108 protein-coding genes and 1 pseudogene (1 of these 109 cut by a window edge) are annotated in these 113,134 nt (G+C 64.9%); 50 read left to right on the top strand and 59 right to left on the bottom strand.

Annotated features, from left to right (window positions below; genetic code table 11):
• Positions 1 to 308, top strand: the end of a protein-coding gene (locus AWB83_RS20715) for an MFS transporter (protein WP_087047537.1). It extends 1,285 nt beyond the left edge of the window; the window shows 308 of its 1,593 coding nt (coding positions 1,286-1,593); the start codon falls outside the window, past its left edge; the stop codon is at positions 306 to 308.
• Between the two features lie 176 nt (positions 309 to 484).
• Here the strand turns inward: AWB83_RS20715 and AWB83_RS20710 are convergent, their stop codons facing one another.
• The 5 genes from AWB83_RS20710 to AWB83_RS20690 form a co-directional block, all read right to left on the bottom strand.
• The gene (locus AWB83_RS20710; RefSeq protein WP_087047483.1) at positions 485 to 745 is read right to left on the bottom strand and encodes a hypothetical protein; all 261 of its coding nucleotides are present in this window, start codon (positions 743 to 745) and stop codon (positions 485 to 487) included.
• A gap of 41 nt (positions 746 to 786) precedes the next feature.
• Positions 787 to 1,047 carry a hypothetical protein gene (locus AWB83_RS20705; RefSeq protein ID WP_087047482.1) on the bottom strand — a complete coding sequence of 87 codons (261 nt, stop codon included), beginning with the start codon at positions 1,045 to 1,047 and terminating at the stop codon, positions 787 to 789.
• A gap of 45 nt (positions 1,048 to 1,092) precedes the next feature.
• Positions 1,093 to 1,353 carry a hypothetical protein gene (locus AWB83_RS20700; RefSeq protein WP_087047481.1) on the bottom strand — a complete coding sequence of 87 codons (261 nt, stop codon included), beginning with the start codon at positions 1,351 to 1,353 and terminating at the stop codon, positions 1,093 to 1,095.
• Between the two features lie 505 nt (positions 1,354 to 1,858).
• A complete protein-coding gene (locus AWB83_RS20695; protein ID WP_087047480.1) occupies positions 1,859 to 2,119 on the bottom strand; it encodes a hypothetical protein in 261 nt (86 codons plus the stop codon).
• 328 nt (positions 2,120 to 2,447) lie between these two features.
• On the bottom strand, positions 2,448 to 3,353 hold the full coding sequence (locus AWB83_RS20690; RefSeq protein ID WP_087047479.1) for a LysR family transcriptional regulator: 906 nt from the start codon (positions 3,351 to 3,353) through the stop codon (positions 2,448 to 2,450).
• Between the two features lie 104 nt (positions 3,354 to 3,457).
• Here AWB83_RS20690 and AWB83_RS20685 point away from each other — a divergent pair, with 104 nt between their 5' ends.
• Positions 3,458 to 7,000: an indolepyruvate ferredoxin oxidoreductase family protein gene (locus tag AWB83_RS20685; RefSeq protein ID WP_087047478.1), complete on the top strand. Its 3,543-nt coding sequence runs from the start codon at positions 3,458 to 3,460 to the stop codon at positions 6,998 to 7,000.
• Here the strand turns inward: AWB83_RS20685 and AWB83_RS20680 are convergent.
• Entirely contained in the window at positions 6,964 to 7,944 is a 981-nt protein-coding gene (locus tag AWB83_RS20680; protein WP_087047477.1) for a LysR family transcriptional regulator, read from the bottom strand. The two genes, AWB83_RS20685 and AWB83_RS20680, sit on opposite strands and share 37 nt — an antisense overlap.
• 115 nt (positions 7,945 to 8,059) lie before the next feature.
• Here AWB83_RS20680 and AWB83_RS20675 point away from each other — a divergent pair, with 115 nt between their 5' ends.
• Both AWB83_RS20675 and AWB83_RS20670 read left to right on the top strand, forming a co-directional pair.
• A complete protein-coding gene (locus tag AWB83_RS20675) occupies positions 8,060 to 9,793 on the top strand; it encodes an IlvD/Edd family dehydratase (protein WP_087047476.1) in 1,734 nt (577 codons plus the stop codon).
• An 86-nt stretch (positions 9,794 to 9,879) separates the two neighbouring features.
• Entirely contained in the window at positions 9,880 to 10,818 is a 939-nt protein-coding gene (locus AWB83_RS20670; protein WP_087047475.1) for a Gfo/Idh/MocA family protein, read from the top strand.
• Between the two features lies 1 nt (position 10,819).
• Here the strand turns inward: AWB83_RS20670 and AWB83_RS20665 are convergent, their stop codons facing one another.
• The 5 genes from AWB83_RS20665 to AWB83_RS20645 all read right to left on the bottom strand — a co-directional run bounded on the left by AWB83_RS20665 (position 10,820) and on the right by AWB83_RS20645 (position 16,919).
• Positions 10,820 to 13,285: a glycosyl hydrolase 2 galactose-binding domain-containing protein gene (locus AWB83_RS20665; RefSeq protein ID WP_087047474.1), complete on the bottom strand. Its 2,466-nt coding sequence runs from the start codon at positions 13,283 to 13,285 to the stop codon at positions 10,820 to 10,822.
• Between the two features lie 68 nt (positions 13,286 to 13,353).
• Complete coding sequence (locus tag AWB83_RS20660) at positions 13,354 to 14,358, bottom strand: DUF1839 family protein (protein ID WP_087047473.1); 1,005 nt, start codon at positions 14,356 to 14,358, stop codon at positions 13,354 to 13,356.
• Positions 14,355 to 15,422 (bottom strand): amino acid--[acyl-carrier-protein] ligase, encoded by a 1,068-nt coding sequence (locus tag AWB83_RS20655; RefSeq protein ID WP_096059382.1) that lies wholly within the window; start codon positions 15,420 to 15,422, stop codon positions 14,355 to 14,357. Before AWB83_RS20655 ends, AWB83_RS20660 begins: the two co-directional genes overlap by 4 nt.
• Before the next feature lie 4 nt (positions 15,423 to 15,426).
• The gene (locus AWB83_RS20650) at positions 15,427 to 16,671 is read right to left on the bottom strand and encodes an acyl-CoA dehydrogenase family protein (RefSeq protein WP_087047472.1); all 1,245 of its coding nucleotides are present in this window, start codon (positions 16,669 to 16,671) and stop codon (positions 15,427 to 15,429) included.
• Entirely contained in the window at positions 16,668 to 16,919 is a 252-nt protein-coding gene (locus tag AWB83_RS20645; protein WP_087047471.1) for an acyl carrier protein, read from the bottom strand. Before AWB83_RS20645 ends, AWB83_RS20650 begins: the two co-directional genes overlap by 4 nt.
• A gap of 410 nt (positions 16,920 to 17,329) precedes the next feature.
• On the opposite strand from AWB83_RS20645, the gene AWB83_RS20640 reads away from it, so the two are divergent.
• Both AWB83_RS20640 and AWB83_RS20635 read left to right on the top strand, forming a co-directional pair.
• Positions 17,330 to 18,046 carry a YdcF family protein gene (locus tag AWB83_RS20640; protein WP_167389137.1) on the top strand — a complete coding sequence of 239 codons (717 nt, stop codon included), beginning with the start codon at positions 17,330 to 17,332 and terminating at the stop codon, positions 18,044 to 18,046.
• Between the two features lie 72 nt (positions 18,047 to 18,118).
• On the top strand, positions 18,119 to 18,655 hold the full coding sequence (locus AWB83_RS20635) for an HD domain-containing protein (RefSeq protein WP_087047470.1): 537 nt from the start codon (positions 18,119 to 18,121) through the stop codon (positions 18,653 to 18,655).
• Positions 18,656 to 18,697: 42 nt separating this feature from the next.
• Here the strand turns inward: AWB83_RS20635 and AWB83_RS20630 are convergent, their stop codons facing one another.
• Both AWB83_RS20630 and AWB83_RS20625 read right to left on the bottom strand, forming a co-directional pair.
• Entirely contained in the window at positions 18,698 to 21,367 is a 2,670-nt protein-coding gene (locus AWB83_RS20630) for an excinuclease ABC subunit UvrA (RefSeq protein ID WP_087047469.1), read from the bottom strand.
• Between the two features lie 303 nt (positions 21,368 to 21,670).
• Positions 21,671 to 22,093, bottom strand: coding sequence for a hypothetical protein (locus tag AWB83_RS20625; protein WP_087047468.1), 423 nt, complete (start codon positions 22,091 to 22,093; stop codon positions 21,671 to 21,673).
• Positions 22,094 to 22,669: 576 nt separating this feature from the next.
• Between AWB83_RS20625 and AWB83_RS20620 the strand changes: the two genes are divergently transcribed.
• A complete protein-coding gene (locus AWB83_RS20620) occupies positions 22,670 to 23,425 on the top strand; it encodes a FadR/GntR family transcriptional regulator (RefSeq protein ID WP_087047467.1) in 756 nt (251 codons plus the stop codon).
• Positions 23,426 to 23,444: 19 nt separating this feature from the next.
• Here the strand turns inward: AWB83_RS20620 and AWB83_RS20615 are convergent, their stop codons facing one another.
• Positions 23,445 to 23,855 (bottom strand): hypothetical protein, encoded by a 411-nt coding sequence (locus AWB83_RS20615; RefSeq protein WP_087047466.1) that lies wholly within the window; start codon positions 23,853 to 23,855, stop codon positions 23,445 to 23,447.
• 91 nt (positions 23,856 to 23,946) lie between these two features.
• On the opposite strand from AWB83_RS20615, the gene AWB83_RS20610 reads away from it, so the two are divergent.
• On the top strand, positions 23,947 to 24,486 hold the full coding sequence (locus AWB83_RS20610) for an AAA family ATPase (protein WP_087047465.1): 540 nt from the start codon (positions 23,947 to 23,949) through the stop codon (positions 24,484 to 24,486).
• Positions 24,487 to 24,526: 40 nt separating this feature from the next.
• On the opposite strand, the gene AWB83_RS20605 is transcribed toward AWB83_RS20610, so the two are convergent.
• Positions 24,527 to 25,354 (bottom strand): alpha/beta fold hydrolase, encoded by an 828-nt coding sequence (locus AWB83_RS20605; protein ID WP_087047464.1) that lies wholly within the window; start codon positions 25,352 to 25,354, stop codon positions 24,527 to 24,529.
• Between the two features lie 29 nt (positions 25,355 to 25,383).
• Between AWB83_RS20605 and AWB83_RS36520 the strand changes: the two genes are divergently transcribed.
• From AWB83_RS36520 to AWB83_RS20595, 3 genes are all read left to right on the top strand, one after another.
• Positions 25,384 to 25,566 (top strand): hypothetical protein, encoded by a 183-nt coding sequence (locus AWB83_RS36520; RefSeq protein WP_159463066.1) that lies wholly within the window; start codon positions 25,384 to 25,386, stop codon positions 25,564 to 25,566.
• A 100-nt stretch (positions 25,567 to 25,666) separates the two neighbouring features.
• Positions 25,667 to 26,314, top strand: a complete 648-nt coding sequence (locus AWB83_RS20600; protein ID WP_087047463.1) for a carbonic anhydrase — start codon at positions 25,667 to 25,669, stop codon at positions 26,312 to 26,314.
• 83 nt (positions 26,315 to 26,397) lie between these two features.
• A complete protein-coding gene (locus AWB83_RS20595; RefSeq protein ID WP_087047462.1) occupies positions 26,398 to 27,975 on the top strand; it encodes a SulP family inorganic anion transporter in 1,578 nt (525 codons plus the stop codon).
• Between the two features lie 4 nt (positions 27,976 to 27,979).
• Here the strand turns inward: AWB83_RS20595 and AWB83_RS20590 are convergent, their stop codons facing one another.
• The 10 genes from AWB83_RS20590 to AWB83_RS20545 all read right to left on the bottom strand — a co-directional run bounded on the left by AWB83_RS20590 (position 27,980) and on the right by AWB83_RS20545 (position 38,685).
• Positions 27,980 to 28,804: an anti-sigma factor family protein gene (locus tag AWB83_RS20590; RefSeq protein ID WP_087047461.1), complete on the bottom strand. Its 825-nt coding sequence runs from the start codon at positions 28,802 to 28,804 to the stop codon at positions 27,980 to 27,982.
• The gene (locus tag AWB83_RS20585; RefSeq protein ID WP_087047460.1) at positions 28,801 to 29,319 is read right to left on the bottom strand and encodes an RNA polymerase sigma factor; all 519 of its coding nucleotides are present in this window, start codon (positions 29,317 to 29,319) and stop codon (positions 28,801 to 28,803) included. The genes AWB83_RS20590 and AWB83_RS20585 overlap by 4 nt, the downstream gene beginning before the upstream one ends.
• A gap of 60 nt (positions 29,320 to 29,379) precedes the next feature.
• Positions 29,380 to 30,075: an anti-sigma factor family protein gene (locus AWB83_RS20580; RefSeq protein ID WP_087047459.1), complete on the bottom strand. Its 696-nt coding sequence runs from the start codon at positions 30,073 to 30,075 to the stop codon at positions 29,380 to 29,382.
• A 102-nt stretch (positions 30,076 to 30,177) separates the two neighbouring features.
• Complete coding sequence (locus AWB83_RS20575; RefSeq protein ID WP_087047458.1) at positions 30,178 to 30,846, bottom strand: O-methyltransferase; 669 nt, start codon at positions 30,844 to 30,846, stop codon at positions 30,178 to 30,180.
• A gap of 179 nt (positions 30,847 to 31,025) precedes the next feature.
• Positions 31,026 to 32,297 (bottom strand): LysR family transcriptional regulator, encoded by a 1,272-nt coding sequence (locus AWB83_RS20570; RefSeq protein ID WP_087047457.1) that lies wholly within the window; start codon positions 32,295 to 32,297, stop codon positions 31,026 to 31,028.
• A 113-nt stretch (positions 32,298 to 32,410) separates the two neighbouring features.
• Positions 32,411 to 33,367 (bottom strand): 2-hydroxyacid dehydrogenase, encoded by a 957-nt coding sequence (locus AWB83_RS20565; protein ID WP_087047456.1) that lies wholly within the window; start codon positions 33,365 to 33,367, stop codon positions 32,411 to 32,413.
• 7 nt (positions 33,368 to 33,374) lie between these two features.
• Positions 33,375 to 34,682 (bottom strand): MFS transporter, encoded by a 1,308-nt coding sequence (locus AWB83_RS20560; protein ID WP_087047455.1) that lies wholly within the window; start codon positions 34,680 to 34,682, stop codon positions 33,375 to 33,377.
• Positions 34,683 to 34,772: 90 nt separating this feature from the next.
• Positions 34,773 to 35,723 (bottom strand): dihydrodipicolinate synthase family protein, encoded by a 951-nt coding sequence (locus AWB83_RS20555; RefSeq protein WP_087047454.1) that lies wholly within the window; start codon positions 35,721 to 35,723, stop codon positions 34,773 to 34,775.
• 182 nt (positions 35,724 to 35,905) lie between these two features.
• The gene (locus tag AWB83_RS20550; RefSeq protein WP_087047453.1) at positions 35,906 to 37,663 is read right to left on the bottom strand and encodes an IlvD/Edd family dehydratase; all 1,758 of its coding nucleotides are present in this window, start codon (positions 37,661 to 37,663) and stop codon (positions 35,906 to 35,908) included.
• A 146-nt stretch (positions 37,664 to 37,809) separates the two neighbouring features.
• On the bottom strand, positions 37,810 to 38,685 hold the full coding sequence (locus AWB83_RS20545; protein ID WP_087047452.1) for a LysR family transcriptional regulator: 876 nt from the start codon (positions 38,683 to 38,685) through the stop codon (positions 37,810 to 37,812).
• A 121-nt stretch (positions 38,686 to 38,806) separates the two neighbouring features.
• Between AWB83_RS20545 and AWB83_RS20540 the strand changes: the two genes are divergently transcribed.
• Positions 38,807 to 39,931: a mandelate racemase/muconate lactonizing enzyme family protein gene (locus tag AWB83_RS20540; protein WP_087047451.1), complete on the top strand. Its 1,125-nt coding sequence runs from the start codon at positions 38,807 to 38,809 to the stop codon at positions 39,929 to 39,931.
• Between the two features lie 9 nt (positions 39,932 to 39,940).
• Positions 39,941 to 41,488 (top strand): D-arabinonate dehydratase, encoded by a 1,548-nt coding sequence (locus AWB83_RS20535; RefSeq protein WP_087047450.1) that lies wholly within the window; start codon positions 39,941 to 39,943, stop codon positions 41,486 to 41,488.
• A 25-nt stretch (positions 41,489 to 41,513) separates the two neighbouring features.
• Here the strand turns inward: AWB83_RS20535 and AWB83_RS20530 are convergent, their stop codons facing one another.
• Positions 41,514 to 42,344 (bottom strand): siderophore-interacting protein, encoded by an 831-nt coding sequence (locus AWB83_RS20530; protein WP_087047449.1) that lies wholly within the window; start codon positions 42,342 to 42,344, stop codon positions 41,514 to 41,516.
• Positions 42,345 to 42,360: 16 nt separating this feature from the next.
• Positions 42,361 to 43,098, bottom strand: coding sequence for a PadR family transcriptional regulator (locus AWB83_RS20525; RefSeq protein WP_244197819.1), 738 nt, complete (start codon positions 43,096 to 43,098; stop codon positions 42,361 to 42,363).
• Positions 43,099 to 43,742: 644 nt separating this feature from the next.
• Here AWB83_RS20525 and AWB83_RS20520 point away from each other — a divergent pair.
• From AWB83_RS20520 to AWB83_RS20510, 3 genes are all read left to right on the top strand, one after another.
• The gene (locus AWB83_RS20520; protein ID WP_208636782.1) at positions 43,743 to 44,402 is read left to right on the top strand and encodes an Abi family protein; all 660 of its coding nucleotides are present in this window, start codon (positions 43,743 to 43,745) and stop codon (positions 44,400 to 44,402) included.
• A gap of 93 nt (positions 44,403 to 44,495) precedes the next feature.
• Complete coding sequence (locus AWB83_RS20515; RefSeq protein WP_087047448.1) at positions 44,496 to 45,080, top strand: flavin reductase family protein; 585 nt, start codon at positions 44,496 to 44,498, stop codon at positions 45,078 to 45,080.
• A gap of 54 nt (positions 45,081 to 45,134) precedes the next feature.
• Positions 45,135 to 45,893 (top strand): class I SAM-dependent methyltransferase, encoded by a 759-nt coding sequence (locus AWB83_RS20510; protein ID WP_087047447.1) that lies wholly within the window; start codon positions 45,135 to 45,137, stop codon positions 45,891 to 45,893.
• Here AWB83_RS20510 and AWB83_RS20505 read toward each other — a convergent pair.
• From AWB83_RS20505 to AWB83_RS20460, 10 genes are all read right to left on the bottom strand, one after another.
• A complete protein-coding gene (locus AWB83_RS20505; RefSeq protein ID WP_087047446.1) occupies positions 45,866 to 46,336 on the bottom strand; it encodes a hotdog family protein in 471 nt (156 codons plus the stop codon). The two genes, AWB83_RS20510 and AWB83_RS20505, sit on opposite strands and share 28 nt — an antisense overlap.
• Positions 46,333 to 47,130, bottom strand: a complete 798-nt coding sequence (locus tag AWB83_RS20500; RefSeq protein ID WP_208636781.1) for a beta-ketoacyl synthase chain length factor — start codon at positions 47,128 to 47,130, stop codon at positions 46,333 to 46,335. Before AWB83_RS20500 ends, AWB83_RS20505 begins: the two co-directional genes overlap by 4 nt.
• The gene (locus AWB83_RS20495; RefSeq protein ID WP_087047445.1) at positions 47,127 to 48,347 is read right to left on the bottom strand and encodes a beta-ketoacyl-[acyl-carrier-protein] synthase family protein; all 1,221 of its coding nucleotides are present in this window, start codon (positions 48,345 to 48,347) and stop codon (positions 47,127 to 47,129) included. The genes AWB83_RS20500 and AWB83_RS20495 overlap by 4 nt, the downstream gene beginning before the upstream one ends.
• A gap of 80 nt (positions 48,348 to 48,427) precedes the next feature.
• The gene (locus tag AWB83_RS20490; protein WP_087047444.1) at positions 48,428 to 49,150 is read right to left on the bottom strand and encodes a class I SAM-dependent methyltransferase; all 723 of its coding nucleotides are present in this window, start codon (positions 49,148 to 49,150) and stop codon (positions 48,428 to 48,430) included.
• A gap of 33 nt (positions 49,151 to 49,183) precedes the next feature.
• Complete coding sequence (locus AWB83_RS20485) at positions 49,184 to 50,017, bottom strand: polysaccharide deacetylase family protein (RefSeq protein ID WP_087047443.1); 834 nt, start codon at positions 50,015 to 50,017, stop codon at positions 49,184 to 49,186.
• Positions 50,014 to 52,377, bottom strand: coding sequence for an MMPL family transporter (locus tag AWB83_RS20480; RefSeq protein ID WP_087047442.1), 2,364 nt, complete (start codon positions 52,375 to 52,377; stop codon positions 50,014 to 50,016). Before AWB83_RS20480 ends, AWB83_RS20485 begins: the two co-directional genes overlap by 4 nt.
• Positions 52,378 to 52,384: 7 nt before the next feature.
• Complete coding sequence (locus AWB83_RS20475; RefSeq protein ID WP_087047441.1) at positions 52,385 to 52,978, bottom strand: LolA family protein; 594 nt, start codon at positions 52,976 to 52,978, stop codon at positions 52,385 to 52,387.
• 4 nt (positions 52,979 to 52,982) lie between these two features.
• A complete protein-coding gene (locus AWB83_RS20470) occupies positions 52,983 to 53,957 on the bottom strand; it encodes a lysophospholipid acyltransferase family protein (protein WP_087047532.1) in 975 nt (324 codons plus the stop codon).
• A gap of 47 nt (positions 53,958 to 54,004) precedes the next feature.
• Positions 54,005 to 55,690 carry an ApeI family dehydratase gene (locus AWB83_RS20465; protein WP_087047440.1) on the bottom strand — a complete coding sequence of 562 codons (1,686 nt, stop codon included), beginning with the start codon at positions 55,688 to 55,690 and terminating at the stop codon, positions 54,005 to 54,007.
• A gap of 44 nt (positions 55,691 to 55,734) precedes the next feature.
• Positions 55,735 to 56,388, bottom strand: coding sequence for a COG4648 family protein (locus AWB83_RS20460; RefSeq protein WP_087047439.1), 654 nt, complete (start codon positions 56,386 to 56,388; stop codon positions 55,735 to 55,737).
• A gap of 467 nt (positions 56,389 to 56,855) precedes the next feature.
• Between AWB83_RS20460 and AWB83_RS20455 the strand changes: the two genes are divergently transcribed.
• The 9 genes and pseudogenes from AWB83_RS20455 (at position 56,856) to AWB83_RS20415 (ending at position 66,200) form a co-directional block, all read left to right on the top strand.
• Positions 56,856 to 57,116: a phosphopantetheine-binding protein gene (locus AWB83_RS20455; protein ID WP_014252231.1), complete on the top strand. Its 261-nt coding sequence runs from the start codon at positions 56,856 to 56,858 to the stop codon at positions 57,114 to 57,116.
• Between the two features lie 165 nt (positions 57,117 to 57,281).
• A complete protein-coding gene (gene fabG / locus AWB83_RS20450) occupies positions 57,282 to 57,998 on the top strand; it encodes a 3-oxoacyl-ACP reductase FabG (RefSeq protein WP_087047438.1) in 717 nt (238 codons plus the stop codon).
• Between the two features lie 78 nt (positions 57,999 to 58,076).
• Entirely contained in the window at positions 58,077 to 59,405 is a 1,329-nt protein-coding gene (locus AWB83_RS20445) for an NAD(P)/FAD-dependent oxidoreductase (RefSeq protein ID WP_087047531.1), read from the top strand.
• A gap of 5 nt (positions 59,406 to 59,410) precedes the next feature.
• Positions 59,411 to 60,272, top strand: a pseudogene (locus tag AWB83_RS37305) (MipA/OmpV family protein).
• Positions 60,265 to 61,074 (top strand): lysophospholipid acyltransferase family protein, encoded by an 810-nt coding sequence (locus tag AWB83_RS20435; protein WP_087047437.1) that lies wholly within the window; start codon positions 60,265 to 60,267, stop codon positions 61,072 to 61,074. Before AWB83_RS37305 ends, AWB83_RS20435 begins: the two are co-directional and overlap by 8 nt.
• A gap of 61 nt (positions 61,075 to 61,135) precedes the next feature.
• Positions 61,136 to 61,903, top strand: coding sequence for a glycosyltransferase family 2 protein (locus tag AWB83_RS20430; protein ID WP_087047436.1), 768 nt, complete (start codon positions 61,136 to 61,138; stop codon positions 61,901 to 61,903).
• Positions 61,904 to 62,340: 437 nt separating this feature from the next.
• Positions 62,341 to 63,066, top strand: coding sequence for a gluconate 2-dehydrogenase subunit 3 family protein (locus AWB83_RS20425; RefSeq protein WP_087047435.1), 726 nt, complete (start codon positions 62,341 to 62,343; stop codon positions 63,064 to 63,066).
• A gap of 4 nt (positions 63,067 to 63,070) precedes the next feature.
• Positions 63,071 to 64,846, top strand: coding sequence for a GMC family oxidoreductase (locus AWB83_RS20420; protein ID WP_087047434.1), 1,776 nt, complete (start codon positions 63,071 to 63,073; stop codon positions 64,844 to 64,846).
• 10 nt (positions 64,847 to 64,856) lie between these two features.
• A complete protein-coding gene (locus AWB83_RS20415) occupies positions 64,857 to 66,200 on the top strand; it encodes a c-type cytochrome (protein ID WP_087047433.1) in 1,344 nt (447 codons plus the stop codon).
• A gap of 53 nt (positions 66,201 to 66,253) precedes the next feature.
• Here the strand turns inward: AWB83_RS20415 and AWB83_RS20410 are convergent, their stop codons facing one another.
• The 3 genes from AWB83_RS20410 to AWB83_RS20400 form a co-directional block, all read right to left on the bottom strand.
• The gene (locus AWB83_RS20410; protein WP_087047432.1) at positions 66,254 to 68,263 is read right to left on the bottom strand and encodes a glycoside hydrolase family 28 protein; all 2,010 of its coding nucleotides are present in this window, start codon (positions 68,261 to 68,263) and stop codon (positions 66,254 to 66,256) included.
• A gap of 311 nt (positions 68,264 to 68,574) precedes the next feature.
• The gene (locus AWB83_RS20405; protein WP_087047431.1) at positions 68,575 to 69,903 is read right to left on the bottom strand and encodes a sensor histidine kinase; all 1,329 of its coding nucleotides are present in this window, start codon (positions 69,901 to 69,903) and stop codon (positions 68,575 to 68,577) included.
• A complete protein-coding gene (locus AWB83_RS20400) occupies positions 69,900 to 70,640 on the bottom strand; it encodes a response regulator (RefSeq protein ID WP_087047430.1) in 741 nt (246 codons plus the stop codon). The genes AWB83_RS20405 and AWB83_RS20400 overlap by 4 nt, the downstream gene beginning before the upstream one ends.
• 370 nt (positions 70,641 to 71,010) lie before the next feature.
• On the opposite strand from AWB83_RS20400, the gene AWB83_RS20395 reads away from it, so the two are divergent.
• The 9 genes from AWB83_RS20395 (at position 71,011) to AWB83_RS20355 (ending at position 77,685) form a co-directional block, all read left to right on the top strand.
• Positions 71,011 to 71,538, top strand: coding sequence for a thioredoxin family protein (locus AWB83_RS20395; RefSeq protein WP_087047429.1), 528 nt, complete (start codon positions 71,011 to 71,013; stop codon positions 71,536 to 71,538).
• Positions 71,539 to 71,742: 204 nt separating this feature from the next.
• A complete protein-coding gene (locus tag AWB83_RS20390; RefSeq protein ID WP_087047428.1) occupies positions 71,743 to 71,970 on the top strand; it encodes a DUF4148 domain-containing protein in 228 nt (75 codons plus the stop codon).
• Positions 71,971 to 72,028: 58 nt separating this feature from the next.
• Positions 72,029 to 72,301, top strand: coding sequence for a hypothetical protein (locus AWB83_RS20385; protein WP_087047427.1), 273 nt, complete (start codon positions 72,029 to 72,031; stop codon positions 72,299 to 72,301).
• Positions 72,302 to 72,337: 36 nt separating this feature from the next.
• Entirely contained in the window at positions 72,338 to 72,754 is a 417-nt protein-coding gene (locus AWB83_RS20380) for an organic hydroperoxide resistance protein (RefSeq protein WP_208636780.1), read from the top strand.
• A 101-nt stretch (positions 72,755 to 72,855) separates the two neighbouring features.
• Positions 72,856 to 73,779 (top strand): LysR family transcriptional regulator, encoded by a 924-nt coding sequence (locus AWB83_RS20375; protein WP_087047425.1) that lies wholly within the window; start codon positions 72,856 to 72,858, stop codon positions 73,777 to 73,779.
• A 109-nt stretch (positions 73,780 to 73,888) separates the two neighbouring features.
• Positions 73,889 to 75,091, top strand: a complete 1,203-nt coding sequence (locus tag AWB83_RS20370; RefSeq protein ID WP_087047424.1) for a YbfB/YjiJ family MFS transporter — start codon at positions 73,889 to 73,891, stop codon at positions 75,089 to 75,091.
• Complete coding sequence (locus AWB83_RS20365; protein WP_087047423.1) at positions 75,088 to 76,320, top strand: MFS transporter; 1,233 nt, start codon at positions 75,088 to 75,090, stop codon at positions 76,318 to 76,320. The genes AWB83_RS20370 and AWB83_RS20365 overlap by 4 nt, the downstream gene beginning before the upstream one ends.
• 138 nt (positions 76,321 to 76,458) lie before the next feature.
• Positions 76,459 to 77,292: a serine hydrolase family protein gene (locus AWB83_RS20360; protein ID WP_087047422.1), complete on the top strand. Its 834-nt coding sequence runs from the start codon at positions 76,459 to 76,461 to the stop codon at positions 77,290 to 77,292.
• A 27-nt stretch (positions 77,293 to 77,319) separates the two neighbouring features.
• Positions 77,320 to 77,685, top strand: coding sequence for a hypothetical protein (locus AWB83_RS20355; RefSeq protein WP_143750081.1), 366 nt, complete (start codon positions 77,320 to 77,322; stop codon positions 77,683 to 77,685).
• Positions 77,686 to 77,697: 12 nt separating this feature from the next.
• Here the strand turns inward: AWB83_RS20355 and AWB83_RS20350 are convergent, their stop codons facing one another.
• The 9 genes from AWB83_RS20350 to AWB83_RS20310 all read right to left on the bottom strand — a co-directional run bounded on the left by AWB83_RS20350 (position 77,698) and on the right by AWB83_RS20310 (position 86,580).
• Positions 77,698 to 78,951, bottom strand: coding sequence for an MFS transporter (locus AWB83_RS20350; RefSeq protein ID WP_087047530.1), 1,254 nt, complete (start codon positions 78,949 to 78,951; stop codon positions 77,698 to 77,700).
• A gap of 85 nt (positions 78,952 to 79,036) precedes the next feature.
• Positions 79,037 to 79,957 carry a LysR substrate-binding domain-containing protein gene (locus tag AWB83_RS20345; RefSeq protein ID WP_087047420.1) on the bottom strand — a complete coding sequence of 307 codons (921 nt, stop codon included), beginning with the start codon at positions 79,955 to 79,957 and terminating at the stop codon, positions 79,037 to 79,039.
• A gap of 121 nt (positions 79,958 to 80,078) precedes the next feature.
• Positions 80,079 to 81,329: a glycoside hydrolase family protein gene (locus AWB83_RS20340; protein WP_087047419.1), complete on the bottom strand. Its 1,251-nt coding sequence runs from the start codon at positions 81,327 to 81,329 to the stop codon at positions 80,079 to 80,081.
• Between the two features lie 119 nt (positions 81,330 to 81,448).
• On the bottom strand, positions 81,449 to 82,345 hold the full coding sequence (locus AWB83_RS20335; RefSeq protein ID WP_087047418.1) for a helix-turn-helix domain-containing protein: 897 nt from the start codon (positions 82,343 to 82,345) through the stop codon (positions 81,449 to 81,451).
• Positions 82,346 to 82,485: 140 nt separating this feature from the next.
• Complete coding sequence (locus tag AWB83_RS20330) at positions 82,486 to 82,959, bottom strand: MaoC family dehydratase (protein WP_087047417.1); 474 nt, start codon at positions 82,957 to 82,959, stop codon at positions 82,486 to 82,488.
• Positions 82,956 to 84,149 carry a CaiB/BaiF CoA transferase family protein gene (locus tag AWB83_RS20325; protein ID WP_087047416.1) on the bottom strand — a complete coding sequence of 398 codons (1,194 nt, stop codon included), beginning with the start codon at positions 84,147 to 84,149 and terminating at the stop codon, positions 82,956 to 82,958. Before AWB83_RS20325 ends, AWB83_RS20330 begins: the two co-directional genes overlap by 4 nt.
• Before the next feature lie 28 nt (positions 84,150 to 84,177).
• A complete protein-coding gene (locus AWB83_RS20320) occupies positions 84,178 to 85,341 on the bottom strand; it encodes an acyl-CoA dehydrogenase family protein (RefSeq protein ID WP_087047415.1) in 1,164 nt (387 codons plus the stop codon).
• On the bottom strand, positions 85,338 to 86,150 hold the full coding sequence (locus AWB83_RS20315) for an enoyl-CoA hydratase/isomerase family protein (protein ID WP_087047414.1): 813 nt from the start codon (positions 86,148 to 86,150) through the stop codon (positions 85,338 to 85,340). The genes AWB83_RS20320 and AWB83_RS20315 overlap by 4 nt, the downstream gene beginning before the upstream one ends.
• 4 nt (positions 86,151 to 86,154) lie before the next feature.
• Positions 86,155 to 86,580, bottom strand: coding sequence for a MaoC family dehydratase (locus AWB83_RS20310; RefSeq protein WP_167389136.1), 426 nt, complete (start codon positions 86,578 to 86,580; stop codon positions 86,155 to 86,157).
• Between the two features lie 313 nt (positions 86,581 to 86,893).
• Between AWB83_RS20310 and AWB83_RS20305 the strand changes: the two genes are divergently transcribed.
• The 3 genes from AWB83_RS20305 to AWB83_RS20295 are packed head-to-tail and all read left to right on the top strand — an operon-like array spanning position 86,894 to position 89,794.
• The gene (locus AWB83_RS20305) at positions 86,894 to 87,928 is read left to right on the top strand and encodes a TRAP transporter substrate-binding protein (protein ID WP_087047412.1); all 1,035 of its coding nucleotides are present in this window, start codon (positions 86,894 to 86,896) and stop codon (positions 87,926 to 87,928) included.
• Positions 87,929 to 87,978: 50 nt separating this feature from the next.
• Positions 87,979 to 88,512, top strand: a complete 534-nt coding sequence (locus tag AWB83_RS20300) for a TRAP transporter small permease (RefSeq protein ID WP_087047529.1) — start codon at positions 87,979 to 87,981, stop codon at positions 88,510 to 88,512.
• Positions 88,513 to 88,522: 10 nt separating this feature from the next.
• Positions 88,523 to 89,794: a TRAP transporter large permease gene (locus tag AWB83_RS20295; protein ID WP_087047411.1), complete on the top strand. Its 1,272-nt coding sequence runs from the start codon at positions 88,523 to 88,525 to the stop codon at positions 89,792 to 89,794.
• A 20-nt stretch (positions 89,795 to 89,814) separates the two neighbouring features.
• Here AWB83_RS20295 and AWB83_RS20290 read toward each other — a convergent pair whose 3' ends face one another.
• From AWB83_RS20290 to AWB83_RS20265, 6 genes are all read right to left on the bottom strand, one after another.
• Positions 89,815 to 90,732 carry a LysR substrate-binding domain-containing protein gene (locus tag AWB83_RS20290; RefSeq protein ID WP_087047410.1) on the bottom strand — a complete coding sequence of 306 codons (918 nt, stop codon included), beginning with the start codon at positions 90,730 to 90,732 and terminating at the stop codon, positions 89,815 to 89,817.
• A gap of 42 nt (positions 90,733 to 90,774) precedes the next feature.
• Positions 90,775 to 92,040, bottom strand: a complete 1,266-nt coding sequence (locus AWB83_RS20285; protein ID WP_244197817.1) for an NAD(P)/FAD-dependent oxidoreductase — start codon at positions 92,038 to 92,040, stop codon at positions 90,775 to 90,777.
• A gap of 43 nt (positions 92,041 to 92,083) precedes the next feature.
• Positions 92,084 to 93,373 (bottom strand): MFS transporter, encoded by a 1,290-nt coding sequence (locus AWB83_RS20280; protein WP_087047409.1) that lies wholly within the window; start codon positions 93,371 to 93,373, stop codon positions 92,084 to 92,086.
• 118 nt (positions 93,374 to 93,491) lie between these two features.
• Complete coding sequence (locus AWB83_RS20275; protein ID WP_244197816.1) at positions 93,492 to 94,010, bottom strand: flavin reductase family protein; 519 nt, start codon at positions 94,008 to 94,010, stop codon at positions 93,492 to 93,494.
• A gap of 11 nt (positions 94,011 to 94,021) precedes the next feature.
• Positions 94,022 to 95,356: an LLM class flavin-dependent oxidoreductase gene (locus AWB83_RS20270; RefSeq protein ID WP_087047408.1), complete on the bottom strand. Its 1,335-nt coding sequence runs from the start codon at positions 95,354 to 95,356 to the stop codon at positions 94,022 to 94,024.
• Positions 95,357 to 95,633: 277 nt separating this feature from the next.
• A complete protein-coding gene (locus AWB83_RS20265; RefSeq protein WP_208636779.1) occupies positions 95,634 to 96,098 on the bottom strand; it encodes an Lrp/AsnC family transcriptional regulator in 465 nt (154 codons plus the stop codon).
• Here AWB83_RS20265 and AWB83_RS20260 point away from each other — a divergent pair.
• Complete coding sequence (locus AWB83_RS20260; protein ID WP_341866725.1) at positions 96,097 to 96,825, top strand: LysE/ArgO family amino acid transporter; 729 nt, start codon at positions 96,097 to 96,099, stop codon at positions 96,823 to 96,825. The genes AWB83_RS20265 and AWB83_RS20260 overlap by 2 nt on opposite strands.
• A gap of 18 nt (positions 96,826 to 96,843) precedes the next feature.
• Positions 96,844 to 97,332 carry an SRPBCC family protein gene (locus AWB83_RS20255; RefSeq protein ID WP_208636778.1) on the top strand — a complete coding sequence of 163 codons (489 nt, stop codon included), beginning with the start codon at positions 96,844 to 96,846 and terminating at the stop codon, positions 97,330 to 97,332.
• A gap of 5 nt (positions 97,333 to 97,337) precedes the next feature.
• Here the strand turns inward: AWB83_RS20255 and AWB83_RS20250 are convergent, their stop codons facing one another.
• The gene (locus tag AWB83_RS20250) at positions 97,338 to 97,679 is read right to left on the bottom strand and encodes a hypothetical protein (RefSeq protein WP_087047406.1); all 342 of its coding nucleotides are present in this window, start codon (positions 97,677 to 97,679) and stop codon (positions 97,338 to 97,340) included.
• Between the two features lie 3 nt (positions 97,680 to 97,682).
• Positions 97,683 to 98,480: an alpha/beta hydrolase gene (locus tag AWB83_RS20245; RefSeq protein WP_087047405.1), complete on the bottom strand. Its 798-nt coding sequence runs from the start codon at positions 98,478 to 98,480 to the stop codon at positions 97,683 to 97,685.
• Positions 98,481 to 98,619: 139 nt separating this feature from the next.
• Between AWB83_RS20245 and AWB83_RS20240 the strand changes: the two genes are divergently transcribed.
• The 5 genes from AWB83_RS20240 (at position 98,620) to AWB83_RS20220 (ending at position 105,160) form a co-directional block, all read left to right on the top strand.
• The gene (locus AWB83_RS20240; protein WP_087047525.1) at positions 98,620 to 99,567 is read left to right on the top strand and encodes a pseudouridine-5'-phosphate glycosidase; all 948 of its coding nucleotides are present in this window, start codon (positions 98,620 to 98,622) and stop codon (positions 99,565 to 99,567) included.
• A 284-nt stretch (positions 99,568 to 99,851) separates the two neighbouring features.
• Positions 99,852 to 100,253 carry a TIGR01841 family phasin gene (phaP, locus tag AWB83_RS20235; protein ID WP_087047404.1) on the top strand — a complete coding sequence of 134 codons (402 nt, stop codon included), beginning with the start codon at positions 99,852 to 99,854 and terminating at the stop codon, positions 100,251 to 100,253.
• Between the two features lie 194 nt (positions 100,254 to 100,447).
• Positions 100,448 to 100,696: a hypothetical protein gene (locus tag AWB83_RS20230; RefSeq protein WP_087047403.1), complete on the top strand. Its 249-nt coding sequence runs from the start codon at positions 100,448 to 100,450 to the stop codon at positions 100,694 to 100,696.
• 521 nt (positions 100,697 to 101,217) lie between these two features.
• Entirely contained in the window at positions 101,218 to 104,844 is a 3,627-nt protein-coding gene (locus AWB83_RS20225; protein WP_087047402.1) for an adenylate/guanylate cyclase domain-containing protein, read from the top strand.
• A gap of 58 nt (positions 104,845 to 104,902) precedes the next feature.
• Entirely contained in the window at positions 104,903 to 105,160 is a 258-nt protein-coding gene (locus AWB83_RS20220) for a DUF4242 domain-containing protein (RefSeq protein ID WP_087047401.1), read from the top strand.
• Here the strand turns inward: AWB83_RS20220 and AWB83_RS20215 are convergent.
• On the bottom strand, positions 105,129 to 105,470 hold the full coding sequence (locus AWB83_RS20215; RefSeq protein ID WP_341866727.1) for a LysR substrate-binding domain-containing protein: 342 nt from the start codon (positions 105,468 to 105,470) through the stop codon (positions 105,129 to 105,131). The genes AWB83_RS20220 and AWB83_RS20215 overlap by 32 nt on opposite strands.
• A 298-nt stretch (positions 105,471 to 105,768) precedes the next feature.
• On the opposite strand from AWB83_RS20215, the gene AWB83_RS20210 reads away from it, so the two are divergent.
• The 6 genes from AWB83_RS20210 (at position 105,769) to AWB83_RS20185 (ending at position 112,577) form a co-directional block, all read left to right on the top strand.
• Positions 105,769 to 106,737, top strand: a complete 969-nt coding sequence (locus AWB83_RS20210) for an AraC family transcriptional regulator (protein WP_087047524.1) — start codon at positions 105,769 to 105,771, stop codon at positions 106,735 to 106,737.
• A gap of 135 nt (positions 106,738 to 106,872) precedes the next feature.
• Positions 106,873 to 107,931 (top strand): ABC transporter substrate-binding protein, encoded by a 1,059-nt coding sequence (locus AWB83_RS20205; RefSeq protein ID WP_096059381.1) that lies wholly within the window; start codon positions 106,873 to 106,875, stop codon positions 107,929 to 107,931.
• A gap of 66 nt (positions 107,932 to 107,997) precedes the next feature.
• A complete protein-coding gene (locus AWB83_RS20200) occupies positions 107,998 to 108,807 on the top strand; it encodes an ATP-binding cassette domain-containing protein (protein WP_087047400.1) in 810 nt (269 codons plus the stop codon).
• Positions 108,808 to 108,818: 11 nt separating this feature from the next.
• The gene (locus AWB83_RS20195; RefSeq protein ID WP_087047399.1) at positions 108,819 to 110,102 is read left to right on the top strand and encodes a sugar ABC transporter permease; all 1,284 of its coding nucleotides are present in this window, start codon (positions 108,819 to 108,821) and stop codon (positions 110,100 to 110,102) included.
• Between the two features lie 25 nt (positions 110,103 to 110,127).
• A complete protein-coding gene (locus AWB83_RS20190; protein WP_087047398.1) occupies positions 110,128 to 110,856 on the top strand; it encodes an SDR family oxidoreductase in 729 nt (242 codons plus the stop codon).
• Positions 110,857 to 110,921: 65 nt separating this feature from the next.
• Positions 110,922 to 112,577, top strand: a complete 1,656-nt coding sequence (locus AWB83_RS20185; protein ID WP_087047397.1) for an FGGY-family carbohydrate kinase — start codon at positions 110,922 to 110,924, stop codon at positions 112,575 to 112,577.
• A gap of 137 nt (positions 112,578 to 112,714) precedes the next feature.
• On the opposite strand, the gene AWB83_RS20180 is transcribed toward AWB83_RS20185, so the two are convergent.
• The gene (locus AWB83_RS20180; RefSeq protein ID WP_087047396.1) at positions 112,715 to 113,065 is read right to left on the bottom strand and encodes a LysR substrate-binding domain-containing protein; all 351 of its coding nucleotides are present in this window, start codon (positions 113,063 to 113,065) and stop codon (positions 112,715 to 112,717) included.
• Positions 113,066 to 113,134: the final 69 nt, after the last annotated feature.

The following is a 113,134-nucleotide window of genomic DNA, read 5'->3' as shown; positions in this document are numbered from 1 at the left end:
TCGGACATCTTTACGCCCGGGCCGTGCATCGCCCGCTCGATTCGTATCAGGCGACGCAGTGGCTCAAGTCGTTTGCGAGCCCTGACTTGCTGATCGACCGCGCGGAGCAGTCCGCGCTGATCGAGCGCCTCGTGAGCGTCGGTCAGTCAGGCGACGCGATGATGCATACGGCCCGCGCCGCGCTGGTCGCATCGATCCATATCGGCCTTGTGGTTGCCGCGCTGGCGGCGTTCGTCGGCTTGTGTCTCGCGTGGTTCGTGCCCGCTGTACGCGTCGTGTACGGCGATGTCAGGGAAGGGCGTGCGTGAAGCGTGCCATGGCCCGGGGCATGGTTGCTCGGCACTTCATCAATTCGGTTGGGAACTTTCGAGGATCCGCCGGCCTGGCTGGCCGTGTCGCTTCGCTTCTTCGTGAAGGACGAATCGGAGAAGAGCGGGAGAAGGAGACAGTCGGCCTGGTTCCTTCTCCCTTCGAGGATGATGCTTTAGAGCTTCACGCCACCGAGGAGGCTGCCCACGGCGGTGAGCGACTTCGTGATGTCCTTCACGTCGACGTCGGTGTGCGTCGAGGCATCCACTTGCGTGACCGGCGCGATGTTGGTTTGCGGGCTGGCGAACGAGACACCGCCGCCCTGGTAGTTGGAATTGATGCCGTTGTTCTGGAAGATGCTTGTACCGCCCACGATGGCGCCCATTTCAGCGCGGTCGAGTTCTTTGCTAACGGCGAGGTTGTCGATCTTCAGCATGATGTATCTCCTGATAACTTGGCTGGTTGGATGAGTACGGGTCAGACCTTCACGCCGCCGAGCAGGCTGCCCAGCGAGTCGATCGACTTCGTGACGTTGGTCAGGTCGACCTTCGTGTATTGCGATGCATCCACTTGGGTCACCGGCGCAACATTGATCTGCGGGCTGGCGAACGAGAGGCCGCCGCCCTGGAAGTTGGAGTTGATGGCGTTGTTCTGGAAGATGCTCGTACCGCCGACGATGGCGCTCATTTCAGCGCGGTCGAGTTCCTTGCTGACGGCGAGGTTTTCGATCTTCAACATGATGTATCTCCTGATCACTTGATTGGGTCGGATGGTGGATGCTGCTTAGACCTTCACGCCACCGAGGAGGCTGCCCACGGCGGTGAGCGACTTCGTGACGTTCTTCAGGTCGACGTCGGTGTGCGTCGAGGCATCCACTTGCGTGACCGGCGCAACATTGGTTTGCGGGCTGGCGAAGGAGAGGCCGCCGCCCTGGAAATTGGAGTTGATGCCGTTGTTCTGGAAGATGCTCGTACCGCCCACGATGGCGCCCATTTCGGCACGGTCGAGTTCTTTGCTAACGGCCAGGTTGTCGATCTTCAGCATGATGAATCTCCTAATCACTCGGTTGGTTGGATGAGCATCAATCGTTGCGCTCGCAGCTACATTTGCGAGAGCCGTGCCAGGCGGGTTAGAAGATCTGCTCGGTTAATCCAAGTGCTTGAAGATAAATGACAATGTTGCATGGATGCGCAAGCGGCGATCGATTCGCGCTCTCGTGACCGGGCGCAGACTGTTGGTCGTGGAAAAACGGATGACGGGGGACATGTTGGTATCGGGCGAACGCATCGGATCAGGCGAGTGACGCGGCTTCTACAGCAACGTCGTCTTCTTGATGCGGGAGCAACGTCGCAAGCGGTTCGAGCGGCAATGAACACGTCGAACGAAAAAAGGCCCGCTGTACGAGCGGGCCAAACCAACAATCATCACCGGAAACGAGGGGCCGCCAAGGGGATAGCGGACCTCTCTTTGAGCCTCGACATATCCGACGTCAAGGTTCAGAGAGAGGAGAAGGAAACACGTGGTCTCTTCTCCCTTCGAAGCAGACGTTTTAGAGCTTCACGCCGCCGAGCAGGCTGCCCACGGCGGTGAGCGACTTCGTGATGTCCTTCACGTCGACGTCGGTGTGCGTCGAGGCATCCACTTGCGTGACCGGCGCGATGTTGGTTTGCGGGCTGGCGAACGAGACACCGCCGCCCTGGTAGTTGGAATTGATGCCGTTGTTCTGGAAAATGCTCGTACCGCCGACGATAGCGCCCATTTCGTCACGGTCGAGTTCTTTGCTAACGGCCAGGTTGTCGATCTTCAGCATGATGTATCTCCTAATCACTCGGTTGGTTGGATGAGCACTAATCGTTGCGCTCGCACCTACCTATGCGAGAGGTATGCCAGGCCGGTGTAGAAGATCTGTTCGGTCAAGCCAAAGCCTTGACGATAAAGACAAAGCCGGTATCGATGGGCGATTGTCCAGCTCTTTCGAGAGCGTCATGCCGACGGAGTATGTTGGTTGCTGCAAGACAGAGCCCCGGACCTTGTCTGCACCCGACGAACAGGAACGTCGATGTTCGTCTTCGGTCGTGATTCCGGCAGAATGCTTTGGCGAACGGCGCGCGACAATCGACGCGCCAGGGACATACGCGTCAACCGCCGCATGCGTGAATGAGGAACTGCTGCAAAGCCGCCGCCGGGCCGCTCAGTACCGCGCCCTTGCGCCAGATCATGCCGGCCTCCATATGCGGAATGGCGTCGTGGACAGGCCGCGCCTCGATGCGCTTGCCCTCGAGCGACCACGGTCGAAACACCATATCCGACAGCACGGTGACGCCGAAGCCATGCGCCACCAGACCGCGCAACGCCTCCATCGAACTCGTGCGAAACGCGATGTTCGGTTCAATGCGCTTCTTGTGCCAGTAGCGCATCGTCGAATGCTCGCCCTCGTCGACGGTGATCATGATGTACGGATGCTCGGCGATGTCCTTGAGCGAAACGGCCTGCCGCTGCGCAAGCGGATGCGTCGGCGCGACCCATAGCTGGCGCCGCGAGCGTATCAGCACCTGGCTGCCGAAGCGGCTCGCGCGCTGCACGTTCGAGAGCAGCACCACGCCGATATCGACATCGCCGCTTGCCACCGCCTCCTCGATCCCGGGCCGCTCCATGTCGCGCAGATCGAAATCGATGAACGGATACGTCGCGCGGAAGCGGGCGAGCAGTTCCGGCAAAAAATACCCGAGAACCGTATACGACGCGGCGATGCGCGCCACGCCGCGCATGTCGTGCGAGCGAAAGGGCGGCTTGTGCATCGCATCGCGCGCGGCGTCGAGCACGCGGCGCGCGTGGTTGTGGAAATCCTGGCCGTCGGGCGTGAGCGCGACGCCTTGCGGCAGGCGCTCGAACAGCTTCGTGCCGAGCGCGTTTTCGAGCGCCAGCACCGCGTTGGTGATCGCCGATTGCGATACGTGCTCGTTTGCCGCCGCCATCGAGAACTGGCCCGTTTGCGCGGCGGCCACGAAATAGCGCAATTGCCGGAGCGTGAGATCGAATGCCATCTGATTTTCGGATACCAGAGTTGTTTATTCGTGATTTTACGATGGCAAATCGGCTTCATATACTCGGGCAAAAAACTATTCACGTATCCGGAGACGAGCCCCTCATGAACGCACCCGACTTAGCCGCGCTAGCCCCCGCAGACGTTTCGCTGGACGACAAATACACGCTGGAGAAAGGCCGTGTCTACATCAGCGGCACGCAGGCGCTGGTGCGCCTGCCGATGCTGCAAAAGGCGCGCGACCGCAAGGCGGGGCTGAACACGGCGGGCTTCATCTCGGGCTATCGCGGCTCGCCGCTCGGCGCGCTCGATCAGTCGCTGTGGAAGGCGAAGCAGCACCTGAAGGACAACGACATCGTGTTCCAGCCGGGCGTGAACGAGGATCTCGCCGCCACGTCGATCTGGGGCACGCAGCAGGTCAACCTCTGGCCGGGCGCGACCCGCGACGGCGTGTTCGGCATGTGGTACGGCAAGGGCCCGGGCGTCGACCGCACCGGCGACGTTTTCAAGCACGCGAATTCCGCTGGCACCGACGGGCATGGCGGCGTGCTCGTCCTCGCGGGCGACGATCACGCGGCGAAGTCGTCGTCGGTCGCGCATCAGTCGGATCATGCGTTCATTGCGGCGGGCATTCCGGTGCTGTATCCGTCGAACGTGCAGGAGTATCTCGACTACGGCCTGCACGGCTGGGCGATGAGCCGCTATTCCGGCCTGTGGGTCGCGATGAAATGCGTGACCGACGTGGTCGAATCCACCGCATCGATCGATCTCGATCCGGACCGCGTGGAGATCGTCACGCCGACCGACTACGCGATGCCCGCGGGCGGTCTCAACATCCGCTGGCCCGATTCGCCGCTCGCGCAGGAAGCGCGTCTGCTCGACGAGAAGTGGTATGCGGCGCTCGCCTACGTGCGCGCGAACAAGCTGAATCGCGTCGTGATCGACTCGGACAAGCCGCGCTTCGGAATCATCACGGCGGGCAAGGCGTATCTCGACGTGCGCCAGGCGCTCGCCGATCTCGGCCTCGACGACGAAACCTGCGCGCAGATCGGCTTGCGCGTGCTGAAGGTCGGCTGCGTGTGGCCGCTCGACGCACAGGACGCGCGCGCGTTCGCGACCGGCCTCGAAGAGATTCTCGTGGTCGAGGAGAAGCGGCAGATCCTCGAATACGCGCTGAAGGAAGAGCTCTACAACTGGCGCGAGGACGTGCGCCCGCGCATCTACGGCAAGTTCGACGAGCGCGACAACGAAGGCGGCGAGTGGTCCGTGCCGCGCGGCAACTGGCTCTTGCCCGCGCATTACGAGCTGTCGCCCGCGCTGATCGCGAAGGCCATTGCGCGCCGTCTCGCGCGTGCGGATCTTCCCGCCGATGTGCGCGCGCGCATGCTTTCGCGCGTGGAGACAATCGAAGCGAAGGAGCGCGAGGCAGTCAAGCCGCGCGTCGGCGTCGAACGCAAGCCGTGGTTCTGCTCGGGCTGTCCGCACAACACGTCGACGCGCGTGCCCGAAGGCTCGCGCGCGCTCGCGGGCATCGGCTGCCATTACATGTCGATGTGGATGGACCGCAAGACCGAGACGTTCAGCCAGATGGGCGGCGAGGGGGTCGCGTGGATCGGGCAGATGCATTTCTCGGGCGACAAGCACGTGTTCGTCAATCTCGGCGACGGCACGTATTTCCATTCGGGCCTGCTCGCGGTGCGCGCGGCCATCGCGGCGAACGCGAACATCACGTACAAGATTCTTTATAACGACGCCGTCGCCATGACGGGCGGCCAACCCGTCGACGGTGTGCTCACGGTGCCGCAAATCGCGCATCAGGTGCATGCGGAAGGTGCGAAGCGCATCGTCATCGTGACGGACGAGCCGCACAAGTACGACGCCGGAATCGAACTGCCGAAGGGTGTGACCGTGCATCATCGCGATGAACTGGACAGAATCCAGCGCGAACTGCGCGATACGTCGGGCACGACCGTGCTCATCTACGATCAGACCTGCGCCACCGAAAAGCGCCGCCGCCGCAAGCGCGGCACGTATCCCGATCCGGCGCGCCGTGCGTTCATCAACGATGCCGTGTGCGAAGGCTGCGGCGATTGCTCGGTGCAGTCGAACTGCCTGTCGGTCGAGCCGCTCGATACGCCGCTCGGCACGAAGCGCAAGATCAATCAATCGTCGTGCAACAAGGACTTTTCTTGCGTCAAGGGCTTTTGCCCGAGCTTCGTGACTGCCGAAGGCGCGCAGCTTCGCAAGCCGAAAGCGGCGGCGGGACAGAAGCCCGATTTCGACAACCTGCCGTTGCCTTCGCTTCCGGCGTTGACGAAGCCTTACGGCATTCTCGTGACGGGCGTAGGCGGCACGGGCGTCGTGACCATCGGCGGGTTGATCGGCATGGCGGCCCATATCGAGCGCAAGGGCGTGACCGTGCTCGACATGGCCGGCCTCGCGCAGAAAGGCGGCGCGGTGCTGAGTCACGTGCAGATCGCGCCGGCGCCGGATGCGCTGCACGCGACGCGCATCGCCACCGGTGAGGCGCGCCTCGTGATCGGTTGCGATGCGATCGTGTCCGCATCGAACGATGTGCTCTCGCGCACGCGAAACGGCATCACGCAGGCCGCCATCAACAGCGGCGCGACGCCGACGGCCGAGTTCGTCACCAATGCGCACTGGACCTTTCCGGGCGCGCAGACGGAGCGTGCGCTAACGGAAAGCATCGGCGCGGGCTGCGCATTCGTCGATGCCAACGCGCTCGCGCTGAAGCTGCTCGGCGATACGATCTACTCGAATCCGCTGCTGCTCGGTTTCGCGTGGCAGAAGGGCTGGTTGCCGCTGGAGCTGGCGAGCCTGAAGCGCGCGATCGAACTGAACGGCGTGGCTGTCGAAAAGAACTGGCTGGCGTTCGGCTGGGGACGTTTCGTCGCGCATCGCGGCGTGGGCGATCTGATCAAGGCGGCGCAACACGCGATCGTGATGAAGATGCCAGAGTCGCTGGAGCAGGTGATCGCGACGCGCGAAGCTTTGCTTGCGGCGTATCAAAACGACGCGTATGCCGGTTCGTACCGGAGCGTGGTCGAACGCATCCGCGCAAAGGAAAAGCAACTGAACGGCCACGCGAAGCTGCCGCTCACGCGCGCCGTCGCGGTGAATCTGGCGAAGCTCATGGCTTACAAGGACGAGTACGAAGTCGCGCGCCTTTACGCCGATCCCGCATATCTCGACAAGCTGCGCGAGCAATTCGAAGGCGAGCCGGGACGCGACTACAAGCTGGCGTTCCATCTCGCCCCGCCGCTCTTCGCCAGACGCGACGAGCACGGCCATCTCGTGAAGCAGCGCTTCGGCGCGTGGATGCTGCCCGCGTTCCGCTTGCTCGCAAGGATGAAGGGTCTGCGCGGCACCTCGCTCGACATGTTCGGCAAGACCGCGGAGCGCCGCGCCGAGCGCCAGTGGATCGCGGATTACATCGCGCTCGTCGATGAGTTTTGCGCGACGCTCGACGCGGAGCGCTTCGATACGGCGCTGCAACTCGCCAAGCTTCCCGATGAGATCCGTGGCTTCGGCCATGTCAAGGAGCGCAACCTGGCGGCTGTTTCGAAGAAGCGTGAGCGCCTGATCGAGCGTTATCGCGCGCCGGTGGAACTCGCGGCGACGGCCTGATCTTCATATGCGTCGCGCGCCGCCGCGCGCAGTGCATCGACCATCACTTCCGTGGCGGGCGTGAAGAGCCGATCCGCCCGCGTGACGATGCCGAAGTCGTCCATCCTGCAATCCATCGGCAGCGGCAACATCGCGACGATGCCATGCCGCGCGTAGTAGCGCGCGACGTCTTCCGCCAGCACGGCGATCATATCGCTCTGTTCCAGCAACTGCGTGACGAAGAGAATCGCCGCCGTCTCGACGACGTTCGACGGCGGCGCGAGGCTCGCGCGCTGGAACATCAGGTCGAAGCGATGCCGCAGCACGCTGCCCGCTGGCGGCACGAGCCACGCGGCCTGCTGAACGTCGTTCAAGGCCAGGGATTTCTTCTTCAGCAAGGGATGATCCGCACGCACGACTGCATGCGCCGGTTCTTCCGCGAGCGGCTCATAACGCAATTGCACCTTGTCATGCTCGGCGGACAACCGTCCGATCACGATGTCGAGCTTGTCCTGCGCCAGGCGTTCGAGCAGCACATTGCTCGTATCGATCTCGACGGAGATGCGGATATCCGCGTGCAGGCGCTTCACCGCTGCAACCGCGGCGGGCAGAAGCCGCACGCCCGGCGACGTGATCGCGCCGATGCTCACGTGCCCGAGCCGCCCCGACTTGAGCGCGATGAGTTCTTCCTGAGCCTGATCGAGACTGCCGAGCACCGCGCGCGCATGGCGGATGATCGCGTCGCCATAAAGCGTGGGACGCACGCCGCGCGGCTCGCGATCGAAGAGCGTCACACCGAGCGCCTCTTCCAGCTCGCGCAGGGTCTTCGACGCGGCGGGCTGCGTCATGTTCAGCGCGGCCGCCGCGCGATGAATATTACCTTCTTCCGCAAGCGCGACGACGAGCAAAAGCTGTCGCGTCTTCAAGCGGCTGTGCACGTACCGGGGGCTCGAATTCAGCAGCATTTAAGGGTTTATACGAATGCTGATTTGGATATCGACAAGGTCCAACTTTTCATTGGCAGATTATCACGCGGACGCTTAAACTCCGCCGGATTCGAATCTGACAGGGAAGAGACCGATGGCCGCATCCAAGCCCAAGCTGCGCTCAGCGCAATGGTTCGGCACCAACGACAAGAACGGCTTCATGTATCGAAGCTGGATGAAGAACCAGGGCATTCCGGATCACGAGTTCGACGGCAGGCCGATCATCGGCATCTGCAATACGTGGTCGGAACTCACGCCGTGCAACGCGCACTTTCGCAAGGTCGCGGAGCACGTGAAGCGCGGCGTGTACGAGGCGGGCGGCTTTCCCGTCGAGTTTCCGGTGTTTTCCAACGGCGAATCGAACCTGCGTCCGACCGCGATGCTCACGCGCAATCTCGCTGCGATGGACGTCGAAGAAGCGATTCGCGGCAATCCCATCGATGCGGTCGTGCTGCTCACCGGCTGCGACAAGACCACGCCCGCGCTTCTGATGGGCGCGGCGAGCTGCGATGTGCCCGCGATCGTCGTGACCGGCGGCCCGATGCTGAACGGCAAGCTCGATGGCAAGAACATCGGTTCGGGCACGGCCGTGTGGCAACTGCACGAATCGCTGAAGGCGGGCGAGATCGACCTGCATCAGTTTCTTTCGGCCGAAGCGGGCATGTCGCGTTCCGCGGGCACCTGCAACACGATGGGCACCGCATCGACGATGGCGTGCATGGCCGAAGCGCTCGGCACCTCGTTGCCGCACAACGCCGCGATTCCCGCGGTCGATGCGCGCCGTTACGTGCTCGCGCACATGTCGGGCATCCGCATCGTGGAGATGGCGCTCGAAGGCCTGACGCTCTCGAAGATCCTCACTCGCGAAGCATTCGAGAACGCGATCCGCACGAACGCGGCGATCGGCGGTTCGACCAATGCGGTCATTCACCTGAAGGCGATCGCCGGGCGCATCGGCGTGCCGCTCGAACTCGAGGACTGGACGCGCATCGGCCGCGATACCCCCACTATCGTCGATCTGATGCCGTCGGGCCGCTTCCTGATGGAAGAGTTCTATTACGCGGGCGGCTTGCCCGCCGTGCTGCGGCGTCTCGGAGAAGCGAACCTCATTCCGCATCCGGATGCGCTGACGGTGAACGGCAAGTCGCTGTGGGAGAACGTGAAGACCGCGCCCATCACCGACGACGAAGTGATTCGCAAGCTGACCAATCCGCTGATCGAGGACGGCGGCATTCGCGTGCTGCGCGGCAATCTCGCGCCGCGCGGCGCCGTGCTCAAGCCTTCGGCGGCGACGCCCGAACTGCTCAGGCATCGCGGCCGCGCGGTGGTGTTCGAGAACCTGGAGCACTACAAGGAACGCATCGTCGACGAGTCGCTCGATGTCGACAAGGACTCCGTGCTCGTGATGAAGAACTGCGGGCCAAAGGGTTATCCGGGCATGGCCGAAGTGGGCAACATGGGCTTGCCGCCCAAGCTCCTGCGTCAGGGCGTGAAGGACATGGTGCGCATCTCCGACGCCCGCATGAGCGGCACGGCGTACGGCACGGTGGTGCTGCACGTCGCGCCCGAAGCCGCGGCGGGCGGTCCGCTTGCCGCCGTGCGTGACGGCGACTGGATCGAGCTCGATTGCGACGCGGGCACGCTGCATCTCGACATCGGCGACGAAGAGCTCGCGCGCCGCATGAGCGATCACGAACCGCCGCGCGTGCATGGCGACGGCGGTTATCAACGGCTTTACGTCGATCACGTTCTGCAGGCCGATGAGGGATGCGATCTCGACTTTCTCGTCGGCAAGCGTGGCGCGGCCGTGCCGAGACATTCGCATTGAGTCGTCGTTCAGGAGCATGCTGATCCGCTCGTGTTGCGCTGGCACAATAGCGTTATCTTTACGCTCGGAGGCAAGGGAGATATCGTATGAAAGCGGTTTATAAGCTCGGCATCGCCGGTATCGGCAAGATCGCGCGCGATCAGCATCTGCCTGCCATCGCCGCGCAGCCGGGGTTCGAACTCGTTGCGTGCGCGAGCCGCAATGCGAGTGTCGACGGCGTGCGCAACTATCGGGACATCGATGCGCTGCTCGCCGCCGAACCATCGCTCGATGCGGTATCGCTGTGCGCGCCGCCGCAAGTGCGCTACGCCCAGGCGTTGGCCGCGCTCGAGGCGGGCAGGCACGTCATGCTGGAAAAGCCTCCGGGCGCGAGCGTGAGCGAAGTCGAAGCGCTGCATGACATCGCGCGCGCATGCGGCTGCACGCTCTTCGCTTCATGGCATTCGCGCGCGGCGAGCGCGGTCCAGCCGGCGCGCGCATGGCTCGCATCGAAGGCCGCGGGCGCGATTCGCTCGGTCGAGGTGCGCTGGAAGGAGGACGTGCGGCGCTGGCATCCGGGCCAGCAATGGATCTGGGAGCCGGGCGGTCTCGGCGTGTTCGATCCGGGCATCAACGCGCTCTCCATCGTCACGCGCATCCTGCCGCACGAAGTGGCGTTGCGCGCGGCCACGCTCACCGTACCGGTCGATACGTTCACGCCGATCGCGGCGGAGCTCGATTGCGTCGCGACGAACGGTGCGCCTGTGCGCGCCATGTTCGACTGGCGTCACGGTCCCGTCGAGGAATGGGACATCGATGTCGACACGGATGCGGGGCGCCTGTCGATGCGCGAAGGCGGCAGGCGGCTTTCCATCGCGGGCAGGGAGGTCGATGTCGGACCGGAGCGCGAATATCCCGCGCTATACGAGCGCTTCCACGAACTCATCGCAACGAACGCGAGCGATGTCGACGTGCGCCCGCTGCGTCTCGTCGCCGATGCCTTTCTGACGGGGCGGCGCGTCGAAACGGAAGCCTTTGGCCGCTGATCTATGATGCGCGATACGTCGCGCTACGCGAGGCGTTGACGGCGCACACATCGCCCTCGGGCGCGGCGCGTACGTTCGCGTGCCGCGCGGCGAGGGAAATGCGCCGCGTGTCGCCCGGCGCAAGATGAAACCAGTCGATGCGCGCGAAGTAGTTCGGATCGACGACATGCACCCAGCGTGCGAGCTGCGCCGTTTCGACGACCAGGCTCCAGCCCTCGTCTTCTTTCTCGACGGTCACGTTCAGGCCGATATCCCGGCGTTCGCCGATCGACGGATCGGGGAAATGAAACGCCTCGGAAAGCACCGCGCCCGTGTCCGCGTCCCGCAGGACCACGTGCGTCGCATCGTGCGCGCGCGGACCGAAGCGATACGCATACGTGATATCGAAGAACGCGCCGATCAGCGCGTTCGACGTGATACGTTGCACGCTGCGCGGCCGCAACACGACATCGCATGCACCGCCTGCGACCTTGACCGCGCCTTCGCGAAGGCAAGCCAGTTCGAGGCGTGCGCGAATCTCATGTGCGGTTTCGTTGACGAGATGCACGTCGAGGCCGTCGAGTCCTTCGTCGAGAATCAGCGCCTGCACCGGCTGAAGCACGCGCGCGAGACCATGCAGCGCGCTCTTCGGCGCGCCGAGCACGTCGATGACGCCCCAGCCCGCGCCGGGACGCACGTCGAGCAGATTCCATACGATGCCGCCCGCGCATGTCGATCCTTCGCGACGCCATTCGGAGAACACCGCGCCGATCACATCGGCGACCACGGCGCGCGACAGCTCCAGATAACGTTCGGGATCTTCATAGCGCAAGCGCGGCACATCCAGACGATAAAGCGACTGCAGATAATATTCGCGCACGTCGTCGAAGTCCCACGCGGAGCCCGGATCGCGCGGCACGCCGGCTTTCCAGCGCGGCTCATGTGCTCGCGCACTCGGCAACAGACGCAACGCGACATCGTCGGGCACGTTGGCGAACGCGAGACACTCGGACGCGAACCGTACCTGCGCGCGGCGCACGTCGTCGAATGAGCGCTGATACGCGGGCACGCCGTAGTAATGCGTGATGCCGCCGCGCGTACCGAACGGCATCGACACCGTATCGCCGGGCGCCGCACTCGGCGAGTTCACGACATACGCGACGTCGGGCCGCTCCGCTGCGACCGCGCCTGGCAACAGCTCGGTGAAGAGGCGCTGCTGATAGGCGTCGAAGGGCAGACCGAGCATTGCCGCTTGCTGATGGACTTCGCTTCCGCCGCAAACCACTGCAAGCGATGCGAATCGCCGCGTGCGCGCGAGAAATTGTGTGGCCTCGCGCTGCACGCTGCTTCGGAAGGCTTCGTCGTCGGGATAGTCGAAGTTCGCGAACGCGAAGTCTTGCCAGACGAGCACGCCATATCGATCCGCGAGCTCATGGAAGGCATCCGATTCGTACAGCGTGATGCCGCTCACGCGGACAATGTTGAGGCCCGCGTCGCGAATCAGTTTGAAGATTGCATCGAGCCTGTCGCGCGGCGCATCGAGCGCGACGATATCCGCCGATGTCCAGCACGCGCCGCGAGCGAACACGGGCACGCCGTTCACGACGATCTGGAAGCCCTGATTGTCCGCGCCGCGATCGACTTCGATCGTGCGAAAGCCGATATCGCCCAGCGCGATATCGCCGAGCCTCACCGCGTAGAGCGACGGCTCTCCGTGCGTATGCGGATACCACAGGCGCACATTCGCAACGCGTACGCGGCCCGTGAGCGTATGGGCATCCTGCCATTGCAGGGCGCCTTGCGCTTCGCCGCATTCGATCCGGACCGGCACGGGTTCCTGCGCGTGAAAGAAGCGCACGGTGATATCCAGAATGCCGTCGTCTCCATCGACGCTCGATCGCATGTCGATCCTGTCGATGCTAGCCTGCGATTCGCCGATCAGTTCAATGGCGCGCCACGGTCCCGCAGGCTGAATCGCCGGACACCAGCCGGGCATATGACCGAGCAGCGTCGTGCGCACGTTGCGCAAGGTCGCGGGCTGCGCGAGCTTCGGACGCCAGCGCGCGCGTCCGCGTCTGGCCGCGAGCGCGGGCGCGATCGAACGAAAGCACAGATGGAGCATGTGCTCGCCATTCAGATCGACATCGATATCGTGCGCGACGAACATCGAATCCGATTCGAGCAGCCTGCGGTCGTCGAGCCATACCTCGGCGATCGTCGCGAGTCCGTTGAAGCGCACGCGCCGCTTGCCGTTACCGCTCAGCTTCGCGCGATACCAGTGATCCGAATGCGCGAACGGCTGCGCGAGCGCTTCGTCGTTGACCCCCGAAGCACGCAACGCCGATGCGATCGTGCCGGGCACGGGTGCGTCGATCCATTGCGTGAACGTATCGAGCGAGGCCGGCGTCGCGCAGGCGCCCGCGGGCGTGCTCACGCATTGCCAGCCTTCGGCAAGACGGCGCGGCGCGTGCGCGAGCGAGACGAGCATGAGTCTTCCTCGTGGATGGAAAGGGAGAACGATACCGCAGCCGCGTCACGACGACGCGGCTGCGGCCTTCAAAGGAAGCGCGCGGCGAGCGGCTCGATGACCTTGTCGTAGGACGCCTGCATCGAGGCGAGGCAATCCTCGCACGGATCGGAACGCGAACGCATGCGGGCGCGCGCGAGACGGAACTGCATGACCATCGCTTCGCTCGCAAGCGCATGAGCGCTCGACTGGATCTCGCTTGCCACTTCCACGCCGTGATCGTTCAGCCAGCCGAGATAGTTCGACAGCAACTCGAAGTTCGAGCCGAGCTGACGCATCACGTTGAACGTGTAGAGGTGATAGTACGCGGGGTCGCGTTCGAGCAGGGCGCGCAGATGCTCGGGAAATGCCGCGCGCCATTGCGCGACCGGATTCGTTGCCGGACGATCCACGAGCCGCAGCGCGAGCAGTTCGACCGAGCGTTGCACCAGGGCTTCGCCCTCGAGCGGCGCACGCGCGCGCTTCACGAACTCGACATACGGGAAGAGCGCCTGCACGTCGCTTGCGAGGTCGGGCATGAGACGGAACACGCCGTCGTAGTCCTCGCCCGATAGCGAGAAGTACCCCGCGTTGTGGAAGTACGTGATGCGCTTCGCTTCGGTGTCGATGGCGTCGATTGCGATGGTCGTCTTCGTATGCGTCTGCCGGTAGGCGGTCGCGCGCGTGTCGGGCAGCCAGAACGAGTCCACTTCCACGACCACCATCTGCCCGCGCCGCGTCTGCTCGCGCACGTGCGCTTCCACCGTGTCGTAGATCGCGAGCTCCTGCGCCTGCAGGCCGTAGAGCCTCGAGATATCGTCGAGCGAGAACTTCGGGAACGTGAACTGATCGCCCTCGAACGCTTGCGTCACGGTGAAACTGAGTGCCGCATGCGGATCGCAGCCATAGTGATGCAGCAGCTCGATCCACAGGTCGACATAGCAGTTCGTCTCCAGCCACACGCGCTCGTCGCGATGCAGCGCGTGCTGGCGGTATTCGCTCTCCGCGGGCGTGGACGTGTCGGTCACGGCATCTGCCGGCGATCGTGCGTTCATGCCTTGTTTCCCAGGTTCGCGAGCCCTTGCTCGATGAGCGGTGTCTGGTCGCCCCAGAGCAGTTGGCGCACACCCGCGGGCCATGCGTTGACATCGAGGCCGTGATGGCGGAAGAGGGCGAGCGTCGTGCGCTCCATGCCGAAGCCGACGCATGCGGTGTGCGCAACCTGATCGTCGGCCTGGCGGATGTTCCACAGCTCGCCGAAGTGGTCCTGGTGATAGTTGAACGACAGGCAAGCGGTCGGACGGTCGGGCGTCGCCACCGGCACCAGCAGTTCGAACTTGAGCTGCTGCTCGCGCTGGCTGTCGGCGACGATCTTGCCGCCGCGCCCGAAGAACGGATCATTGGCGAGATCGATCTCGAAGGGCAGCTCCAGAAGCTGCACGAGCAGCGAGCCGCGCTCGATCCACTTCTGACGGAACGCCATCACCTGTTCGGGACTGCCGACGCGGATGTACTCGCGCATGCGGAACATCTGCATGCGGCCCGGATCGATGGACGGTTCGTGACGGAAGCAGTACGAGAACGCGTCGAAGATCGCGCCGTCCCCGGCGAGCTTGCCGCGCTTCGCGACGAGCGGATAGATCGGATAGCAGGCGGCGGGCGTGAGCACGAGCCGCGTGGGCTTCTGCTGATCCATCCATTCGTCGGAACGCTCTTCGTCCTCACCGATATGCACGATCTTGTCGAGCGCCTCGAGCAGGCGATGATGCCCGCGGTCATTGCCCTGGAAGGAGTGGATCGTGCCCGCGAGATTCGGGAAGCTCTTCAGATACTCGCTGTCCTCGAAGTCGCGGCGGCGCATCGCGGGCGGAAAGCGCAGCACTTCCGCGTGCTGATCGGCGCCGAGCATGGTGATCGCCTGATTCAGGCGCTCGACGATGTCCTCGAATACTTCGCTGCGGCCATACAGGCCGTCTTCCCCGGTGTCGAGCAGAATGCCGGCCTCGATCAGGCGATCGCGCAAGGTCACGTCCGATTTGTCATACGGTGCCCGAGTCTCTTGTGTTTGTGCTTGTGCATCGGCCGGCATCATGGCGGCCTGTTCTGTCGGCATGTTCATATCGTCAAAGGGTTCCCGTTGCGGCGCGCTGCGCGAGCAGCAGATTCGCCGTGTTCAGTTCGATGCGGTCGTTGCTGATCATGAGCGGCGCCGAATGCAGATCGCGCAGATGGCGTCCCACGCTGAACGGCGTGTCGTTCTTGTAGCCGGCCATGCCGCAGATCATCAGCGTCTCCTGCACCACATGCACCGCCGATTGCGAGATCGCGAGCTTGAGCATGTTCAGATCCGCGTTGATGCCGATCGACGCCGTGAGCGGCGTGTCGTCGTCGCTCTGGCTCGTCTTGCGTGCGGCGCTGGCCGCTTCGACGGCGGCGAGCGAATCGCGCAGACGCGCCTGCATCATCTTGATGAGCGTGAGCACTTGCGCAAGCCGCGCGGCCGAGGGCGGCAACGCGCCGGGTTTGCCGCGTGCCTGATTGCGGAAGAACTGATGCGCGCGGTTCGCCGCATCGCTCGCGACGCCGCACCACACCGACGACCACAAGGTATGCGACACGGGCAGCATGCTTTCGTCGGCGATCTTCGAGAACGGCGCGGGCAGGATCTGCTCGGCAACGCCGCTCGCGACCAGACGATGCCCTTCGCTGCATGTGCCGCGCATGCCGAGCGTGTCCCACGTGCCGCGCGGCTCGAGCGTGAGCTTATCGCGGGGCGCGACGATCAGCACCTGATCGGACGGCGGCGCATCAGGATGACGGCGCGCCGTCACGAGAATGCAATCCGCATACGTGCCGTACGAAATGGTCGGGGCGAGCTTCTCGATGCGAAACGCGTTATCGACGAGATCGACCGCGCAGGCGCTCGTGCGCATGTTGCCGCCGATGTTCTCCTCCGACGTCGCCGATGCGAGCAGCAATTGCTCGTTCACCAGGCGCGCAAGAAACTCGCGCTGCCAGGGCACGCTCACGCCATGATCGACGATGCACACGACCTGGCTCTGATGCATTGCATAGATCATCGCGGATGATGCACAGCCTTGCGCGATCGCTTCGCACAGGCGAGCCACGCCGGTGAGCGAGAGGCCGTCCCCGCCATGAATGGCCGGGACCATCGCGGAAAAGAGCCGTTCTTCGCGCATCGCGGTGACGGCCTCAGCGGGAAAGCGCGCTTCCCGGTCCACTGCATCGGCGTGCTTCGCTGCAATGGCGGCGACGCGCTTCGCGGCTTCGATCAGCTCGCTCTCGCTGCGCGCGTGCGCGCTTTGCGCGAGCTCCGCTGCTTCCTGCTCCTGCGCGGGGGCATTCATGCTGCCGCCTGCGAACGACGCAGTTCGTCGACGGCGGCGGCGAGCGAATCGACGCTCGAAAAGAGCCGGCGCGTGAGCATGTGATCGGGGATCTCGATGCCGAATTCGTCCTCGATCGCGAGCATCACATGAACCGTGGCGAGCGAGGAAAGACCTGCGGCGTAGAGATCGGCGCTGTCGGAGAGCGTGTCGATGGGCATGTCGAGTCGAGCGGACTCAGCGAGGATGCGGCGCAATTCAGTTTTCATTGTCTGTGTATTCCTTTGTACCCGGCCAGCGGTGCAGTGAATCCGGAGGGCGACGATGAGTTCTTATCGAATGTCGCTTCGGTCCGGGGCGAAATGGCGGTGGTGTTGTTCACTTCTCGTGAAGACGATTTCACGAGAGCCCTCGCACGCACCGTCGTCGTTGTTGTTTGATCGTATTTAACGAATTACGAGGCCCACGCGTCCGTGCGATGGCGCACGGTGAGCTTCGATGAACGAAGAGGCTCTTTGTGCGACATCAGGCACGCTTCCATCTGTGCAATTCCTGCAGACTGGCCCCTGCCGTGGCAAACCCGTCATGCAGTAACTCCTGCGTGTAGCACGCGCCGTACCTTGCAAGAAATATGCGAGGCTGCAAGGTGTTTGAAAACTTATCGTTTCAGGTGAGGTAATTGGTACTGATCTGCCTGCTGCTCATGTTCATCGCGTTGTTCATCGTGTGGAAGAAGCGGCGTGTCGCGATCTTCCTCGTGGCCGGCGCCGTGTTCTGGCTGCTCGGAAGCTGGATCGCGGGGCCGCTCGTGCGGCTCGCGAACCTCGGCCACGACACCATGAACGATCCCCGCTTCGGCGCGCGCATGGTGATCATCGTGCTCGGCGGGGGGACCCAATACGATCGTCATCGGCATTTGGTTCCGATGGGCGATTCGATGACCCGTGTCGATCTCGGCGCTTCGCTCTATAAGCGCTGCATCGAGATGGAGAAGGAATGTCTCGTCGTCGTGAGCGGCGGAAACCCTCAACATCACGAGCAGAGCGAGGCGGATTTGTATGGAGCTTTGCTCGTCGACAGGGGAGTGAAGCGTTCGGATCTGATCCTCGAAGACAAAAGTCTCGACACATACGAGAACGCGCGCAATACGGAGAAGATCCTACGGTCGCGCCAATACGACACTTCCGTGCTGATTACTTCATCGTTGCACATGCGACGTGCGTTGCTGGCCTTCGAGGCGTTCGACCTGCATCCACAGCCCGTAGTTGCATTCATACGTAATCCAAAGTCATGGTGGGTGCCGCATCCCGAAGGATGGATCGATTCGAACAGCGCGCTGCGCGAGCTGCTCGGGATCGTGCGCTTTCATCTGTTGCGATGGATCGGCTGGTGGTGAACGCGGAGCGTTGCAGCCGTCGCCTACAATATCGATGAGCGTCGTTCGGCGCATCGAGCTGGAGACCATCCGATGAATCAACTGATTCGCGCCTTCGCGTTTGCCGCGGACAAACATCGCAATCAGCGCCGCAAGGACGCGGAGGCATCGCCGTACATCAATCATCCGATCGCACTCGCCGATGTGCTCGCCAACGAAGCCGGCATCGACGACGAGCGCGTGCTGCTCGCGGCCGTGCTGCACGATACGATCGAAGACACCGATACGTCACACGATGAACTCGTGCGATGGTTCGGTGAGGAGGTTGCGCATATCGTCGCGGAAGTCACCGACGACAAGTCCTTGCCGAAGGCCGAGCGCAAGCGGCTGCAGATCGAGCATGCGGCGCATGTCGGTCATCGCGCGAAGCTCGTCAAGCTTGCGGACAAGATCTGCAATCTGCGTGACATCGCGACGATGCCGCCCGCGGACTGGAGCGACGAAAGAAAGCGCGAGTATTTCGAGTGGGCGAAGCGCGTGGTCGATGCATTGCGCGGCGCGCATGCGGGTCTCGAAGCGCTATTCGATGAAGCATATCGGCAAGGAATGCCGCCACGCCGCGCTGCCTGACGCTGCGCGCGAAGTAATGTTTGCCGCGCGCTTCTCTCTCGTTCAACCTCCCAGCGCTTCCTTCAGATAACGGGCGGTGCGGCTCGTGACATGTTTCGCGACCCTGCCGGGCGTGTTCGCCGCGACGATCCTGCCACCGTCCTCGCCCGCGCCGGGACCGATGTCGATGACCCAATCGGAAAGCGCCGCTACGCGCATGTCGTGCTCGACGACGACCACCGTATTGCGCGCGTCGACCAGTCCCTGCAATTGCGCCATCAGGCGGTCCACGTCGGCGGGATGAAGTCCCGTCGTCGGCTCGTCGAGGACATAGAGCGTGTCGCCGCGATGTGCGCGTTGCAGTTCCGTCGCCAGCTTGATGCGTTGGGCCTCGCCGCCCGAGAGCTCGGTGGCGGGCTGACCGAGTCGCAGATAGCCGAGACCGATGTCGCGCAGCACCGCGAGCGCGCGCATCACGTTCGGCTCATCGGCGAAGAAATCGCATGCGGCATCGACGCTCATGTCGAGCACTTGCGCGATGTTCTTTCCTCGCCACTCGATTTCCAGCGTCTGCGGGTTGTAGCGTGAGCCGTGACACGTCGCGCAAGACGTGTAGACGCTCGACAGGAACAGCAATTCGACGCTCACGAAGCCTTCGCCCTCGCATGTCGGGCAGCGTCCTTGCGCGACGTTGAATGAAAAACGTCCCGCGCCATAGCGACGCTTGCGCGCGGCGGGCGTGTCCGCGAAGAGCTTTCGGACATGATTGAAGAGACCGGTGTAGGTCGCGAGGTTCGAACGCGGCGTGCGGCCAATCGGCTTCTGATCGACTCGCACGAGACGCCGGATCGTCTCCATGCCGTCGACGATGCGGCCGGCCGCGGGCGCATCGGCTGCCGAGAAGAGCGGGTCTTGCTCGTCTTCCTCCGTGTCGTCCAGCGCGCGTCCGAGGTGCTCCGCGACGAGCTCGGGCAGCGCCTGACTCACGAGACTCGATTTGCCGGAGCCCGATATGCCGGTGACGGTCGTGAAAGCGCCGAGCGGAAACGCAACGTCGATGTCATGCAGGTTGTTGCGCGTGATGCCCGCGAGCCGCAGCCATCCGCGCGGCTTGCGGACGGTACGCTCGATCGTCTCCTTCGGCGCGAACAGGTGCTTGCGCGTCTGCGATGCGTCGATCGAAGCGAGTCCCGCCGGCGGCCCGCTGTAGAGCACATGACCGCCGCCTTCGCCCGCGGCCGGACCGACATCGACGAGCCAGTCTGCGCGGCGCATCGTATTTAGATCGTGCTCGATGACGAAGAGCGAATTGCCCGCGGCCTTCAGGCGTTGCAGGGCGGCGAAGAGCGCTTCGTTGTCGGCGGGATGCAGGCCCGCGGAAGGTTCGTCGAGGACGTACACGACGCCGAAGAGTTGCGACGCCAGTTGCGTCGCGAGGCGCAGGCGCTGCAATTCGCCGGACGAGAGCGTGGGCGTCGCGCGATCGAGCGACAGATAGCCCAAGCCGAGGTCGATCAGCGTGCCGAGCCGGTCGAGCAATTCGGCGGCGATGCGCTCGGCGGCGGCGCGCTTTTCGTCGGAGAGATTCGGCGTGCGGCGTACGTCGGGCGCGGCCTTGTGCGCCGAGCCGCCGGCCGCGACGCGCTGTGCGGTCGCGGCGTGGCGGGCTTCCCTGGTGAGCGTCTCGGTCGGTGCATCGTCGTGCGCGGGCCATTCGCCGCGCGCGATGGGCCCGAGCAGATCGGCGAGCCGGTTCAGCGGAAGACGCGCGAACTCGGCGATGTCGAGGCCCATGAACGTCACCGACAGCGCCTCCTTCTTGAGCCGCTTGCCGTGGCAGGCAGGACAATCGCTGCCGATCATGAAGCGCGATACGCGCTTTTTCATGAGCGCGCTTTGCGTGTGCGCGAAGGTGTGGAGCACGTAGCGGCGCGCGCCGGTGAAGGTGCCCTGATAGCTCGGCTCCGCGCCGCGCTTCAGCGCCGCCTGCGTTTCTTTGGGCGTGAGGCCCGCGTAGACGGGCACGGTCGGCTGCTCCTCTGTGAAGAGGATCCAGTCGCGATCCTTCTTCGGCAGGTCGCGCCACGGCTTGTCGACGTCATAGCCGAGCGTCACCAGAATGTCCCGCAGATTCTGCCCATGCCACGCGGGCGGCCAGGCGGCGACGGCGCGCTCGCGGATCGTGAGCGAGTCGTCCGGCACCATCGACTTTTCCGTGACTTCGTAGACACGGCCGAGCCCGTGACATACGGGACATGCGCCCTGAACCGTGTTCGGCGAAAAATCCTCCGCGTAAAGCATCGGCTGCTTCGGCGGGTAGCTGCCGGTGCGCGAATACAGCATGCGCACGAGGCTCGAGAGCGTCGTGACGCTGCCGACCGACGAACGCGCGTTGGGCGCGCCGCGCTGCTGCTGAAGCGCCACCGCGGGCGGCAAGCCTTCGATCGAATCGACTTGCGGCACGCCGACCTGTTCGATGAGCCTGCGCGCGTAAGGCGCGACGGATTCGAAGTAGCGGCGCTGCGCCTCGGCGTACAGCGTGCCGAATGCAAGCGACGATTTGCCGGAACCTGACACGCCCGTAAAAACGACGAGGGCATCGCGCGGGACATCGACATCGACGTTTTTCAAATTATGCTCGCGCGCGCCCCGAACGCGCACGAAACCTGCCCTCGATGCATTCGCAGCACCGTCATGTGGGGTTGCCTGGGACCTGGCTTTGCGGACATCCATGGGAAGGGTGGCTCGGAGGCGAGCGCAGGAGAAGTGCGAAAGGAGCATGCAGCATGCCATATTCCAGATGGAACTTTGCGTTACGCATCCTGAATGCAAAATGCACACCGAGGCCGCTCGCCGGTTTTACATGCGCTGATGGCAGGCGTGACGATAGATGTTTCGTGCGGGGCGATGGGGAAATCGGGAGGCGACGACGCGCCCACGGCTGGCAGCACGCGCCAGGGCTTTACTTCAGGCAAAAGAAGAAGCGACGCGCGCGGCGACGCACAAGGGCGCCCACGCCCATTTCATCCGTGAGGGTCAGGCTGAAGCGCCTTCCACGTCGATATCGTCGGTACCGAGCCGGGAGAAGATGTCGCATACCGCGCGCATCTCGGCTTCGTCGCGGATGCTGACGATCACGCGCGTGATGCCGCAAACGACGTCCGCATCGCCACCGTCGGCGCCGAACGCGGGCAGTATGTCTTCGCCGGAAACTTCGAGACCGAACGGGTACTCGTGAGTATCGACCACGCCGAGATGCTCGCCGTGTCCGGCGTATTCGGCCGCGATCCACTGTGTCTGCAAGCTGGCGCTCTGTATCTCCGAAGAACGAAAATCGGCAAAACCGCTCATGCTGGCCACACGGACCCGATCACCCGTGATGCCCTCCGCGCGTAAATCGTCGAGTGCTTCATCCAGCTTACGGGAGCTGAAAAACGCTCCGCTTACTTCACGCATCATTGCTCGTCTCCTTGCCTGCAACCCTCGATGCCGCGTTTCAGTATCGCCGTGAACGCCGCGAATGTGAAGACGGGTGTACACCGGTTGTCGTCCCGAGAGGAGTGAAATGCACGAGAGGTGCGCGGAAGGACACATAACCACGCACGGTGCGACGAACCGGTGTGCCGCTGCTCGGGCTCGCGAGCGCGCGAGAAGATGGTGAATCCAACGGATGCGGACGAGGATTCGCGAGCCTGACGATGAAGCGAACGTCCCGAAATTCACGCGAACGGACGCAGCCGGCGCACGGACCGATGCCGCCTGGCGGGCGAGTATTCACTTCATGCGATACTTGAACTTTACGCCGCAAGAAACGGTTTTTCAACGGTTTGTTGTGTCCCTAATCATAGGATGTCGAAGGTTTTTTCGCCTTGTCTTTTCCGGGCGGACGACGCGGGATCCGATGGATTCGCGGAGTCCCGCACCGCCGACCGCGCGGTTCCATGCATTCAAAATGCCCGCACCATCGATAGTCATCGTACAAGCTGTCCCCCGCCCTATAATGGGCGATCGAGCACAATCACGATCGGCCTTTCAATGTCCCAAGCACTCTCGTCCGGCGCGCTGCGCCGCTCTCGCAATCTCACCGAGGAAGTCGTCGCCGAGTTGTCGGAGCGGATTCGCAGCGGCGCGCTTCAGCCTGGCGACAAGCTGCCGACGGAATCGGAAATCATGGCGCAGCTCGGCGTGAGCCGCACGGTCGTGCGCGAGTCCATTTCGCGGCTGCAGGCGGCGCGCCTCGTGCATACGCGTCACGGCATCGGCACCTTCGTACTGGAAGCGACAGATCAGGATCGTTTCCAGATCGAGGCCGCGGGCGACCTCACCGTGCGCGACGTGATGGCGATCCTGGAACTGCGCATCAGTCTCGAAGCGGAAGCGGCCGGGCTCGCGGCCGTGCGCCGCACCGATGAAAACCTCGCGCAGATGCGTCGCGCGCTCGACGAATTCGAGCGGCTGATCGAAGCCGGCGAAGGCAACGCGGTCGCCGCCGATGTCGCGTTTCATCTCGAACTCGCCAAGGCTACGGGCAACCGCTATTTCCATAGCATCCTCAGCCAGCTCGGCAATACGATCATCCCGCGCACGCGCGTCAACTCTGCCGCGCTCGCGCACAACGATCCGGGCAGCTATCTGGATCGCGTGAATCGCGAACACGAGGATATCTACGATGCAATCGAGCGACGCGACCCCGAAGCGGCGCGCGCCGCCATGCGCATGCATCTGTCGAACAGCCGCGAGCGGTTGCGGCGCGCACATGAAGGGTCGCCGAAGACCGCGGACGCGAGTTGAGCCAGGCCTATCCTTCTGGCTAATCTTCGTCCAGCATGACTGACAGCGTGCTCGCCTCGCTTTGCACGCCGGCATTCAGGTCGATCTCGTGCGGCATCCTCTTCGCAATCGCACGCAACAGGCGTGGCGAAAAGTGCGCGCCGAAGCGCGCTAACGCGGCTTCGCGCGTGGCGTCGTCGGCATGAGACAGCGCGCGCAACTCGTTCAACGGCAAGCCCACGAACAGATCGATCGCATAGGGCGGCGCATCGGGGTCCGCGGTCGTTTCGGGCGAATCCGGCGCGCGTATGCGCAGGCCCGGCTGCAGATGCGTTTCGAGTTCCATCGTCACTTCATATTGCGCTTCGTTCTCTAGCGCCGCGCGCGCTTCGCTTTGCAGAAAGGGCGCGACGGATTGCAGGCGGGCCAGTTCTTCGTCGGAGAGCAGCATGCGTTTTCTCCCTGAAATATCGATTTACGCTATCACGCTCCAGCAGCACTTGCCGGTCCAGCCGGCGCTCAGGCCTGGCCGGGAATGAACGATGAACAGGTTCGTAGTGGTTTCGGGCTGTTCTGGCGCAGGCAAGTCGACGCTTCTGGCCGAGCTTTCCCGCCGCGGTTTCGCAACCGTGGAGGAGCCGGGACGACGCATCGTGCAAGCCGAAATGCAGCACGACGGAAATGCGTTGCCATGGCTCGACATGAGCGCGTTCCTGCATCGCGCGATCGACATGGCCCACGCCGATCGCGCCTCGTTCAGCGAGGCGCGGAAATGGGTATTTTTCGATCGCGGACTGATCGACGCCGCCTCAGGTCTGGAACATCTGAGCGGGAAGCCTTACCTGAGCGCGCCCGGTCTTGCGGATGCGTACCACCGGCATGTGTTCATGACGCCGCCGTGGCCCGAAATCTTCGTTCAGGACGACGAGCGCAGACACGAATTTCAAAGCGCGCACGATGAATATGTTCGCCTCGTGAGCGCGTATCGGAAGCTAGGTTATGACGTCTCGATGCTTCCAAAGACCGACGTTGCCGCGCGCGCCGATTTCGTGCTCGATGCATTGGCTGCTTGGCGGCTCTAGCGTCAGCGAACGCACGAGAGCGTTGACAAACGCCTGAGCATCAGTCGCGATGCGTCGCCACGAATGCGGCAATCGCATTGTTGACTGCATCGGCCGCATCGCGATGCGGCGAATGTCCGCAGTGCGACAGCTTGACGAGTTGCGTCTGCGGGACGGCCCCCTTGATCTTGTCGATCTGAAGCATCGATGCATATTCGTCGTCGCGTCCCTGAATGGCGAGCAAGGGACGGCGGATCGGCGCAATCTCTCCCGTGATGTCCCAATGCAGGAACTCGGGATTCAACCACGCGTCGTTCCATCCGTAGAAAGCCGAATCCACGTCGTCGTGATAGGACCGCAACTTGTCCCTTAGCGCAGTGGTTTCATAGGTGGTTCTCGTCTCCGCGATGGCCTGCACCGTCATGGCTTCGACGAACACGTGCGGCGCCATGATCGCCAGACCGGCCAATGCGTTGGGGAACGCGCTCGCATAGAGCAGGGCGATCGTGCCGCCATCGCTGTGACCGATGAGCCACATGCGCGAGCGTTCCCGCGCATCGATGCCGAGCGCATCGAGCAATGCGGGCAAAACGTCCTGTGCCTGATGATGCAGAAAGCTCGCCGGCCACTTCTCTCCCGCCTGACGTGGCGTCGAGCGTCCATAACCCGGCCGCGAATATACGAGCCCCCGGCAATTCAGGCGATCGCACAGCGTTTGCGGCCATCGTTTCCATAGCGCGATCGAACCGAGGCCTTCATGCAGGAACACGGCGATGGGCGCATCGACCCGCTCGGGGTTGAGCCATCGATATTCGATGCGCACAGGATAGGCGCCGCAATTCAATTCGGCGAAACGCGTCATATCGATGCTTGCTGCTTGATCGTTCATGGCTCTCGGGGCTGAACATGGAGCGAAAGATGAGCGCAAAGATTAACAGACGCCGTAAGCGCGACGTTCAGGCTGAAATCAAACCGGAAGATCGCATGCATCATTCGCGTGCACGCATTGCAATAAATAGAGTGATCGGCTCATCTGCAAAGGCATATTCGCCAAGCCGATTTTTTTCTCTGGACGCGCCTGAACTTTTTCTGCGAAAGTAATTCGTAAGAAACGCGCCGCATGCAATGCAGATGCGGTCCTTATTCGAGTACTACTTGCGTCGGCATCAAAGGCGCGCTGTCTGTTTCCGGAGAGAAATGCATGAATCGACCCAAACGAATGCTATTGGAAAACATTGCCTGGGCGCGCGAGACCGCGCATGCCGATGCGCAATTTTTCCCGCGGTTAGCGCAAGGGCAAAGCCCCAAGGTGCTCTGGATCGGCTGCTCGGATAGCCGCGTCCCGGCCGAGACCATCACGAACGCGAATCCCGGAGATCTCTTCGTCCATCGCAACATCGCCAATCTGTTCTCTCCTTCCGACGACAATACGATGAGCGTGCTGGAATATGCGGTGCGCGTGCTGAAAGTCGATCACGTGATCGTGTGCGGCCATTACGGATGCGGCGGCGTGCGCGCCTCACTCCTGCCGTTGTCGAGCGACTTGCCGCACGTGAATCGCCATATCGCGCCGCTATGCGCATTGGGCGCGCGGCATCGCGAAGAGCTCGACGCATTTGCAGAGCTCGACGCCCGCGCGAATCGCCTGGCCGAGCTTAATGTGCTCGAGCAAGTGCGGCTGTTGCGTCACACGTCCATCGTGCGTGATCGCGACGAACCTCCGCTCGTGCACGGCTGGATTTTCGGCCTCCATGACGGCCACATCAAAGTGCTGGCCTCCGGCTACGACGATGCGCGCGATACGCAAGGCGGCGCGCACCTGACGTCCGCATCGCTCGAAACGGTCTAGAGCGTCCAACTTTCCGATCGATTGCCATTCCATGCGATGTCGCTAAAGCGACGCTCGCAGGCGCCCACTCGTGCAAAAAAATCATGAACTCCGCTAATCGTCTTGCCACTTTCCCGCGCGATCTGTTTGCGGGCACTGTCGTGTTTCTCGTCGCGATGCCGTTATGTCTCGGCATCGCCAATGCATCGGGCGTCGAGCCGTTCGCCGGGCTGCTGTCCGGGATCATCGGCGGTCTGGTCGTCGCCTTGCTGAGCGGCTCGCATTTGAGCGTAAGCGGGCCGGCCGCGGGCCTCATCGTGATCGTCGTCGACGGCATCGCGGGGCTCGGCAGCTTCTCCGCGTTCCTGCTCGCGGTGCTGCTCTCGGGCGCGATCCAGTTCGGCTTCGGCATGTTGAAGGCGGGGCGCTTCGCGGCCTACGTCCCTTCGTCGGTCATCAAGGGCATGCTGGCCGCCATCGGCCTTCTGCTCGTCATCAAGCAGATTCCGCTTGCAGCGGGCTTTGCCAATAACGGCGCGCCGGCCGCGAGCGGCCCCGGCATGCTCGGCACGCCGTTCGGCCCGGTATCGGTTGCGGCGTGCGCGGTGGCGGTCGTATCGCTCGCAATGCTCGCAGGCTGGGAGACGCGCGCGATGCGTCGCTTCGCGCTGGTGCGCGCGGTGCCTGCGCCGCTCGCCGTGGTCGCGTTCGGTATCGGCATGACGCTTTTGCTCGATCTGTTCGCGCCCGGCTTCGCGCCGCCCGCGCAGCATCGCGTGGCGCTGCCTTCGCTCGAATCGCTCTCCGCGTTCACGAATGCGCTCGAGTTGCCGAACTTCTCGCAGTTCGTGAATCCCGATGTATGGCGGCTTGCATTGACGCTCGCGATCGTCGCGAGTCTCGAGACGCTGCTCAGCCTCGAAGCGGTGGAGCAGCTCGATCCGAAGAAGCGCACGGCGCATCCGGACCGTGAACTGAAGGCCCAGGGCATCGGCAACATGATGGCCGGTGCGATCGGCGCGTTGCCGATTACGTCGGTCATCGTGCGCAGTTCCGCGAATGTGCATGCGGGCGCGCAGAGCCGCTGGTCTTCGTTCGTGCATGGCGCGCTTTTGCTCGCGAGCGTGTTCGCGCTGACGAGCGTCATCAACCTGATTCCGCTTGCGTGTCTTGCGGCCATCCTGATCTTCACGGGCCTGAAGCTCGCCAAGCCTTCGCTCTTTGCCGACGTCGCGAGGCAGGGCATCGAACGCTTTGCGCCGTTCATCGCGACCATTGCGGGCGTCCTGGCGACCGATCTGCTGATGGGCATCCTGCTCGGCATCGCATGCAGCCTGGCGCTTGCGGTGCGCGCCAATCTCAGGCGTCCGATCGCCATCGCGCAGCACGACGATCATTACCTTCTTTCGTTTCGCAAGGACGTGTCGTTTCTCGCCAAGGTGACGCTCAAGCATCATCTGCGCGCGATTCCCGATGGCGCGACGGTCATTCTCGACGCGTCGAGAGCCGACTATATCGACCCGGATGTGCGCGAGGAGATCGAGAAGTTCGTGGCCGCGGCGCCGTCGCGGGGCATGCATGTCGAATGTCGCAAGCTGCCGCGCGGGCAGGCAGAAGCGCGCCTGCCCGCCGTACGCAGCCGCTGGTCCGGCCTGACGAGGCAGGGCATGTCATCGGAATGAGCGATCAGCCTGGCGTCGATGGCGTCAGTTGCGCATAGACGTCGTGCGCGAGTTCGAGCATCACCTTGCGATCGATGCCGCCCGACAGCGCGTAACCGAAATCGCCATCGATCCAGTAGAAGACATTCACGGGTCCGTCCTGATACAGCTTGAACGCAGTGGTGTTCGACCTCGTCTTGCGATGCGAGATGCATAGCGTCACGCGCTCGCCCTTGGCATCGCGATACATGAACTGCGCGACAGGGCCGTCGTCGCCTGGAAGGATGCGTCCGCCCATCAGCTCGAAGCCGCTTTTCGTGAGCATGGGCGGATGCACATCCGTGCCGAGCCTGTTCGAAAGGTACTGAACGAAGTCCTGTTCGCGGTCCTTGCCGATATCGACCGGCCGATCGACGGCAGGCATATACACCACATGCGCGATCGCGGCCTGTCGCGCCATGCCCTCGACGCCGTTCGCACTGACGGCGCTCGCGTTCGACGTGCTCGTTCCCGTGAGCGACACCGCATCCTTCCCCATGTTCGCGCCGATGCCAATGCTGATGCCCAGCACGAGCGCCGCCGCCATGCCGGCGAATTGCGGCCAGTTCGCGGCGCTGAACCAGCGTTGCTTCTTCAGCGTGCGCAGGCGTGCGGGCACGGGCTCGTTGAGCACGCGATCGTATCGCTCATGGAACATGTTGTTGAGCGAGAAGTAATCGCTCACTCGCGCGGCCAGCGCCGGATTGAGTTCGATTGCACGTTCGACCTGCGCGCGGCGCTCTGCCGAGAGCGCGCCATCGACGTAGGCGTGAATGTCTTCTTCGCTGATCGGAGCCTGTTGGTCGCTCATCGCACCACCTTCAACTTCGCATCGGGTTGCGCGCCTGCCATCAATGCACGCAGCCGTTCACGGCCACGGGAAAGCCGCGACATCACCGTGCCCACGGGAATATCGAGCGCCATCGCTACTTCCGCATAGCTCATTTCTTCCAATCCGACGAGCAGAACGACTGCGCGTTGTTCGGCGGGCAGACGTTGCAATGCAAAGTCGAGATCGCGCATTTCGAGCGAGCCGAGCTGATTGCCCGGCACGGTGATGTCGGTTTCGCTCGTGGTGTCATCGTCGACGGACACGTGCACCGCACGTGCCGACGCCTTGCTCACCTGATTCACGAACACGTTATGCATGATGGTGAAAAGCCAGGCGCGCAGATCGGTGCCCGCTTCGAACATCCTCGCGCGCGACAGTGCGCGTTCGATCGTGTCCTGGATCAGATCGTCCGCGAGATCCCGATTGTTGAGCAGCGCGCGCGCATAGCGGCGCAGCCTCGGGATGTGTTCCATCAGTTCGTCGCGGATGTCCATTGCGTTATCCGTCGTATGTTGCGCGGCGCGCCCGATGCGGTGAACGGCGATACGCGCATTTCATTGCGCCCTTTGCGCCGTCATCGTCAAGGCGTCGGCCGCGCGCATGAGTCCGTGCGTGCCGGCGCGGCCGGCGAGCGCGTATCGCTTGCCGCCCGTCGTCCATGAGAGCAGGCGGATGTCGCCCACCCGCTGCGCACTCCAATGTGGCTCCTCGCCGGCGAAGGGCGCCCGCGCCGTGAGCAGGATCACGGCGTCGCCGTCGGCGTTCCGGTAGTCGAACTCGTCGATATGGGCGAATGATCCCGCACGACGCAGCTTCGTCGCAACCAGTTCGAGGCCGACCGGCGTGAGTTCGGTGAAGTAAGGGTCGTGCGAGACGAGCGGGGGCGCACTGGTGCCGTGGGGGCTGGATGTCTCCGTCAATGCCATGACCGCCGACGCATCGAGCATGTCAGCTGATACATGGGCGGCGGCGCACCAACCGGCGACGGCCAGAGCAGAGCATGCAACGAGCAGGGTATTGCGCAGCACGCTTCTTGCCGGCGGGCGGGCTCCAGGCGATTCATGCCGGTGATGCGCCGAGACCCGATCGAAAACGTTCGGCATCCGCCGGTTCAGATGACGATAAAACGCGACCCGTTGCACCTCGCCCGGACGCGCGTCGAGATAGCGCCCGACTCGCGCGGCGCGCGCAGGCGGCAGGCTTCCGTCCGCAAAAGCCTGAATATCTCGTTCCGTTAGCGGGTCATCCATGTCGGCGCATCGATTTTTTGTGCTCTCGATGGGCTAACAGGCGGGCCGAGCGTTTTATTCCCCGGGGCTATGAATATTTATTCAGACGAAAAAGTCACCGCTTCAATCGGAGACGATCGAGAGCGAAAAGCCGTCCCAACCCTTGCTGCCCACCGTCTGAATTGCCGTGGAGGAAATGCGGGCATCCGAGGCCAGCATGTCGAAGAAGGCGCGCACGCCGATCACGTCCGGATCGGTGCTGTGGGGATCCGCGATGCGGCCAGCGCGGATCACGTTGTCGGCGACGATTACCGTTCCCGGCCGGCTGAGACGTAACGCCAGGCTCAGATACGCCGGATAGCTCTTCTTGTCGGCGTCGAGAAAGATGAAATCGAACGGCGGTATGCCGTCGCGCACGAACGCTTCGAGCGTATCCACCGCGTCGCCGACGATCACCGAAACCACGCCCGATAGTCCGGCACGCTCGATGTTCCTGCGCGCGACTTCCGCATGTCGTTCGACGGCTTCCAGCGTGAGCAAGGTGCCGTCGGCGGGCAGGGCGCGCGCGAGCCAGATGGTGCTGTATCCGCCGAGCGTGCCGAGCTCCAGGATGCGCCGTGCGCCGCGCATGCGCGCGAGCATCTGCAGCAGCTTGCCCTGGTTCGGTGCGACATTGATGGCGGGCAGCCCCGCCTGCGCGCTGTCCTGCAAGGTTGCCGCGAGCGTTTCGTCCTGTGCTCGAGTACGCTCGCACAGGTACTCGTCCATTGCGATCCATTGCCGTTCATTCATCGATTGTCCTTTGCCTTTGTCGGGAAGGCTCGAGATTGACGCGATTCAACGACTACACCATACAGCACAGCAACGGATCGATACAAAAAGGCTTAGCGCGATAAATAATTCAGATGGCCCCGCAAGCATTCCGCAATCAAGGTGACATACGCCGGTCATCAAATAAAAAGCTCGACACGTCAAACGACCGTCTTCGCCGCGCTCGACGATTCACGGCGCATCGCGTGCCCGAGCTGGTCGACCGTGAGACGGATCGCGTCGATCATCGCTCTTGCCGCCGGCGAAGGCGTGCCGCCCGCACGCAATGTGAGGCCGATCTCGCGCCGCGTATTCTGCATGGCGATGTCCAGCACCGTGAGCTGACCCGATTCGCACTCGTAATGCAGTTGCTGCGCCGATACGGCGGCGAGCATGTCGGTGTGCATCAGCAGACCGCGAATGACCGCGAGGTCGGCGGTTTCGACCGTGGGCATCGGCGGCTTGAGCTTCCATCGCTTGAACTGCGCCTCGAACATACCGCGCGCGGGCGCGTGGCTGCGCGGCAGAACCCATTGTGCTGAAGTCAGCTCCTTGAGCGACAGTCCGCTCACGCCCGCGAGCGGATGTCCGCGCCGCGCGATCACGACGATGTCCTCCGACATGAGACGCTCGTTGGCGAGCCCGCTCGATGCATCGTTCTGGCGCAAGGCCCCGAGCACGAAGTCGATATCACCCGCACGCAGTCCCGCGACGAGCGTTTCGTACGAGCTCTCGTCGGTCACGACCCGCACGCCCGGATACTGCGCGGCCACGCGCGCGATCGCACCGGGCAGGATCAGGGTTCTGCCGAGCGGCAGCGCGCCCACCGTCACGTAGCCCTGAATCGTGCCGCGCAAGGCGGCGAGATCGTCGGGAATGTGGCGCAGTTCGTTCAGCGCGCGGCGCACGTGCAGCACGAACGTTTCGCCCTCGCTCGTGAGAAGAAGTCCGCGCGGGCTGCGATAGAACAGTTGCATGCCCGCGCCCGTCTCCATGATGCGGATCGCGCTGCTCACGGCCGGCTGGCTGAGGCCGAGCGTCTGCGCCGCGCTGGGCATGTGGCGGTGACGCGCGAGCGCGGAAAAGAGTTGCAGCCGTCGCGTGTTGAGCAGAAACGCGGGAAGCGTGCCGCCGGCCGTCGCGGTCCGGCGGCGCGATTGTCGCACCGCGCACCACTGCGCGAGTTCTTCCAGCTCCGTGAAGATGCGCTGGCAGCGCAGCAGCACCGCGCGTCCGGCGGGCGTCGGCAACATGCCTGAAGGGCGGCGTTCGAGCAAGGTTTCGCCGACCGCCGCCTCCAGTTCCTGCAGCGAACGCGTGACCGCCGATTGCGCGCGAAAGAGCGCGGCCGCGGCGCGCGTGGCACTGCCGGTCTGCGCGACGAGCCGGAACGCGCGCAGGTAGGCGAGGTTGAGCAGCTCGCGATTGTCCATGTGCAAGGCGCCTGAATGCGAAGGCCATCAGTTTAATTTATCGCACGATGGGGGCGCTTGCGTTCGGCATCGGCTGGGCGAGGCGGACGAAATCGAAAGGCGTCTCGCGGGCGTCAAGCCACGACAACAGGCGTGATCGCCTCGCCCGTCGCGAAGAACGACACGATGTTGTCGACGGTGAGCCGCGCCATCGCCAGGCGCGTTTCGTGAGTCGCGCTGCCGATGTGCGGGCTCAGCACGACATTGTCGAGCGCGCACAAGGGCGACGCTTGCAGCGGCTCATGTTCGAAGACGTCGAGCGCGGCGCCCGCGATCGCTTTTCGTTCGAGCGCCTGCACGAGCGCTCCTTCATCGACGACGGAACCTCGCGCGATATTCACGAGCACGCCTTGCGCACCGAGCGCATCGAACACGGCGGCGTCGACGAGATGCCGCGTCTCGGCGCCGCCCGGGCACGCCGCGATCAGAATGTCCGACCATCGCGCGAGTTCCTGCGGACGCGCGAACCATTCATGCGCAAGCGCTTGTTTCGTGCGCCCGTAGTAAGCGATTTCGACATCGAAGGGCGCGAGCCGCCGCGCGATCTCCTTGCCGATGCGTCCCATGCCGATGATGCCCACGCGCTTGCCCGCGAGGCTCGAACCGAGCGCGAACGCGCATTGCGACCATGCGCCCGAGCGCACGAAGCGGTCCGCCTGCGGCAATTGCCGCAAGAGCGCGAGAAGCAGGCCGATGGTCAGTTCCGCCACCGCCGCATTGAGCAGGTCCGGCGTGTTCGCCACGACGATGCCGCGTTCACGCGCGAACCCGATGGGAATGCGATCGAACCCGACGCCGCTCGTCGCGATGATCTTCAGCGACGGCAGGCGCTCGATCAACGTGATGTCGATGTCATAGTTCGAGCGTGTGGCGATCGCGCCGATGCGCTCGCGCAAGGCATCGTCTTCATCGATCTCCGCAAGCGAGACGAGATCGAAGCGCGCCTGAAGCAACGCATGCGCGCTAGCCGGAAACTCGCCGATGCGCAGCACCGGCGGCAAGCTCACCTCTTTGTCGTTGCGGCTGGACATCGATACCTCATTTGTTGACGAGGCGCGCCGGGACGAACATGAGAATCAGCAGCGCCGAGAGCGCAAGCGAAGCCGCGACGACGAAAAGTCCCGATGATAGCGACTGCGTGATCGTCTTGAGCCAGCCGATCACCGCGGGGCTGATGAAACCCGCGAGATTGCCCGTGCAATTGATGAGCGCGATACCCGCGGCTGCCCCCGTGCCGCCGAGAAAGGCGGTCGGCAGCGCCCAGAACATCGGCAAGGCGGTGATGACGCCCGCGGTCGCGAGCGTGAGCCCCAGTACCGAGAGCGCGGACGACGAGCCGAACAGCGCGCACAGCACGAACCCCGATCCGGCGACGAGCGCAGGCACCGCCACATGCCAGCGTCGCTCGCGCGTATGATCGGCGTGCTTGCCCGCCACGATCATCGAAACGAGCGCGACGGAGTAGGGAATCATCGTGAGCAGGCCGATGATGAACGCGTCCTCGATGCCCGTCGAGCGGAGAATGGTCGGCTGCCAGAAGCCGATCGCATACGAGCCCATGACGATGCCGAAGAGGATCAGGCACATCAGGTACACGCGCGCGGACGTGAACACGGCGCGCACCGAGCCATGCGTGTGCGTCGTGGTGTCGGCGGCGATTTCGTCGAGAATCACGCTCTTGTCCCGGTCCGAGAGCCACGTCGCATCGGCGACGCGATCGTCGAGATGGCGCAGGACGACGAAGCCGAGCAGGATGGAAGGCAGCGCTTCGATGATGAAGAGCCATTGCCAGCCCGCCATGCCCCAGGTGCCTTGCATCGCGTGCATGATGTAACCCGACATGGGGCCGCCGACGAGCCCCGACACCGGATTGCCCGCCATCAGCAGCGCGACCATCTTGCCGCGCCGATGCGACGGAAACCAGTACGTCAGATAGAGCACCATGCCGGGAAAGAAGCCCGCTTCCGCCACGCCGAGCAGAAAGCGCACGACGTAGAACTGCACCGGCGTCGTGACCCACGCGGTCGCCATCGAGAGGATGGCCCAGGTGATCATGATCCGCGCAATCCAGCGCCGTGCTCCGATGCGATGCAGGAGCAGGTTGCTCGGCACCTCGAAGAAGAAATAGCCGACGAAGAAAAGGCCTGCGCCGAGACCATAGACGGCTTCGCTCAGGTGCAGGCTGTTGAGCATTTGCAGCTTGGCGAAGCCGACGTTCACGCGATCGAGATACGCGACCACGTAGCCGACGAACAGCAGCGGCATGAAGCGCAACGCGACGCGGCGGAAGATCGAGTCGGCGTCGCTCGCCTCGAGCGACGAGGGCAGGGAAGTGCTGTTGTACAAGGCTGTCTCCTGAATATCGCTGAGCGTTGCATTTTGTTTATTTGCTCGCTTGCTTGCGCGTACCTCCGGCGCGCGCGGTCGCCTTCATCCTCAATGCGCGGCTTCCGCCGATGCCGCCAGGTCCGCCGCGTGCGGAATGCGAAAGCCGAGCGCCGTGAGCGCGCTTTCCAGTTGCGCGCGCTGCACCGGGTCCAGTTCGACGAGCGGCGCGCGCAGCGTGGCCCAGCCTTCGTCGCCGGATTGCCATGCGATTGCGGCCTTCATCGCGGCGATCATCGGGAAGCGCTGAAACACGCCGCGCGTTTCGTCGAGGCGGCGCTGCTGGGCGGGCGCATCGACCGCTTTCCAGTCGCGCGCGAGACGCGCGATGGCCGCGGCGTTCACGTTGCCCGTCGCGGTGATGCAGCCGGCGCCGCCCGCCTGCAGCGTGCGCAAGAGGAAGGTCTCGCTGCCCGCGAAGACTTCGAAGCCCGAAGCCGAGAAGGCGTCGATCAATGCGGCCGTGTTGCTCCAATCGCCGGAACTGTCCTTGATGCCCGCGATCGCGCCTGGATACGCCTTCAACAGACGTTCGATCAGGGACAGACTCAAGCCGACCTGTGCGACGGGCGGGATGTGATAGAGATAGATCCTGAGACGCGCATCGCCCACTGCCTCGATCACGCCCGCATACGCGCGAAAGAGTCCTTCGTCGCTCACGCCCTTGTAGTAGAAGGGCGGCAGCATCAGCACGCCCGCGCATCCGTTCGATACCGCATGGCGAGTCAGCTCGATCGCATCGGGCAGCGCGCAGGCGCCCGTGCCGGGCATCATGCGCGCGGCCGGCAAGCCTGCTTCGAGCAACGCGTCGAGCAGGCCGCGCTTCTCCGCGACGGTCAGCGAGTTCGCTTCCGAGTTGGTGCCGAAAACCGCAAGGCCGACATCGTCGTTCAAGAGCGCGCGGCAATGGCGGATGAAGCGTTCGGGCGAAGGCGAGCCGTCCTCGTTGAACGGCGTGAGCACGGGCGACAGCGCGCCCTTTAACGTGTGCGGCGAGGTCATGAGCAAGCGTCTCCTTTGCGGTTCTTTGCGATGGAGGCCAGTATCGCCGCGCGCAATACGTCGAAGAACAGGGGGGCGCTTGCTTCAAACTCAAAAATTTTTTGTGTCTTGAGCGTGTTCGCGCTGGACGAAAAAAAGGGCCGCTCGAAAGCGGCCCTGACTGGCGTGTTCGACCCGCTTGCTCAACGGCGCGGCGTCACGCCCCGCATTTGCGCGGCGCGCAGAAAATCGAAATCGACGCCTTTGTCGGCTTGCGTCACGGTGTCGTAGAACAGCTTGCGATAACCGCGTTCGGCACTGGGCACGGTCACCGGCGATTCCTTCGCGCGGGCGGCAAGCTCTTCATCGCTGATCAAAAGGCTGATCTCGCGCTTCGACACGCTCAAGCGAATGCGATCACCCGTGCGAACGTGCGCAAGCGGCCCGCCCACCGCCGCTTCCGGCGTCACATGCAGGACGATCGTGCCGAACGCCGTGCCGCTCATGCGTCCATCGGAGATGCGCACGATGTCCTTCACGCCCTTGACCGCGAGCTTGCGCGGAATCGGGATATAACCGGCTTCCGGCATGCCTGGCGCGCCCTTGGGCCCGATGTTCTTCAGCACGAGCACGTCGTCCGGCGTGACGTCGAGATCGTCGGAATCGATGCGCGCCGCGAGGTCCGCGCCGTTCTCGAACACCACCGCTCTTCCTTCGTGCTCCATCAGCTTCGCATTCGCCGCCGATTGCTTGATGATCGCCCCGCCCGGCGCCAGATTGCCCTGCAGCACCGCGATGCCGCCTTGCGGATAAACCGGCTTGTCGAACGGACGCACGACATCCTGCTCGAAGGCCGGGCCCGCGGCGTCGATCTCCTCGCCGAGCGTGCGGCCGGTCACCGTCAATGCGTCGAGGTTCAGAAGCGGCTTCAACTCGCGCAGTAGCGTCGCCATGCCGCCGGCCTTGTGAAAGTCCTCCATGTAATGCGAGCCCGACGGCTTGAGATCGACGAGCACCGGCGTCTCGCGGCCCACGCGATCGAGCGCCTTGAGATCGACGTCATAGCCCATGCGTCCCGCAATGGCCGTCAGATGCACGATGCCGTTGGTCGAGCCGCCGATCGCGAGCAGCACCCGCATCGCGTTCTCGAAGGCCTCGGCCGTGAGGATTTTGTCGATGGTGAGGTCATCGCGCGCCATCTGCACGGCTTGCGTGCCCGTCAGCTCCGCGATGCGCATGCGGTCCGACGTCACCGCGGGCGGTGACGCGCCGCCGGGCACCGTCATGCCGAGCGCTTCGGCGATGCAGGCCATCGTGCTCGCGGTGCCCATCACCGAACATGTGCCTACGCTCGCGACGAGCTGGTTGTTCACCGCCGCGATCTCCGCTTCGTCGATTTCCTCGGCGCGAAAGCGGCCCCAGTAGCGCCGGCAATCGGTGCATGCGCCAACACGTTCGCCGCGATGCGCGCCCGTGAGCATCGAGCCGGTGATCAGTTGGATCGCCGGAATGCCCGCCGATGCCGCGCCCATCAGCTGCGCGGGCACGGTCTTGTCGCATCCGCCGATCAGCACGACCGCATCCATCGGCTGCGCCCGGATCATCTCTTCCGTGTCGATCGACATCAGATTGCGCAGGTACATGCTCGTCGGTTGCGAGAACGACTCGGCGATCGAAATGGTCGGAAAGTCCATCGGCAAGCCGCCCGCGAGCATCACGCCACGCTTGACCGCTTCGATGAGTTGCGGCGCGTTGCCATGGCACGGGTTGTAGGCGCTGCCCGTATTGACGATGCCGATCACCGGGCGATCGAGTGCGCTGTCGGTATAGCCCGCGCCCTTGATGAACGCCTTGCGCAGAAATAGCGAGAAGCCGTTGTCTCCGTAGCTCGTCAGCGATTTGCGCAGGCCGCCAGGTTGCGCGGGGTCGCCGCCGGGCTTCTTCTTGAATGTGTCGGTCATGGTCGTACTACCGTTTGATGAGCGTTGAATGTCTCCGTGCCTTGATTATCGCGGCTCGCGCCGGCGTTGTGAGCGCTTGGTGCTTGCTTCAAACCATAGAGATTTTTGCTTCCGGAAGCGAATGATGCTAACCGCTCGCCGCGAATTCAATGATGCTCCGCCGATTCGGCCGCGGCCAGGAACGCCTGCACCAGACGAATGCGTGCGGAAGAACGTCCCCAGAGCAAGCCGACGAGACGCTTGGGCGCCGCATGCGGCAAGGCCCATTTCTTCAGCGAAAGCCCGCGCGTTTCCTCCGACGCCCAATCCGGCACCAGAGATATGCCCAGGCCCCGGTCGACGAGCGTCGCAATGGCGGCAAGGCCATCGAGTTCGCAACGCTGATGCGGCTTGATGCCGTGTTGCCGCAGATACGCATCCGCAAGCTGACCGCCTACGACGTTGCGGTCGTAGCGCACGAACGGCTCCGCTTGCAGCGTGGCGTGCACATCGGTGACGTGCATCGAAGCGGGCGTCAGCAGAACGAGCGATTCCTTTCTGAATGTATGCCAGTCGCAACTCTTCGGCAGATTGAACAGCGGCTGCGCGATCACTGCGGCGTCGAGATCGCCGCTCGTCACCTTGCGATAGAGATCGAGCGACGTGCCCGGCTCCAGATAGAAATCCATCTGCGGATGACGGTTCAGGAGCACCGCGAGCGCGTCGGGAATGAGGCTTGCCATCATCGTCGCCATGCCGCCGAGGCGCAATTGGCCGCTCAGTTGATCCGTGCCGTCGATATCCGCGCGCAGGTCGCGGATGTCGTGCAGCACGGCTCGCGCGCGCGCCAGAATGCGCTCGCCGGCCTCGGTCGCGCCGACCGTGCGCCCCGAACGGCGCACGAGTGTCGCGCCCAGTTCCGCCTCCAGCATCTTGACTCTTTGCGCCACGGCCGCGGGCGTGAGATCCAGTCTGCGCGCGGCTTCGGCAATGGAGCCCAGCTCGACGACGAACACGAAGCTCTGCAGATAGCGCGAGTCCATCGATAAAAATTTTTGGGTTTGAAGAAGCCAAAGGATACTTCCTCTTGGGCACGTGCGCCATCAAACTGATTGCATCCGCAACGAACGAAAGCATCGCGGCTTACACAACGGAGACGAAGTCATGCCCATCATCGAATCGATCGCGGTTTGCGCGGCCGCCGTGCCGCTCGATCGCGTCACGTCGTTTTCCACCCGCACCGTTTCGACACGTCACTATGGTCTAGTCAAGATCCGCTCGACGGATGGCGTCGAGGGCATCGGCTTTTGCTACGTCGGCAGCGCGGCAGGCGAGCTGCTGACGGTGGCGGTGGAGCAGTTGCTCGCGCCGGTCCTGATCGGCAAGGATTCGTATGCCGTCGAAGGACTCTGGCAGGCGATGTATGACGAAGCGCTTCTGCAAGGGCGCGCGGGCACCGTGATGCGCGCGCTGAGCATTCTCGACGTCGCGCTATGGGACCTGAACGCACGCACGCACAAACTGCCTTTGCATAAGTATCTCGGCGCGAATCAGCTGGATACGGTGCCCGCGTATGCGAGCGGCGGCTATTACCTCGACGGCAAGACGCCGGAGAAGCTCGGCGAGGAAATGGCGAGTTACGTCGAAATGGGCTTTCGCGCGGTGAAGATGAAGGGCGGCAGGCTGTCGCCGCAGGAAGAAGAGCGCCGCGTGAAAGCCGCGCGCGAAGCGATCGGGCCGGACGTCGAGCTCATGATCGACATGAACAACGGCTGGACCGATGTGACGCAGGCGCTTCAGCACGTGCGGCGTTTCGAGCAATACGATCCGTACTTCATCGAGGAGCCGTTTTCTCCCGACGATGTCGACAATCACGCGCGTCTCGCGAAAGCGACGCGCATTCCGATCGCGACGGGCGAGATCGGTTATGGCCGCTGGTATCACAAGGAATTGCTCGATAAAGGCGCGGCGGCGATCCTGCAAACCGATGCGGCCGTGTGCGGCGGCATCACCGAATGGCGCAAGATCGCGGCGACCGCTGCGAGCCATGGCGTCGTGATGTGTCCGCACTGGTTCCACGACCTGCATGCTCCGCTCGTCGCCGCGACCCCGAATGCGCGCTACGTCGAGTTCTTCGGCGACGATCAGGTGCTCAATTTCCGCAGGCTGATCGACCGGCAACTGTCGCATCGCGATGGCCGCGTGAAGCTGCACGACGAACCCGGCCTCGGCTTCTCGTTCGACGAGAAGGAAGTCGTGAAGTATGGTCAATGGAAACGCATCGCCTGAGTTCTGTTCATGCCAGACACAGTCAAGAAAACCATCGCCGGTCCGGTGATTCGCCTGCATCCCGAAGACAACGTCGTGATCGCGCGCACCGATGTGGCGATCGGCACGGCGGTGCCGTCCGAAGGCTTCGTGTGCAGAAGCCAGGTCGCGGCGGGCTACAAGATCGCGGCGCGCGCCATCAGACAGGGCGATGCCGTGCGCAAGTACAACGTGACCATCGGCTTCGCGAACACCGACATCGCGCCGGGCACGATGGTGCATAGCCATAACGTCGAGTTCCGCGAGTTCGATCGTGATCACGCGTTCTGCGCGGACTATCGCGCGGTGGACATGATCGCCGATCGAGACCGCGCGACCTTCGAAGGGATCGTGCGCGACACCGGCGAAGTCGCGACGCGCAACTACATAGGCATATTGTCGACCGTGAATTGCTCGGCGAGCGTCGCGCACAGGATCGCCGAATGGTTCACGCCCGAGCGTCTCGCCGATTACCCGAACGTGGACGGCGTGGTCGCGTTCACGCACGGCATCGGTTGCGGAATGGAGATGAGCGGCGAGCCGATGGCGCTCTTGCGCCGCACGATGGCGGGCTATGCGCGGCATCCGAACCTCGCGGCGGCGCTCGTCATCGGACTTGGTTGCGAACGCAATCAATTGGCCGGGTTGATGGAACAGGAAGGCTTGAGCGCCGGATCGCGCCTGCATACCTTCATCATGCAGGAGAGCGGCGGCACGCGAAGGACCATCGAGGCGGGCATCGAAGCCGTGCGCGCGCTGTTGCCGGACGCGAACCGCGTGAAGCGCACGACGGTGAGCGCGAGTCATCTGAAAGTCGGCTTGCAGTGCGGCGGCTCGGACGGCTTTTCGTCGATCACGGCGAATCCCGCGCTCGGCGCCGCGGTCGATCTGCTGGTGCGGCACGGCAGCACCGCGATTCTTTCGGAAACGCCGGAGATCTACGGTGTCGAGCACACGCTCACGCGGCGCGCGGTGAGCCGCGAAGTCGGCGAGAAACTGCTCGAACGGATTCGCTGGTGGAAGGAGGAGTATTCGGTCGGACGCGACGTGCAGATCAACGGCAAGGTCAGCCCGGGGAATCAGGTGGGCGGGCTTGCGAACATCTTCGAGAAGTCGATCGGCTCGTCGATGAAGGGCGGCACGGGGCCGCTCATGGAAGTCTATCGTTACGCCGAGCCGGTGACGCAACGCGGACTCGTGTTTATGGACACGCCCGGCTTCGATCCCGTTTCCGCGACGGGACAGATCGCGGGCGGCGCCAATCTCATCGCGTTCACGACGGGACGCGGCTCGATGTTCGGCGCGAAGCCGGTGCCCTCGCTCAAGCTCGCGACCAACACGCCGATGTACGAGCGCCTCATCGAAGACATGGACCTGAACTGCGGCGGCATTCTCGACGGCGTGGCGTCGGTTGCGAGCACCGGCCGCGCGATCTTCGAGGCCATGCTCGCGGCCGCTTCCGGCAAGCGCACGAAAAGCGAACTGCTCGGTCTCGGCGACCATGAGTTCGTGCCTTGGCAGATCGGCATCATGAGCTGACGCCGATGCATGGGACGAACGGGAATCAGCCTTCGATCGTCTCGTGCACGCCTTGCTCGCCGCGCTTCCAGTAAGCGGAAGCGCGAATGCGCCGCTTGTCGATGCCGCGTTCGGCGCACAGAAGCTGGCGCACCGCGCGCATGAGCGTGGCTTCGCCGGCGGCCCACACATAGCCTTCGCCTTCGGGCAAATAGGTTTCGCGCAGGGCGAGCAGCAGCGCGCCGCCCGGATGTTCGCTCTCGTTGCGATAGCGCCATTGCGCGTAGAGATCGGCGCGCGTATCGAACTCGATGCGCGCCGACTGATCGGCCACTTCGATCAGGGTCGCGACGCGCGTGCCTTCGGGCAATTCTTCGAGACGCCGCGCGATGGCGGGCAGGGCGGTTTCATCGCCGATCATGAGATGCCAGTCGAACTGCATCGGAATCACGAACGATCCGCGCGGCCCGCCGATGCCGAGGTACTGACCCGGCGCGGCCTGCGCGGCCCATGCGGTCGCGGGGCCGGCTTCGTGTAGCGCGAATTCGATATCGAGCTCGCGCGCGGCTCGATCGAAGCGGCGCGGCGTGAAATCGCGCGCGATCGGGCGCGGCTTCGAGGGATCGAAAACGGGACCGTCAGGGCCGGCTTGCGGTATCGCGGGCATCGTCTCGCCGGGGGGCGGGAAGAACAGCTTCATGTGATCGTCGAACGATGCGCTGACGAAATCATCGAGGTCATCGCCCGTGAACGTCACGCGCACGAGATGCGGATTGAGCGCCTGCACGCGCTCGACTTGCAGCAGGCGGAACCTGAGCGCGTGGCGAACGCGCGTGACTTCCAGATCGGGCCGGTCTTGCAGGATGGAATCGGTCATCGAGTATGGCTCCTTCTCACGCCTGTTTCGGCGCAGGGTTCTGTTCGATCTCGGCCGTCGCGCGGGCGAGGATCGCGGCGATGCGGCGTTGCTCCTCCGGCGATGCATCGGTGCGCAGCAGCAGGGCTTTCTTGAGCGCGCGGCGCGCCGCGATCAGTTCGGGCACCCAGCCCGTGTCGCCGGCTGCGTCGTCCGTCTCCTCGCCCATGTAGGCGCGGCGCACGAGATCCATCTTGCGGGCGAAATGCGTGAGCTTGGCGAGCATGATGTCGACGCGTTCGCGATTGGTCGCGAGGTATTCGCGACCGGCATCCGAGAGCGCGTAGCGCTTGCGGTTGCCTTCGAGTTCGACGGTCGTGTAGCCCAGTTCCTCGAGATAGGTCAGCGCCGGATAAACCATGCCGGGGCTCGGCGCATAGAAGCCGTTAGAACGGTCTTCCAGCGCCTTGATGAGCTCGTAGCCGTGACGCGGCGCCTCCGCGAGCATCGCCAGAAGCAGCAATTGCAGATCGTCGGAAGAGAACTTGCGGCCGCGCGGCATGCCGTCTTCGCCGCCGAATCCACCCATGCCGCCCATGCCGCCCATTCCTCCGGGACCGCCGCCGAAGCGTCCGCCACCATGACGATGACGGCCGCTCATGCCCCAGCGTTCGAAGGCGAAGCGCTCGGCCCACTCGGGGGCGTCGAAGGGAAAATCAAAACCGAATGCGCGGAAACCGGCTTCACGCGCGCGTTGAAAGCAAAGGGATTTCATATGTGCACTCCAGATATGTCGTAAAACATATCTAAAGATATATATCGTAAGAGTGTCTGTCAAGGCGAGTTTTCGGGGGAACGAGCGGGAGGAGGCGCGCTGCCGTCGCGAGACCGTGACGACGGGGGCTGCGAAGGGGAGATGAGGTCGACGTATCGAGCGGTTCGGTGCCACGGGCCTCACGCCAAGTTGCAGGGACCGCGGATTCCCGCCGGGCACCGAACTGCCGCCCGTCAGGACTCTGGACGCAAAAAAGCCCGCACGGTGGCGGGCTTTTGGGAATTTGGGTGGCCCCGACTAAGCGGGACCAAACACATACCTGGCTTCAGAACCCAGTATGGAGGCTGGAAGAGGAAGACATAGGGCAGTGGAGAAACTGTACATCGATTTTATCGTCCGAGCAATCCGTTCGAAGCTCGGGAACCGCGGCGTCGCCCCGAGATTCCTGGTCAGAAATTAGGAACCGCGTTTGCCGCTTCTTTGAGAAACTTTGCATGTCCTGGTTTCCCGCCGGGACCAAGACATCACTCACGCTCCGGCACGCAGCGTGAACGCTGCTAGACAGGGGCCATAGGGCGCATCGCCACAGCACCGTTTGCACAGAATCGGGACAAGCTGGACATGGAATGGAGTGAACTGGAAGTTTGTTTCTCATCACGGCGGCTTGGTCGATATGCCGTCGCTTACAAAGGCGATACCGCAAAGGCGATACCGCAAAGGCGGCGGCAGCTTACCCCTATGACTTGCAGCTTGCCGAAGCTTTGCTGCCATCCTTGAACGTTCTTGAAATCGCTCTTCGCAACAGCATCCACCACCGGTTGACGGAAACATACGGAAGCGAGGAATGGTGGGCCACAAGGAACTGGACCGACGACGGAAACTTCACGTTCCAGAATGCCCGGATAGCCGAGGCCAAAGCCGCGCTGTCTAGCCGTCATGAGCCTCAGAATCCGGACAAGATCGTCGCTGAACTGAGCTTCGGGTTTTGGACGTCGCTATTCAATGCGCAGTTCCAGGACAACCTTTGGGGACCGCTCCGAAGGGCCTTTCCTCGCTGCCCAAAGAAGATCCGCAAACGCGACACGATTTCGTCGGCATTGGCGCAAGTGCGTTCTCTTAGGAATCGCGGGTTCCACCATGAGCCGTTGCTTTGGCTCGGTCCTTCTCTCGAGGACCAGCACCAAAAAGGGTTGGAGGTTATCGAATGGCTCAATCCGAAACTTCGCGTGTGGTTGGAGCCACTTGACCGTTTCCCTCAGACGTGGACGCTTTGGAAGGAGGCGCAGAAAGTTGGTGGTTTGTGACGAAGCGCCATTGAACGAACAGTGGAGGGCGGGGACTCACAAACGGAACACTGCCTAAAATCACGCGAACCGACCTTTCCACTGGACCAACCCATGAGCCACTTCCTCCCCGTCAAGCTTGAACACGCCAGCCGTCTCATCAATCACGGCCCGACGGTGCTCGTCACGAGCGCACACGGCGCATGCCGCAACGTGATGGCCGCCGCCTGGTCGATGCCCGTCGAGTTCACGCCGCCGCGCATCGCCGTGGTCATCGACAAGCGCACATACACGCGCGAGCTTGCTGCCGCGAGCGGGACGTTCGGCATCTGCGTGCCGGGCGCCGCGATGATGGACCTGACCTACGCGGTGGGCTCCTCGAGCGGGCGCGATCTCGACAAGTTCGAGGCCTTCGGCATCGAGGCGGTGGCAGGACCGGTGCTGGGGCTGCCGCTTATCGAGAAGAACTGCGCGGCGTGGCTAGAGTGCAGGCTCATCGACGAGAAGCACACGGAAGACGCGTACGACACCTGTTTCGCCGAAGTGGTAGCGGCGGCGGCGGACCCGCGCGTGTTCTCCGCTGGCCACTGGACCCTCGACGATTCGAACCAGCCGCTGCACACGATTCACCACCTGGGCGCGGGCAACTTCGTGCGCGCCTCCGCGATGGAACAGGCGAGGCCGCTCGACGCGCTGTGATAAAAGACGAACGACGAGCACGCACGCCCCGTATCGACGGAACCAGGAGACCGTATGACTTCGCCCCGGCGCACGCACGAAGCCCCGCACGAGCCGCTCACGTCCTACTATCCCGACGAATCGAAAAGGCGCGTCTGGCTGCGGGGCATCTTCGACCGCACCGCGTCCGACTACGATGCGATCGAACGCGCGATGGCCTTCGGCTCCGGCCCCTGGTATCGCAATCGCGCATTGCGCTCGGCCGGCCTCTCCCGCGGCATGCGCGTGCTCGATGTCGGCATGGGAACGGGGCTCGTCACGAAAGAGGCGATCGCGATCACCGGCGACCCCGCACTCGTCACGGGCGTCGATCCGAGTCCGGGCATGGTCGGTCAGGCGCATCTGCCGGCCGGCGTGGAGACGCGCATCGGCTGCGCGGAGAATCTGCCGTGCGACAGCGCTTCCTACGATTTCCTGAGCATGGGTTTCGCGCTGCGCCACGTCAGCGATCTGGGCCAAGTCTTCGATGAATACTTCCGCGTGCTCAAACCCGGCGGACGGCTCTGCGTCCTCGAAATCACGCGTCCCGCGCATGGCATGGGCGTCGCCGCGATGAAGCTCTACATGCGCGGCGTGGTGCCGCTGGTCGCGCGCGTCGTCGGGAAGAAAGAGGAAAGCGTCGAGCTGATGCGCTACTACTGGGACTCGATCGAAGCCTGCGTGCCGCCCGACACCGTGCTCGCCACGATCAGACGCGCGGGTTTCGCCGACGTGCGCCGCGAGGTCGAGCTCGGCATCTTCTCCGCTTACTGCGCGACCAGGCCGGCGGCCTGAGCGGCGTCGAGTATCACGGCGGCGCGGCCGCTCAAAAGCACGCGTTCCGCGCAGAGAACGGTGAAGCGATAGAGCACCGTGTTGTCGTCGCCGCCCATGCGTTCGGCTTCGATTTGCAGCGGGCCGTCGAGCGTGTCGAGGCGCTCGACATGCGTCTGCACGCCGCGCACGCTCGTCAGCATGCCGACGCGCGGACGCCGGCCGTCGTTCGCGCCGACGAGCGCGCCGTGCGTCGCCATCGCCTGCGCCGCGTATTCGATGCCGCACACCGACGCGAGGCGGCCTTTGGCGCGCAGCGGATTCCCGGAAGAAAGATGGCTCGTCGCCGTGCAGCGGATGCGCTCCGCATCCCACGCGACGACGGCGTCGAGCAGACACATCGAGCCGCTGTGCGGAATGCGCGTGGCGATCCAGTCGCGATCGAGGAATTGGGCGGGCGTCATGACGGCTCGACATCCACGGCGAGACGTGTTCCTTCGAGATAATCCAGCACGACGCTCGATGCCTGTCCGCGCGCGATCGCTTCGAGCAGCGGAAGCACGCGCGCCGCGGGATTCGACAGGCGCAGCGCTTCGAGATCCGTATCGGCGAATGCGAATGCGTCTGCATCGGTGAGACGCGCCTCGATGCGCGCGAGCGTGCGCTCGCTTTCCCGCGGCGCGAGCACCAGCGCGACGCCAAAGGCATCGGCGATCGGCCGCACGCTGCGCAACGGCTCGGGATAATCGGTGTCGTAGGCGACGAGCAGCGTCGCGACGCCGTCGACGCTCACTTGCGCGAGGCTCTCCAGCAGGCCCGCCGCGAAGCTGCCGTCGTACCCGCACAGCACGTTCGATGCGGCCATCGCGCGGGTCGCGATGCTCCAGTAGCCCGCCGGCGCGTTGTGGACCGAGTTGTGAAAGCGCGTGGGCGAAAGCTGCGGCTCGCTGCTCGCGAGCGTCTCGCAGATCGCGTGGAAATTCCCGCCGTCGCCGCCCGATGCCGCGAACACGGAAGCGAGCGTGGCGGCGTCGCGGCCGCTCGCGGCGAGCGCTTCGTGCGCGGCGGCGAGCGCGGCGCGCACGACCGGTCCGGTGCGACGGCGCTCGGCGGAGGGCAGCCCGGCAGGCGGCGGCAGCACGGTCTTCGCGGCTTCACGCGCCGCGCGTCGCGTCAGCACTTGCGCCGTGCGCGGCCAGTCGGCGAGCCCGGGTCCGATCACGCCGACGCCTTCGATATATGCGCGCAATGGAATCATGCCGACGCCGCTCCCTGCGCGGAACGGGCGCCGCGCCCGAATACGAGGCTGCAGTTCGTTCCGCCGAAGCCGAACGAGTTGGACAACACCGCGCGCAGGGGCGCATGGCGTGTCGCGACCACGTAGTCGAGACCGAGCGCGGGATCGGGCTCGCGCGTGTTGGCGCCCGCCGGAATCATCTGGTGCCTGAGCGCGAGCGCGGCGATCACCGCTTCGAGCGCACCCGCCGCGCCGAGCGTGTGACCGGTCGCGCCCTTGGTGGAGCTGCACGGCACGCGATCGAAGACGCTCGTGAGCGCGCGGCTCTCGGCGGCGTCGTTGCTCGGCGTCGCCGTTCCGTGCAGATTCACGTAGCCGATGTCGCGCGCTTCCAGTCCCGCGCTTTCGAGCGCCTGCTCCATCGCCATGCGTGCGCCAAGCCCTTCGGGATGCGGCGACGACATGTGATGCGCATCGCTCGATTCGCCGATGCCGAGCAGACGGATCGCGTCGTCGTCCGCGGGTTCGGCCGAATCGCGTTCGAGCAGCGCGAACGCCGCCGCCTCGCCGATGGAAATGCCGTCGCGATTCAGATCGAACGGCTTGCATGGCCCGGGCGCGAGCAGTTCCAGCGAGTTGAAGCCGTACAGCGTGGTGAGACAGAGCGTATCGACGCCGCCGACGACAGCCACGTCGACCAGGCCGGCTTCGAGCATGCGCCGCGCGGAACCGAACACCTTCGCGCCCGACGAGCACGCCGACGACACCGAGACCGCCGGTCCGCGCAGCCCGAAATACGCGCGCACGAACGCGGCGAGGGAATAGGGGTTGTGGGTCGTCGCGTAATTGAAATCGGGGGGCAGCCCGCCGCTTTGCGGGTCGCGGCGCCGATACGCGCGCTCCGTCTCCAGAATGCCCGCCGTGCTCGTGCCCATGAACACGCCGACGCGGCCGGCGCCGTAGCGCGCGATCGCCTCGCGCACGCGCGCGTCGAAGCCGTCCTGCGTCAGCGCCAGTTGCGCGAGGCGGTTGTTGCGGCAATCGAACTCGGCGAGGTCCGCGCGCACGGGCGCGTCCTCGATGCCGGCGACGCGGCCCGTGAACGTGTCGAGCGCGGCGCCTTCGAAATCGCACGGCGCGAGTCCGCCGCGCCCTTCGGCGAGCGCGGCGAGCGTCGCGTCGAGGCCGCGGCCCGCGCAACTCGTGGCGGTGAAATGCGTAAGCAAAATAGGGTTCACTACGGGCTCGGCCCTCAAAGTCCGGTGGCGTTCGATATCCGATGAATTGTAACAAACGGGGCGTTTCGGCCCGGCCGGGCTCAGCGGGCGGGCCGCGCGATCAGCAGACGATTGGCTTCGTGCGAGCCTCGCCCCATCGGCACGCGCGTGACGCGAAAGCGCAGGGCGTCGAGCAGCGCGAGCCATTGCGATTCGCTGCGGCAGGTGAGGCCGCTCGTGCGTCCCGAGCGGGCGACCTGCACGCCGAAGTCGACGGCGCGGTCGAGCGCGGCGCGCCAGCCCGCGGTGCAGTCGCTCACGCGCAGGAGCAGCACGCCGTCCGGCGCGAGGCTCGAGCGCACGCGGCGCAGGACGGCTTCCTGCGCGTCGGCATCGACGTAATGCAGCACGTCGCACGCGACGACGACATCCGCCTGTGGAAACGGCGCGACGCGAATGTCGTCGCAGACGAAGCGGATCCGCGCCTCATGCTCCTTCAGCGCGATGCGCGCCCGGTCGACATCGCGCCGCGTCAGGTCGATGCCGTGAAGCGAGCGCGGCGCGGGCGGCGCGGGCCAGCGCGCGGGCCACGCGCGTTCGGCGCTGTCACGATGCCAGGCGTGCGCGCCGATCAGCCATGCGGCGAGCAGGCCCTGGCCGCTGCCGAGATCGAGGATGCGCGCGCCGTCGGGAATCAGGCCGTGCGCGAGGATGTGGGCGAAGAACGGATCGTGGCGGAGCTTGGCCGAAGCGAAGTGCCACGCGAAACGGCCCGCGGCGCGGTAGGGACGACTGGCTGTCTCGATGAGCGCGGTCGGAACCATGCGGACGATGGATGAGCGGGGGGCTCGTGCAGTCTAGCGCAGCATCGGCGCGATCGCCCCGCGTAACGTCACGGTTTCGAGTTCCCTGCCGGCCGCCGCGCGCAGCACGGTATCGAGCGCCGCCAGCACGACGGGCGCGCCGTTCGCGTCCCTCGCGGCGTGCCCATCGTGGACGAGAAGAATGTCGCGCGCCGCGAGTCCGTGCAGCAAGCGACGCGCGACGAGCGCCGCATGCCCCGTCCGGGTATCGAAGCCGCGCCGCGTCCAGCTCGCGAGATGCAGGCCGAGCCCGCACAGCACAGGCTCGAGAAACGGATTGCGCAGCCCCGCGGGCGCGCGAAAGAAGAGCGGCCGCGTGCCCGCGATCTCGCCGAGCGTCGATTGCGCGGCTTCGATCTCGCGCCGCAACCCGCCCGGACCTAGCAGCGAAAAGTTGTGCCGATGCCGCTGGCTATGGTTTTCCACCGCATGCCCGCGCGCGACGATCGCCTCGACGATGCGCGGATGCCGCCGCGCCCGCTCGCCGATGCAGAAGAACGTCGCGCGGGCGCGGTGCGCGTCGAGCAGATCGAGTACGCGCGGCGTGACTTCGGGATCGGGACCATCGTCGATGGTGATCGCGATGCGCGCACTCGCCGATGCCGGCAGCGTCGTCCAGTTGTGACCGAGCAGGGTGCTGCGCGGCCACAGTCCCGCAGCCGTCAACGCGAGGTGCGACGCGATCACGCCGCCCGCCGCCCACGGCCAGGTCGCGGGCGATACGGCGAGCGCCGCCAGCGCGCCCGCGTGCACGGCCGCCGCGCCGCCGACGAGCGGCGTCGGCCGCCAGTGGCGCGGCTTGCCGGGTGCGGGCACGGGCGCGTTCATCGCGAATGCCCCGAGCGCGGCGCGAGTATCGCCGAGAACAGTAGCGCGAGAATCGCGCCGGGCCCGACCGTGAGGCCGAAAGTCTCGAGCATCGGCACGCTGGAGAGCGCGAGCAGCCCGAAGCCGAGAACGGTCGCCAGATTCGCGATCAGCAGCGACACGAGCGTTTGCGGCGAAATCGCGTTGCCGCCGGCATGCGCGCGATAGTTGAAGAAGAGCGCATAGTTCGAGCCGACCGCGACGATCAGCAGCATGCCGATCAGATGCAGGATCGTGAGCGACTTGCCCGCGAGCGCGAGCCCGGCGATCACGACGATCACCGCCGCGACCAGCGGCGCGAGCGTGCGTGCGGCGCGCACCGGCGAGCGCAGCGCAAGCACCAGGAGCACGACGATCGCCGCGAACCCGCCGAGCGAGAGGCGGATGTCCTCGCGCACGTAGTTCTGATAGAGGCGGTCGGCCTCGGCTTTCATGTCCACGAAAAGCGCGTCCGGCACGTGCGCCGCCGCCACCGCCGCGCGGATCTTCTGCGCCTGCACTTCCGAGCCTTCCGCCGCGCGCAGGGGCAGCATCGCGGTCCAGCGGCCGTCGCGTTCGGTGAGCAGGGAATCGACGGCGAGCGCCATCGACGTGCCTTGCAGATCGGCGCGGCGCAAGGGCGGCTGCGCGCGGGCCGCTTCGACATCGGCGATGAACGGCTCGAAGACTTTGGGCTTCACGCGGATCGTCTGATCCTGCAACGCCGCTGCGAGACGCGCGCGCAGATCGGCGGCGGCGGGCAGGCTCGCGACGCGCGCGCGCTGCGCGGCATCGCTCGGCAGATAGCGCGCCGGGCTCTCGTATCCGGCAATCACGCGCGCGTCGACCAGCGGCTGCAGCTGCTGCGCCACCGCTTCCGCGCGTTCGAGCGCGGCTTGCTCCGTCGCCGCCGATACCACGACGAGATAGCGCACATCGGGCGCGCCGACATCCGCGCGCAGGCGCTCGTCGAGCGCCTGACTCGCTTGCGGCACCGGGCTCAGCGCGGACAGTTCCTGGCTCCAGAGCCCGTGCCGCTGCATGAGCAGCGCCGCGACCGCCGCGACGATCAGCACCGCGAGCGGCACGCGCAGGCGCGACGCGCGTGCCGCCAAGCCCGTGAGCCGATTGCCGAGGCGCGACACATCGCGGATCGCGAAGCCTTGCGGCAGGAGATGCGGCAGCACGAAGCGCGTGACGATGCCCGCCGTCGACAAGCCGACGATCGAATACAGTCCGAGTTGCACGAGGCCCGGGAAGCCGGAGAAGAGCATCGACGCGAAGCCGCAGATCGAGGTCAGCACGCCGAGGCGGATCGTCGGCCAGAAGCCCGAGACCCAGTCCTTGAGCGATTCGCGCCGCTGCACGCCCGCCGACTGCACGAAGAGATAGATCGAGTAATCGACGGCCTCGCCGATCAGCGTCGTGCCGAAGCCGAGCGTCAGGCCGTGCACGGTGCCGAATGCGAGGCTCACGGCGGCCACCCCGGCGGCCACGCCCGAAAGAACCGGCATCAGGCCGAGCAGCAAGGTCGGCACCGAGCGATATACCGCGAGCAACAGCGCGACGATCAGCACGATGCTCGCGGCGGACAGCCAGCGCACGTCGCGCATGATCGTGTCGCGGGTCTCGACGGCGAACACGCCGGGGCCCGTCATCAGCAACCGGTAGGGCGACGCGCCCGGCGCGGCTTGCCGGAACGCATCGCGGATCGCGGCCATCGCGCTCGCCTGCGCGTCCGTGTCGGAGCCGGCGCTCGCGGTCTGCGCGAGCAGCACCGCGCGCTTGCCGTCGCGCGATGCCCACACGCCGTCCTGCATCACGGGCTGCGCGCCGCTGTCCAGCTGGCTCACGAGCGCGGTCACTTCGCCGGTCGGATCGTGCGGCAGCAGGTCCTTCGCCATCATGCCGGCGGAAGAGGTCAGCAGGTCGAGGCTGGCGGCGAGCGCATCCTTGAGACCCGTTTCGCTGAAGCGCGCGGGTGTGACCGCCGGACTCAGCTGATAGCGATGCTCATAGACGAAGCGCTCGTCGCGCGCCTGCGCGACCGGCTCGCCGTTGTTGATCGCGGAAAAGCGCTTGTCCTCGCGCAGTTTCGCCGCGATCCTGCGCGAAACCTCCGCGCGGCCGGCCGCATCGCCGCCCTCCACGCCGACGAGTATCAGCCGCGACACGAGCCCGTCGCGCAATTGCTCGACGAGCACGCGCTGCTGCGCGCTCGGCGAGCGCGGCAGGAAAGCGGAGAGATCGGCGGAAAAGCTGGCGCGCGCGATGACCGCCGCGCACACCGCGAGAAAGCACAGCCAGACGAGTACGGCGGGCTGACGGAGAACCGCGCGCATGCCGTGTTCAGTGTGACGATGCGTCTTGCAGGCGCATCAGCGAGCGGTCGCCGTCGGCCTGCCTGATCTCGACGCGCGCGAGCGTCGCGCCCGTGCCGGCGAGCGTGATCTCGCTCACCTTCTTCTGCATGCGCGAATCGGTCGGCACGAGCGTGAGCGTCCAGTTATCGCCCTGGCCGGCGATCGACACCTTGTACGCGTTTTCCAGCGCGAAGCGGTTGCCCGCGAGCGTCGCGCGGATGCTGTCGATGAACGCGCCCAGCTCCGGATAGTTGCGCAGCGCAATGGTGACCTTGCGGCCGTTGCGATCGACGGTGAGCATGTCGCCATCGACGACGAGATTCTCCGGCTTCGGGCTGAGCGTGTGCTTCTCGAGGTGATCGGGCGCGACGAAAACGAGTTCGCCCGACGATTCCAGCGGCTCCTGCGCGATCTTCAGATAGCGCGTCTCGGTGAAGTGCGCGCGCCCGGATTTCTTCGCGCCGAGCGTGTTCATCAGGCGGTCGAGCGTCCAGCCGGAAGCGGGCGCGTCCGCCGCGACGGCGAGCGTCGAGGCGGCGCAGAGAACGGCGGCGCTCAGCACCGCGGAAAAAACTCGCATGAGCTCAGGAATCCCTCGTGACTTCCTGCAGGCGGGCGCCCGTCGCGCGCGGGGAGGGTTGCGCCGGTTCCCGCGCGGCGTTCGCCTGCCAGAAGTCGAAATAATTGAACCAGTTGTATGGCGCCGCGCGACAGTACTTCTCCAGCAGGGCGACGTAGCGCGTGAGCGCGGCGTCGACAGCGGCGGCGCGCTCGCTGCGCCCGATCTTCGAGAAATCGGCGAGCGTCTCGAAATGGATATCGTAGCGGTTGCCGCCCAGATAGAGTCCCGTCATGAAGACGACCGGACGCCGCAGCACCGCCGCCATATGCAGCGGCCCGAGCGGAAACGCGGCGGGCGCGCCGAGGAAATCGCGCTCCTTCAAGGTGTCGCCCGCCTGGCGCAGCGTGCGGTCCGCGAGTATGCCCACGAGACTGCCCGCATCGAGCCGCTCGCGCACCTTGAGCATCGCATCGACCTTGCCGAGGCCGATCACGTCGTGATGCGCGGCCGGGTTCACGGCGGCGAGAATCGCGTTGATCTTGCGCGCATTCTCCTCGTACATCGTGATCGCGATGCGGATATGCGGCTGTGCCCGCCCGATCGCGCGCACCACTTCGAAGCTGCCGAGATGCGCGCCCATCAGGAAAGCGCCGCCCCCGCCCGCGAGCGCGGCCTCGACATCCTCGACGCCGTGCGTACGGATATCGAACAGATCGAAGCGTTCGTTGAGCAGATAGATGCGGTCGTGAATCGTCGATGCGAACGAGAACACGTGGCGATAGCCGTCGCGCCAGCCCGCGTGCCGGCCGAGCGCGCGATTCAGATAGCCGCGCGAAGCACGCCGTGCCGACGGCGCGAACAGCACGAAATACGCGGTGATGATCCGCAGCAGCACGCGCCCCGCGCGCCGCCCGAAGCGCAGCGACACCCACGTCATGAAGCGCAGCAAGGCGAGGTTGCTGCGTTCCTGGCGCTCGGCCCAGTCGTCGCGGTTCATGCGCGGCTTGTTCACGATACGTGCGTGTCCGTGGCTGTCGATGTCGATTATGCCGACGGCGCCGCGAGCGCGCCGCTCGCCACCGCCCGTTCGCCCGCGCGGATCGTGAAGCGGATCGCGCCGCTCGCCGCCGTTTCGAACGCGATGTCCAGCGCCTCGCCCGGTTCCGCCGGGCTCAGGAACTTCGCCGATTCGATCCTGCAGGCGTCGAAGCTGCGCCCGAGCGCCGAGCCGATCGCATCGAGCGCGTGATCGAGCAGCACGACGCCCGGCACGATCGGACGTCCGGGAAAATGCCCGGCCAGGGCCGGATGCTCGCGCGGCACGGTGAACGTGAGCGCCGAACGGCGGTTGCGCTCCTGCTCGATCAGTTGCGTCAGCACCTCGCGCGGCAGCTTGCCGGTGGCGTTGCGCGGCAGCGCGTCGACGAAGAGCAGCGGACGCGGCATGAACGCGGCATCGATGCGCTCGCGCAGCGCGCGCTGCAAGTCCGCCGCCGCAAGCCCGGGCGCGACGACGAGCGCCATCAGCCGCCGCACCGGCTCGCCGTCGCCTTGGCCCTCGCGGGCTTCGTCGGGCATGTAGAACACGCCGTCGACGACCCCCGGCACCGCATTCAGCTGATGATTCAGATACGCGAGCGAGGTCCGCTTGCCGGCGATGTTGATGAGGTCCGCCTTGCGTCCGTGCAGCAGGAAATGCGTGTCGTCGATGAGTTCGAGGGCGTCGCCCATCGGCACCGGCACCTCGACGTGGCCGCCCGATGCCCACATCGTCGGCGTGGCGTCTTCATCGTCGCGGGCATCGTCGTGGCGCGGTTCCAGGCAGATGTCCGGAAACAGCTCCCACGCGGCGGTGCGCGCGGTGCGGCGCGTCGCGATCTGGCCGGTTTCGGTACTGCCGTAGATTTCCATCAGCGGCGCCCGCAGGCGCTCTTCCGCGTCCAGCGCGAGCTTTTCCGAGAGCGGCGCGGTCGCCGACAGCACGAGCGACGCGCGCGGCAGCGCTTCCTCGTTCGCGAAGAGCGCGCGAAGGTGGATCGGCGAGCTCACGAGCACGCGCGGCTCGGGCACGGCTTCGAGTTCCGCGCGGATATCGACGGGATAGAACGGCTGGCGGTTGCTGAACGCGAGGCCGCCGAGCAGCGCGAGCAGCACGGTCGATTCGAAGCCGTACATGTGCTGCGGCGGCACCGTGCCGACGAGCGTGGCGGGTGCGTCGCCGAGGAGGCCGAGACGGGCCGCCGCCGCGCGCACGTTCCTGACCAGAAACCCCCACGTCTTGCGATGCGGCACCGGCGCGCCGGTCGAGCCCGACGTGAACACGTAGGCCACGACGCGCGCACCGTCGATGTGCGGCACAAGGGTTTCAGAATCGGCTGCAATCCGTACGCCTGCGGCCTTGGGATAGCGGAAGCGCGGCAGATCGATCGCGCAGTCGTCGCTGTCGTGCAGACAGAAGGCGTCGGGCGCGAAGGAGGCGAGGGCGCGCACCATTTCCGGCGTGTGCGTCGACGGCAGCAGGCTCGTCTTGCCCGCGACGAGCGTCGCGCAAAGGCTCACCGTGAAGCGGTAGCGATCCGTGCACACGTTGAACACATGAGCGCCTTCGGGCAATGCGCCCGCAACCCGCTGCACGTCGGCAAGGAACTCGTGCACGCTGACGGGCGCGCCGTCGCGCCAAGCGAGCGTCTGATCCGGCGACGAATGGAAAACCAGCGGAAATGTGGGCATGGGATCGTTATCGGACGACTACAGGACGCACTTGCGGGGCGAAATCACTGTGCGCCGCTCCTGCGCATCTGCATCGAATGCAGATAGGCGCGGACGGCGTCCATGATGCTCGACGGCTCCATGTCCGGCAGCGCGATGCGGCGGCACGCGTACTCGGCGACGAACATCAGCCCGACGAGCGGCAGCGCCAGATAGTTGGCGAACGTGGACCACGCGACGATCGACGCGCCCGCGAACAGCACGGTCGACACCAGCGCGGTGGCGACGAAAAACAGCGTCCATGCCAGTGTGACGCGCCGGGTGTAGCGCGCGACGCGCGGCTCGAGCCTGCCGTGGACCATGGTGGCGAACTGGGTGCAGAGCGGCTCGCGTCCGGAAACGAGCGTGCGCCCGAACATCCATGCGAGCGCGAGGTTGAAGCTCGCGTGCTCCAGCCAGAGGCCCCAGCCGAAGTGCGCGGTGAGGGGTGCGCGCCCGAGCCACAGGACGACGCAGGCGAGCGCCCAGAGCGGCAGCAGCCAGGCGCGCGCATCCGACCGCATGGCGGCGCTGAGCGTGATCAGCAGAAGCGGCCCGATGACGAGCGCGAGCCCGAGACCGTGCGCGCCCGGCGTGGCCGCGGCATGATGCGCGGCGCACTGATAGGCGACGATCGCGGCTACGACGCCCGCCGCGCGCAACAGGCGGGCGGCGCTCATCGGCGAACCTCCGTCGAACGCGACGGACGCGCGGCTCGCCCATAGGGCGCTTGTGGGTGGAAAAAATTACGCAACATGGATAGCGGCTGCGGCGCTTTTCGAAGCGCTCGGTTTGTTGAACAAAGACTCGGCAGTCGCCCGCCTGACGTTTATTTTCTCGCGCGGGTGCGAGCCCGGTCTGTAACCGATTGTTCGATGCTCTTACATTCGTCAGACGGAGCGGATTTTACCCTACGGGCGCAGCCGCCCCGCCCATCAGCGAAACCGCTGATTTTTCTCGGAAATATCGTGGCGAAAGGCACCGTATGGCCGGTTACCTTTCCTACTAGGCGTCCCAAGGGGCTTCGTCTAGAATTTCGCCACTGCAATTATCTCGATAACAGGCGACCGGCAGCGGGGCGGTAAACGCGGGGCGCACGTCTTCCGAGCTGCCCTTGCCGCGCGTTTTTGCGCTGGTCCGACACACGATGAATGAACTGGAAAGAGAGCTCGCCGAGCTGATCGTCGCCGAACTGAATCTCGAGGACGTCGATCCCAAGGCCGTCTCGGCCGATACGCGGTTGTATGAAGAAGGTTTCGGGCTCGATTCCATCGACATTCTGGAGATCGCACTGCTGATCTCGAAGAAATACGGGTTCGAGTTGCGCTCGGACAACCCGGACAACCAGAAGATCTTCGCGAATCTCGGTGCGCTCGCGGCGCACGTCGCCGCGCATCGCACGCGGTGAACAAGCGCGGCCTCATGGGCTGACGGCCGCTGTCATGCGGATGAAATCGGCCGCATCGAGACTGGACGACGCGCACGCTCGTGCGCTTTCGATGCGGCAGGCCGATGCGGCCGCGCAACACGGAAAACCGACAAGCGGAGTGCAATCGATGACGGGAGCCAAGCCATGCGCGCGCTCGTGACGGGCGGCAGCGGCGCGATCGGACAGGCCATCAGCCGCGCGCTGGCGGCGGCCGGACACGAGGTCTGGATTCACGCGAACGGCGGCATCGAGCGCGCTGAAAGCTGCGTGCAGGCAATCCGCGCGGCGGGCGGCACGGCGCACGCGATCGCCTTCGACGTGACCGATCCCGACGCCGCCGAAATCGCGCTCGCGCGCATTCTCGCGGACGGCCCCGTGCAGATTCTCGTCAACAACGCGGGCATCCACGACGACGCGCCGATGGCCGGCATGACCCGCCAGCAGTGGCGGCGCGTGCTCGACGTCACGCTCGACGGCTTTTTCAACGTCACGCAGCCACTGCTCATGCCGATGATCCGCACGCGCTGGGGACGCATCGTCAACATGTCGTCGCTGTCGGGGCTGATGGGCAATCGCGGGCAGGTCAACTACGCGGCCGCGAAAGCGGGCCTGATCGGCGCGACGCGCGCGCTCGCGCAGGAACTGGCCTCGCGCGGCATCACGGTGAATGCGGTGGCGCCGGGCGTCATCGATTCGCCGATGCTGGGCAATGCGTTTCCGCCCGAGCGCATCAAGCAGCTGGTGCCGGCGCAGCGCGCGGGCACGGCGGAGGAAGTCGCGGGCATGGTCGCCTATTTGGTCTCGGACGCGGCGGCTTATGTCACCGGACAGGTGTTGTCGATCAACGGCGGGATCGCCTAGCGCCTCTTCAGGGCGCGCCCATCGGCGAACAGGCAGGCAATCCAGAGGAGCATGATGAGCGAAGCGACGCAGACCGGCATGCAGGACCACGTACAAACCTGGGACGTGGCGGTGATCGGTGGCGGACCCGCCGGATCGACGGCGGCGACGCTGCTCGCCGAGCGCGGCTATCGCGTGCGGGTGCTGGAAAAGGCGCGGCATCCGCGCTTTCACATCGGCGAATCGCTTCTGCCGGCCAACTTGCGGCTCTTCGACAAGCTCGGTGTCGCCGAGGAGGTGCGCGCGATCGGCATGGTCAAGCTCGCGGCCGAGTTCGTGTCGCCGCAGCATGACAATCGCACGCAGCGCTTCCTTTTCGCCGACGCCTGGGACAAGTCGATGCCGAGCGCCTATCAGGTGCGCCGCTCCGAGCTCGACGAGATTCTGCTGCGCAATGCCGCGAAGCACGGCGCGCAGGTGAGCGAGGGGTGCCGCGCGCGCGACATCGTTTTCGCGCCCGATGGCGCGAGCGCCAAGATCAGCGCCGAGCACGAGGATGGACGCGTCGAGGAAGTGCGCGCGCGTTTCGTCGTCGACGCGTCGGGGCGCGATACGCTGCTCGCGAATCACTTCAAGACCAAGCGCCGCAACGCGCGCCACAACTCGTCGGCGCTCTATGGCCACTTCCGCAACGCGCGCCGCAACGAGGGCGCGAACGAAGGCAACATCACCGTGTTCTGGTTCGAGCACGGCTGGTTCTGGTTCATTCCGCTCGCGGACGGCGCGACGAGCGTCGGCGCGGTCGTGTGGCCGGCTTATCTGAAGCGCCGTCCGAAGGGCACATCGGTGGATGCGTTCTTTCGCGAGACCATCGCGCTCTGTCCGCCGCTCGCCGAGCGCCTGAAGGATGCCGAACTGATGAGCGAAGTCCACGCCACGGGCAATTACTCGTACACCGGCGACATGACGCACGGGCGCAATTTCCTGCTGCTCGGCGACGCGTTCGCGTTCATCGATCCCGTGTTCTCGTCCGGCGTGATGCTCGCGATGCAGAGCGCATTCGCGGGCGCGGAGGCGATCGATGCGGCGCTGACGCATCCGGCGCGCGCGCAGGCCGCGCTCGCCAGGTTCGATCGCGACGTGCGCCACGGTCCGCGCGAGTTCTCGTGGTTCATCTATCGCATGACCTCGCCGACGATGCGCAATCTCTTCATGGGCCCGCGCAATCCGCTGCGCATGAAGGAAGCGCTGCTCTCGCTGCTCGCGGGCGACATCTTCGGCACGACGCCGATCTGGCATTCGCTGCGCGCGTTCAAGGGCGTCTACTACATCGCGGCGACGCTCGACTGGCGCAATTCGCTGCGCGCGTACCGCATGCGCCGCCGCAACCTGAACGATGCCGAACGCGCGGAGATGTCGGCCAATTGACCACGATGCCGGTATTCGATCCGCCGTGCTGGCTGCGCTTCGCGCCCATCGTCATGCTCTTCCTCGCGACCAGGGCGGCGGGCGCGGATGAAGCGCCGCCGCCGTCCAAGCCATTGTGGGAGCTCGGCATCGGCATGGGGGTGGCCGCGTTTCCGCACTATCCGGGCTCGGACCAGACGCGCGCGTGGGTCTTTCCGTTTCCGTACATCGTCTATCGCGGCAAGTTCTTTCGCGCGGACCGCGACGGCGTGCGCGGCCAGTTGATCGACACCGACCGCGTGAACCTCAACATCAGCGTGCTCGGTTCGCTGCCCGTTTCCAGCCGCGACGACAACGCGCGCGCCGGCATGCCGGACCTGAAACCGACCATCGAAATCGGTCCGTCGGTGGAAGTGCATTTTTGGCGCTCGCCTTCGCGCGACATGCTGCTCGACCTGCGCATGCCGTTGCGCCTCGGCATCACGCTGGAATCGTCGCCGAAGACGGTCGGCTGGCAGTTCGAGCCGAACCTGAATCTGGATCTCGTCGACGTCGCGGGCGTCCCGGGCCTGCGGGTCGGCATGTTCGCCGGCCCGATGTTCGCCGACCGCAAGTACAGCGACCATTACTACACGGTCGCGCCGCCATACGCGACGCCCGGCCGTCCCGCGTTCGACGCGAGCGGCGGCTACGCGGGCGCAGGCGCTCGTGTCGATGTCGCGGCGCTTCAGCCGCTACTGGGTCGGTGCGTTCGTGCGCTATGCCAATCTCGCGGGCGCGCATTTCGCCGACAGCCCGCTCGTGCGTCAGAAGAGCGTGCTCTCCGGCGGCGTGGCGGTGGCGTGGGTGTTCGGGCAATCGTCGAAAACGGTGGCGAGCGATGAGTGACGCCCATCGGAAAATCGGCGGCGCGGGCGACAAGCCGTCGCTTTTCGGGGCGCTCGAATCCGCGTGGCAGTGCGTGGCGTTCTACTTCGCGCTCGTGGTGCTCGCGTTCGTGTGCCTCGCATGGCTTCCGTTCGCGTGGGCGCTGCGGCGCGTGCTCTCCGTCGATGCGGGGCGGCGTGTCGGACGCTCCGTCGTGCAGCGCGTGTGGCACATGTATTTCGTGCTCCTGCGCACGCTCGGCGCGTGCCGCTTCGATCTCTCCGGGCTCGATTCGCTCGCCGGCCAGTCCGCGATGATCCTCGCGCCGAATCATCCGTGCCTGCTCGATGCGTTGCTCATCGCCTCGCGCGTGCCGGACACCTGCTGCGTAATGAAGGGCGATGTCGCGGGCAACGTGTTCCTCGGGCCGGGCGCGCTGCTCGCGGGCTATATCGTCAACGACACGCCCGTCGGGCTGATTCGCGCCGCCGTCGCCGAGCTGCGGCGCGGCAGCCCGCTGCTGCTGTTTCCGGAAGGAACGCGCACCGAAAGGGCTTCGGTGAATCCGCTGAAGGGCGGCATCGCGCTCATCGCGGCGCGCGCGCAGGTGCCGGTGCAGACGCTCATCATCGAGACGGATTCGGGCTTTCTCGGCAAGGGCTGGCAGATCTTCAGGAAGCCGGCGTTGCCCATCACCTATCGCGTGACCCTCGGCCGCCGCTTCGCGCCGCCGGGACGCGATCACGCCGCGTTGCAGGCATTCATCGCCGAGCTGCAGCGCTTCTATGCGGGCGAGCTCGATACGCATCGCCCGCGCGACTGAAAGCGCGCGCGCCGGCAGCCGGTAAAATTCCCCGCATCGCTCCCGCTTTCTGTCTTTCCTCATGCTTTCGACACGCGCATCGTCCACGCATCTCGTCCTCATTCCGAGCTACAACCCCGGCGAGAAAGTCGACGAAACGGTGCGCGGCGCGCGCGAGCAGTGGAACCCGGTGTGGGTCGTCGTCGACGGCAGCACGGACGGCAGCGCCGAGCGCCTCGCGAAAATGGCGCAAGCCGATCCCGGCCTGCGCGTGATCGTGCTGCCGGAAAATCGCGGCAAGGGCGCGGCGATTCTCGCGGGCCTCGACGAAGCGGCGAAGCTCGGCTTCACGCACGCGCTCACGATGGACTCGGACGGCCAGCATCCCGCCGCGCTGATCCGCACGTTCATGCAGACGTCGATGTCCGCACCCGATGCGATGATCCTCGGCCGCCCCAGGTTCGATGCGAGCGCGCCGCAGTTGCGCGTGCAGGGACGGCGCGTCTCGAACGGCTGGGCGAACCTGGAGACGCTGTGGATGGGCATCGGCGATTCGCTGTACGGCTTTCGCGTCTATCCGATCGCGCCGCTCGCCGCGCTGATGCGCAAGCAGACATGGATGCGCCGCTTCGACTTCGATCCGGAAGCGGTGGTGCGGCTGTGCTGGCGCGGCGTGCGTCCGATCAACCTCGACGCGCCGGTGCGTTACTTCACGCCGGAAGAGGGCGGCGTCTCGCATTTCCATTATGGCCGCGACAACCTGCTGCTCACATGGATGCACACGCGGCTGTTCTTCGGCTTCCTGCTGCGCTTGCCGCTGCTCATAGGGCGGCGCGCGACCGGGCGTTGAAACGCCGGGTCCGATTCAATCCGCATTCGACGTGTGGCCGCTGGACGCCGCGAGACGAATAAAAATATAAGAATGCGTTTCTAGTCTTTTTCAATTCATTACCTTTTTTCGATCGACCGGATTTCATTCGATACGCGGTTCGATTCCTCCCGGCATATTTGATATCGACAGCTGCGCCATATGCATTCTGGCGCCGCACCCTGGCGAAGCCATGCCGCGCGCGGGTTTGCACGGTGCGCTTTCTCGACCGAAGCCACAGCCGCATTCAACGTTTTCAATTTTCAACGTTTTTGGCCGGATGGATCGGTCATACTAAGTAGTTGTGCCAGACAATCATTCGGCGCGGCGCATGTGTGCGAATTGGTTTGTTTGATTCGAAACATTTTGCGTGAAGCCGATTCGAACTACTAAAAAAACAGAATCCAGGGAAAGAGAAAATGCCCATTGATCAGGAGCCCCGCCGCCGCTTCCTGCGGCAGGTGCTCGCCATCGTGCCGGCCGCGTCCGTCGCGTCCGGAACCGCCCTCACGCAGGCCGCGTGCAGCCCGTCGTCACAAGCGGATGGCGCGCCATCATCGGATACCTACCATCGCGTCTACTTCCAGGCCGCCGAATGGCGTTTCCTTCTGGCCGCGGTCGATCGCCTGATCCCCGAGGACGAGTACGGTCCCGGCGCGCTGAAGGCAGGCGTGCCGGAGTTCATCGACCGGCAAATGGAGACGCCTTACGGCCACGGCAGGCTCTGGTACATGCAGGGCCCGTTTCACCCGGATCAGCCGGCCGAACTCGGCTATCAGTTGAATCTGTTGCCGCGCGACATCTATCGCCTGGGCATCAAGGCATGCGACGACTGGTGTGCGAAGCGGTATGCAGGCAAGGCCTTCGCGGATCTCGACATCGTCGCTCAGGAGGATGTGCTCGCGCGGCTGGAGCACGGGCAGATCGAATTCGACGCGGTGCCTTCGCAAACCTTCTTCTCGCATCTCCTCAGGAACACGAAGGAGGGCTTTTTCGCCGACCCGATCCACGGCGGCAACAAGGGCATGATCGGCTGGAAGATGATCGGCTTCCCGGGCGCGCGCGCGGACTTCGCGGACTGGATCGATCGGCCGAACGTGAAATATCCGTACGGTCCCGTTTCGATCGACGGCAGGAGAGCATAAGACGATGGCAATCAGGAAGAACAAGGTCGATTGCGTGATCGTCGGTTTCGGCTGGACGGGCGCGATCCTCGCGCAGGAGCTGACCGAGGCGGGGCTCGACGTCGTCGCACTGGAGCGAGGCCCGATGCGCGACACGCCGACGGATGCCGAATATCCCAAGGTGATCGACGAGCTCGCCTACCTGCAACGCAACAAGCTTTTCCAGAATCTTTCTGGCGAGACGGTGACGATCCGTCATGGCGTCGACGATCTCGCGGTGCCGTATCGCCAGCATGGCTCCTTCCTGCTCGGCAACGGCGTGGGCGGCGCGGGCTTCCACTGGAACGGCATGCACTATCGCATCCTGCCGGAGGAGCTGCAGTTGCGCACGCGGTATGAGGAACGCTACGGCAGGAAGTTCATCCCCGAAGGGATGACAGTGCAGGACTTCGGCATCACCTATGACGAGCTCGAACCGCATTTCGATTTCGCCGAGAAAGTGTTCGGCACGTCGGGAAAGGCGGGCAATCTCAACGGACAGATGCAAGCGGGCGGCAACCCGTTCGAGGGACGGCGCTCGGGCGACTACCCCACGCCGCCGCTCAGGAACACCTACGGCGCGCAACTCTTCGAGAAGGCGGCGCGCGAGGCGGGCTTTCATCCGTATCACGCGCCTGCGGCGAACGCTTCCGTGCCGTACACGAACCCGTATGGCGTGCGGCTCGGGCCATGCAACTTCTGCGGCTTCTGCGAGCAGTTCGGTTGCTACATGTATTCGAAGGCATCGCCGCAGACCACCATCCTGCCGGTGCTGCTCAAGAACCCGAAGTTCGAGCTGCGCGCGCATGCCTACGTGACCCGCGTCCTGCTCGATTCGGACAGGAAGCGCGCAACCGGCGTGACTTATATCGACGCGCAAGGCCGCGAAGTCGAGCAGCCGGCGGATCTCGTGATCGTCGCGGCATTCCAGATGCACAACGTGCGCCTGTTGCTGCTCTCGGGCATCGGCAAGCCCTATGACCCGAAGACGGGCCAGGGCGTCGTCGGCAAGAACTATGCATATCAGATGAATGGCGGCGTCAACGTGCTGCTGCCCAAGGGCGAGTTGATGAATCCGTTCATCGGCACGGGCGCGGGCGGCGTCGCCATGGACGATCTCAACGGCGACCAGTTCGATCATGGCCCGCTCGGCTTCCTCGGCGGCGCGAGCATTCGTCACGTCACTTACAGCGGACGGCCGATCAATTTCACGCCCACGGTGCCCGGCACGCCGTCCTGGGGCAGCAAGTGGAAGGCGGGCGTGACGGATGCCTATCAGCGCTTCCTCACCATCGGCATTTCCGGCTCGGTGATGCCTTACCGCGACGCCTATCTCGATCTCGATCCGACTTACCGTGACGCACACGGCCTGCCGCTCCTGCGCATGACCTTCGACTGGCACGACAACGAATACGCGATGCTCGGCTACATGGGCGATCGCATGGAGGAAGTCGCGAAAACGATGAAGCACGAGGCGTACTTCAAGGCCATCCGCAAGAAGGGCGATCGCTACGACACGCGCGCGTATCAGTCCACGCACACGACGGGCGGCGCGATCATGGGCGCTTCGCCGCAAACGAGTGTCGTGAACAAGTACCTGCAGAGCTGGGACGTGCACAACGTGTTCGTGACGGGCGCCTCTGCGTTCCCGCAGAACATGGGCTATAACCCGACGGGCGTCGTGGCCGCGCTCGCGTTCCACACGGCGAAGGCGATCCGCGAGCAGTATCTGAAACAACCGGCTCCGCTGGTGCAGGCTTGAGGAGACGGCGATGAACAGGAAGAAACTCGCCGCGGCGGCGGTGTCGTCGGCCATCGTCGCGGCTGCGGCATGGGCCGTGCAGGCGCTTGCCGATCACGCGGCATCGCCACTCGCGGGCGTGACGGGCGGCGCGGACCAGCAACTGATCGAGCGCGGACGCTATCTCGCGCAGGTTGGCGATTGCGTCGCGTGTCATACGGCCAAAGGCGGTAAGCCGTTCGCGGGCGGGCTTGGCATCGCTTCGCCAATCGGCACGATCTATTCGAGCAACATCACGCCGGACGAGAAGACAGGTATCGGCGGCTATACGCTCCAGGCGTTCGATCGCGCGGTGCGGCATGGCATCGCGAAGGACGGGTCGACGCTTTATCCCGCGATGCCGTACGCATCGTACGCGAAGGTCGAGCCCTCCGATGTGAAGGCGCTCTACGCGTACTTCATGAACGGCGTGCAGCCGGTCTCGCAGGCCAACCGCGCGACCGACATCCCCTGGCCGCTCTCGATGCGCTGGCCGCTGCGCTTCTGGCGCATGATCTTCGCGCCCGCGGCGGTCGCCGACGGCGCACCGCCGCCCGAGGGCTCCGCCGCGCGTGGACGCTATCTCGTCGCGGGTCTCGGCCACTGCGGCGAGTGTCACACGCCGCGCGGCGTCGGCTTGCAGATGAAGACGCTGAGTGATGCCGACCCGCTGTATCTGTCGGGCGGCGTGGTCGACGGCTACCTCGCGAAGAGCCTGCGTGGCGACGTCAAGGACGGCCTGGGCGCGTGGAGCGAGGCGGATATCGCCGCGTTCCTGAAGAGCGGGCGCACCGGGCATGCGGCGGCGTTCGGCGGCATGAAGGACGTGGTCGAGGACAGCACGCAGCACATGAGCGATGCCGATCTCACGTCGATTGCGCGCTATCTCAAGACCTTGTCGCCCATTCGCGGCCCGGAGGGGGCGCTCAGGCCCGACGAAACGGTCGCGCTCGAACTGCGCGCCGGCACCGGTGCGGGCAACGGCGCGCTTACCTATGTCGACAATTGCGCGGCGTGCCATCGCACGAGCGGTGCGGGTTACGGCGGCACGTTTCCGAAGCTCGGCCTAAATTCCGTGGTGAATTCCGACGACCCGGGTTCGCTCATCACGCTGGTGCTGAAGGGCGGCGAAATGCCGTGGACGAAGGCCGCGCCGACCCACTACGGCATGCCCGGCTTCGCGGACCGCCTGACCGACCGTGACATCGCCGACGTGCTCACGTTCGTGCGATCGAGCTGGGGCAATCGCGCCCCGGCCGTGACGGCGGAGCGTGTCGCGAAGCTTCGCAAGGCGCTCGGCGCGGCTCCGCCGCCGAACCGGCCGGAGAATGGCTGACCGGCTCCGGGCAAAATGCGGCGGGCGCATCATCGACCGCCTGCCGCGCTGGCTCAGCGAGGATCGCTGACGGTCGAGTTCATCGTGACGCCGGCGATCACGGTGTTGTCGAGCACGATATCGTGCACGTTGTACGCGTAGATTGGTCCGGGCGACGTCGCCGTGGCGGGGCCTGCGGCGACCGGCGTGCCGAAATCGCAATCCGTGATCGTGACGCCGGTGATGGCGGGAATCGCCGGCGTCGGCGCGGGGCCGTTGTAGTCGAACGCGACCGGCCCTTGCGCCACGATCGCCTGAAAGCACGAGGCGGTCACGCCCTTGAGCGTCACGTTGCTCGCCTTCAGGTTCGAAATATTGACGTTCTGCACGAGCGCCGGCCGCGTGCGGATCGCGTCCTTCGAGGGCTGGTAGTCGCAATCGAACGTGACGATGCCGCCTTGCGCCGCCGATGGATTCGCGGCCGTCGCCGTCGCCACGCCGAGCGGCACCGTCGCGTTGATCGGGCTGCCCGCGAGCAGACTGCTGCCGTAGCCCGAAGGCGTCAGGCTCACGCCGTTCGGCAGCGTGACGTTGTCGACGTAGAAGTCCTTCACGAAGCCGCCGCGATTCATGTTCGTCTTGATGCGGATCGCGATGTTCAACGAATTCGTCGCCCAGAACTGGTTGAGCATCTGCAGATTGCGCGCGTAGATCTTCTGCACGCCGCCGCCCATTTCGCTGCCGAGCGTGATGCCGCCGTGGCCGCTGTTCATCGTGCAATTCTGGATGACGTGGTTCTGCGCCGGGCCGTATTGCGTGTCCAGATCCTTGCCCGACTTGATCGCGATGCAGTCGTCGCCGGTGTTGAAGGTCACGCTCTCGCACAGGACCATGTCGCACGCGTCGGGATCGAAGCCGTCGTTATTCGGGCCGATGCTGTCGACCGTCACGCTGCGCATCACCACGTTCTGGCAATCGGTCGGGTGGTGCTGCCAGAACGGCGTGTTGTTCGTGCGATAGCTCTCCATCAGCACGTTCGTGCAGCCGATGAACTCCACCATGCAGGGCCGCAGGTAATGGCCGATGCCGAAGATGCGCTTCTCGATCGCGACGCCCGCCTCGGACAGCGCGGGCAGATAGTTCTGGTCCTGCTGCCAGGGCGTGGCGGGATCGGTGAGTTTCGCGTAGAGGTCCGCGGAGATGCCGGGCACGGCGGTCTTCAGATCGACGTTGTTCGGATTGCTCGACGCCTGCGAGGGCGTCGACGAGCTCACGCAGCCGTAGGCGCCGTTGTTGCCCTTCCACGTCCACCAGCAGGTTGCGGTGTTGCCGCTGCCGGCGAAGGGCGTCATCGCCTGACCGTTCAGCACGGACGTGTCGCCATCGCCCGTGAGCGCGATGTTCTTCTGGTTGCGCGCATAGACGGGCGGTCCGTAGTTGAGGCAGTCGTTGGCCTGCCAGCGGCTGTAGTAGAGCTTGCCGCTCGCGCCGCAATCGATCGGGCCGTCTTTCGCGTAGTCCGCGGGATTCGGGCTGAAGTAGATCGTGCAGTTCGCGCTCAGGTGGAAATCGACGTTGGAGAGCAGCACGATCGGCCCCGCGCAGTACCAGGTTCCCGCCGGCACGACGACATGTCCGCCGCCGGCTGCATTGCACGCCGCGATCGCCGCGAGGAAGGCCGGGCGCGAGTCGAACGAGCCGGGCGCGTTGGTCTGGTTCGCGCCGGTGGAGAGCGGCGATTTCGTCGGATCGGTGTACGGATTCGTCGCCGCGACGACCGTGCATGGCTTCGCGCCGTAATCGGTGACGAGGAACTGGCGGTCCGGAAACATCGACTTCGATACGCTTTGCAGCGCATTGACGATTTGCGTCGCCGAGCCGGACGGGCCCCATATCGGATCCTGCGCGGGCGGCGGCGTCGAACCGGAGCCCGAGTTCGAGTCGTCGTGGCCGCCGCAGCCGGCAAGCGTGCCGAGAGTACCCATCGCGCCGAGCAGCGGGGCGCTCGCCGAAAAGCCCGCGAACTTCACGAAGGAACGGCGCGCGGGGGAATGGCGCGTTGCACGGTTCTGCGGTTGCTTCATTTGTCGTCTCCTGGTCCGGTGGGTCCGGTTTTCATGCAAATCTGGCTCGGCGCGACGGCGCGAACGGGCGGGCATGCCCTGGTGAACGAGGCGGGGAATGCGCCTTGGGCCATCGGTGCTAACAAACGATGTCGTATGACTCTGCGCGCAAGCTTGACGGCGGCTTTGCCAACGCAGAGCTTAAGAAAACGTTATCCGAGTGACGCCAGCGTCGTCAAGCGGGGCTAACGCTTAGGCGGTTTGACAATCGGATTGAGCGGCAAGATAGGACGTCGTATTTTTGTATTTTTAAGGTAAACGTTTTCCCGGCGTTACGCCGCAATCCTGATGATGAGTCGCGCCTCCAGACCGCCGCCTTCGCGCTGATGGAGCGTGAGACTTGCATCCATCGCCAGCGTGAGCTGCCGGGCGATGGCAAGGCCGAGCCCCGTGCCGCCGGTCTGCCGGTTGCGCGATCCTTCCAGCCGTACGAACGGCTCGAACACCGCTTCGAGCGATTCGTCGGGAATGCCCGGGCCGCGATCGAGCACGGAGACCACGGCGCGGCCGTCGTCGCGGGCGGCGACTTCGATCTCGGCCGCGCCGGCATACTTGATCGCGTTATCGACGAGATTGCCCACCACGCGCTTCAACGCCTGCGGCGGCGCCATCAGCGCGCCGCCGATGCTGCCGCGCAAGGTCACGGTCTGCCCGGCATCGAGATAATCGTCGACGATGCTCTCGAACAGCGCATCCGGGTCGATGCGGCGCGGCGCTTCGTTCGTGCCGTGAAGCGTGCGTGCGTAGGTCACGCCTTCCTTCACGAGCGATTCCATCTCCTTCAGGTCCTGCTGGAGCTTGGCGCCGGTCGCGTCGTCGTCCATCACGTCGACGCGCAGGCGCATGCGCGTGATCGGCGTCTGCAGGTCGTGCGTGATCGCCGCGAGAATCTGCATGCGTTGGGTCATGTACATCGCGACGCGGTCCTGCATCGCGTTGAACGCCTTCGCCGCGCGCGCGACTTCATCCGGGCCGGATTCCGGCAGACGTCGGGCCTTGAGATCGGGACCGAGCGTGTCGGCGGCGCGCGCGAGCTGCTTGAGCGGACCGGTTGCGACGCGCACCGCGAGCCAGCAGCACGCGCCGAGCACGACGAGCTGCAGCACCAGAACCAGCGGCAGCCAGCCGGACATGGGCATGCCGGGCATCGGACGCATGTCGATGGTGAGCGGCGAGCCGTCCGTGAGACGCAGATGCACCTGAAAGCGCTCGCGCTCGCCGGGCACGGCATTGACCGTCAGCGGATAGCGCTTGCCGATGCCCTCGCCGATCGATTGCGCGAAGCGCTCCGAGAGCCGGGCATCGGGCGGCGTGCCTGTCACGCCGGGGCCGAGAATGAATTCGTAGCTGCGCCGCGCGAGACGCGGCAGCCATTCCGCGCGTTCGTCCGGCGGCAGATGATCGAGCAGCGCGACCGAGCTCGCGACCTCGCGCTCGACGTAGCCCATCATCACGTTGGTCATCGATTCGTCGCGCTCCTTCATCGTCAGAAGGAACGAGAAGGTCTGCGCCAGAGCCAGTCCGACGAGCAGGATCAGCGCGAGGCGCGCGAACAGCGTGCGCGGCCAGTGCAGGAAGGAAGGCGTGGAAAGCGAGCTCATGAAGAAGACTCGAGCGGTTTGACTTCCGCGGAGAACACATAGCCCTCGCTGCGCAGCGTCTTGATGTAGCGCGGCTCGCGCGCCGTATCGCGCAGGCGCTGGCGCAGCCGCGAGACGAGCAGGTCGATCGAGCGGTCGAACGCGTCGGCCTGGCGGCCCTGCGTCAGATTCAGCAGCTGATCGCGCGTGAGCACGCGCTGCGGATGATCGAGAAACACGCGCAGCAACCGGTACTCCGCGCCCGAGAGCGCGACCATCGTGCCTTCGGCGTCGAGCAGATGGCGCGCGGTCGTATCCAGCCGCCAGTCGCCGAAGCCGAGCATCGGCGCGGACTCCGTCACCTCCATGCCCGGCGGCAGCATGCGTGTGCGGCGCAGCACCGAGCGGATGCGCGCGAGCAGCTCGCGCACGGCGAACGGTTTCGGCAGGTAGTCGTCGGCGCCCATTTCGAGGCCGAGGATGCGGTCCGCTTCCTCATTGCGCGCGGTCAGCATCAAAATCGGCACGTCGCGGAACTTGCTCGCGCGCAGCTCGCGGCACAGCACGAGGCCGTCTTCGCCGGGCAGCATCAGATCGAGCACGATCAGATCCGGCGCGCCTTGCTCCAGCACGGCGCGCATCTGCCGGCCGTTCGCCGCCAGCGACACGCGCATGCCGTTCTTTTCGAGGTAGGTCGCGAGCAGCTCGCGAATGCCGCGATCGTCGTCGACGATCAATACATGGTCAGTGGTTTCCATCGATGGACCGTTGTCGTTGACGCCTGAGTTGCATCCGGCTCGGACTGATCAAGAGACACTGAACCGGATGGGCCATTTCCGTCGCGATCCCGCCTACGAGAAAGGCCAGGACCGCCAGCATGCGTTTCATGTGAAGCTCCCGCTGATTACGCGATGTCTGCGTTATAGCGCGTCTCGGCAGAAGTTTTGTATCGCAGTGTATCTCGCGCATGGGGCGATACATAACGTTGCGCAAGGCGCCTTCCTGCGACACAAGCGGGATACGCGCGCGCAGTCCAATGCGGTCATGCCGATTCGAACGTCGGCCGGCCGGGCTGCTACGTCACTTGCGTGACCGCCCCGATTTTCACCGCATTCAAAGGACTTCGTCATGCTCTCTGGAATCAAAAGCGTGGCCGCGTGCGCCGGACTGGCGGCGTGCGCGGCCATGGCGCCCGCGCACGCCGCTGCGCCCACGGCCGCCCATACCGCGCCGGAATTTGCCGGCATCGACACCTGGCTCAACAGCAAGCCGCTCACGCTCGCCCAGTTGCGGGGCAAGGTCGTGCTGGTCGATTTCTGGACCTTCGCGTGCGGCAACTGCATCAATACGCTGCCTGCCGTGAAGTCGTGGCACGCGAAGTACCGGGACAAAGGGCTCGTGGTGGTCGGCGTCCACACGCCCGAGTTTCCGTTCGAGCACGACACCGGCAACGTGCGGCGCGCCATCGAGCGTTTCGGCATTACGTATCCGGTCGCGCAGGACAACCGTTACGCGACCTGGGCGGCCTACGGCAACCAGTACTGGCCGGCGTTCTATCTGATCGACAGGAAAGGGCAGGTGGCCTACACGCACTTCGGCGAGGGCGATTACGCGCAGACCGAAGCGGCGATCGAGAAGCTGCTGGCCCAGCCGTGAACGGGGTTTCGTATCGCAATGTATCTGCAACGCACGCGATACAAAACATTGCACAGGACCCGCTTTCCGGACACAGGCCAGATACCTCCGGGGATTCAAATGCAGTCAACGACGGCTGACGAGTGAAACACACGACAGACACTCGCCAGGCCCAAGTGCCGTGACTCATTCAACCGATTGATACATCCGTCAAGGAGAAACACCATGAAATCCACGATCGTTGCTTTCGCTCTCGTCGCCGGCGCCATGACGGGCCTTGCGGGTGTTGCTCACGCAGCCGTGACGAACAGCCCGGTGAACGCGCAGACCGAACAGGCCGCCGCAAACCACGCCTACATGGGCAAGACCCGCGCCGAGGTCAAGCGCGAACTGGTGCAGGCACAACGCGATGGCCAGATCGCCGCGCTGCGCAGCCTGTATCAAGGCAGCTGATCCGCTTGCCGACCGATTTCGAACGCTTACTGAATCCACTGAAAAAAGAGGCCCGATCATGATCAAGCAATTCGTCACCGCCGCAGTCATCGCCGTCAGCGCCGTCGCCGCCGGTTCCGCATTCGCCAGCAGCGGCTACGGCCCCGCGCCGCACTATGACCCGCTTGCCGGCGCGCCCGCATCGCAGCGCGGCGTGAGCGCGCAGACCATCGCCCACGAGAATGGCGGCGTTCAGGCGCAATCGTACGGCGGCATGGGCGACACGTTCTCGCAGTCGGGCGCGCGCGGCGCGACGACGAACGACTTCGCCCGGCTCTTCGCTCATCACTGAACCCCGCAACTTTCGAACACACACGAGGCATTCATCATGACCCAGATCGACACCGTCCTGTACACCGGCAAAACCCGCGTCGTCGGAGGCCGCGAAGGCTACGCGCAAAGCTCCGACGGCCGTCTCGACGTGAAGCTCTCGCCGCCCGGATCGACGGGCCCGGGCACGAACCCCGAGCAGATGCTGGCCGCGGGCTGGTCCGCATGTTTCATCGGCGCGATGGGCAAGGCCGCGGCAAGACTGAAGCTGAGACTGCCCGCGGAAACCGCCGTCGATGCGGAAGTGGATCTCGGCATGTCCGGCGAAGCCTACCTGCTGCGCGCGCGCCTGAACGTGTGCCTGCCGGGCATCGAGCGCGCGCTGGCCGAGGAGATCGCGCAGATGGCGCATCAGACCTGCCCATACTCGAAGGCGCTGAAAAACAACATCGACGTGACGATCACGGTTGTCTGACGCGTTCTTGCAGCACGTCATCGGCGCGCTCCGGTCCGCGGCGCCGATGACGCTCGCGGTAGACTTGGCGCTTCATCCGACAAGCGACTATCCGAGCCGACATGGACCGAATCGACGCGATGAAAGTGTTCATCGCCACGCTGGACGAAGGCAGCCTGGCGGGCGCGGGGCGGCGGCTCGGCCGCTCTCCCGCCGCCGTGAGCCGGGCGATCGCCTTTCTCGAAGAGCACACCGGCACGGCCCTGCTCCATCGCACGACACGCACGATCAAGCTCTCCGAAGCGGGCGAGCGTTATGCCGCCGCGTGCCGCCGCATCCTGACCGATCTCGAGGAAGCCGATCTGCTGATCGCGCACGAGCGCTCCGCGCCGCGCGGACTGCTGACCATCACCGCGCCCGTCGCCGCCGGCGAAGACTTGCTGCGGCCCATGCTCGACGATTTCATCACCCGCTTCCCCGCCGTTTCGGTGCGCCTGCAACTGCTCGACCGGCCCGTGAGCCTGATCGACGAAGGTATCGATGTCGCGCTGCGCATCGCGCATCTGTCCGACTCGACGCTGATCGCGATTCCCGTGGGCGAAGTGCGGCGCGTCGTGGCCGCGTCCCCGCGGTATCTGGCCAAACACGCGCCGATCAGACAGCCCGCCGACCTTGCTCGGCATCAGATCATCTCGATGACGCATTTCGGCCTCGATTCGTGGAGCTTCCCGACTTCGGGCGGCTCGGCGATTCCGCAGGTCGTGCAGTTCGCACCGCGTTTCATCGTCAATACGGTCCGTGCGGCCGTTGCCTCGGCAGTCGAAGGGCATGGGCTTACGCGGCTCTTTTCCTATCACGTCGCCAGGGAAGTGAGGGACAAGACGCTGCAGGTCGTGCTCCCCGACAGCGAGCACGCGCCGCTTCCGGCGCATCTGCTGACACCGCACGGGCGGCTTTCCGTGCCGAAGGTGCGCGCCTTCGTCGACTTCGCCACGCCGCGCCTGCGCCGCCAGTTCAAGCGATTGCAGCTCGATTCAACCGCCTGACGGAAGATTATCTTCCGATTGCCGTTAATTCTCTCGCCGAACGATCGAATATAGACTGCTTCCGAAGGCAGGGCGCGCAGGCCGCGCCCGCCGCAGTGACGGAGGCAGTATGCGATATGCAGTCTTGAATCAATCGGAACGCGGGACGTTCCAGGTCTGGCGCGGCGTGCTCGCCGGCGCGAGCGCGAGTCTGGTCGGCATCGGGCTTGCGCGGTTTGCCTACACGCCGCTCTTGCCGGCGATCATCGGCGCGCACTGGTTTCCGGCGTCGACGGCGGCGTATCTCGGTGCGGCCAATCTCGGCGGTTATCTCGCGGGCGCGCTCGCGGGCGGACCGCTCGCCCGGCACGCGCGCGCCGCGACGGTGCTGCGCGCGATGATGGTGATTGCAACCATCGCGTTCGTCGCGTGCGCGGTTCCGGTTTCGTTTCTGTGGTTCTTCGTCTGGCGCTTCCTGTCGGGCATCTCGGGCGGCGCGCTGATGGTGCTCGCCGCGCCGACGATCATCGCGCATGTCGCGCCGTCGCGTCGCGGTTTCGCGAGCGGCGCGATTTTCACCGGCATCGGGCTCGGCATCGCCGCTTCGGGGACGATCGTGCCGCTGCTGCTGCGCCAGGGACTCACGCAAACATGGATCGGGCTCGCCGTGGTCTCGCTGGTGCTGACGGTCGTCGCGTGGAACGGATGGCCGTCACAGGACGCGCCGGCTCCCGCGCGTGCCGGCGAGCATGCGCATGCGAAGGCGTCAGCGCCGCCCGCGTTGCGCGCGCTCTTCGCGGAGTACGCGCTGAATGCGGTCGGTCTCGTGCCGCACATGATCTTTCTCGTCGATTTCGTCGCACGCGGCCTCGGCAAGGGCGTGGATGCGGGCGCGGAGTACTGGGTGCTGTACGGGCTCGGTGCGATCGCCGGTCCGCTGCTGAGCGGACACCTCGCCGACCGCGCCGGTTTCGGCCCTGCGTTGCGCGTCGCGTATCTGCTTCAGCTGGCGGCGGTCGCGATCCCGGCGGTTTCGTCCAACGCGGCGCTGCTGATCGTGTCGAGCGTGCTGGTCGGCGCGTTCACGCCGGGAATCGTGCCGCTCGTGCTCGGACGCGTGAATGAACTGCTGGCCCATCATCCCGCCGCGCAGAAGGGCGCATGGAGCACCGCGACGACGGGCTTTGCCGTGTTGCAGGCACTCGCGGCTTATGGCCTCTCGTTCCTGTTCTCGAAGAGCGGCGGGGATTATCGGATGCTTTTCGCGATCGGCTCGGCGGCGCTTGGCGTCGCGCTCGCCATCGATCTGTTCGCCGCGCTGAGGTCGAAATGAGCCAGATCATGCAAGTCGCCGCGCCGCCCGGCTACGCCGAACGCAACGAGCAATACTGGCGGCGCAACCTCGCCGTCTGCGTGTTCGGCTCGTTCACGACGCTCGTCAGCCTCAGCATGCTGCTGCCGTTCCTGCCGATCTATGTCCGGCAGCTCGGCGTCGGGTCGCAGGCGGCGGTCATCGAGTGGTCGGGCGTCGCGTTCAGCGCCACGTTTCTCGGCACGGCCGTCACCGCGCCGCTCTGGGGACGCCTCGCCGATCGCTACGGCCGCAAGCCGATGCTCGTGCGCGCCGCGGTGGGCATGGCGCTCGTGATGTCGCTGATCGGCGTCGCGCATACGGTGCATCAGCTGGTCGCACTGCGGCTGCTGGCGGGACTGGTCGGCGGCTACGCGTCGGCATCGACGGTGATGATCGGCACGCAGGCGCCGCGCGAGCGGGCAGGGTGGGCGCTCGGCATCCTCTCGACGGGCGCGCTCGCGGGCAATCTCGCCGGGCCGCTCATCGGCGGCTTGCTGCCGGGTTTGATCGGCATTCGCGGCACGTTCTTCGCGGGCGCGGGGATGATCGCAGTGGCCGCGTTGCTCACGATCGTTTTCGTGAAGGAAGACTTTCATCCGGGCGATGCGAAGAAGCGCACGGAACACGCGGCATCGACGCAGGCGCGTCGCACGAACTACGTCGTCGTCGCCGCGCTGCTCGCGACCGCGATGATGGTGCTGCTCGCGAACATGTCGATCGAGCCGATCATCACCGTCTATGTCGGCGGCCTGGGCGTGACGGCCGATCATGTCGCGCGCATCGCGGGCCTCGTGATGGCGTGCTCCGCGCTCGGCAGCATGCTGACGGCGGCGCGGCTCGGCGCGCTGGCCGATCGCATCGGAAGCTGGAACGTGATCGTCGGATGCCTCGTGCTCACGGGCATCGCGATGATTCCGCAAGCGTTCGTGCATCAATGGTGGCAGCTCGCCGGCTTGCGCGTGGTGATGGGCATGACGCTCGCCGGCTTGCTGCCGTCGATATCCAAGCTCGCGCGCAGCGCCGTCGATGAAAGCAGCAGCGGACAGATGCTCGGCTATCTGCAATCCGCGCAATTCACCGGGCAGGTGATCGGGCCGGTGATCGGCGGACAGATCGGCGTATCGCTCGGGCTGCACGCGGTGTTCTTCGTCACGGGCAGCCTGCTGATCGCATGCGCGGGGCTCGCGCACTGGGCGCGCGCGCGATGAGACGCGCTGCCCGTTTCAAGTTTCCTTTAAGGTTCATTTAAGCCTCGCGACTTAGGGTAGCGGACTCGTTCGCCTGTCGCTGCCCCATGCCGCCACATTCGCTTCCACTCGCCTTCATGACGCGCTGCTGAACGCGTCATGCTCAGACTTCATCTCTTCCTCATCGTTCTTGTCGTCGCGAGTCTCGTGCCGCTCATCGCGCACGCGAAGCGCGTCGCCGCCAAACCCGTCGTGCATGCGCGCGCGGCCATTGCCGTCGATCTCGCGACCGGACGCGCGCTCTATGCGAAGCACGCCGACGAGCGTCTGCCGATCGCATCGCTGACCAAGCTGCTCACCGCGATGGTCGTGCTCGACTCGAAGCGCTCGCTGCACAAGCCCGCGCGCATCACCGATGCCGACGTCGATCGGCTCAAATGGTCGCGCTCGCGCTTGCCCGTGGGTTCGCTGCTGTTGCGCAAGACGATGCTGCACATCGCGCTGATGTCGTCCGAGAATCGCGCCGCGTTCGCATTGAGCCGCGATTATCCCGGCGGGCGCCCGGGCTTCGTGCGCGCGATGAACCACACTGCACAGCGCCTGCACATGCGGCGCAGCCATTTCGTCGATCCGACCGGGCTTTCGCCGCACAATGTGTCGACGGCGCGCGATCTCACGCGGCTCGCGCGCGCGGCGTATCGCTATCCGACGATCCGCGAATACGCGACGTCGCATCACAAGCTCGTGCTCGGCGGCGCGGGGCCGCTGATGTATCGCAACACCGATCCGCTCGTGTATCGCGCGTCGTGGCGCGTCGGCCTGCAGAAGACCGGCTTTACCAACGAGGCGGGGCATTGCCTCATCGTGATCGCGCCCGTGCATGGCCGTCCGACGGTCTTCGTCATTCTCGGCGCGCCGAACGCGCAAGGGCACTTTCAGGACGCGGTGAATCTGCGGAGCTGGCTGCTGAGGTGTCCGGTGCATCACCGGTAGCAACGGCGGTTTTCTGGAGAACAGGCGGTGACGGCGCGGCACGTAGTATCGATGATCGGGTTGTGTATCGTGCTCGCCGCCTGTTCGCGGCACGACAGCGTGTTCTCGATGTCGCCCGTGTTCAGGGCGCGCACCGCGGCCACGTCGGCGTCGGTGGAGGAGTGCATCACTTCGCGCTGGAAGCACGGCGCGCGCGAATTCAGCCGCGTCAGGAAGGATGGCGCCGTGCGCCTGCGCGCGCAGACGTTCTTCAAGGGCGTGACCATCGGCGTGAGTCTCAGGACGGTTGAGGGCAAGACGCTCGTCGAGTATTTCGAGCGGCGCATCGCGGCCCCACTCTACGCGACGATGGTGCGCGGCTGCCTGCACCCGGATGACGCGGGCGCGCCCTGAGCGATCGACGCGTCACGCGGCGACGAGCGACTCCTCGGTGACGGGGCGGTCGTCGATAGGAAAGTGCAGCAGCGCGGCGACGAGACCCGCGATTGCAGTGGCGCCCCAGATCAGCGAGTACGAGCCGGTCGTGTCGAACACGTAGCCGCCGAGCCACGCGCCGAGGAACGATCCTAGCTGGTGGCTGAGAAACACGACGCCGAACAGCGTGCCGAGATGCCGCGTGCCGAAGACCTTGGCGATGAGGCCGTTGGTGAGCGGCACGGTGCCGAGCCATGTCAGGCCCATCACGGCGGCGAAGACGACGACGGAGACATTGGTCGTCGGCAGCAGCACGAAGAGCGCGATGGCGCCGCCGCGAATCAGATAGATCCATGCGAGCACGTGATGCTGCCGCCAGCGTCCGCCGAGCCAGCCGCATCCCCAGCTTCCGATCATGTTGAAGAAGCCGATGAGCGCAAGCGCGGTCGCACCGAGCCCGACCGGCATGTGGCACAGCAGCAGATAGCCGGGCAGGTGAGTCGCGATGAACGCGAGCTGGAAACCGCATGTGAAGAAGCCGAGTGTCAGCAGCCGATAGCCGCGATGACGCGATGCATAGGCGAGCGTTTCGCGCAGCGGCAGCGACGCGGGTTGCGCGTGCTTTTCATGCGGCGCATCCGCCGTGCGCTGCCGGCTCGCGCGATCGAGCACGATGCCGAGCGGCGCGGCGAGCAGCAGCACGAAGGCGAGCGCGTAGAGCGATGCCGGCACGCCCGCATGCACGCGCACTTCCTGCGCGAACGGCACCATCAGCACTTGCCCGAGCGAGCCGCCCGCGCTGGCGAGCCCCATCGCGACGCTGCGCGTTTGCGGCGATGCGACGCGCCCGACCGTCGCGAGCACGACGCCGAAGCTCGTGCAACTGATGCCGATGCCCACGAGCAACCCGAGGCCGAGCACGAGCATCCATCCGGAGGTTGCGGCGGCCGCGAGCGCGAGGCCGGCGGCGAACGTCGCCGCGCCGACGGCGACGACCGGCGCGGCGCCATGGCGGTCGGCGGCGGCGCCCGCGAACGGCTGGGCGAATCCCCAGACGAGGTTGTGCAGCGCGATCGCGAAGGCGATCAGCGTGACGGGCAATCCGCGATCGAATGAAAACGGCCCGATGAAGAGCCCGAAGGTCTGGCGCACGCCCATGGCCGCGCTCAGAATCAGCGCAGCCGCGCCGATGAGCGCCCAGGTCGCCGCGCGGTTTCTGTTCGCTGCAAGAGACAGGGATGACATGAATGGCATTCCTCCTTGCGAGCATCGTCGCAGGCGAACGTCCGTGCTGGCAAACGAAAAGTTTTCGCGGACGGTTGAGCGAAGTTCAACCGTGACGGTTCGCTTCCCCGCTTTCGAGGAACTCGGCCGCCTGCTCGATGAGCCAGTTTCGGAAGGCCACGAGATCGGCGCGCGCGCTTGCTTGCGGCGCTTCGCACAGCCAGTAGGCGGTTTGCGTCTCGACGCTCGTCGCGGACGCTTCGACGAGCGTGCCCGCAGCCAGCTCGCGATCGACGAGCGGCCGGCGGCCGATGGCGACGCCGAGCCCCGCGGCGGCGGCGTCGAACGCGAGCTGCACGGTGTCGAAGCGCAAGCCGCCGCGGAGATCGAGGCCGTCGATGCCCGCGCCGTCCATCCACGCTTGCCAGTCCTGGCTGGCGGTATCGACGTGGATCAGGGTCGCGCGAGTGAGATCGGGGGGGCCGTCGGCGCGGGTCAGCATGGCGCGGCAGCCCGGGCTGCATACCGGAACGAGCCGCTCGCCGAAGAGACGTTGCCACGATGCGCCGTCCACCGGTCCGCGGCTCAGGCGCAGGCCGAAATCGAAGCCGTCGACGGGAAAGCCCGCTTGCCGGCGCGAGGTATCGACGCTCACGTCGGTGTTCGGCCAGCGCGCGCGGAAATCCGCGAGCCGCGGGACGAGCCAGCGCGCGGCGAGCGTCGGCGCGCAGGTGACGGAGATGGAGCGGCGCTTGCGCCTGTCGGGCAGCGATTGCGTGCCGATGGCGATGAGCGAGAACGCTTCGGCAATGTACGGGAGATATTGCTCGCCGGCCGCGCTGAGCGACAGCCCGCGCGGCTCGCGCACGAACAGCTCGACGCCGAGCATTTCCTCGAGCGCGCCGATGCCGTGGCTCACCGCGCCCGGCGTCACGTTGAGTTCGGCGGCAGCGAGCTTGAAGCTGCGATGGCGCGCGGCGGCTTCGAAGAGGCGCAGGGCGTTGAGCGGCGGGAGGCGTTGGGGCATGGTGGCGGGAGCTTGGGCGGCCTGTGGCGGTATGGGAATATTGCCACTGGTCGCGATACCGGGGTGCCCGGGTGGCCGGCTCCTCTGGGTTTCTCCGTTTGCTGAGAAGCGAAAGCGCGCTTCATTCGTGCCGACGCCGGCCACCTCCTTCCTCGACAATGGGGATGCGTGGAGGTTGAACCGGTCTCAGTGTTCCCGGATGCACGGCGCGGCACAGCGCCTCGACGAAGAAGAAGTCGCCGAACATGGTCGCGCCGTCCACGCCGATGTTATGCGGCTTCGAGTAGCACGAGTTGTGCAGCAGGCCGTGCTCGCCGTCCTTGGTGAACTCGTCGCGGCAGAGCGCTTCGAGCATCGCGAGGCCGTGGCGCCGCCACTTCGCGGCGGCGTGCGCATCGGGATGCAGGCGCGCCATTTCCAGCAGCGCCGATGCGACGACGGCGGCGGCGGCCGTGTCCTTGATCTCGGCGTCGCGGCCCGTTGCATCGAAGTCCCACGGCGGCACCTGACGACCGTCGAGGCGACGCAGATAGTAATCGGCGAGACGCTCGGCCAGATCGAGATACTTGCGCTTGCCCGTCTCGCGCGCGGAGTTCACGTAGCCGTAGATCGCCCACGCCTGCCCGCGGCTCCACGCAGATTCGTCGAACGCGCCCTGGAAGGTGTAGCCGCGCTTGCGCGCGCCGCTTTCCACGTCGTATTCGACGGCGTGATACGTCGAGTCGTCGTCACGCACGAAGGCGCGCGCGGTCATCTCGGCGTGCGCGTCGGCGGCCTGCCGGTAGCTGCCGTCGTCGGTGTGATTCGCGGCCCAGTAGAGCAGCGAGAGATTGGCCATCGTGTCGATCGCGGAAGCGCTGCGGCCGCGCGGATCGGACAGCGGTCCCCACGATGCGAGATACGCGCCGTCGCGTGTCGTGACGAGCCGCGCGCGCAGCTTGTCGGCCGCTTCGAGCGCGATGTTCGCGAACCATTCGTCGCCGGTGATGTGATAGCCCGGCACCGCGCTGCTGTCGAAGATGAAGCCGATGTCGTGCGTGTTCGGATCCTGCGCGCGCTGCTCGACGAGGCGCATGCGCGCACGCGCCCATTCGAGAAAGCGCGCTTCGCCGGTATGCAGATACGAGGTCAGCAGAAGGCCCACCCAGAAGCCGCAGAACCAGTTGCCGTGGCTCCAGGCGTCGCCGTCGTAGCCCGCCGATAGCGAGGCGGGCAGACGCACCCATTGGCCATCGGGGCCGGTGACCTGAGGGAACTCGACGCCGAAGGTCAGTTCGTCGGCGGCGACTTTTTTCGCGGTCTTGTCGAGGGCTTCGCGAAAGAGCTTCGCCTGTTCGCTGGAAAGCGACAGCGGGGATGTTGCGTTGGACACGGTGTCTCCTTGAGTTCGTCGTTCGCAGAACGATTCTAAGAAACGCCTGCGCGACGGCGTTAGGATGAAACGCGGGATATGTTGGACATTTCGTCGTGGCGCTTGCGCGCCACCACGCATCAGATATGCAGCTTTTCGAGGCTGCGCCGATAGTCGATCGGCGAGCGGCCCGTATGCTTGCGGAAGCAGCGGCTGAAATACGCGGGATCGTCGAAGGAGAGCATTGCGGCGATCTCCGCGACATTCACTTCCGAGTGCAGCAGCAGGCGTTTCGCCTCCAGCATCACGCGCTCGCGGATCAGCTTGGCGGCCGTGCTGCCCAGTGCCTGACGCGTCGCTTCGTTGAGTGCGCGTTCGGTCACGTTGAGCAGGCGCGCGTAATCGGCTGCCTCGTTGACGGAGCGGAAGTGCTTCTCCAGCAGGCTCTTGAAGCGGCGCGAAAGCAGCACGCTGCGCGACGCGGCGGCATCGCGCATGGCGGCGGCGTTGCGCATGCGCGCGACCTTGATCAGAAAGACGTGCAGATAGGCCCAGATCGCGTCCGTGTAGCCGACCTGCTCTTCCTGATACTCCTGGCGGATGCCGTCCATCACGCGCGTCAGCTCGCGGACCTGCGCATCGCTCAGATACAGGCACGCGTCGAGTTGCTCGAAGTTGTAGACGGGCACATCCGTTTCCGAATGACGGTTCTGCACCCGGAACGCGAAGAACTCGGAAGAGAAGCTGATCGAATAACCGAGCGTGTCGGCTGACAGATCGAGATCGTGCACCTGTCCCGGCGTCATGAAGTAAAGCGTATGCGGGCGCACTTCGTAGCGTACCGAATCGATCACATGCGATCCGCTGCCAGTGATTACCCACATCACGTGATAGAAATCGTGCCGATGCGGATAGGGCAGCGTCGACTTCAGCGCCTCGATCGGCGCGAGATGAAAATCCGGCGTCTTGACGTGCGCGCCGTATTCGTAGTCCTCGATCCTGATGACAGGAACGTGGCAGCAACATGCGGTATCCAACTATCTCCTCCCCGTGTGGCGGCGCAGCGTCTCCGCGATGGCCTGCATGTCCGGACATTGCGGGCAACCGCACGAGTGTAGCCGTGCATGCACCCGCAACGTTACTGGAACTTACACCATGCAACGCGTTGCTCGTTGCCTCACGCGGCCGCGCTGCGCGCCATCATGGCTTCGTCGAATCTCAACTCCTTCAGTGCGGAAAGCCCGCTCAACACGACGCGGCCTTGCTGGTTGCGAACGGTCGTATCCATCACAAGGATGCGCTTGGCGGGCTTCTTCTCGACGACGCAAACGTTGATCGTCACCGTATCGCCGATATAGACCGGCCCGAGAAAGCGCAGCTCCTGTCCGACATACGCGAAGCCCGGCCCCGTCAATTCCGTGTGCGCCGCCGACACCAGCGCCGCCGTCAACAGCCCGTGCACCACGCGCCGTCCGAAAGGCGAGCGCTCGGCGAACGCGTCTTCCATATGCAGCGGATTCAGGTCGCCGGACAGGTGCCCGAACGCATTCACCTCGGCTTCGGTGACCGTGTGCACGATCATCTGCGTGCGGCCGATTTCGACATCTTCGAAGCGCAAGAGCGCCGGCGGGTTTTTCGGTTGTGCGCTCATCCGTTTCTCCTCGAGGTCAATGCGATGCCGCGCTCGACGTAATCGTCGATCTCCCGCGGCGAATATCCCAGCTCCGCGAGCACTTCGCGGGTATGTTGTCCCTGTTTCGGCGGATGCCGGCGCAAGGGCGGCGCCTCGCCGTCGTAGCGCACCGGGTGCGCGAGCAGGCGCACGGGTCCGGCTTCTTCATGCTCGAACGACATGATCATCTGGTTGTGCGCGACTTGCGGGTCGGCTTCGACCTGCTCGTAGTCGTTCACCGGCGCGAACCAGATGTCGTGCTCCTCGAAGGTGCGCATCCATTCCCCGGTCGTGCGCGTCTTCAGCGTGTCGTAGACAAGGCGGTTGATTTCCTCGCGTCGCAGCACGTTGTCCTTCGGATGCGTGAACTCGGCGAGCGCGGGGCACGAAAGCGCGCCCGCGAGCTTTTGCGTCGGCGTGAGGGACATCGCGATATAGCCGTCGCGCGTGCGATACACGCCATAGGGCGCGGGATGGAAGCGGCTGCCTGTCGGCGGGTGCGTGCGCTCCCAGAGCGGCCCCTTGTTCATGTAGTACGTGAACGGCTCGATTTGCAGGTCGAGCGCGGCGTTGAGCAGATTGCTTTCGATGCGCGCGCCCACGCCCGTGCGCTCGCGCGCCTGCAACGCGGCGACCACGCCGAACGCGGCGAGCGCGGCGGCATGCTGATCGACGATCGCGGAGCCGACCGGCGTCGGCGGCGATTCGGCGTCGCCCGAGAGCATGGTCATACCGCTCATCGCCTGCAGCAGCAAATCCTGACCGGGACGCTTGAGATAAGGGCCCGACGAGCCGTATCCGGTGCACGAGCAATAGACGAGGCGCGGATTGACCTCATGCACCCGTGCATAGCCGAAGCCCAGTTTGTCGAGCACGCCGGGGCGATAGTTCTCGATCAGCACATCCGCTTCGCGCAGCAGTCTCCAGACGATCTCGCGCGCGGCTTCCTCGCGCAAGTCGAGCGAGATGCTGCGCTGATTGCGGTTGCCGAGCAGAAAGAACACGCTCACGCCTTCGACGAAGGCATCCGCGCCGGTCCAACTGCGTTCGAACGCGCCGCCGGGCGGCTCGATCTTGATGACGTCCGCGCCGACATCGGCGAGCATCTGCACGGCGGCGGGGCCTTGCAGAAAGTGCGTGAAACTCAGTACCTTGATACCTTCCAGCATGACACTCCCCCTTCGTTTCAGCGCGCGTTCACGCCATCAGCGTGCGCGCGATGATCATGCGTTGTATTTCAGATGTGCCTTCGACGATTTCGAGCACCTTCGCGTCGCCGAACGCGCGCGCGGCCGGAAACTCGGCCATCACGCCGTAGCCGCCGTGAATCTGCAGGGCTTGGTGCGCAGCCTTCATTGCGTGCTCGGAGGCGAAGAGCTTCGCCTGCGACGCTTGCGCGTCGAAGGGCGCGCGAGCGTCCTTGAGCGCGGCGGCGTCATAGAGCATGAGGCGAGCGGCGTGCGCGTCGGTCGCCATGTCGGCGATCTTGAATTGCAGTCCCTGAAACTCGGCGATGGCACGCCCGAACGCGCGGCGCTGCTTCATGTATTCGATCGAGCGATCCAGCGAGCCTTGCAGAATGCCGAGCGCCAGCGCGCCGATGAGAATGCGCCCCGTGCTGATCTGCGCGAGCGTCTGGCGCAGGCCCGCGCCGCGCTCGCCGAGCAGATTTTCTGCCGGAATCGCGCATTGATCGAAGAACAGTTCGTGCGTGATCGACGCGCGCCAGCCGATCTTGCGCAGCTTGCGGCCCGTGCCGAAGCCCGGCGTGCCCGACGGCACGATGAAATTCGAAATCTCCTTGCGGCCGTCGGGGCGCGTGCCCGTCACCGCCGCGATCACCGTCGGGCCGCCGATCTCCGTGCCCGAGTTGCTGATGAAGGTCTTCGCGCCGTCGATGATCCAGCGCTCGCCGTCGAACGTCGCGCACGTTCTGATATTCGCCGCATCCGATCCCGCGTCCGGCTCGGAAAGCCCGATGGAGCCGATCTGCGTGCCCTTCATGATCGGCTGCAGGAAGCGCTCCTTCTGCTCGGGCGTGCCGTAATTCGACAGCAGGCTCGCCACGGTCGAATTGGCCATCAGCGCATTGGCGACCGCGCAATCCACGCGCGCGAGCTCTTCGAGCACGATGACGAACGAGAGCCAGTCACCGCTACCGCCGCCCCATTGCTCGGGATAGGGCAGGCCGGTGAAGCCGAGCTCGCACGCCTGACGCCAGATGTCGTAGGGAAACGCCTCCTCTTCCCAGAGTTTTTCCGATTGCGGCGCGATTTCCTTCTCCGCGAAGCGCCTCACCGCCTCGCGGATCATCGTATGCTGCTCGCCGAGCCAGTGCGGCTGATTGAAAGAAGTCGTCATGACGACACCTGCGCGGTGCTGGCTTGACTCGTGCGTCGGGCAAGCCGTCGTTCCATGAATTGCCGCAAGCCCGCGCGCGCGCCCTCGCTCGAAAAGTTCACGGCGTATTGCGCGGCTTCGAAGTCGAGTCCCGCGGACAAGGGCAACTCGCTCGCGCGGTTCAATGCGCGCTTGGCCATTTCGACCGCGAACGGATCGTAGGATGCGAGCGTCGTGGCGAGCGTTTGCACGGCGCGGAACAAGCCATCGGGCGCGACGATTTCATGAATGAAGCCGAACGCCTCGCATTCCTGCGCGCAAAAGCGCCGTCCGCTCAGCACGAAGCGCTTCGCACAGGCGAGCCCCATCTTGGCGACGGCCAGTTGCGTGCCGCCCCAACCGGGCATCGTGTTGAGCGTGATCTCCGGAAACGCGAAGCTCGCATTCGTGGACGCCACCACGAAGTCGCACGCGAGTGCCAGTTCGAAGCCGCCGCCAAGCGCGTAACCATTGACCATCGCGATGGTCGGCTTCGCGCATTCGTGCAGACTCAAGAGCGCGCGCTGGCCGGCCATCATGTCGCGATAGGCGGCGACGCCGTCCAGCGAGACGAGCCGCTCGATGTCGTTGCCGGCCGCGAACGCCTTCGGCCCGCTACCGGTGATGGCGATGACGCGCGTGCCGTCGTCGGCGAGCGCGTCCTCGATTTCGGCATCGAGCGCGGCGAGCATCTCGGGCGTGAACGCGTTGAGCTTGTCCGCGCGATTGAGCGTCAATAGCCGCAATGCGTCGTGTTGCGTGGCGAGAACGGGGGGCGTGTTCTTCGGCATGGCATCACAGCACTTTCAAATACGTCTTGCCCGACGCCACGACGACGCCGTCCTGGCGCGTCACGTCGGCGGCGAACACGCACACGTTGCGCTCGTCGTCCTTTTCCTCCAGCGTCAGGCGCGCGGTGACGGTGTCGCCGATGAAGACCGGCGCATTGAACGTGATGTCATAGCGATAGGAAACCGCGCCGGGGCTCGGCGCCTTCGCCGCCATATAGCCCATCACCGTGGAAAGAAATCCCACGGACAGACATCCTTGCGCGATGCGCTTCTCGAAGCGCGTGTGCTTTGCGTACTCCTCGTTCAGATGCACGGCATAGAAATCGCCGACGATGCCGGCAAAGCCGTAGATATCGTATTCGGATACGGTTTTCGCAAAATCGGCGGTGTCGCCGATTGCGTAGCAATCCATATGAGGACGTTTGGCCATGTCGATGAATCAGTGTTGTCGGTTGGGGCTAACACGGAAGAGCGCGAGCTTCGCACTGCACCGCTAGCGTGGAAGTCACTTTAAAGACCCTCCGCATTCAACCGGTAGGACGGTTCGAGCGATCTTTTGGACTTTTTTGCAGCGCGCCCGGCAAAGCACCATGCGGGCGTTAAAAAGTCCAAGAAATTCGAAGACTGGTCCTAACGCACCATCGCCGCGATCGCAAATACTTGCGTCAACCCGCCGGCCCGCAATCGCATCGAGCAATGCAAGGCACACACGAGGCGGTGTCCATATCGAGCAAGGAGACAACATGAATTCGCTTTTCAAAGCGCAGAGCATGCTGCGCATGGCGATGAGCGCGGCGCTCGCCGCGTTGTGCGTGACGGCATCGCCCAGTGCGATCGCGCAGGACAAGGTCGTCATGAAGCTCGGCCATACGCTGGCGCCCGACAATCACTATCAGCTGACGGCGCAGGTATTCGCCAGGGAAGTCGCACAGCGCACGCACGGGCATGTCGAAATCCAGCTATTCCCGCAATCGCAACTCGGCGGCGAAGTGCAGATGACGCAGGCGCTGCGCACGGGCACGCAGGACCTGATGATCTCCGCGCAGGCGCCGATCGACAACACCATCAAGCAGTGGCAGATCTTCGACATGCCGTATCTCTTCTCCAGCATGGACGAGGCGAATCGCGTGCTGCAGGGTCCGGTCGGACGCAAGTATCTCGACATGATGAAGCCGGTCAACATGATCGGCCTGACGTGGCTCGCGGTGGGCGAGCGCAATCTCTTCACGACCAGGCGCCCCGTGACATCGCTTGCCGACATGAAGGACCTCAAGGTGCGCGTGATGCAGAGCCCGGGCTATATCGCGGGCTACAAGGCGCTCGGCGCGAACCCGACGCCGCTTGCGTACAACCAGTTGTTTCTCGCGCTTTCGCAAGGTCTCGTCGATGGCGCGGACACCTCGCCGGAGCAGTTCGTTCAGGACAAGTTTTCCGATGTCGCCAAGCATTTCTATGTGACGCACGTGAACTATCTGCCGGTCGTGCTGGCGATGAGCAAGGCCTCGTGGGACAAGCTCTCGCCGGCGGATCAGAAGGCATTCCAGGAATCTGCCAGGATCGCCGCCGATTTCGACCTGAAGGAATACAAGCGCGAGTACGACGCCGCGATCGCGACGATGAAGTCCAAGGGCATTCAGGTGACCGTGGTCGACACCGCGCCGTGGGCCGAAGCGACCAAGGCCGCGCGTGAGGAGCTCATCACGAAGATTCCGGACGGGCCGGCGCTCTACCAGGAAATGAACGCGGCCAAGCAGACTTCGGCGGTCGCATCGAAATGATGGACGCGCATGACGGCAAAGGCAAAATGCAGGCAGCGGAGGTGACTCGCATGGAAAAGCTCGCGCGCGGCTTGATGTTCGTCGACGACATCGTGCTGAAGATCAATCTGTTCGTCTGCAGCTGCCTGCTGCTCGGAGCGGTGATCGTGGCCGGTCTCGGCGTGATCTTCCGCTTCGTGCTGCACGATTCGCTGTCGTGGTCCGATGAAGTCTCGGCTTATCTGTTCGTGTGGCTCACGTGTCTCGGCGCGGCGGCGGGAGTGAAGCTGCGCGCCCATCCGGAAGTGCGCGTGCTGGCCGGTCGCGTGCCCGCGCCGCTCGCGCCGCTGCTCAACGACTTCACGGATTGCGCGATTCTCGCGCTCGGCGCGGTGTTCGTCGCGTATGGCTCGGATATGCTCGCGCTGATGGGCACCGAAACCGCCGCGTCGATTCCGATCTCGATGGTCTACCCGTATCTCTCGATTCCCGTGTGCGGCGGCCTGCTCGCGTTCCATTCGCTGGTGCGAATCGTCGTCTCGCATCTCGCGCCGCAGGCGCAGAGCAACGCCACGATGGTCGAGGGCGTGTCCGAACACCTCTAGGATAAACATCATGTGGGCAATCGTTTTTGGAGCAGGGCTGCTCGGGCTCGGCGTGCCGGTGGCCATCTGCATCGGCATCGCGGCGACGCTCGCGTTGTCGATCAACGGCACGCCGCTGCTCGTGATTCCGCAGCAACTCTTTTCCAATCTCAACAACGTCGGCCTGCTCGCGATTCCGTTCTTCATGCTGACGGGTGCGATCATGGATTCGGGCGGCGTGTCGAAACGCATCATCGAATTCTCGCAGGCGCTGGTCGGTTTCATGCGCGGCGGCATCGGGCAGGTGACGATCGTCGCGAGCATGTTCTTCGCGGACCTGTCCGGCTCCGCCACGGCGGACACGGCCGCGATCGGCTCCGTGATGATCCCCGGCATGGTGAAGAAGGGCTACAACCGCGCGTTCGCGGTGGCGCTGCAATCCGCGGCGGGTTCGCTCGGGCTGCTTTCACCCGTGTCGATGAGCATGCTGGTCTACGCGTACACGGCCAACGTGTCGGTGGGCACGATGTTCATCGCGGGCATCATTCCGATGCTGCTGGTGGTCGCGTCATTCATGATCGTGAACTACGTGACCGCCGTGCGCCACAACTACAGCGCGGTCGAGCCGTTCGATGCGCGCAAGCTGTGGAAGACCTTCCGCGAGGCGTTCTGGGCGCTGCTGACGCCGGTCATCATCCTGGGCGGCATTCTTGGCGGCATCTTTACACCGGTGGAAGCGGGCGTCGTGGCGGCCGTTTATGTGACGTTGGTGAGCGCGTTCATCTTCCGCACACTCAAGCTCTCGCACTTCAAGGACATCCTCGTGCGCACCTCGGTGAACACGACGCGCGTGTCCTTTCTGCTCGGGCTCGCGTTCGTGCTCGGCCGCTATCTGATCGAGGCGCAGATTCCTCTGCATGTCGCGAACAGCTTTCTGTCGATCACCACGAGCGCGATCGTGCTGCTCATCCTGATCAACCTGTTCCTGATCGCGGCGCATACCGTGCTCGAGACGATTTCAAGCATCGCGGTGGTGATTCCGGTGTTCCTGCCACTCGTGGTGCAGATGCATATCGATCCGATCGTGTTCGGCGTGATCGTGCTGATCAACTCGGCCATCGGCATCAATCTCCCGCCGATCGGTTTCTGTCTGTTCACGGCGGCGTCGATCGGCGGCGTGTCGGTGGAGAAGGCGACACGCGCGATTCTGCCGTTCATTCTTGCGCTCGTGATCGACCTGCTGCTGATCATCTTCTTCCCGCACATTCCTCAGTTTCTGCCGCATCTGGTGTCGGCGAAGTGATCGAGCGAGGAGTTGCATCGTCAGGATGCTGGCCGGCATCGGGCGGCGACCTCGGCGACCCATCGGTCCCTGAACTCCTTCATGAAGGACACAAAGGTTCGTCCGACCTTCGACAGCGGACGATGCTTGGGGTACAGCAGCCCGGCGCGAAACCGGATGCAAGGATCGACCGGCCGCGCGTCGACCCGCTCCAGATAGGCGTGAACGCTGAACGGATCGACGAAGCCGATGCCGAGATCCAGCGCCGCCATTTCGCAGGTGGAATGCGAAAGCGATGTGTCGATGCGCGTGATCCGGCTTACGTCGTGACTTTCGAAGAAGCGATCGACGTGTGGCCGGGGCTGGTAATGCCCCGTCATCGATATGAACGTCCGCCCCTCGAAGTCCGATGGCGACAGCACGGCTTTCCTCGATAGTTCGTGCCCCTTCTTCATGACGGCGTAGTAGGGCACGTTACAGAACTCATCGACGGCCAGTTCAGTGTCGTCGGCGGGCACTTCCGCCAGCCCGAAATCGATCTGCTGCGCGGCGATCCAGTCCTCGATCTTGCTCGACATCTGCACGTCCAGAGAGATGTCGACTTCGGGATGCGCTTCGCGGAAGCGGGCGATCACGGCGGGCATGAAGGTGATGCCGAGCGCTGGCATGCAGGCGATCGAGATGCTTCCCACGCGCATCTTGCGGACGTCCGCGGCGAGCTCGGAAATGCGCTCGTAGGAGCGGATCGTCTGCTCGACCTGATCGTGAATCATCCTGGCTTCCGGTGTCGGCACGAGCCTGCCGTTGGCCCGATTGAACAGCGTGACGCCCAGCGCGCGCTCCAGTTCATTGATCAGGCGGCTCACCGACGGTTGCGACAGCCCGAGCAAGTCTGCCGCGCCGATCATCGTTCCCACCTTCATCGTGGTCTGGAATGCTTCGAGTTGCCGGATATTCATGTGCGTGACAGTGGCTCCGTTGCGCGAAAAGAAGCCACCATCCTATGAGGAAAACCGCTCCAGGGCAAAGTCGGCCAGATCGACGCCCGGACGGTCGCCGGTCACGAGTTCCGCGAGCGCGCGTCCGGCGGCGGGCCCGATGCCGAAGCCATGTCCCGAGAACCCGGATCCCAGATGGAAGCCCGGCAGGCCAGTCACCTTCGAGATCACGGGCAGCGCATCGGGCGTGACATCGATCATGCCGGCCCATGCACGCGTGATCGATGCGCCAGAGAAACTCGGGAACGTCTTCTTCAGCCGGTCCAGCGCGTCGTTCAGCATGCCGAGATTGGCCTTCGGATCGAGCGTTCTGCACGCCTCGAACGGCGACGGTCGATCGAGGGCGAAGCGACGCGGAATCGTCAACTCGTCGAAGAACCTTCTGCCGATCCTGAGCTTCAGATACTTGCGCTCGTTCAGCCACGCGCGCATGAATTTCGCGCTGAGCCGGATGCTGTCGGGCGTGAGGTCCGCCACCGACGCGCCCAGCTTCGACACCGTGTATCCGCCGTCGCTGCGCTTGCGGCATGTGAAGTCGCCGCCGTTGATCGTCACTTCCAGTCCCGCGTCGATAGGCGCGGTCTGCAGAACCGACGCGTGCACCTTGAGTTGCGGAAACTCGATCGAGTGATTGCCGCAAAAGAGACGTGACCATGCGCCGCCCGCGAGCACGACGTCCGGACATTTCACGAGCCCGCGCTCGGTGACGATGCCTGATACGCGTCCCGCGGATACATCGAGTCCTCGCACCGCGCAGCCCTCGAAAATGCGCGCTCCGCTGGCGACGGCCAGCGCGGCGATGCCGCGCGTCGCCGCGAGCGGCTCGGCGACGCCATCGAACTCGCTGTACAACGCGCCTGCCCATGGCCGCTTCGATACGGGAATGAGGCGCGTCAGTTCCGCCTTGCCGAGCAGGCGCGCTCGCGCGCCCGTATCGCGCGCCGCTTCGAGCCACGACTCATGACCGGCGATCTCGCCCTCCGACGCGGCGAGGTACGCGAGGCCCGTCGGACGATAGCCGACGTCGATCTGCGACTGGATGTCCTTCCAGATGTCGTTGGCGAGCATCGACAAGGGAAGTTCCTTGACATCGCGTCCGACGCTGCGAATCCATCCCCAGTTGCGCGACGACTGTTCGCCGGCGACGGTTCCCTTTTCGAATACGGCGACGTCGACGCCCTTGCGCGCCAGTGCGAGCGCGCAGCTGACTCCGATGATCCCGCCGCCGACGATGGCGACGGACACCTGTTTCGGCAATTCGTGATTCAACGCAATGTCTCCATCGTGCGGACGTGATTGGGCTCGGATTCGGTCAGACAACGCGCTTTCTGCTCGCGCGCAGGCCGTACAGCGCCAGCGCCGAGACCACGATCACATACCAGGCGGGCGACATGATGCTGCCGGTCGACTTCACCAGCAGGCTCGTCACGACCGGCGTCAGACCACCGAACAAGGTCATCGCGATGACGTAGGCGAGCGACACGCCCGTCGTGCGGCATGAAGCCGGAAACAGTTGCGACAGCAGCGAACCGACCGGCGAGTAATAGAAGCTGTAGAACACCAGCGACAGGATGCACTGGAAGGCGATCAGCGTGGCCGGACCGGGCGCGCGCGTCAGCATGTAAAAGAGCGGCAGGATCAGCACCATGCCCGAGACGAGCGCGATGCGCATGACCCTGACGGTGCCGAAGCGGTCCGCCGCGATGCCGCCGATCATCGGGAACGCGACGCACACCACGCCGCTCAGGGTGGCCGAGACGAATGCCGCATCCTTGCTGACGCCGAGATTGTTGATCGCGAAGGTCGGCATGTAGATGTTCATGAAGCTTGCGAGTCCGCCCGCACCCGCGATGACCGCGCCGATCAGCACGCCGGACTTGTGCGACTGCGCGGTTTCGCGCAGCGGGGAATGCTCGACCTCACGCGTTTCCTCGAAGGCCGGTGTCTCGCTCACCTTGCGCCGGATATACAGACCGATCGGCCCGATCAGGCAGCCGAACGCGAACGGCAGCCGCCAGCCCCACGCATTGATCTGCTCGGGCGACAGGTAGTGATTCACGCCATAAGCGAACAGCGACGATGTCAGCACGGCCAGGCCCGACGCCGAGAATTGCAGGCTGCCGAAGAAGGCCATGCGCTTCTTGTCCTGCTCGGTGAGAAACGAGTTGGCGGCGCCGAATTCGCCGCCCGCCGAGAAGCCCTGCAACAGACGCCCGGCGACGAGGACGACGGGCGCGAGCAGACCGATGCGGTCGTAGGTCGGCACGACGGCGATCGTCGCGGTACCGAACAGCATCAGGAAAGCCGCGAGGCTCAGGGCGAAGCGCCGCCCGCGCTTGTCGGCGATGATGCCCAGCACGATCGCGCCGACCGGACGGACGATGAACGAACTCGCGAAGGTCAGCAGGCTGAGCAGCAGCGCGGACTGCTCGTCGCCGGTCGGGAAGAACAGCTTCGATACGGTGAGCGCGAACATCGCGTACACGAGCAGATCGAACCATTCGAAGAAGGTGCCGAAGTTCGCGGCGATGACATCCCGCACCCGGTTGGCGGCAGGCCTGGACTCGACGGGAGCGTCAATGGTGCTGGCTTTGTTCAGCATTTTTATCCTTCGCAGTCGTAGCCGGTCGGCACTGCCGCCGGATGCCATTACACAAACGCGAACCTGCGCGTCCACTGTTCGATCAACGAGGTATTGCGGGACAAGCGTGAAGCGGGTACTAGACGCATAGCGGCACGCTGCGCGCGAAGCCGCGTGCGTGCCACAGCAGACAACTGGAATCGACGTTCCGCCGACAGGATATCTGTTCAATAACGCCGATAAAAATCGAATGCGTGAAGCCGTCATGGCGTTGGCCGAGTGTGCAGTCGAGCACGACGGATGCATCGGCGAGCACGGGCGCGCCCGTCCTGAGCGTGGTCCACTGGCCGGCTTCGAAGCGTTCGTGGCCCTTGGCTTCGCGAAACCGGTCGACGACGTCGCATTGATCCACTGACAGCAGATTCACGGCGAACTTGCCGTGCGCGACGATCGCATCGTGCGCGGAGGCGCCCTTGCTCACGCACACGATGATCGACGGCGGATCGGAGGACAGACTGCAGACCGACGTCGCGATGAGCCCGGCGGGCTTGCCGTCGCGCATCGTGGTGATGGCCGTCACGCCCGCCGCGAACAGCGACATCGCGTTCCGGAAGGCGCGCGTCATGTCCGGAACTTCCATCTCGATGGCTTGCTGCATGATGTCGAACCTCAACTGCGCTTGAACACGTTGGGCTTGAGACCGAGGTTGGCGCGCAACGTCGTCCCTTCGTATCGCGTGCGGAAGAGCCCGCGTCGTCTGAGCTCAGGGACGAGGAAGTCGCTCATGTCGTCCATGCCCGCGGGCAGAATCGGAGGGCAGATGTTGAAGCCGTCGGCGGCATCGTTCCTGAACCATTCCTCCATCTCATCGGCGATGTCCGCGGCCGTTCCGATCAGCAGCCGCACGCCGAACGTCGACGCGACGCGTTGATACAACTGCCGGATCGACAGGTTTTCGGCGCGCGCGACTTCGAGCAGGTTGTTCGCGATGCTCGTGATGTTGCCGGGTCTCTTGTCGCTCGGATCGGGAACGGGACCGTCGAGCGGATAGCCGGACAGATCGCCCATCTGGCCATAGAGCGCCGCCAGTCCGCTGAGCGGATGGATCAGTTCCTGCAACTCGTCGTATTTGTCCTGCGCTTCCTGACGCGTGGCGGCGACGAACGGCACGATGCCCGGCATGATCAGCAGATCGTCCGGTTCGCGTCCATGAGCGGCGAGCCGGCGCTTGAGATCGAAGTAGTAGTCTTGCGCGCTCTGCAGGTCGTGCGCGTTGCTGTAGACGACGTCGGCGCAGCGCGCGGCGAGGCGACGGCCCGCCTCCGAAGCGCCGGCCTGCACGATGACCGGCTGCCCTTGCGGCGTGCGCGCCGAGTTGAGCGGGCCGCGCACCCTGAAGTGCTTGCCCTTGTGATCCGGGACATGCAGCCTGGCTTCGTCGTAGAAGAGGCCGGATGCCTTGTCCCTGACAAAGGCGTCGTCTTCCCAGCTGTTCCACAGCGCCCTGACGACATCGACGAACTCGTCGGCGCGCTCGTAACGGTCCGCATAGGCGAGCGTCTCGCTGCGATTGAAGTTCTGCGCTTCCTCGTCGGACCACGAGGTGACGACGTTCCAGCCCGCGCGGCCGCCGCTGATGTGATCGATCGACGCGTACTTGCGCGCGATGTGAAAAGGCTCGTTATACGTGGTCGACGCCGTCGCGACCAGACCGATCTGCCTGGTCGTGGCGGCAAGCGCCGCGAGCAGCGTGAGCGGCTCGAGTTCCGCGTTGCGCATGTCCCTTGCCAGCGAGCCTTTGGGATTGTCGTTGGCGCGGATGCCGAGGCCATCGGCGAAGAAAACCATGTCGAAATGGGCCGCTTCCGCCTTGCGCGCGGTATTGAGGAAGTGCGCGAAGCTCAGCGCACCGTCCGCGGGCACGGACGGATGCCGCCAGGCGGCCACGTGATAGCCCAGATAACGCATTGAGAGCCCAAGCCTCATCTTTCCGTCTCTCGTCATTCCGCCGCCTCCACTCCTGTGCGTTCGTCTCACCGCCATAGCGAAACTGCTGCTATGGAAAGCATGGTGATGCAGTCGATGCGGGTGATTCAATGCTGTCAAAAATGGTCAGCTATCCGGAAAGCGGATAGGCGTAAACCCTCGTTGAACCGGGGCTCGAGGCAGGAGCGCCGTCGCGAGATATCGGTAAGGACGCCGCATCCACAGGCGCGCGATCGTGTCGAAGGACTGACTGACAAGCGGTGCCACGCAGCGCCGTCGAGAGGCTGGCGGCGGGTCAGCGCGACGAGCCCGGCGCCACCAGGCCGCGACGCGGGATGGGGGTGGAGAAGACGATCGAGGTGCGGGTCTCGCCATATCCGTTGATGGAGCCGAGAAAACGCTCCAGTTGTTCGAGGCTGCGGGACACCACGGTCAGGATGTAGGAGTCGGCGCCAGCCACGTGATGACATTCCAGCACCTCCGGCGCGCGGCGCAGCTTGTCGAGAAAAGCCTTCTTTCCGGGCTGCTGCACAGTGATGCCGATGATGGCGCGCACCGGGTAGCCGGCTTGCACCGGGTCCAGCTCCGCGCCCACCGAACGCACCACGCCGGCGTCCTTCAGGCGCTTGAGTCGTTCCACCGTGGCAGGCACCGACAACCCGGCGGCGAGCGCCAGGGTCTTCAGCGGCGCGCGGCCATCCTCCTGCAGCGCCATCAGCAGCGCCCAGGCTTTGGTGTCGAGTTGCAGAGTTTCGGTCATGGCGGCCCTTGGCCTGAAAAATCGAAAACAAAATCGATTCTCGCTTTGCCTTTTATTCTGTGCAAGTCACCTGTCAGGCTTGAAAATTCCCGGCATGGACACCCTGTTGCTATCACCCATACCCGTGCTGTTCGGCCAATCGCTACTGATCGGGCTGTCGATCGCCGCACCTGTCGGTCAGATCGGATTGCTCGCCATCCAGCGCACGTTGGACCATGGCCGCCTTGCGGGCCTGGCCACTGGGCTGGGCGCGGCATTCGCCGATGCAGTGTATGGCGCCATCGGCGCATACGGCGTCAACGGATTGATCGTCTGGCTGCTGGGGCTGAAGCCATGGCTCGGCCTGTTCGGCGGCGGCTTCCTGCTATGGATGGCCTGGCGCATCGCCACCCGACCAGCGGTGCGCAGCATGGGCGACCGTCCGCAGACAGGAACGCTGCTGCGCTACGTGGCCGGCACCTTCGCGCTGACGCTGTCGAACCCGACGACGATCCTGTCGTTCATGGCGGTGTTCGGCGCGCTGGCCGGCCGCGCGCCTTCGGCGTCTCCCTGGGTCATGGTGGCCGGCGTGCTGGCGGGCTCGGCGCTATGGTGGTTGATCCTGTCCATCGGCGTGGGCCGGTTGCGCGACTGTTTCGACAACGGTTGGCAACGCGCCGTCAACCTCTGCTCGGCCGCGCTGCTGGCTGGGCTGGGGCTGTGGCAGCTTGGCCAAATTATCATTTGACCAACGGAGGCTTCACCCATGCCGCGCCGACTGCACGCCAGCCACCGGATCGTCGTCGACGCTCCGGTCGACCAGACCTTCTTGTTCTTCACGCCGGCCGGCGAGGAGCTGTGGGTCGATGGCTGGAAGCCCACCTACGTCCATCCCAGCGACGGTCGCACCGAGTCCGGCATGGTGTTCATCATCGGCCAGGGTGACGAGCTGACCATCTGGACCCTGGTCGATTTTGACCGCGAGGCGCACCGATCGCGCTATGTGCGAGCCACGCCGGCCTCGCGCATCGGCCTCGTCGAGGTGCGTTGCGCCGCACTCGACAAGGAGCGCACCGAGGTGTGGGTGAGCTACACGCTCACTGGGGGCGAGCGGGTACTCGAAGATTTCGAAGGTGAGCGCTTCGCCGCAATGATCGACGACTGGGCGAGCAAGATCGCGGAGTGGCGGACGGGTAGGCAGGCAATGTCGTCTGCGCGGGCGCATGGTTACGGTCGCGGAAAATCGTCGCGCTGAGGCGATCACCGCCCCGTCAACTTCCGGAGGATTTGCTGCACGATGCGCTCGTGAAGCTCCTGTGCCTCATCAAGCGTACGTGCTCCGTAGCTCCTGTCGTCTCGCGCTTCCATTCCGGCGATGCGCGTCACGAACAGCGAAACCTCCCCGGTTTTCTGATCGGACACACCGCGGAAGCGGGTCGTGACCGTCACACCGGATTCGTCCAGCAGCGTGCGGCGGAAGATCAGTTCGTTTTCAGTCATCCAGCGCGACCACTCGCCGCGGTCGAACACCTCGACGGGTCTGTTCTTCGCATCGAGGATATAGAAACGTTCCCAGCTGGAAGGGACCGGCCGCGCTTTCATGATTCAACGCGAAGGTGCGAGCAGGAAGCCGATCGCCTCCCGCCACCAGGTTTCGTCGACGCGACCCATCCAGTCATTATGTTCGGCCGCCTTCACCACGAGCAGTCGTCTCGGTTCGGCCAGCGAATCGTAGAGCTTTTCGCCGAAGCGCTGGGGAACGATGCTGTCACGTTCCGCAACCACGACGAGAACAGGGCGGCCGAACGATGCCAGGTGGGCCATGCTGTCGTATCGGTCGCGCAGCAGCCACTTCACGGGCAGCCACGGATAGTGGTAAGCGGCGACGTGCTCGAGTCGATCCCATGGCGTAATGAGCAGCAATCCAGCAGTCCTGTCGCGTTCACGCGAGCCGGCCGCGGCCACCACGCCGGCCCCGAGCGATTCGCCGATGAGCAGCAGCGGCGCGCCATGGAGCCGATGCGCCAGCGCGATGGTCTGTCGGGCATCGGCGACCAGAGTCTCTTCGCCCGGTGTGCCGTCGCGCGGCCCGTAGCCTGGATACTCGGCGAGAATCACACGCAGCCCGAGCCGGGTAAGCGCTGCGGCATAGAGCGAGCGGTGTCCGGCGTGGCCGGCGTTGCCATGAAAGACGATGACAGTGGCGCGCGCGGATCCGGCCGGTTCCGCCACGAGGCCACGGAACGCTTCATGTGTCGGCCAGGCGCGAAGTCCGCCGGAAGCGACGTCCTCGATCGCGGCCTTCTCAGGGAAGTAGATGAAACGATGCTGCAAGGCGGCGGCTCCGGCGAACACGATCAGGCACGCGACGGTGAGACGGAGCATCATCCCGCTGAATTTCATCGCCTTCAGCTCAATCCATCGATTTTTTCCGTAGCGCACCCAGTTTAGCGCGCATTGGCGAGCACGCCCGCGCTTTTACGACAAGCCGTGGTCAGTCTCGTGCGGCATACTCTTGAATCACACCGCCGAGAACGTCGACATGGTTACCGATCTTGCACGATCCTGGTTGACCTGCAGCGCGCCCGTGGCCGCTGCCCAGGCCGCCGGCCGCCCGCTCGTGGCGCTGGAATCGACCATCATCGCCCACGGCATGCCCTATCCGCAGAACGTTCGCACTGCGCGCGAAGTGGAGGCCTTGATCAGAGACGTGGGAGCCGAGCCCGCGACTATCGCGCTGATCGGTGGGCGAATCCACATCGGCCTCACGGACGACGAGCTGGAACTGCTCGGCCGCTCGGATCAGGTACACAAGGTCAGCCGCCGCGACCTGCCGGCCGTGCTGGCCGGCGGCGGGCTCGGCGCCACGACGGTGGCTGGCACGATGATATGTGCAGCCCTGGCCGGCATCGAGGTCTTCGTCACCGGAGGCATTGGCGGCGTGCACCGGGGCGCGCAGGAGACATTCGACATCTCGGCCGACCTGCAGGAACTGGCGAAGACCTCGGTGGCGGTCGTCTGTGCCGGCGCGAAGTCCATCCTGGACATCGGGCTCACATTGGAATACCTGGAAACGCACGGCGTGCCGGTGCTCAGTTGCGAGCAAGACAACTTCGCCGCGTTCTACACGCGCGACAGCGGCTTTCGCGCGGACTACAGGCTGGACGACGCGGCGGAGCAGGCGCGCTTCGTTCGCACCAAGTGGGACTTGGGCCTCTCGGGCGGCGTGGTGTTGAGCACTCCGGTGCCGGAAGCGGCAGCGATAGCGTTCGAAGAGATCGATGCGCTGACTCAGCAGGCGCTCGCCGAGGCCACGGCGCGGAGAATCACCGGCAAGGCCGTGACTCCCTTCCTGCTGGCTCGAATTCAGGCGCTGACGGGTGGGCGCAGCCTGGCGACGAACAGCGCGCTCGTGAAACACAATGCCGAGGTGGGGGCCAGGCTGGCGCTGGCGCTGGCACACGCCGGGCGCGGGGCGGGCGCGGCGTAGCCGCTTTTCACCAGCAGGCTTCGCGTCAGCTTTCGATCACCAAGGCGGTGCTCTCCAGCATGCAGGTCCCGCCCGGGTGTGGGCTCGCCCACGCTGCATGCCGGCCCGACGCGTTGTCGTCTGATGTTTGGGTTGTTCCCTTCGAAGATCGCGCCACGAAGCGATGGGCAAGGTTCCATTCCTGACGCGGCCCCGCAACGTTCGCGAACGGCACGAGCGTTGCTCGGTCGCATTACGCCTATGCTAGTCACTCGCGGCCCACGCGAACAACCCAGGAGACAGTCATGGCTGAATCAACGAATCCCTTTGGCGATCTGACCCAGATGCTCGAACAGTTCAAGGTGCCCGGCGTCGACATGTCCGCACTCGTCGAGTCGCGCAAGAAGGACATCGAGGCGATCGTCGAGGCAAACAAGACCGCCTACGATTCCATGCAGCAGCTCGCGCGCAAGCAGAACGAGATGCTCACGCGCGCAATGCAGGACATTCAGGAAGCCGCAAAAGCCGGCTTCAGCGATCCGGCCAGGCAGAGCGAGGTCGCGCGCACCGCCTGCCTGAAGGCGCTCGACGACATCAAGGATCTCGCGGAAATCGCGCGCAAGTCGCAGGCCGACGCCATGGCGAGCATCACGCAGCGCGCCAACGAGCACATGGAGGAAATCAAGACGCTGCTGCAGCGCAAATAGCATATTCTCGCGAGATCCCAACCGAGCGCTGCAAAAGGCCGTCCGAGCGGCGGCCTGTGCGCGTCGACCCGACACCCGGCGCGCGGCCGCTCAGCGCTGCGGCGCGCTTTCGCACGCGGGCAGCATGAAGCCTTCGATGTTCAAATCGGGTCCGCGAGCGCCACAGGGCAGGAGAGGCGTCGGGCATCTACAAGATGGCGTCGTCGCTCGGAACCGCGTTCGGTGTGGCCGTGTCGGCCGCCATCTTCACGGCTCTGGCGGCTGTGAATGTCTTCTCACCGATACCCTTCCTCGCCAACGGCCAACCCGATCCACTCCGGTTTGCTGCAGCCGCGGCGCTGTGGTTCAACGTGGCGCTTGTCGTGCTCGCGGCACTGGCGATCCGGATCGGCATGCCGAAGCAGGTCGGCGCGGCGGGAGCGGTCGCGCCGACGGAATCGTGATTGAAACGGCTTCATCGGGAGCCGCTTGCCGGTCCTGCCTGCCTGACTATCGGCGCGCCTACCCTGACGGTGTTCGCCGGACTCGAGCCTGTCGGGGATGACGAGGCGTTGCGACGCCAGCCTTTGGCGCTGGGGAGTACGTATCGATCGCTCCCCGTCTCCATGTGAATTGCACTTACCCGCCACCCGCCGGATCACGCAACTGCGTGGCTCGGTGCGCGTCGTGACGGTTCGGAGGAAAGCAGACTCCAGGCGCCGATGCGTTTTGATCCGCCTGCTGAAACGGCCTCTGCGCACCGGAATCGTTCGGGCGCCTCGCCGGAATGCGAACTCTTGATCCGTGCGTTGCGGTCGCCTGATCTGGCGACTATGTTGATATTAGCCAACACGCGCCCCCACGGTGGCCTTTCAGATGACGACACGAACCTTGCGGGTCGTGTGAATTATGCACCTCGTACACGTGCACGCTCGTGACGAACTTCCGATCGCGGCCGGGCCCGACGACGGGGAAGGGATCATCAATGTCTGGCGATTTGACGGCATGGCTTGCGCAGATAGGCCTCGGCGGGCACGCGGGGGCCTTTCTCGCCCAAGGCATCGACTGGGACGTGGTCGGCGATCTCTCCGAACAGGATCTCAAGGAGCTCGGCCTTCCTCTCGGCGACCGCAAGCGGCTCCTGAGGGCCCTCGCGGCGCTCGGCGAGGCGACCGCTCCGTCGCGCGAGCGCGGCGCTGCCGCGCAAGAGACGTCTCCGTTGTCCACGGCGTCATGCATCGAGGCGGAGCGGCGGCACGTCACCGTCATGTTCGTGGATCTGGTCGGCTCGACCGAACTCACGCAGGGATTCGATCCCGAGGACATGCGGCGTGTCCTCGGCATCTACCATGCGGTCTGCGCGAGCGCGATCGAGGCGCATGAAGGCCACATCGCGCAGTATCTCGGCGACGGGCTCCTCGTCTACTTCGGTTATCCGAAGGCGCACGAAGACGATGCGATGCGCGCGGTGCTCGCCGGCCTCGCCATCATCGCCGCGATCGCCCGCGTCGGCGACAATGACATGGAAGGCGCGCAAGGCGTGCGGCTGCACGTGCGCATCGGCATCGAAACGGGACTCGTGGTTGCGGGCGAGGTCGGCGCGGGATCGTCGCTGGACCATCAGGCGATCGTCGGCGAGACGCCCATCGTCGCCGCGCGCCTTCAGGCGATCGCGCCGTCCGATGCGCTCGTCGTCGGACCGGCCGCGCATCGGCTGATCGAGGGCGCCTTCGTACTCGAAGAACTTGGCTTGCGCGAATTGAAGGGCACGCCTGCGCCGGTGCTGGTTCATCGCGTGCTCGCGCAGGCGAAGGCCATCGACCGCTTCGAGATCCGAACGGGGCAGGTCGTGACACCGCTCGTCGGGCGCGTGCCGGAACTCGAGATGATCCGGCAGCGCTGGAAACAGAGCGCCGATGGTGAAATGCGCTGCGTGCTGCTGACGGGCGAGCCGGGTATCGGCAAGTCACGCGTATTGCGCGCGTTTCGCGACAGCATCGAGGGCGAGGTCCACGATGTCATCCAGCTTCACTGCTCCGCCTACTATCGCAACAGCCCGTTCTGGCCGGTTCTGCAATGGCTGCAAAACGCATGCGGATTGGACCTCAAGGCCGACGACGCGGGCAACCTCGAACGCCTCGACGCATGTGTCGGCGCGATGAACGTGCCCTTCGACGAAACGATGATGGTGCTCGCGTCGCTGTTCGGTATCCGCACCGGCGACCGCTTTCCTCCGCTCGACACGTCGTCGCCGGCTTTCAAGCGTCGCAGCCTCGACGTGCTGATCGCGGTAATCGCACACTCGGCGCAGGCCCGGCCGCTTCTCGTCGCCGTCGAGGATGTCCACTGGATCGATCCGTCGACCGTCGATTTCATCAGATCTTCGCTCGAGCGCCTCGTCTCGACGAAGTTGTTGTTGTTGCTCACGGCGCGCCCCGAGTTCAAGCCAGGCTGGACCTATCCGCAGTTCGTGCAGATCAATCTGGACCGGCTTTCGCGCAGCGACTGCTTCGCGCTGGTCGAGCGCATGACGCACGGCAAGCGGCTGCCGCGGCTCGTACTCGACGAGATCGTTGCGAAGACCGACGGCGTGCCGCTCTTCGTCGAGGAACTGACGAAGGCCGTCATCCAGAGCGATCTGCTTCGGGATGCCGGCGACCGTTACGAACTCGCTGCGGCCACGCGCAGGATCGCGATTCCCGATACCTTGCAGGGCTCGCTGCTCGCGCGGCTCGACCGGCTCGAACCGGCGGTCAGGGAAGCCGCGCAGATCGCCTCGACCATCGGGCGCGAGTTCGGCCGAAGGCTGCTCTCGCTGATCTCCGCGATCCCGGAGAGCGAGCTGCAATGTACGCTCGACCGCCTCACCGAAGCCGAGATCATCCTGCCGGCGCCGGGCGCATCCGTCGACGGCGGCGCGTATCTGTTCCGTCACGCGCTGATTCAGGAAATCGCGTATCAATCGCTGTTGATGACACGCCGCCGTCACTTTCATGCGATGATCGCCGCCGCGCTGGAGGCGCATTATCCGGAGGTCGTGGAGCAGCATCCGGAGCTGATCGCGCAGAATCTTGCCGCCGCCAGCCTGCCCGAGCGCGCGATCGTCTACTGGCAGCGCGCCGGCGAACGGGCGCTCGCGCGGGCGGCGTGCGACGAGGCCATCGCGCATGCCGGACGCGGACTGCAACTGATCGGAAGTCTCGCCGCCGATGCGCACGTGCGGGCGGCCCAGTCACTGCCACTTTTGCTGATTCGCGGCGAGGCCGAGCAGCGCCTCGGCAGACGCGAGGCGATGCAGACTTTTCGCGAGGCCGCGCAAAGCGCTCGTGATGAAAACCTTCCCGCGTACCTGGTGCAGGCGGCGCTGGGATTCGATCGCGCCGAAACCTTTCTCGAGGGTTCCGGCAAGGCGTCCATTCCGTTGCTCGAAGAAGCGCTTGCACTCCTGGGCACCGAAGAGACGGTCGAGCGCTGCCGTCTGCTGAGCCGGCTCGTGCGCACGCTTCACATGACGGGCGGCGCGGCCCGGGGCTTCGAGTTCGCATTCGAGGCGGTGGCGCTCGCGCGGCGCCTGAACGATCGTCCGAGCCTTTTCGACGCACTCGCATGCGAAGTGATGCACGTCGGCGCTCAGCCGCTGCCCGCGTACAAATTCGCGGAACGTCAGGCGGTCCTGCAGGAACTCAGCCAGATTGCGGAGGAGCTCGGCGATGACCACTCCATTGGTCACGCGTGCGCGCGATGCCTCGCGGGCTATCTCGAAATCGGCGACTTCGCGCGCTTCGACAGGGCGCTGGAACGCTACCGGCAGATCGCCACGAGCGGACAGCACTTCGTGGATCGATGGTGCATGCCGGGCGCGCAGGCGATGCGCGCGATCCTCGTCGGCGACTTCGTGAAGGCCGAGTCCAAGGCGAAGGAATCGCTCGAGCTTGCCGAAGGTATCGGGGCGAGATTCGCGGCCGGCGTCTTCGGCATGCAGATGTTCGCCATTCGCCGCGAGCAGGGCCGGCTCGCCGAGATCGCCCCGCTCCTCAAACGCTTCAGCGACGATCATCCCGACGACTCGGTCTGGGGACCCGGCCTCATGCTGATCTGGAGCGAGCTGGGTTATGAGGCGCAGGCGCGCGCGAGTCTCGAGCGAATGTTGCACACCGAATCGGCGATTCCGGTGGACAGCAAGCGCCTCATCACGCTGACCTACTTCGCGGAAGTTGCGGCGCGTCTGGGTGAGCGCGAATACGCTACGCGCATCTACACGTTGCTGCTTCCATTTCGTGATCAGGCCGTCACGGTTCCGGCCTTCACGCTGTGCTGTGGCGCAGCCGCACGCTATCTCGGCATGCTCGCCGGCGCGCTGCGCGACTGGACCGCGGCCGAAGAGCATTTCGACTCTGCCCTTCAGATGGACGAGCGCCTTCAGGCCTGGCCATGGCTCGCCCATACCCAACGCGAATATGCGGTGATGCTTGCGGCGCGCGCTCGCGTTGAGGACAGACTCCGCGCGGCGCAGTTGCTCACCGCGAGCGCCGCAACGGCGAAGACACTCGGAATGTATGCGTTGCTGGAGCGCATTTCCGGAGCATCGGACAATCCGGGTCCGAAAAACTGATCCATGAGTTCATGTAGTCCGAAAGCGCAGCCATGCGTCCAACCTGAAGGAGTGCGTCATGCCACGTTTCATGATCGAACGGAATTTCGCCGAACAACTGGAATTGACAGCCGAAGGCGCGCAAGGCGTCAGGCAGATCAATGACGAGGAAGGCGTCAAATGGCTGTTCTCCTTCCTCAGCGCCGACAAGAGAAAAACCTACTGCCTGTACGAGGCGCCGAACGCCGAGGCGATTCTCGCTGCGGCGCGGCGGTTGAACCTACCTGCCGATGTGATCGTTGAAGTCAGCGATCTGCGCCCGGAAATGTTCGGCTAGCATTGGCGCGCGACGCTGTATCAGCGCGTCGCGCTCCATTGCCGTCGGGAACGCCCTGGAGCATGTCGAGAAACGCGCGTACCTTCGCGCTCAACAAACGGCGCGAACTGTAGAGCGTCCACAGTTCGACGGGCGGACCGGCTTCCAGACCCAGCATCGCGAGCCTTCCCGCGGCGAGATCCGGCGCGACCAGCAGTCCGGGCAGCAAGGCGACACCCGCGCCTTCGCGCACCGCCTTCGAAGATCTGCAGCGAAATGCTCGGTCCGATCGACCAGTTGCTCGTCGAGCAAGCAACTTCCCCGCAAACATAAGCGCACTAAGCATCAGGTTGGGCTCCACACTGCTAGCGCGTTGATGATTTCAACATCCCGCAGGGCAAACCCGGGCCGCACTCCACGCCGATCGTCCGCAGGGCGATCGAAGTACGCTGCTTTGCACAAAAGTTGACTTCCGATGCGCTAAGGACTAACCCGCATGCAAAAAAGTATCAAGTTGCGGTCTTATTTTAAGTGGTGAAATTACCCCGAGCGCGCTACTTTTCAGTCACGGAGAAGCGATGGCTGGCAAGTCGCTCGAAAGCAAGAACCGGCAGCAGGAGGACGACCGAATGACAACCAATCAGGATACGACTGCGCGTAGCGGCGCTCGTCGCGCCAAGGTTGCCCAGCCCGATCTGGAACTGGTCGCCGTACCGCGCGACGAGTCGTTCAAAGTGTGGTCACATGGCTATCCGTATCGCACCGTTCGGTGGCACTTCCATCCCGAGTACGAAATCCATCTCATCACGGCAACGACGGGCAAATACTTCGCGGGCGATTACATCGGCAATTTCGCCCCCGGCAATCTCGTGATGGTGGGATCGAACCTGCCGCACAACTGGGTCAGCAACGTGCCCGCCGGCCATCGCGTGGAAGAACGCTGTCTCGTGCTGCAATTCGATGCCGGGTTCGCCGCGCGCGCGACCGAAACGTTTCCCGAATTCAGGCGCCTGGATCCGCTGCTCGATGCATCGCGTTGGGGTCTGCTGTTTGCGCCGGAAACGGGTGCGGCCGCGGAACCCATCATGCGCGAGATGCTGAGCGCGCAAGGCATGCGGCGCATCGCGCTGCTGGCCGAGCTGCTCGAGTTGCTGGTGCAGAGCGAGGAACCCGTGAAGCTGGCGAGCGCGGCTTATCGCGCGGACCCAGGCCGCTATGGCGAGACGCGCATCAACCATGTGCTGTCATTCATCGGCAAGAACCTCTCGCAGGAGCTGCGTGAAACGGAGCTGGCCGAACTCGCAGGACAAAGCGCCAGCGCCTTCTCGCGCTACTTCCGCCGGCATACGGGTGTGCCCTTCGTTCAATATGTGAACCGGCTGCGTATCAATTTGGCCTGCCAGTTGCTCATGTCGGACGAGTTGAGCATCACCGACATCTGCTATCAGGTCGGCTTCAACAATCTTTCGAATTTCAATCGCCAGTTCCTGTCGTTGAAGCAGATGTCGCCATCGCGATGGCGCGCGTATCAGCAGCTCAACGCCGCGAGCGCGGCCGAATCGATCGATCCCGAGCACGTTCCGGAAGTCTTCAGCTAGCGCACGTCCGCCGCAGGCGCATCGAAGCGGAAGGAGAACTTAAATTAAATCGGAATCCTTAGTCTCTATAAAAGACGCAAAAGAAGCGCAAATCGCCGCAGCACCACGACCCAATCCTAATAACGGAGACACGCAATGAAAAACCCTTCACGTCAACTCGTCAGCGCGGCCGCGCTGATCCTCGGCCTCTCGTGCAGCCTTCCGGCACTCGCCGCGCCCAGCGGCACGGTCGCGTTTCTAATGCCCGATCAGGCATCCACGCGCTACGAACAGCATGACTTCCCGGGCTTCAAGGCCGAAATGGGCAAGCTCTGTCCCGATTGCAAGGTGCTCTACCAGAACGCCAATGCCGATGTCGCGACCCAGCAGCAGCAATTCAACTCGGTGATCGCCCAGGGCGCGAAGGTGATTGTCCTCGATCCGGTGGATTCGACCGCCGCAGCGTCGCTGGTGCACATGGCGCAGAGTCAGGGTATCAAGATCATCGCCTACGACCGGCCCGTACCGTCCACCCCCGCCGACTACTACGTCTCGTTCGACAACGAAGGAATCGGCAAAGCGATCGCGCAATCGCTCGTCGAACATCTCAAGGCCACGGGCGCATCGACCAGCAAGGGCGGTGTGCTGGAGGTCAATGGCTCTCCCACCGACGCTGCCGCGGGCCTGATCAAGAAGGGCATCCATGGCGGGCTGCAAGGCAGCGGCTACAAAACGCTCGCTGAATACGACACCCCGGAATGGGCGCCGCCCAAGGCGCAGCAGTGGGTCAGCGGGCAGATCACGCGCTTCGGCTCGCAGATCATCGGCGTCGTGGCCGCCAACGACGGCACGGCCGGCGGCACCATCGCGGCCTTCAAGGCGGCAGGCGTCAATCCGGTCCCGCCCGTCACCGGCAACGACGCGACGAATGCCGGCCTGCAGCTCATCATCGCGGGCGACCAGTACAACACGATTCTCAAGCCGAGCGAGATCGTCGCGGCCGCGGCGGCAAAGGCGGCCGTCGGCTTCCTGTCGGGCCAGCCGCCGAAGGGCCAAACGTCGCTCTTCAACACGCCGACCCAGCTCTTCAAGCCCGCGGTAATCACGGCGCAGAACCTGAAGGCCGAGGTGGTCGACAAGGGATTCGCGAGCGCCAAGGAGCTTTGCACGGACCGCTACGCCGAAGGCTGCAAGAAGCTGGGCATCACACGTTGATCGGGCATCGCACAGCAAGAGCCCGCCTCGTCCCGGGCTCCGCCGACACGAAGAGGTATATCTGTCATGACTGAAAATTCCACCACACACTCGCGGCCCGGTGAGCTCGTGCTGAGCCTGCGCGGCATCTCGAAGCACTTCGGCGCGGTATCGGCTCTGACGGACATCGAGCTCGACGTGCGGTCCGGCGAAGTCGTCGCGCTGGTCGGCGACAACGGTGCCGGCAAATCGACGCTCGTGAAGATTCTCGCGGGCGTGCATCAGCCGAGCTCCGGCACGATCACCTTCGGTGGCAAGGAGGTCACGCTGTCCAATCCGGCCGTGGCGCTCGACCTGGGCATCGCGACGGTGTTTCAGGACCTCGCGCTGTGCGAGAACCTCGATGTCGTGGCGAACATCTTTCTCGGGCGCGAGCTCAATCCGGCGCGTCTCGACGAGGTCACGATGGAGGTGCGCGCGTGGACGCTGCTCAACGAGCTGTCGGCGCGCATTCCGAGCGTGCGCGATGTCGTCGCGTCGCTCTCGGGCGGACAGCGCCAGACCGTGGCGATCGCGCGCTCACTGCTGCTGGACCCGAAGCTGATCATGCTCGACGAGCCGACCGCCGCGCTCGGCGTCGCCCAGACCGCCGAAGTGCTGAACCTGATCGAGCGCGTACGCGACCGAGGCCATGCGGTCATCATGATCAGCCACAACATGGAGGACGTGCGTGCCGTGGCCGATCGCATCGTGGTGCTGCGGCTCGGCCGCAACAACGGCATCTTCTATCCCGACTCCTCCAATGCGGAGTTGGTGGCCGCGATCACCGGCGCGACAGAAAACGCCGTGTCGCGCCGCGCCGCCGGCCGGCGCCAAGTGCAACCGGATGTCCAGTGAAAGGATCGATCATGATCAAGCAAACGCATGGCGCCGCCCAGCCCGAAAAGCAAGGCGCTCCCCAACCTTCGACGCTGCTCGACCGCAGCGACGTCCGCGTCAAGCATTCCGCCGGAATCGGCGACAGCATCGCCGCCTTCATCAATCGCGTGCGCTCGGGCGATCTGGGATCGTTGCCGGTCATCGCGGGCCTGATCATCATCTGGACCGTCTTCACCAGCCTGAACCCGGTGTTCCTCTCCGCCAACAACCTCGTAAACCTGCTGTTCGACTGCTCGACGGTCGGCGTCATCTCCCTCGGCATCGTATGCGTGCTGCTGGTCGGCGAGATAGACCTGTCGGTGGGTTCGATGAGCGGTTTCGCGTCCGCGCTCGTCGGCACGCTATGGGTCAACGAGGGCTGGCCGGTCGTGCTCGCCATCGTCGCGGCGATTGCGATCGGCGCGCTGATCGGCGCCCTGTACGCGCTGCTGCTCAACCGGCTCGGCATGCCCAGCTTCGTGTCCACGCTTGCGGGGCTGCTCGCCATTCTCGGCATGCAACTCTACGTGCTCGGCACGAGCGGCTCGATCAATCTGCCCTATGCGTCGGCGATGGTGAACTTCGGGCAGCTCATTATCATCCCGGCCGTCGCTTCGCACATCCTCGCGCTGCTGCCAGGCGTGATGATCCTGGTGCTGGGGCTGCGCACGCGCGAACGCCGCCAGGCGGCGCGGCTCTCGGCGCCAAGCCTGGGCAGCCTGCTCGCGCGCGCCGTGGCAATCACGGTGTTCCTCGAGATCGTGGTCGCCTATCTCGACACGGGACGAGGCGTGCCGCTGATGTTCGGCGTCTTTCTCGCCCTGACGGTCGCCATGGACTATGCGCTCACGCGCACACGCTGGGGCCGCTCGATGAATGCCGTCGGCGGCAATCGCGAAGCCGCGCGGCGCGCGGGCATCAAGGTTGGGACCATCTACACCAGCGCCTTCGTGCTGTGCTCGAGCTTCGCCGCGCTCGGCGGCATCCTCTCCGCGGCGCGGCTCGCCTCGGCGAGTCAGCAAGCCGGCACCGGCGACGTCAACCTGAATGCCATCGCGGCGGCGGTGATCGGCGGCACCAGTCTCTTCGGCGGTCGCGGCAGCGCGTATTCGGCGGTGCTCGGCATCATCGTGATCCAGTCGATCGCGAGCGGCCTCACGCTCTTGAATCTGTCGTCGTCGCTGCGCTTCATGATCACCGGCGCGGTGCTCGCGATCGCGGTGATCGTCGATTCACTTGCCCGGCAGTCCCGCGTTTCGCATGGCCGCGCGTAAGTTCAGTCATACAGGAGAGTCGTCAATGTCTGTATCCATCAAGGGAAAGGTGGCCGCCATCACGGGGGCAGCGTCGGGTATCGGCCTGGAGTGCGCGCGCGTGCTGATCGAGGAAGGCGCGAAGGTCGTGTTGATCGATCGCGCCGCGGATCGGCTCGAGACCTGCTGCGCGGAGTTGGGCCCAAACGCCCTGTCCTTGTCCGTGGACCTGCTGCAGCCGTCGGAGGTCTCGGCGATCCTCCCGAAGATCCTCGATCTCGCCGGCGGCCTCGACATCTTCCATGCCAACGCCGGTGCCTATATTGGCGGCGAGGTCGTGAACGGCAATCCGGACGACTGGGACCGCATGCTCAACCTGAATATCAACGCGGCGTTCCGGTCGGTCCATGCGGTGTTGCCGCACATGGTCGCACAGAAGTCGGGCGACATCGTTTTCACGAGCTCGATCGCGGGTATGGTCCCGGTCGTGTGGGAGCCGATCTACACCGCCTCCAAGTTCGCAGTGCAGGCCTTCGTACACACGACCCGGCGTCAGGTCGCCAAACACGGCGTGCGGGTCGGCGCCGTGTTGCCCGGGCCGGTCGTCACGGCGCTGCTCGATGACTGGCCGAAAGCCAAAATGGAGGAAGCGCTCGCCTCAGGCAGCCTGATGCAGCCGCGGGAAGTTGCCGATGCCGTGCTCTTCATGCTGACGCGGCCGCGAAACGTGACTGTCCGCGATCTCGTGATCCTGCCGAACAGCGTCGATCTCTGATCACAACCGATGCGCGCGATGTTTTCCCGCTGAGCTGAAACACTTTTCACCACGTGCAGAGAGCCATGACCGCAGACAACCTGAACGCCGGCACGCGCCATGTGATCGGCGTCGACGTGGGCACGGGTAGCGCCCGCGCCGGAATCTTCGATGCGACCGGCAACATGGTCGCATCGGCAAAGCATGACATCACGCTGTTCCGCGAGCGCGGCGCCATGGTCGAGCAGTCGAGCAGCGAGATCTGGAGCGCGGTCTGCCGTGCCGTCAAGGACGCGATTGCACAGGCCGCAATTTCGCCCGGGTCGATCGCCGGAATCGGATTTGATGCCACGTGCTCGCTTGTCGTGCTGGGCGAAGGCGGCCGGTCGTTGCCGGTCGGCCCCTCGGAACAAGCCGAGCGCGACATTATCGTATGGATGGATCATCGCGCGGTCGAGCAGACGGAGCGCATGAACGCGACCGACCATGAAGTATTGAAATTCGTCGGCGGAAGGATCTCGCCCGAGATGGAGACGCCGAAGCTGCTATGGCTGCTCGAGAACCGGCCGGAGATCTTCGCGACGGCCTGGCAGTTCTTCGATCTCACTGATTTTCTGACCTGGCGCGCGACCGGCGATCTGTCGAGGTCCACCTGTACGGTCACCTGCAAGTGGACTTATCTGGCGCATGAACATCGCTGGGACGAGAACTACTTCCGCACCGTCGGTCTCGGCGTCCTGGCGGACGAGCATTTCGAGCGCATCGGCACGACCATTGCGGAGCCGGGCACGCCGCTGGGTAGCGGGCTCACCGCTCGCGCGGCGGCCGAACTCGGCCTTCTGGCCGGCACGCCCGTCGCCACGGGCGTGATCGACGCCCATGCGGGCGGAATCGGCACGGTCGGCGCGCAAGGCGAGCCGGAGGCTTGCCTTGCCTATGTGTTCGGCACCTCGTCGTGCACGATGACGACGACCCGGCATCCCGTCTTCGTCCCGGGCGTGTGGGGTCCCTACTTCTCGGCGATGGTGCCGGAAGCGTGGCTCAACGAGGGTGGCCAGTCGGTGGCCGGCGCGGCCATCGAGCGATTGCTCTCGATGCACCCCGCCGCGCTCGAGGCGAGCCGCCGTGCGCAAGCGGCGGGGCAGTCCTTGCCGGGGCTGCTCGCCGAGCTCGCCGCGCGGTCGTCGGATGGCATGTCGGGTGCGGCCAAGCTGGCAGACGGCCTTCACGTCGTGCCCGAGTTTCTGGGAAACCGTGCTCCGTTCGCCGATCCCCACGCGCGAGCGGTGATCGCGGGCCTCGGGATGGAAACCGATCTGGACAGCCTGGTCGCCCTTTACATCGCCGGGGTGTGCAGCATCGGCTATGGCTTGCGTCAGATCATCGAGGCGCAGACTGCGGCCGGCGCGCCGATTGAGCGGGTGATGATCAGCGGCGGAGCGGGGCAACTCGATCTCGTCCGGCAACTGCTCGCGGATGCGACCGGCAAGCGCGTGCTTGCCACGCAGGCGGAGGAGCCGGTCCTGCTTGGTGCCGCCATGCTGGGAGCCGTTGCCGGCGGCCTGTTTGACGACGTAAGAACGGCGATGAAGGAAATGTCCCGGGTGAGCAGGACCTACGTGCCGGCGGTGGGCGACATCGCGACAATGCACGACGCACGGTACCGCGCCTTCATACGATTGCAGGAAACGGCGAAAGAGATCCGTCAGACCGAGTGGAGGTGTCAGAATTTCCGTGTTTAAGGCGGCGTTGGGATTTACAAGAACGATCTGATGAAGCGCTCCTGAAAGAGGTTTTGAAGCAGGTTTTTGAGGAGGCGTATCCCGGTGATGCCGGTTGACTTGCGGCGTTATTGCTTAAGCAGGCGAATCCGTCTCCGTCAGCCTGGTTCGCCGAACATCCCGATGAGCCAGTCTATGAAAATCCGCACGCGCTGGCTAAGGTAGCGATTGCGCGGATACACCAGGTGATAAGGATATGGTGGTGCGCAATCGTGCAGGAAAGACACCAGTCGACCGGTTTCCATGAAGGGCCGGACCTTGAAAGTGAAGATCTGTATGACGCCGACTCCTGCCAGGCCTGCCGCGAGGTGAGCATTACCCTCGTTCACGCCTGGAAACGAGTTGGGCTGGACCTCTCTTGCCTGCTCGCCCACCCCGAAACGTGACGGGACGATTCGCCCGGTTCGCGGTGAGACGTATCTCACAGGCGTATGTTTTTTTTGGTTCATCGAGCTTTTCCGGGGAACGCGGCGCGGATCTTGAGGAAGAAGTATTCCTCGTCGCGATACCCGTAGGCG

Origin of the sequence: Caballeronia ptereochthonis (assembly GCF_001545075.1) — a bacterium.
In the GTDB taxonomy this organism is placed as follows: domain Bacteria; phylum Pseudomonadota; class Gammaproteobacteria; order Burkholderiales; family Burkholderiaceae; genus Caballeronia; species Caballeronia ptereochthonis.
This window is presented reverse-complemented; position numbering and strand designations above follow the sequence as displayed.

Coding starts and splice junctions, on each gene's coding strand:
- AWB83_RS20710 (WP_087047483.1), bottom strand. CDS start 745: ATGCTGAAGATCGACAACCTCGCCGTTAGCAAAGAACTCGACCGCGCT.
- AWB83_RS20705 (WP_087047482.1), bottom strand. CDS start 1,047: ATGTTGAAGATCGAAAACCTCGCCGTCAGCAAGGAACTCGACCGCGCT.
- AWB83_RS20700 (WP_087047481.1), bottom strand. CDS start 1,353: ATGCTGAAGATCGACAACCTGGCCGTTAGCAAAGAACTCGACCGTGCC.
- AWB83_RS20695 (WP_087047480.1), bottom strand. CDS start 2,119: ATGCTGAAGATCGACAACCTGGCCGTTAGCAAAGAACTCGACCGTGAC.
- AWB83_RS20690 (WP_087047479.1), bottom strand. CDS start 3,353: ATGGCATTCGATCTCACGCTCCGGCAATTGCGCTATTTCGTGGCCGCC.
- AWB83_RS20685 (WP_087047478.1), top strand. CDS start 3,458: ATGAACGCACCCGACTTAGCCGCGCTAGCCCCCGCAGACGTTTCGCTG.
- AWB83_RS20680 (WP_087047477.1), bottom strand. CDS start 7,944: ATGCTGCTGAATTCGAGCCCCCGGTACGTGCACAGCCGCTTGAAGACG.
- AWB83_RS20675 (WP_087047476.1), top strand. CDS start 8,060: ATGGCCGCATCCAAGCCCAAGCTGCGCTCAGCGCAATGGTTCGGCACC.
- AWB83_RS20670 (WP_087047475.1), top strand. CDS start 9,880: ATGAAAGCGGTTTATAAGCTCGGCATCGCCGGTATCGGCAAGATCGCG.
- AWB83_RS20665 (WP_087047474.1), bottom strand. CDS start 13,285: ATGCTCGTCTCGCTCGCGCACGCGCCGCGCCGTCTTGCCGAAGGCTGG.
- AWB83_RS20660 (WP_087047473.1), bottom strand. CDS start 14,358: ATGAACGCACGATCGCCGGCAGATGCCGTGACCGACACGTCCACGCCC.
- AWB83_RS20655 (WP_096059382.1), bottom strand. CDS start 15,422: ATGAACATGCCGACAGAACAGGCCGCCATGATGCCGGCCGATGCACAA.
- AWB83_RS20650 (WP_087047472.1), bottom strand. CDS start 16,671: ATGAATGCCCCCGCGCAGGAGCAGGAAGCAGCGGAGCTCGCGCAAAGC.
- AWB83_RS20645 (WP_087047471.1), bottom strand. CDS start 16,919: ATGAAAACTGAATTGCGCCGCATCCTCGCTGAGTCCGCTCGACTCGAC.
- AWB83_RS20635 (WP_087047470.1), top strand. CDS start 18,119: ATGAATCAACTGATTCGCGCCTTCGCGTTTGCCGCGGACAAACATCGC.
- AWB83_RS20630 (WP_087047469.1), bottom strand. CDS start 21,367: ATGGATGTCCGCAAAGCCAGGTCCCAGGCAACCCCACATGACGGTGCT.
- AWB83_RS20625 (WP_087047468.1), bottom strand. CDS start 22,093: ATGATGCGTGAAGTAAGCGGAGCGTTTTTCAGCTCCCGTAAGCTGGAT.
- AWB83_RS20620 (WP_087047467.1), top strand. CDS start 22,670: ATGTCCCAAGCACTCTCGTCCGGCGCGCTGCGCCGCTCTCGCAATCTC.
- AWB83_RS20615 (WP_087047466.1), bottom strand. CDS start 23,855: ATGCTGCTCTCCGACGAAGAACTGGCCCGCCTGCAATCCGTCGCGCCC.
- AWB83_RS20610 (WP_087047465.1), top strand. CDS start 23,947: ATGAACAGGTTCGTAGTGGTTTCGGGCTGTTCTGGCGCAGGCAAGTCG.
- AWB83_RS20605 (WP_087047464.1), bottom strand. CDS start 25,354: ATGAACGATCAAGCAGCAAGCATCGATATGACGCGTTTCGCCGAATTG.
- AWB83_RS36520 (WP_159463066.1), top strand. CDS start 25,384: ATGAGCGCAAAGATTAACAGACGCCGTAAGCGCGACGTTCAGGCTGAA.
- AWB83_RS20600 (WP_087047463.1), top strand. CDS start 25,667: ATGAATCGACCCAAACGAATGCTATTGGAAAACATTGCCTGGGCGCGC.
- AWB83_RS20595 (WP_087047462.1), top strand. CDS start 26,398: ATGAACTCCGCTAATCGTCTTGCCACTTTCCCGCGCGATCTGTTTGCG.
- AWB83_RS20590 (WP_087047461.1), bottom strand. CDS start 28,804: ATGAGCGACCAACAGGCTCCGATCAGCGAAGAAGACATTCACGCCTAC.
- AWB83_RS20585 (WP_087047460.1), bottom strand. CDS start 29,319: ATGGACATCCGCGACGAACTGATGGAACACATCCCGAGGCTGCGCCGC.
- AWB83_RS20580 (WP_087047459.1), bottom strand. CDS start 30,075: ATGGATGACCCGCTAACGGAACGAGATATTCAGGCTTTTGCGGACGGA.
- AWB83_RS20575 (WP_087047458.1), bottom strand. CDS start 30,846: ATGAATGAACGGCAATGGATCGCAATGGACGAGTACCTGTGCGAGCGT.
- AWB83_RS20570 (WP_087047457.1), bottom strand. CDS start 32,297: ATGGACAATCGCGAGCTGCTCAACCTCGCCTACCTGCGCGCGTTCCGG.
- AWB83_RS20565 (WP_087047456.1), bottom strand. CDS start 33,367: ATGTCCAGCCGCAACGACAAAGAGGTGAGCTTGCCGCCGGTGCTGCGC.
- AWB83_RS20555 (WP_087047454.1), bottom strand. CDS start 35,723: ATGACCTCGCCGCACACGTTAAAGGGCGCGCTGTCGCCCGTGCTCACG.
- AWB83_RS20550 (WP_087047453.1), bottom strand. CDS start 37,663: ATGACCGACACATTCAAGAAGAAGCCCGGCGGCGACCCCGCGCAACCT.
- AWB83_RS20545 (WP_087047452.1), bottom strand. CDS start 38,685: ATGGACTCGCGCTATCTGCAGAGCTTCGTGTTCGTCGTCGAGCTGGGC.
- AWB83_RS20540 (WP_087047451.1), top strand. CDS start 38,807: ATGCCCATCATCGAATCGATCGCGGTTTGCGCGGCCGCCGTGCCGCTC.
- AWB83_RS20535 (WP_087047450.1), top strand. CDS start 39,941: ATGCCAGACACAGTCAAGAAAACCATCGCCGGTCCGGTGATTCGCCTG.
- AWB83_RS20530 (WP_087047449.1), bottom strand. CDS start 42,344: ATGACCGATTCCATCCTGCAAGACCGGCCCGATCTGGAAGTCACGCGC.
- AWB83_RS20525 (WP_244197819.1), bottom strand. CDS start 43,098: ATGAAATCCCTTTGCTTTCAACGCGCGCGTGAAGCCGGTTTCCGCGCA.
- AWB83_RS20515 (WP_087047448.1), top strand. CDS start 44,496: ATGAGCCACTTCCTCCCCGTCAAGCTTGAACACGCCAGCCGTCTCATC.
- AWB83_RS20510 (WP_087047447.1), top strand. CDS start 45,135: ATGACTTCGCCCCGGCGCACGCACGAAGCCCCGCACGAGCCGCTCACG.
- AWB83_RS20505 (WP_087047446.1), bottom strand. CDS start 46,336: ATGACGCCCGCCCAATTCCTCGATCGCGACTGGATCGCCACGCGCATT.
- AWB83_RS20500 (WP_208636781.1), bottom strand. CDS start 47,130: ATGATTCCATTGCGCGCATATATCGAAGGCGTCGGCGTGATCGGACCC.
- AWB83_RS20490 (WP_087047444.1), bottom strand. CDS start 49,150: ATGGTTCCGACCGCGCTCATCGAGACAGCCAGTCGTCCCTACCGCGCC.
- AWB83_RS20485 (WP_087047443.1), bottom strand. CDS start 50,017: ATGAACGCGCCCGTGCCCGCACCCGGCAAGCCGCGCCACTGGCGGCCG.
- AWB83_RS20480 (WP_087047442.1), bottom strand. CDS start 52,377: ATGCGCGCGGTTCTCCGTCAGCCCGCCGTACTCGTCTGGCTGTGCTTT.
- AWB83_RS20475 (WP_087047441.1), bottom strand. CDS start 52,978: ATGCGAGTTTTTTCCGCGGTGCTGAGCGCCGCCGTTCTCTGCGCCGCC.
- AWB83_RS20470 (WP_087047532.1), bottom strand. CDS start 53,957: ATGAACCGCGACGACTGGGCCGAGCGCCAGGAACGCAGCAACCTCGCC.
- AWB83_RS20465 (WP_087047440.1), bottom strand. CDS start 55,690: ATGCCCACATTTCCGCTGGTTTTCCATTCGTCGCCGGATCAGACGCTC.
- AWB83_RS20460 (WP_087047439.1), bottom strand. CDS start 56,388: ATGAGCGCCGCCCGCCTGTTGCGCGCGGCGGGCGTCGTAGCCGCGATC.
- AWB83_RS20455 (WP_014252231.1), top strand. CDS start 56,856: ATGAATGAACTGGAAAGAGAGCTCGCCGAGCTGATCGTCGCCGAACTG.
- fabG (WP_087047438.1), top strand. CDS start 57,282: ATGCGCGCGCTCGTGACGGGCGGCAGCGGCGCGATCGGACAGGCCATC.
- AWB83_RS20445 (WP_087047531.1), top strand. CDS start 58,077: ATGCAGGACCACGTACAAACCTGGGACGTGGCGGTGATCGGTGGCGGA.
- AWB83_RS20435 (WP_087047437.1), top strand. CDS start 60,265: ATGAGTGACGCCCATCGGAAAATCGGCGGCGCGGGCGACAAGCCGTCG.
- AWB83_RS20430 (WP_087047436.1), top strand. CDS start 61,136: ATGCTTTCGACACGCGCATCGTCCACGCATCTCGTCCTCATTCCGAGC.
- AWB83_RS20425 (WP_087047435.1), top strand. CDS start 62,341: ATGCCCATTGATCAGGAGCCCCGCCGCCGCTTCCTGCGGCAGGTGCTC.
- AWB83_RS20420 (WP_087047434.1), top strand. CDS start 63,071: ATGGCAATCAGGAAGAACAAGGTCGATTGCGTGATCGTCGGTTTCGGC.
- AWB83_RS20415 (WP_087047433.1), top strand. CDS start 64,857: ATGAACAGGAAGAAACTCGCCGCGGCGGCGGTGTCGTCGGCCATCGTC.
- AWB83_RS20410 (WP_087047432.1), bottom strand. CDS start 68,263: ATGAAGCAACCGCAGAACCGTGCAACGCGCCATTCCCCCGCGCGCCGT.
- AWB83_RS20405 (WP_087047431.1), bottom strand. CDS start 69,903: ATGAGCTCGCTTTCCACGCCTTCCTTCCTGCACTGGCCGCGCACGCTG.
- AWB83_RS20400 (WP_087047430.1), bottom strand. CDS start 70,640: ATGGAAACCACTGACCATGTATTGATCGTCGACGACGATCGCGGCATT.
- AWB83_RS20395 (WP_087047429.1), top strand. CDS start 71,011: ATGCTCTCTGGAATCAAAAGCGTGGCCGCGTGCGCCGGACTGGCGGCG.
- AWB83_RS20390 (WP_087047428.1), top strand. CDS start 71,743: ATGAAATCCACGATCGTTGCTTTCGCTCTCGTCGCCGGCGCCATGACG.
- AWB83_RS20385 (WP_087047427.1), top strand. CDS start 72,029: ATGATCAAGCAATTCGTCACCGCCGCAGTCATCGCCGTCAGCGCCGTC.
- AWB83_RS20380 (WP_208636780.1), top strand. CDS start 72,338: ATGACCCAGATCGACACCGTCCTGTACACCGGCAAAACCCGCGTCGTC.
- AWB83_RS20375 (WP_087047425.1), top strand. CDS start 72,856: ATGGACCGAATCGACGCGATGAAAGTGTTCATCGCCACGCTGGACGAA.
- AWB83_RS20370 (WP_087047424.1), top strand. CDS start 73,889: ATGCGATATGCAGTCTTGAATCAATCGGAACGCGGGACGTTCCAGGTC.
- AWB83_RS20365 (WP_087047423.1), top strand. CDS start 75,088: ATGAGCCAGATCATGCAAGTCGCCGCGCCGCCCGGCTACGCCGAACGC.
- AWB83_RS20360 (WP_087047422.1), top strand. CDS start 76,459: ATGCTCAGACTTCATCTCTTCCTCATCGTTCTTGTCGTCGCGAGTCTC.
- AWB83_RS20350 (WP_087047530.1), bottom strand. CDS start 78,951: ATGTCATCCCTGTCTCTTGCAGCGAACAGAAACCGCGCGGCGACCTGG.
- AWB83_RS20345 (WP_087047420.1), bottom strand. CDS start 79,957: ATGCCCCAACGCCTCCCGCCGCTCAACGCCCTGCGCCTCTTCGAAGCC.
- AWB83_RS20330 (WP_087047417.1), bottom strand. CDS start 82,959: ATGAGCGCACAACCGAAAAACCCGCCGGCGCTCTTGCGCTTCGAAGAT.
- AWB83_RS20325 (WP_087047416.1), bottom strand. CDS start 84,149: ATGCTGGAAGGTATCAAGGTACTGAGTTTCACGCACTTTCTGCAAGGC.
- AWB83_RS20320 (WP_087047415.1), bottom strand. CDS start 85,341: ATGACGACTTCTTTCAATCAGCCGCACTGGCTCGGCGAGCAGCATACG.
- AWB83_RS20315 (WP_087047414.1), bottom strand. CDS start 86,150: ATGCCGAAGAACACGCCCCCCGTTCTCGCCACGCAACACGACGCATTG.
- AWB83_RS20310 (WP_167389136.1), bottom strand. CDS start 86,580: ATGGCCAAACGTCCTCATATGGATTGCTACGCAATCGGCGACACCGCC.
- AWB83_RS20305 (WP_087047412.1), top strand. CDS start 86,894: ATGAATTCGCTTTTCAAAGCGCAGAGCATGCTGCGCATGGCGATGAGC.
- AWB83_RS20300 (WP_087047529.1), top strand. CDS start 87,979: ATGGAAAAGCTCGCGCGCGGCTTGATGTTCGTCGACGACATCGTGCTG.
- AWB83_RS20295 (WP_087047411.1), top strand. CDS start 88,523: ATGTGGGCAATCGTTTTTGGAGCAGGGCTGCTCGGGCTCGGCGTGCCG.
- AWB83_RS20290 (WP_087047410.1), bottom strand. CDS start 90,732: ATGAATATCCGGCAACTCGAAGCATTCCAGACCACGATGAAGGTGGGA.
- AWB83_RS20280 (WP_087047409.1), bottom strand. CDS start 93,373: ATGCTGAACAAAGCCAGCACCATTGACGCTCCCGTCGAGTCCAGGCCT.
- AWB83_RS20275 (WP_244197816.1), bottom strand. CDS start 94,010: ATGCAGCAAGCCATCGAGATGGAAGTTCCGGACATGACGCGCGCCTTC.
- AWB83_RS20270 (WP_087047408.1), bottom strand. CDS start 95,356: ATGACGAGAGACGGAAAGATGAGGCTTGGGCTCTCAATGCGTTATCTG.
- AWB83_RS20260 (WP_341866725.1), top strand. CDS start 96,097: ATGGCGGCCCTTGGCCTGAAAAATCGAAAACAAAATCGATTCTCGCTT.
- AWB83_RS20265 (WP_208636779.1), bottom strand. CDS start 96,098: ATGACCGAAACTCTGCAACTCGACACCAAAGCCTGGGCGCTGCTGATG.
- AWB83_RS20255 (WP_208636778.1), top strand. CDS start 96,844: ATGCCGCGCCGACTGCACGCCAGCCACCGGATCGTCGTCGACGCTCCG.
- AWB83_RS20250 (WP_087047406.1), bottom strand. CDS start 97,679: ATGAAAGCGCGGCCGGTCCCTTCCAGCTGGGAACGTTTCTATATCCTC.
- AWB83_RS20245 (WP_087047405.1), bottom strand. CDS start 98,480: ATGAAATTCAGCGGGATGATGCTCCGTCTCACCGTCGCGTGCCTGATC.
- AWB83_RS20240 (WP_087047525.1), top strand. CDS start 98,620: ATGGTTACCGATCTTGCACGATCCTGGTTGACCTGCAGCGCGCCCGTG.
- phaP (WP_087047404.1), top strand. CDS start 99,852: ATGGCTGAATCAACGAATCCCTTTGGCGATCTGACCCAGATGCTCGAA.
- AWB83_RS20230 (WP_087047403.1), top strand. CDS start 100,448: ATGGCGTCGTCGCTCGGAACCGCGTTCGGTGTGGCCGTGTCGGCCGCC.
- AWB83_RS20225 (WP_087047402.1), top strand. CDS start 101,218: ATGTCTGGCGATTTGACGGCATGGCTTGCGCAGATAGGCCTCGGCGGG.
- AWB83_RS20220 (WP_087047401.1), top strand. CDS start 104,903: ATGCCACGTTTCATGATCGAACGGAATTTCGCCGAACAACTGGAATTG.
- AWB83_RS20215 (WP_341866727.1), bottom strand. CDS start 105,470: ATGTTTGCGGGGAAGTTGCTTGCTCGACGAGCAACTGGTCGATCGGAC.
- AWB83_RS20210 (WP_087047524.1), top strand. CDS start 105,769: ATGACAACCAATCAGGATACGACTGCGCGTAGCGGCGCTCGTCGCGCC.
- AWB83_RS20205 (WP_096059381.1), top strand. CDS start 106,873: ATGAAAAACCCTTCACGTCAACTCGTCAGCGCGGCCGCGCTGATCCTC.
- AWB83_RS20200 (WP_087047400.1), top strand. CDS start 107,998: ATGACTGAAAATTCCACCACACACTCGCGGCCCGGTGAGCTCGTGCTG.
- AWB83_RS20195 (WP_087047399.1), top strand. CDS start 108,819: ATGATCAAGCAAACGCATGGCGCCGCCCAGCCCGAAAAGCAAGGCGCT.
- AWB83_RS20190 (WP_087047398.1), top strand. CDS start 110,128: ATGTCTGTATCCATCAAGGGAAAGGTGGCCGCCATCACGGGGGCAGCG.
- AWB83_RS20185 (WP_087047397.1), top strand. CDS start 110,922: ATGACCGCAGACAACCTGAACGCCGGCACGCGCCATGTGATCGGCGTC.
- AWB83_RS20180 (WP_087047396.1), bottom strand. CDS start 113,065: ATGAACCAAAAAAAACATACGCCTGTGAGATACGTCTCACCGCGAACC.